Below are 84,369 nucleotides of genomic sequence, written 5' to 3' on the forward strand. Positions count from 1 at the left end.
ACCCTGATCTACTTCTTCAAGGGGCAGGGGCGCGTGGCAGGCACCCTGCTGACCCACACGCCTGGCGACATCGGCATCCCCGCCATCGTGCTCTACGAGTTGAAGGTGGGCATAGCCAAGTCCACCTCACCCCGCAAGCGCCGTGAGCAACTGAAGGCGCTGGCCGAGGCCACGCAGGTCTTGCCCTTTGGCGCAGGGGAAGCCGAAGCCGCCGCCCGTATCCGGGTGAGCCTGGAGAAAGAGGGCAGGCCCATCGGCCCTTACGATCTGCTGATCGCCGGTACGGCGATGGCACGCAACGCCATCCTCGTCACCCGCAATACTCGGGAATTCGGCCGAATCAGCAAGTTGCGGGTCGAAGACTGGTACTAGCGCGCCGTAATGCGGCTGCTTGGCGACGGCAGCGTGCTCAATTCAGTCTACCTCGGGTTCGATGCTGACCCACCAGTGCAGGGTGCGGCGGGTGCGCACGGGGGTAGCTATCCAAGCAGGCGACGGTGCACAAGCCTCGGCATCTGCGCCGCAGGCCTGGACCCCGGGGCAACATCGGCTCCAACCCCGGTCCCTTTGGATATCTCGGTGTTCGCTACCGGTATTGAGCGTCATCCCGGAACACGGCATCAGCAAGAAGTCACCCCAAAATCCTCGTAGCTTCACTTGCCCTGGTCATGGATTTTGGGACCAAAAATCAGTAGCATTACGGGCCTTCTTCACCGGCAGCGAGCGTCAGCTTGGATGGTTTCACAAGCGCTTTGCGGATCGTTGGCACAGCTTGTCGGAGCGGCCGCAGCGCTGTGTGTCCTCTTCTCACCAACGCCCGGCTCGGCGACCGAACCCGCGCAGGCGCTGATCTATGCGCCACTGCCGCTGGAAAACGCCTCGCTGACGCAGGCGCGCAATCAGCCGCTGGTCGAGTTGCTGGCGCGGCTGCTGCAGCGCCCGCTCGAGATGCGGCTCTACCCCGATCATGCCGCCCTGCTCGACGCCCTCACAGACGGTGACGTCGATCTCGTCGAACTTGGCCCCCTGCCGTTCCTGCTGGCGCGCGAGCGGATGCCTGACCTGCGGGCGGTGGCGACCTTCCGGGAGGCGGATGGGCGCACCGATTATCGCTGTGTGCTGGTGGCCCCGGTCGATGGCCTGCGGGCGCTGTTCCAGATCGCCGGCCTCGAGCAGCCACTGACGCTGGCGCTGACGCGCCGGGAATCGACCTGCGGGCCGGCCGCCAGCTTCTGGCTGCTGGCCGAGCACGGCATCGAGCCGACCGCCGTGCAGGCGGCCTATGAAGGCGGGCATGGTGAGGTGGCGCTGGCCGTGCTGCGGGAGTCGTTCATGCTCGGCGGCGTCAAGGACAGGGTGGCGCGCGATTTCCACGGACTCGGCTTGCGGGTGCTGGCGGCCTCGCAGCCGGTCCCTGGCTTCGTGCTGGCCGCCAGCCCCGCGCGTCTGGGCGCCGAGGAACGCGAGCGGTTACAGGCCGCGCTGCTGGCCTTGCCCGAGGATCAACGCGCCATGCTGCAGAACGGCCAGCATGGCTTCGCGCCCTTCGAGTGCCGTCTGTTCGCGCGCATCGAGGCGATGCGCGCATTGACCGCCGACTGGCTCGATCAGGTCGAGCCCTGATGCCGCTCGGGCTGCAGCCATTGGAGGTGGCCCGGCGCCGCCTCCTGGCGCTGGCGTTGATGATCGGTGTGGTGGTGCCGCTCGCCCTGCTCTCCTATGCCTTGCTGGCCACCGATCGCAATCGCGCCGAGCAGACCCTGCTCGAGCGCAACCTGCTGCTCCTCTCGGTCAGTTGGCAGGCGACCCAACTGCTGCAACGCAACAGCGTCGAGACCTATTTTCAGGAATATGTCCAAGATGATCCGCGCACCCTCGCATTGCTGCGGGCCGCCCGAGATCCGGCGCAAACCGACCGCGCCCGACTGCACCTGTTGCGACACCTGAGCCCCGCCTACGAACGCCTGGTCGAGCGTGGCGTGCGTCAGTTCCACTTCCATCGGCCCAATGGCGACAGTTTTCTGCGCTTCCATCATCCGGCTCGCTTCGGTGACAATCTGCTCGCCGTGCGCGCCTCGATCCGGCGGGCCAATACCGACCTCGAGCCCGTGTTCGGCTTCGAGGTCGGGCGCGTGGTCTCGGGTTATCGGAGCCTGTTTCCGATCATCGACGCGCGGGGCCGCCATCTTGGCAGTGTCGAACTCAGCCTGCCGTTCAAGGTCTTGCTCGATGAGCTGCAGGCGCTGATGCCCCAGCACGCCTTTCAACTGCTGCTGCTCGCGCAACGCCAGCGCGCGATCCTGTTCGAGGAGCAGCAAGGTCTCTACGAGGCCTGGCCGGCCTCGGATCGATTCCTGGTCGAGGACCCGCATCGCCTGCGATCGGATTCACCCGCGCCGCTGCCAGACTCCATCACGCAGGTGATCGAGGCCCTGGGGCAACAGCCCGCGCTGCTCGCGCGCCTGCACCAAGGCACCGAGCAGGCCTTCCGCTTGCGGGCCGCAGGGCGGGACTATGCCGTGCTGCAGACGCCGATCATCGATCCGGCCGATGAACAGATCGGTCTGCTGCTCGCCTATGTCGAGGAGCCCGGGCTGACCGCGCTGGATCAGGCCTTTCAGGGGCGCCTGATCCTGGTCGGGGTGGTGCTGGCGCTGCTCTCGCTCATCCTGCTCTGGCTGCTGCAGGCGCTGGGTCAACGGCTCAGCGAGCGCAATCGGCTGCAAGTCATCACCGAGACCCTGGGCCAGGGCCTGTATCTGACCGATGCCAAGGCGCGGATCATCCGCATCAATCCCCATGGCCGCGCCCTGCTGGGCTATCCCGAGTCGATCTTGCTCGGTGCCCACGCCCACGATCTGTTTCATTACCACCAGGAGAACGCCTTCACGGCGGAGGCGAGCTGTCCGATCCTAACCACCGTGCGCGCGGGCCGCGAGTATCGCGCCGAGACCCGCTTTCGGCGCGCCGATGGGCAGCTGTTCGATGTACTCGTCGTCAGCCGACCGCTGCTGCGCAAAGGCGACTATGTCGGCGCGGTGACCCTGTTCGAGGACATCGGCGAGCGCAAACAGGCCGAGCGCGCGCTGGTCGAGAGTCGCCAGCGACTGGCCAATATCATCTGGGGCACGGGCGTGGGCACTTGGGAATGGAACCTGCAGACCGGCGAGACGCACCTCAATGAACGTTGGGCCGAGATGATCGGCTACCGCCTGGAGGAACTGGAGCCGGTCTCGATCGAGACCTGGCGCCGTGTCGCCCACCCCGAGGATTTGGCCGAATCCGAGGCGGCGTTCGCACGCCACTTCGCCGGCGAGCGCGATCACTACGAGGCCGAGGTGCGCATACGCCATCGCTCGGGTGAGTGGATCTGCGTGCTGGACCGGGGGCGCCTCCTCACCCGGACCCTGGACGGTGAGCCCGAGTGGATCGTCGGCACCCATCTCGATATCACCGCGCGCAAGCGCGCCGAACTCGCCGTCAGGCAAACGACCCGTCTGCTGCAGGCGGCGTTGGAGAGTTCTCCCTCGGGGATCCTGATCGCCGAGGCCCCGGAGAGCCGGATTCGTTTCGCCAATCGTCCCGCCCTCGAGCTGCTGGCGATCGCGCCCGCGCGCCTCGCGGATGCAAGCCCCCTCGCGTTGTCCAATCACGATGCCGACTGGCAGGTCTTACGACCGGATGGTCAGCCCATGGCGCTGCAAGAGCGCCCGCTGACGCGCGCCATGACCGAGGGTGAGACCGTGACCGGTGAAGAGGTCATCCTGGTCGGCGTGGACGGGCGCCAGCGCTGGGTCAGCCTGTCGGCGGCGCCGATCAAGGATGATGAGGATCGCATCAGCGCCGGGATCGTGGTGCTGGCCGACATCAGCGCACAGAAAGCAGTCCAACACCGATTGCAGCGCAGCGCGCATTATGATGCCCTCACCGGCCTGCCCAACCGGGTCTTGCTGACCGACCGGCTGGAGCAGGCGATGGCGCGCTCACAGCGCAGTGGTGACCGGCTTGCGCTGGCGTTCATCGACCTCGATCGGTTCAAACCGGTCAATGACCAATACGGTCATGCGGCAGGCGATCAGTTGCTGGTCACCCTGGCGCGGCGCATGCGCGAGTGTCTGCGCGGCATGGATACACTCGCGCGCTTGGGGGGTGATGAGTTCGTCGCCCTGCTCTGCGATCTGGCCGACGAGGCCGATGCGCGGGTGCTGGTCGAGCGCCTGCTCGCGGCGCTCTCGAGCGAGGTCACGCTGGGCGAGGCACGGGTGCGAGTGGGTGGTAGCATTGGGCTGACCTTCTATCCACAACCGCTCGCGCGGGATGCCGAGCAACTCCTACATCAGGCCGATCAGGCCATGTACCAGGCCAAGCTCAAGGGACGCAATGCCTGGTGCCTGTTCGAGGGATCCGCGTGAAAGCAGGCCTCGCCGGCCAAGGTTTGAACAGGCGTGCTCGACCTCTAGCGGTCCGTCGGCGACGGCGCTGGGGCTGGGCGCTGGCCTCGGCCTGGTTGCTCGCCGCGCTCATGGCGCTGGGGGTGTTTTGGATCGAGCATGAGAGGTCGGTGCAGGCGCTGTTGGAGCGCAATCTGTCGATGCTGGCGATCAGTTGGCAGGCGACACAGGACTTGCAGCGCCATACGGTGGCGACCTATTTCGAGGAATATGTCGCGCAGCCGCGCACCCTGGCCTTGCTGCGGGCGGCGCAAGATCCCGACCAGATCGATGCCGCACGCCTGCAGTTGTTCCGGCATCTGAGCCCGGCCTATGCGCGCATGGTCGAGCGCGGTCTGCACCATTTCCACTTCCATCGGCCCAATGGCGACAGCTTGCTGCGCTTTCATCAGCCGGCGCGTTTTGGCGACAACCTGCTGGCGGTGCGCGCCTCGATCCGCCGCGCCAATACCGACCTCGAGCCGGTGTTCGGGTTCGAAGGCGGACGGACGATGTCCGGTTACCGCAGCGTGTTTCCGATCATCGATGATCAGGGCCGGCATTTGGGCAGCGTGGAGTTCAGCCTGCCGTTCAAGGCCCTGCTCGAAGAGCTGCGGGCGCTGATGCCACGGCATGCGTTCCAGTTGCTGCTCCATGCGCAACGCCAGCGCGACACCCTCTTCGATGCCCAGCAAGGTCTGTACGCCCCCTGGCCGGCCTCGGCGGCGTTCCTGATCGAGGATCCACACCGCCGGCGGGCGGATGCACCGCCACCGCTGCCGGCGGCGCTCGAGCCACTGGTCGCGCGCCTCGGTGAGCACCCGGCGCTCATCGAACGGCTCCAGCAAGGCCAGCCCCAGGCGTTTCGACTGCGCGCCGAAGACCACCCGTACGCACTGCTCGCGCTGCCGGTACACGACCCCAGTGGGGCCGAGGTCGGCGTGCTGCTCGCCTATGTCGCCGAGCCGGGCTTATCCGCGCTGGATCGGGCGCTGCTGGTGCGTGTCATCGGCGCCTGGTTGGCATTGCTGGCGGTGGCGGTGGTGCTGTTTTACTTGCTGCGCGCGTTGGATGAAAAGCTCGGCGAACGGCATCGCCTCAAGGTGATCGCCGACACCCTGGGTCAGGGACTGTACCTGACCAATGCCGAGCATCGGATCGTCACCGTGAACCCCTATGCCCAGGAGCTGCTCGGCTACAGCGAGGCGCAACTCGCCGGCCAGTCGCCGCATGCGCTGTTTCACCACCACGAGGACCAGGACACCAGCGGGCCGAGCGCCCCGCCCTGTCCGATCGCCGAGGCGATGCTTGCCGGGCAGGAGTATCGCCAGGAAACCGTCTTCCGGCGCGCCGATGGAGACTGCTTCGAGACCTTGGTGGTCGCCCGACCGCTGCTGCAAAACGGCGACTTCGCCGGTGCCGTCACCCTGTTCGAGGATATCCACGCACAGAAGAAGCACCGTCAGGCGATCGACGCGATCGCCCAGACCATCGCCGCCGAGGACAGCGCGGCGTCGATCCTCGCCACCACCTGCCACCACCTCGGCGAGGCCCTGGCGGCGGACCGGGCGCTGGTCTACGACATCGATTTCGAGCAGCAACTGATCATCGGGCTGCATGAGTGGCTCAATCCCGCCCAACCCGACGTGTCTTCCTCCATCGGCCGCTACCCGCTGGCGACCTTCAGGGATGGGGTCACCTACATGCGCCAGGCGCGCACCTGGTTGGTCAGCCAGGCCGATGCCATCCACCCGGCGCTGAGCCAGGATGGCTCGGCGCGCCTCCTGCATGAGCGGATGCGCATCAGCACCCTGTGCTGGTATCCGTTCAACGTGCGCGAGGATGGCTACCACCTGCTGGTGTTCAACTGGTTGACTCCCCAGCCGGCGCCGGATGAACACCAATTGGGGTTCATCACCTCCGCCGCCGGACTCACGGAACTGGCCCTCAACAAGATCCGCATGCTCGAACAGCACCAGCAGCAGTTGGAGCAGATCGCCCACTACGACAGCCTCACCGGCTTGCCCAACCGGGTGTTGCTGGTCGATCGTCTCCGCCAAGCGATGGCGCAGACCAGCCGCCGTGGCGGGCGCATGGTCGTGGCCTATCTGGATCTGGATGGCTTCAAGGCCATCAATGAGACCCATGGCCATGCGGCAGGTGATCGGTTGCTGGTCGGTGTGGCGAAGAGACTGGCCCACGTCCTGCGCGCGGGCGACACCCTGGCGCGGCTGGGCGGTGATGAGTTTGCCGTCGTGTTCACCGATGTGCCGCCCTTCGAGGCCAGCTTGCCCTTGTTGCAAGACGTGCTGCGGGCCGCCGCCGAACCCCATCAGGAGCAGGGGCTGCGGTTACGGGTCTCGGCCAGTCTGGGGGCGAGCCTGTATCCGCAGGCCGAGCCGGTGGATGCCGATCAATTGCTGCGCCAGGCCGATCAGGCGATGTATCAGGCCAAGCTCACCGGTAAGAATCGTTATCATCTCTTCGATGAGGCCTATGACCGCCAATTGCGCGAGCACCATGAAGGCCGTGAAGGCATTCGCCACGCGCTCGCACGGCAAGAATTCGTCCTCTACTACCAGCCCAAGGTGGATATGCGCCACGGCAGGGTGATCGGCGCCGAGGCGCTGATCCGCTGGCAACACCCCGAGCGCGGCGTCTTGCCCCCAGGCGCGTTCTTGCCGCTCATCGCCAATGATCCGCTGATCGTGGCGCTGGGCGATTGGGTGATCGAGGCGGCGCTGGCGCAAGTCAGCGCCTGGCGTGCCGCCGGTCTGGTGCTGCCGGTCAGCGTCAATGTCGATGCCCTGCAACTGGCCCAGGCCGATTTCATCGCCAAACTGCGCGCGGCCTTGGCCCGTCATCCACAGGCACACCCCAGCGATCTGGAATTGGAAGTGCTGGAAACCAGCGCCCTGGAGGATATCGTCGCGGTCACCAAGACCCTGCGTGCCGTGCAGGCGTTGGGCCTGTCCTTGGCGCTGGATGACTTCGGCACCGGCTACTCCTCGCTGAGCTATCTGAAACGCCTGCCGGTCGAAACCATCAAGATCGATCAGAGCTTCGTGCGCGATATGCTCGATGACCCGGACGATCTGGCGATCCTCGAGGGCATCATCAGTCTGGCCGCCGCGTTTCGGCGTCAGGTCCTGGCCGAAGGCGTGGAGACCGCCGCCCACAGCGAACGTCTGCTGCAACTCGGCTGCACGCTCGGCCAGGGCTATGCGATCGCCCGCCCGATGCCGGCCGAGGATCTCTCGCGTTGGTGCGCGAGCCGGATGCCCAGCCCCTAGCCCCAGCGACGGGCAACGGTTAAGCTTGATCGTTTGGCCTTGCGACGGGTGCTGCTTCGCCCGGCGCGCCGTGCCACAGCGAACACTCAACGATGTACGACTATCATTGCACAACGGTCAAGCCAGGGCGCCTGTTCGGGCTCGGGGTCGGCCCGGGCGACCCCGAGCTGATCACCGTCAAGGCGCTGCGGCGACTGCGCGAATCGCAGGTGATCGCCTATTATGCCGGCCCGCACAAGCACGGCAATGCGCTCACCAGCGTCGAGTCCTGGCTGCGCGACGATCAGCAACGCCTGGCGCTGATCTATCCGGTCACCGGCCGCCCGCCGCCGCCGCCGTTCGACTACGAGGCCACCATGCGCGCCTTCTACGATGCCTGCGCCGAGCGCGTCGCCGAACAGCTCGGCGCCGGGCGCGATGTCGCCGCGCTGTGCGAGGGCGATCCGCTGTTCTACGGCTCTTTCATGTACCTGCATGATCGCCTCGCCGAGCGTTTCGAGACCGAGGTGGTGCCGGGCGTCTGCTCGGTGGTGGCCAGCGCCTCGGTGCTGCAAACGCCGCTGGTCTATCGCGACCAGACCTTCCTGGTGCTCGCCGGCACCCTGCCGGAGGCGGAGCTGGAGCGCTTGCTGGCCGAGACCCAGGCGGCGGCGATCATGAAACTCGGCAGCAACTTCGAGAAGGTCCGCCGGGTGCTCCTGCGGCTCGGGCTCGCTGAGCGCGCGCGCTATGTCGAGCGCGCGACCATGGCCGATGAGCAGATCCGCGCGCTGGCCGAGGTCGATCCGGCGCGGGTGCCCTATTTCTCGATGATCCTGGTGCCGGGCGAGCGGTGGCGGGGGGAATCGATCAGCGATGCAGACTAACCCGCACAGCCGCACACAGGCCAAACCGCGCGGCTGGCTGCGCGTGATCGGGCTCGGCCCCGGTGATCCGGCCCTGCTCGCCCCGGCCGCGCGCGCGGCGCTGAGCGAGGCCGAGGAGATCATCGGCTACCGCACCTATCTCCAGCTCGCGGGGCCGTTTCGCGACGATCAGCGCGTGCACGACTCCGACAACCGGGTCGAACTCGAGCGTGCCCGCCAGGCCTTCCAGCTCGCCGCCGCCGGGCGCCGCGTGGTCGTGGTCTCCTCCGGTGATCCCGGCGTCTTCGCCATGGCCACGGCGGTGATGGAGGCGTTGGAGCAGGCCGAGGACCCGGCTTGGCGACAGGTCGATCTGGACATCATCCCCGGCATCTCGGCCGCGCACGCCGCCGCCGCCCGCGTCGGCGCGCCGCTTGGGCACGACTTCTGCACCCTGTCGCTGTCGGACAACCTCAAGCCTTGGTCGGTGATCACCCGCCGCTTGCAGCTCGCCGCCGAGGCCGATCTGGTGATCGCGCTCTACAACCCGCGTTCACGCGCGCGAGCGCACCAGTTCAGCGAGGCGCTGGCGCTGTTGCGCGAGCAGCGCGCGCCCGAAACCGCGGTGATCCTGGGCCGCTCGATCGGCCGCGCCGACGAGCAAGTCATTGTCACGACCCTCGCCGAGATCGATCCCGCGCAGGTCGATATGCGCACGGTGGTGATCATCGGCTCGTCGCAGACCCGCGTCATCGACGCGACCGAAGGCCGGCGGTGGGTCTATACGCCGCGCTGGTATCCCGAAGAGCGTTAGTCGAGCCGCCGCGCCAGCCAGTTCAAAGCGCCATCGACATCGGCGCGGCTCGACAGCGCCGGGCGTTGCGGGCGCTGCCTGATCACCACCGGAATCCCCCGCTCGCGCGCGGCCACCAGCTTGGCCGCCGTCGCCTCCCCGCCGCTGTTCTTGCAGACGATGGCGTCGATGCGATGTGCGTCGAGCAATGCCCGCTCGCTGGCCAGGTCGAACGGACCACGGGCGAGCAGCAGCTCGGCCTGGGCGAAGGCGGGCAGTGGCTGTGGCGGGCTCACGCAGCGGATCAGGAAGTGGACCGCCGGCAGGCCAACGAAAGGCTGCAGATCCTGCCGCCCGACCGCGAGCAGCACGCGGCGCGCCCCGAGCTGCTGCAGCGTCGCGCACGCGGCCTCCCAATCATCGACCGCATGCCAGCCAGCGCCCGGTTCAGGCTGCCAGGCCGGGCGCTCCAGGCGCAGCAACGGCACGCCGAGCGCTTGGCAGGCCTCGGCCGCATGCCAGCCCATGGTCGCGGCGAATGGATGCGTGGCGTCGATCACGGCAGCGATGCGTTGCTCACGCAGATAGTCGATCAGTCCAGCGACCCCGCCGAAGCCGCCGATGCGGGTTTCTCCGGCCGCCAGCCGTGGGCTGCTGGTGCGACCGGCGAGCGAGCTGATCACGCGCCAGCGCGCGGTGGTTGGCGCGCTCAAGGCCTCGGCCAGCGCATAACCCTCGCTGGTGCCGCCAAGGATGAGAAGGGTCTGTCGCTCAGCCATCAGAGTCGCGCCTGTGCAGATAATGCTGGCGCTCCAGCGCATCGCGCCAGAGTGCGGCCAACCGATAGGGGCCATGTACCAGCTTGCTGTAGGGCAGCAGCAGGAATAGCGCCAGCACCAGCCCGAGGTGCAGGATCAGCAGCAGCGCCATGGCTGCGGTCTCGCGCCAGAGCAACAGCAGCAGCCCGCTGAGCGCAACCGCACCAAGCAGCCACAACAGCGCCTGAGTGGCGCTTTGGCTGTCGGGTGCGGTCGGCTGCGGATCAGCGCGCGCGCCGAGCCATCCAAGGCCGAGCACACCGGCCAGCATGAACAGCCCGCCCAGGCTGCCGAGCAACACCGGCGCACTCCAGAGGGGATACGGCGCCAGGCGACCCAGCAGATGATGATAGAGCGTCGCGGTCACGGTGGCGGCAACGCTGAGCAGGACGCCATACAAGAGTGCATGGTGCCAGCGCCGACGCCAGTGCGACGGGCGCGCGTCGAGATCGGCACAGCCGGGACCGCCCCCGTGCAGATGGCGCAGCGACAACGCCTCGCGCAGCGCGGTGGCAAGCGCTGGGAGTCGATCATCCCAAGCGGCGTCGGCAACCGCCTCGGCCGTGCCAGCGCTCGCCCGCCAGAAGCGGCGCAGCCCGACGCCGAGCGCCAGCAGCGACCAGCCCAGCGCGAGACCGGCGAGCAGCACCATCCAGCCCCAGGGCAGCACCTGATAGAAGGCCCCCGGGCCTTGGTGGACCGCCCACAGTCGCGCCACCGGCACCTCGATCAGCACCAGCGCCAGCAACGCCAGGGTCGTGATCAGCGAGGCCAACAGCGCTGCACGGTGCGGATGCGCGAACGATCGCACGAAGGGCTGTGGCCAGGCGTGCCTGGCGTAGCTCTCGGCACGGGTGCGCGCCAGCGCGCGCGGCAGATTGAGCGCGAATGGATGCGGCGGCGCGTACTGGCAGGCATAGAGGCAGCTACGGCAGTGATGGCAGAGATTGGCGAGCTGATCCCGGTCGCCGGCCGCGAGCAGCGGGCGGCGTTTTGCGGCGTCGAACACCGGGCAGAGACCATTGCAATAACCGCAGACGTTGCAGATGTGCAGCGCGCGTCGAGTCTCGGCCTCGCCAGTCCGCTGCGGCTGCTCGACGGCAGACCGCTGAGCGGACCAGGGCGCTGGGTCGACCTCAGCCAAGGACATCGCGCGCCGCCTCCTCCCCGGCCGCCCGTCCGGTCGCCAGCCCGATCATCAACGCCAAACCGGAGAGATAGCCGCGACTGAGCAGGTTCGGCGCCATCAGCATCCCGGCCGCGAACAGATTGTCGAGCGCTCCACCCTCGCGGAGACGCACGCGCAGCACCGCGTCGACCGCGACGCCGTGATAGGTGAAGGTGATCCCGGGGCGCATCGGATAGGCAAACAAGGGTGGCTCGAGCGGACGCACCGTCGCATTGTACGCGTTGAGCGTCTGCGTGAGTGCCGCGCCGGGAATGCCGAGCCGTTGTGCCAGCTCGGCCACGTCAGGGGCGCTGATCGGCGGATAAAACGACGGCGCTTCGAGCTGCAGCCCGCGCTGATCCAGGATCAGATAGCCGATCTGCCCTGGGAAGCCGGCGAGCCTTTGCCCCCACGCCGAGTAGCGCGTCGAGCCCGTCTCCGCGCCTTCGTCGTAGCGGCGCTGGCCGTCGCGGTCGACGACCATGCCGGCGTGCATCGAGCGCACGCGGGTGACGATGCCGCCATCATCGGCCGGTGAGCGGGCGTCGACCGCGACCAGATAGGCGGCGGCGGGATCGCCCGCCGCCGCGATGCCCTGGCTCAGCAGGCTGCGGAGCACGATGCTGGTGGCATGCGGGGTGCCACGGTTGATGAAGCCGTCGGCGCTCGCGCCCCAGTGTGTTCGCAGCCACGGCCGATCGGCTTGGGCTCCGCCTGAGCAAAGGATAGTGGCACCCGGATTGACTGTATGCACGCTGCCCTGTGCGCTCACGCCCTGTTCGCCTCCCCGCTCGCAGCCCTGAAGCGACACATCGACCGCTTGCACAGTCCGCCCATCGACCCGGAGCGCCTCGACACTGGCCCCATAGCGAATCACGACGCCCAGCCGGGCAGCGGCTGCGTAGAGGGCATTGAGCATGGTCTTGCCCCCGCCGAGCAGGAAGGCGGTCTTGCGCGAGCGCGGCAATCCACCGCCGGCGACTGGCTGCAACGGGACGCCGAGATCGGCGAGCCACTCGGGAAGATCGCGCGAGCGCTCGATCAGCACGCGCAACAAGGCCGGGTCCTGATCATTACCGGCGACCCTGGCTAGGTCGCGTCGGAACTCGGCCTCGGGATAAGGACCGGCCGAGAACGGCGACGGTCCTTCGTGCACATAGCGGAAGTTGCGCGAATGCCGGCTGTTGCCACCGCGCTCGCCAGCCGGCGCGCGCTCGAGCAGCAGCACCGAGGCGCCCGCGCGGCGCGCGGTGAGCGCGGCGCAGAGTGCCGCCGTGCCGCCACCGATGACCAGCACATCGGGCTGCAGGATCGCTGAACATACCGACGACAAACGCATTAGAGAGGTTGGTGGCTTGTCACATCCGCCAGAACAGGGCTTCGATTGTTTATTTTAATGAGAGTCGCTCTCATTTGTATTGCAAAAGCCTTCGAAGCCGGCTAGCATCGGGATTGAAGCGTCCATCCGTACCGCTGTCAGCAAGCCGCCAACATCGTCGCATCCACCGGAGGTGAACATGAGTCCACGCCTGCATACCCAGTCTCCCGAGAAGACATCCGGCGCCACTGCCGCCGCGACGGAACGCCGTCTGCAGAGCAATCAGCTGCTACAAGGCAGCCGCCGAGTGGTGATCGAGCACGGCGATGCCAGCTACACCCTGCTGCTGACCCGCAATGACAAACTGATCCTCGTCAAATAGCCACTCAGGCAGGCCTCACTGCTCGCGGCGGACTTGCCCTGGCACAGCCAGGCAAGTCCAGGCTAGACCCAGTCCAGTCAGACCCAGCAGCCTCCACCATGGTCACGGGCATCGAGCCTGCGGCTATCGGCAGCCGCAGCCACGAGCAGGACAGCCTAGCCCGAGCGGACGCGTCGACGCCGCCCTTCGCTTAAGCGCTGCCGCCGCAGGACCAGCGTGAAGATGGGCCCGGAGATCGCGTAGCTGAACGCCATCAAAAACAGCAACACCGGTGGGTCGAGGACCACCAACGCGAAGCCGAGCATCAGCAGCACGACGAACATGAAGGGCACGCGTCCCTGCAGGTCCAGCACCTTGAAGCTGTGGTAACGGAAATTGCTCACCATGAGCAAGCCGCCGCAGGCCGTGAGTAGCGCCATGAGCAGGCTGACACTCGCGCCGCTGATGCCATTATCCGTCCCGATCCAGACCGCACCGGCGATGATCGCCGCCGCAGCCGGGCTCGGCAAGCCCTGGAACCAGCGCTTGTCGGCGATCCCGACCTGGGTGTTGAACCTGGCCAGCCGCAGCGCCGACGCCGCCGTATAGATGAAGGCGGCGAGCCACCCGAGCTTGCCTAGCCCGGACAGCGCCCACTCATAGGCGACCAGCGCCGGCGCCACGCCGAAGGCGACCATATCCGAGAGACTGTCATACTCCGCGCCGAAATCGCTCTGCGTGTGCGTGATGCGCGCGATGCGCCCATCGAAGCCATCGAGCACCATGGCCGCGAAGATGCCCAGGGCGGCGGCCTCGAACTGCCCTGCATTGGCCGACAGGACCGCGTAGAATCCCGCGAACAGGGCGGCGGTCGTGAACAGATTGGGCAGCAGATAGATGCCGCGATGACGGCCAGCGGGGGACGTCGGGGTGGATGGATCAATCGGGTCGGAATCGAAATCGGAATCAGCCATAAGGTTCGGCACTTGCAGAGGCCCAGCGGTCGCGTTGGGCTCACGGCCAGTATAGACGTCCGCCCTTGCACAATTGAAGGGCCTGGGCCAGTCGCAATTCTTCGCTTGGAGCTGAGTAGCAAGACGCGTTCTAATGGCGCGCGGCGATCGAGCCGGACTGAAGCCGGACTGACCGAGGTCCATCCGCGGGCACTCAACACAGGGGCCAACCATGCAGAGACAACGACCCGACCTACCCAGCACCGACAAGCGCTGGAAGCTGGTCAACGCCACCATGCGGCGCAATGGCTATGCCGAGCATGCGCTGATCGAAGCCCTCCACAGTGTGCAGGATGCCTTCGGCTTCCTCGACACCGACGCCATGACCTTCGTCGCCGATTCGCTCGACCTGCCGCTGAGCAAAGTCTATGGGGTCGCGACCTTCTACCACCTGTTCATGCTCAAGCCCCAGGGCCGGCATACCTGCGTGGTCTGTACCGGCACGGCCTGCTACATCAAGGGGGCCGGAGCCTTGATCGAAGGCATCGAACAGCGTTTCGGCGTCAACCCCGGCGAGACCACCGAGGACAAGTCCCTGTCGGTGATGACCGCGCGCTGCGTGGGCGCTTGTGGCCTCGCGCCGGCGGTGGTGATCGATGGCAACGTGATCGGCAAGCTCGGCACCGACAAATTGGTCGAGCGTATCGAGGAGGAGACCCGCGAATGAACCTCGACGAACTCGACGAACTAGCCCGCAGCTATACCGAGGAGGCCGCTGATGTGGCCCAAGAGGTGCGCGTGTGCATGGCCGCGAGCTGCCAATCCACCGGCGCGCAACCGGTATTGGATGCGCTGCACGAGGCGCGCGAGGCCAAGGGCGCCGACAACTGCCGCGTCAAGGGTGTCGGCTGCATGGGCCTGTGCTCGGCCGGGCCTTTGGTGAGCGTCGGTGAGCGCGATGCCGACCTCAACGCCTCCAACATCTACCGCGAGGTGAGTGCCGATCATGCCGAGGCCCTGATCGAGGCGACCCAGGACCCGGCGGCCGCCGAGGCGAGGCTCGCCGCGCTGCACTGCCCGAGCGACCTGCCCTTCTTCGCGCGCCAGCACAAGATCGTGTTGGAACACGCCGGCGTGATCGATCCCGATAGCTTCAAGGGCTATGTCGCCGTTGGTGGCTATCGCGCCATGGTGCAGGCGCTCTCCGAGATGACCCCTGCCGAGGTCATCGCCGAGATCACCACCAGCGGCCTGCGTGGTCGCGGCGGCGGCGGCTATCCAACCGGCCTCAAATGGTCGACGGTGGCGAAGATGCCGGACGAGCAGAAGTACGTCATCTGCAACGCCGACGAGGGTGATCCAGGCGCCTTCATGGACCGCGCGATCCTCGAATCGGACCCGCATCGCCTGCTCGAAGGCATGGCCATCGCCGCCTACGCGATCGGCGCCAACAAGGGCTACATCTATGTGCGCGCCGAGTACCCGCTCGCGGTCGAGCGCCTGAAGAACGCGATCCGCAAGGCCAAGCGCCAGGGCTTCCTCGGCCATCATATCTGCGAGACGCAGTTCAATTTCGATGTCGAGATCCGCCTCGGCGCCGGCGCCTTCGTCTGTGGCGAGGAGACCGCGCTCATGGCCTCGATCGAAGGCGGTCGCGGCCAGCCCCGCCCGCGCCCCCCTTATCCGGCCGAATCCGGCCTGTTCGGGCGGCCCACGCTGATCAACAACGTCGAGACCTATGCCAACATCGCCCCCATCGTCAACGAGGGCGGCGACTGGTTCGCCGGCATCGGCACCGAACGCTCCAAGGGCACCAAGGTCTTCGCGCTCGCCGGCACCATCGAGAATACCGGGCTGATCGAGGTGCCGATGGGCACCCGCCTGCGCGACATCATCGAGGTGATCGGCGGTGGCATCCCCGATGGCAAGGCGTTCAAGGCGGTACAAACCGGTGGTCCCTCGGGCGGCTGCGTGCCGGCCGAGCATCTCGACATCGGCGTCGATTACGACAGCCTCAAGACGCTCGGCACCATGATGGGCTCGGGCGGCATGATCGTCATGGACGAGACCTCGAACATGGTCGATGTCGCGCGCTTCTTCATGGAGTTCTGCATGGACGAGTCCTGCGGTAAGTGCGTGCCCTGTCGCACCGGCACCCAGCAGATGCACGCCTTACTGGACAAGATCGCCAAGTCCACTGCCACGCGGGGCGATCTGGCGCTGCTCGAGGAACTGTGCGATGTGGTGCAGGCGACCAGCCTGTGCGGACTCGGCCAAAGCGCGCCGAATCCGGTCATGAGCACGCTGCGCTACTTCCGCGCCGAGTACGAGGACAAGCTCGCCGGCTGTTGACTCAGTTGATCGGTTTGGGCGGTTGCAGCTTGAACATAGGCTGGCTGTTCGGTCCACTACTATGCAAGCCAGGATCCAAGGCGCGATCGGACAGGGTTGGGCGAATCCGCAAGCGCAGTCGAGGAGGTTGGATCAGGCGCGAACCGCGAGCCGGTTCGCTCGCCTTAGCCATCGCTGGCGTGAGGCTGATCCCCGTCATTGCCCGTGCTTCCTGCGAATGCGGGGCGATGTCTTTTCTGCGCAGATAGGTCGTCAGCACCCGGTAGGTATAGCGTTGCGTCTCCGGATAAGTGATGAATCCATTATGACGGCTCAACGCGCCCTCGCCGGCGTTATAGGCCATCACCGCCTTACCAATTCCGAATTGCCCGAGCAGCCGTTTCAGATGCCTAACGCCAGTGCGGACATTGATTTCCGGGTCGAACAGCGCCTCGATCGAGTGGACCCCATAGTCGGCCGCCGTCTCTGGCATGACCTGCATCAACCCGACCGCACCTACTCGAGACACGGCATGGGGATCATAGCCAGACTCCGCAATCACCACGGCATCGACGAGATCAACCTCAACACCGTACTGTTTGGCCGTGCGCTCCACCAAGGCCTTGAGCGCCGCGCGACTGGGCACGGCCCCGGCGGGAGGCGTCGGCAAAGGGGACGCGGCCGAACCATCGTCGGTGGCCGCCTTCGCCTGCGCGAGACCGGCAACGGCAACGCTCGCGGCGAGGCCGATGACAACGATGAGCATCAGATTGGTAACAAACCATCGCATTGCAGCATACCCTAAGGATGATGAGAAATAGCATCAGCAGCCACCTATGACCGGCGATCGCGCACTGGCAGCGAGGGCAGCGATGCTGCGATACTTCACCGTCGATCATACAGGCTGTGATGGCACGACCCTAGCACTCACGGCAACGCCGAGCATCGCCTTTGGGGGTTGTCACAACCTTGGCGAGCGATCCTCGCTTAGCCAGACCAACGAGACGCCCGGCCCTGACGCATAGCGCACGATACGCACGATGAGCGACAAGATCCCAAATGGAACCATCGCCGAGGTGCAGGGCCAGCGCCGCATCCATTACGACGGTTACTGGATCAAATACTATGAGCCACCGCCGGAAACCTTAGCCGCTAAGAAAGCCTTGATCGAGGCCTTGACCCGCCGCCTGTTCAATCACGTTGAGCACGGCATCAACATCCCCGGCATCCGGCTCGCCGAAGCGCGCGCCGCCTATGAGGCCGAAACCAACCCAGAGCGCAAGCGGGTCAACGGTGCGATGCTCGCCGGTGCGCTGTTTAACCGCGCCGCGACCATCTTCACCAAACTGGTCGAACTGCAGGCCGACGGCGTTGAGATCGAGCCCGACGACGCGCTCATGCGCGAATGCGGCGACTACCTGCTCGAAGCCCTGGATCTCGGCCACATGGTGCGCCATCGCGGCGGCGACGAGGGCATCGACGAACTCTGGGGTGAACCATTCAAGGCCTTCAGCCAGCCGATCTCGGCCTTCTATGAGAGCCGCTACCTCAAGATCGCGATGACCATGCGCGATGTCGATCGCATCACCGCCACCTTGACCACCACGTTCGAGGGCAGCACCCAGGTGAGCGGGTTGGCGCCACTGCTGGCCGAGCTGAGCGAGTCCGCCAAGCGCAAATGCGAGATCCTGCGGACCGATCCAGCCATCTTCGATGTCTGGCCAGCCTTCGTCGTCGCTGGCGATGGCCTGCGCAATATCCAACCCAACCTGCCGCCGGCGCCCTCGGCGGCCGAGGTCCACGAAGCTCAAGAAGGCAATCGCATCCTAAAGTCCAGCACCGCCCTCGTAAGCCACATGGTTCGCGCTCGCGCACCGATGCCTAAGAGTTGCCGCGAACTCATCGATACCTGCCATCAATTCCGACGCGCCTTCATCGAGCCGCGGCTGCGCCGGGAACAGCAGTCCGGCTCACCCGGTTAAGCGCACCAGCGGCCTGGCCTGCTGGCGCAGGCGTTCTGCCGCGAGTTGAAGCAGCGTTGCCTCAACGCCGAGTCGCACTACTCCAGAACCAACTTGCGCCCAAACGGGTGGCGGGCATTCGCATTACTCGCGGGCACAGCCCAGATCACCGGATAGCAGGGCTTGTACTCGGCGGGGCCGTCAAGATCAGTGAGAAAGACGGCGATGTCGGGGGCATGGCGCTCGGCCTCGCGCAGCAGCGGGCTGAAGTCAGTACCGCCACCGCCATCGAAGGCAAGCTCACGCAGGTTGGAGCAACCTGGCTCGAACTGGGCAACACCGCTGACGCGCTCATCACCGGCGACGATGGTGAGACCGGCCTCGAGACGGCGGCTGATGGCCTCGATTTCGCAGGCGAAACGCTCGAGCAACGGCGGATCGATCGATCCCGAGAGGTCGACCATGACGACCAAGCGCGGCACCGCACGCGAGGCGGTGCGGCCCGGCTCCCAGGGTAGCCGCCGACCGCTTGGGGTGCGGCCCTGGTTGGCCAGGTAGGAGCGCGCGGGACGTGACCAGGATTGATCCGGTGTACGTGCCAGGCCACGTGTGAGCAGCGTGCGCAGCAGATGCTCCCAGGGCGTGCGCACCTTGGGCAGGTCGGCGATCAGCTCGCGCAGCATCGAGTGAGCGCCATCGCCAGCATGGGCGCGGATTAGCCGCTCGCGCCATTCGCGCGCCTGTTCGGCTTCTTGCTCGGGGCGTAGCTCATCGTTGGCCGGGAGCAGGTCGCGGGGCGTCTCGGCGCCGAGCCAGCGCGCGCGGCTAGCGCGAGCACCATCCTCGCGGGAAGCGTTACGGTCGGCATCGGGCTGCGCGCTCTGCTGGACTGGCCGCTGCATGGCCTGCTGTGCCGACCCTTGCGCCTCCTGTACGCTGTCACGACCCGCGCGGCCACTTTGCTGCCCGCTGTTGCCATCTCGCCGGGGGTTGGCGCGGGGTTGATCGCCGCTGCCCGCGAGCAGGCGCGGGCGACGGTCATCGATGGCGCGGTAGAGCCTCTCAAGATCCCATTCCAGCAGCGCGGCCGCCGGGCGCTGCTGGTCGCGATTCAGGGTGCTGGCGAGCAGGCCTTCCAAGGTCATTGCCGTGCTCGGTAGCTCCAACCAGGCGAGATGGCCAAGGGTGCTGTTGACGATAGCATCGGCGCAGAGGTTGAACAACGCCGGGTCGATCTCACCGAGCAGCCGCTCGAGCGCCCTCGCTCGCTGCACGTGCTGCAGCGCAACATGCAGCACCTGGTGTGCAACCTGGCCGATCTGCAGCGGCAGGCTGAGCGCCTCAAAGGCGGGCATATAGAAGATGGTGCGGCCATCGTTGGCCGCGCTGAGCAGTGCCCCCGTCTCGGCGCCAGCGGACGTCCCAGGATCATGCCTAACACCAACCGGCAGCACCTCGACATCCTGATGCCGAATCCAGAGCGCCAGGCCACCGGTCGAGGGGGCATATTCGACCATCTTTTGGATCGCGCGAGTGCCGCGGTGAGTATGAAGAGAGGCTTGCATCGGCGGCGATCGAATCTCGAACGGTTTGTTGACAACGTTGGCCTAGCGCGGCGACCCAGCGGGGCTCGATCGACACTGCTACGTTAGGGGCTGCGGTCTCGCTTGAGTACGGTCTTCGCGTGCAGCACGCTAGCCACTCAGTCCAGCCTGCTCGCGCGCTTCGCTGTAGCGCCGATAAGCGGCACTATCGAGGACCACCCCTTCAAGGCCATTCGCCAACGCCTTCTCCAACAGCAGCTCCATCGCTAAAGTCTGCGCCTCGCGGATCGGCAGCGGCTCGCGGGCCGGAGCATCCGGCAACTGCTCGATGATCGCGAGCGCACGCGCCATACGCTCGCGATCACTGGCCGCAGCCAAGAGCGCGTAGATCATGCCGTAGAGCGCATCCAGATTGCTCGGCAGCAAGGCGGCGGTGGCTTCGCCGGGCTCGGCCTCGAGCAATGCGATCACATCGACCCCGGCTTTGATCTCTTTGAGCACACCGAAGAACTCAGCGGCGTTGGCCGCACCGATGCGCCCCTGCACGAAGACCCGCTTGGCCTGCTCCGAGAGACCGGAACGGATGACGTTGGAGATGTCTTCCCAACCGCGCGGGCTAGCGCCGATCAGGTGATCATTGGCGAGCTGGGTCTGGGTATCGTCGAGCTTGTCTGGCCGCACCTTGAGGTAGGCCATCACCTCGGGCGCGAAGCCGCTCGCGACCGCGTGGCCGAGAAAGGCATCGATCACGGTCTGGACGTTGAAGTGGAACATCCGGTCGGCGAGCGCGGTGCCCATGTCGTGGCTGACCGCGCCATGGAAGCTAGCGTTGCCGGCCGCGACCACCTGCCAGCCCTCCGGCAGCCGATAATGGCCAACGCGGCGGTCGAGGATCAGCGAATAGGCGGAGATCTGCAGCCGCTGATCGGCCGCAGTCAGCTCATCAAGGAACAGGATGCCCTCGGGCTGATCGGCGGTCGGCAGGAATTCGGGCGGGAACCAGACCGTCTTGCCCTGGGTGTCATCGGCGTAGATCGCCCCCCGGATGTCGACCGGCTCGATGGTGGTCAGGCGCAGATCGATCAACGGCACGCCGAAGTGATCGGCGACCTGACGCACGATCGACGACTTCCCGACACCGCGCGTACCCCAGAGCATCGAGGCGCGATGGCGCAGGAGCGGGTCAGCGTATTGTTCGATCAGGGCCTGTTTAGCGGCGGCGATGGAAACCGGCGGGATATTCATCCGGCCTCGACGCCCTGCACGGATGGATTGCTCATGCGCCCTTTGCTGTCATCGATGATCCAGTCGTGGCCGATCAGTCGCCGCGGAAGTGGCGGGATCTCGATCACCGGCAGCTCGCGCATCGCGAAGATGCCGATCATCAGCAGCGGCGGGGCATGAAAGATGAACATCCGCACCAAGGAGGCGCTCTCGAGCGAGAGCAATTGGATCAGCGGCGCGGTGCCAAGCAGGCTGAGGCCGATCAGCATCGGGATCGCGCGCTGGAAGGTGACCCGCCAGCGTGCGGATTGCCAACGCGCATGGAATTCCCCCGGATCGCTGCGCAAGGTCTTGGCGAGATGCGGTACCGCCTCGGCCAGCTTGGCCTCGATATCGCGCGTGCGCTCCGGCTCGTCGGCGGCAATGCGCACGCTGCCGCGCCAGAACCGACCCAGCGGCCGCATCGGGCGCCATTTCCAGTCCAGGACGGCGAATAGATCAGCCGGCACGCGCAAGCGTTGGTCATTCTTGGCTCGTAGTTCGACATCGGCCGGCATCTTACGGCCGGTCTTGGCGTTCAGGTTCAGGCAGACGCCCTCGACCTGGGCCTCGGCCTTCTCTAGCCGTAAGCGCCAATGAGCGGATGACTGCTCGCTGGCCGCGATCGGCTGTAACCGGTAACTGCGCGCGATATGGATGCCCTCGGCGGCAACGATCTGGCGACCCACTTCAATGGCCTCGACCTGTTCCAGCAACACGCCGGGATCGGTGCCCTCGATCTCCAGCGTCGAACTCAGCCCAGCGCCATCACTGAGAACGCGCCGAAGATGGAAATGCTCGGGCTCGGGGTTATCGAGCATCAGGGTCTCGGTGATCGACTCGCCGGCGCTCGGCAGATCGGGATGCTGGATCGGCTTAAACCGCAGCCGACGTTGGGCGCGATCACTGGCAGTGAGATCGACTTGGTGTCCACGTTGGCTGAAGGGAGCGACCAGGCCGAGAATGGCATGATGGGTGAGCGGGACCAGCCCGAAAGACTCGGCCTGGGGCACGGTCGAAGTCGATGGTGAAGGGGTATAAGCGACGCGAACCATAACAGTCAGCTCGATCGTGATGGAGATTACAGGGCGATGACGATACACGGCTTCAGCCGCGGCGGCATCCCCCGTTTATCCCTGAAGAGGCTGGGGATTTTCCGAGCACTCGAGGAAATTTCCTCGCCGATGTTTCAGGGCGTCGTCCTCAAGGCCAAGCCGCCCAATCGGCCAATGGCGCGAGATTCACGGCCATGTTCGAGCGCGCCCCGTGGCGGGCGTTGAGCCCGTAGACGACGCTGTGCACGCCGACCACACGCCCCTCATGGAGGACAGGACCTCCGGAGTCGCCGGGGCAGAGCGAGGGGGCTTGGGCGGAGCGCTGACCCGCTTGGGTGTAGAAATTGACCGCGTCGACCCGAATGACGGCCGACGATGCCGAGCGGCGCACGGCTGGAAACTCTGGGTTGGAACGATCGCCGGAACCAGCACGGGCGCGTCCCAGAGCGGCACAACCGAAGCCAACCAGTTCAACCTCGGCACCGGCCTGCAACGGCGTGAAATCCACCGCGCGGGTCGGGATCGACGGGGTCGCCGTTCGCAATCGCAATAAGGCGATATCGGGATAACGCGCGGCGAAATGATGGCGCATGCGCAGCCCCTGCTGGAGGGTTGCCGTCGGCAGTGCCGATGCCCCGTCGCCCAGCTCGGCGAGACGCTGCCGACGGTAGTCAGCGAACTTCGCGAGCCCCTCCTGGTAGGCCTCGGGCAACAGGGTCTCCGCGACGACCACGGTGAGCGCATCGGTTCCGCACTCCTGGCGGTAGGCATTGTTCAGCTGGACCGAACCTCCCGGTTGAAAGGCCGGCCGGAGCGAGCCCGAACCAGCATCGACAACGCAATGCGCCGCCGTGAGCAGGGTATGCGAGTCGATCTTCACCGCGCTGCAGCTTGCCACCTGGTCGCTGCGCAGCGTCAGCACCGCAGGATGACGTTGCTCGCTGTCCGGCTCACCACCGCTCAGCGCAAAAGCCCCGGGTGTCGCCAGGAGCCATAGGAGTATCATCAAGCGCACGATGACTTGCACACAACCGAGGCCAGTCAGGTAGACTGGAACTGTAGACGGTCTACTTTCACTCATGGGCGGAAGGGAATCATCCAGGTTGATGGGATGCACAGAGCCGCTAATACTTTTGACCATCACCACCTCTTGGGTTTGTGTTGCCCTCATGTGATCTCGCCGTGCGCCTGATGGTTTGCTCAAACACCCACACTCGGACGCGGCGCGCGCGGCTCACCCGATTCGCGCGTTGGGGGCTGATCGCTATCGTTGCCTGGCAGTCGGGCATGTCCTCGGCTCAGCAGATCATCGTCAATCCCGATGTCGGCGTCGTCGCCATCGATCGCAACCGCGCTCGCCTGATCTTCACCATGCGTGTCAATCAATGGGGCGACAAGCAGCCGGTGACCGTCTTCGTGCTACCAGATGATGCATCCCTGCATCAAGTCTTCGCCAAGAGCGCGCTAGGCGTCTACCCTTACCAGCTCAGGCGCACCTGGGACCGACAGGTCTTCTCCGGCACCGGCCAAGCACCCGTGCAGGTCGCCAACGAGCAGGAGATGATCGAGCGCGTGCGCCAAACCACGGGCGCCATCGGCTACATCAGCGACCGCCCGGATGCCACCGGGGTCAAGACCGTCAAGGTCGAATAACCATGGACAGATCGCGCGCCCTGCTCGCCCTCCTCAGCCTTTTGCTGCTCAGCCGTGGTGCTGCCGCAGAGCTAGCGTTGCCGAGCGGGCTGCAGCTCCATGGCTTCGCCAGCCAGGGCGCGGTCCACACCAGTAGCAACCGTTTTCATGGCGACAGCCCGGAAACTTCCCTCGATTTTACCGAGATCGGCCTGAACGCCTCGTGGCGCCTGAGCCCAAGGCTGCTGCTTGCCGGACAGGTGCTGTCACGCCGCGCGGGCGACATGAGCGATGGCTGGCCCAAGGTCGATTTTGCCCTGGCCGATATCAACTTGTTCATGCAAGACAGCCATCGGGCCGGCATGCGCCTCGGGCGGCTGAAGAACCGCCTCGGCCTTTACAACGAGACCCGCGATGTGCCGTTCACCCATCCGGGCATCTTCCTGCCCCAGGTGGTCTACTTCGATAAGGTGCGCAACCTGGTGCTTGCGACCGATGGCATCCAGTTGCACGGCGAACTCTACCAGCCTTTCGGAACGCTGTCGGCCACCCTCGCGACCGGACGGCCGGTCGTCGACGAGAATGTCGAGGCGGCGTTGTTGCGGGGCCAGATCCCAGGGGCCATCGAGCCGCGCGAGAACAGTTGGCTCGCAAGCCTGTGGTTCCATTCACCGGCTGAGCGCATCAAGGTCGGGCTCAGCGGCGCGGCGATCGCGTTGCGGCAAGATTGGAATCTAACGCGTGCGCATCCGCGCATCGATCTCACCTACTGGATCGCCTCGGCTCAGTACAATGCCGAGCGTTGGAGCCTCTCGACCGAATACATGGGGTTGCCTTTCCGGGGACGCGATTTCCAACCCGTGCGTCCAGATCTGAATCAGACTTCCGAGGGCTATTACGCGCAGCTGACCTATCGTCTGCGCCAGCCGCTCGAGCTGATGCTGCGCTACGAGGAAGGCTTCGCCAACCGTGATGATCGCGATGGTCGAACACTCGAACGCCAGACCCAGGGCCTGATCCCCGAGCATGCAGGCTCCTCGCGCATCCTGAGTCTCGGGCTGCGCTGGGATGTCTCGCGGCATTGGATGCTGCGGACTGAATATCAGCGGCATATCGGTAGCTTCATTCTCTCCGAGATCGAGAACCCAAATCTGCTCGAGCATGATAAACACTGGGATCTCTTTGCCGTGCAAGCCGCCTTCCGCTTCTGAGCGCGGATTGTCGCGTGACTGATCGACCCGCATTCCACCAACGCCGCGGGCGACCTTTCCTCGGTCTGCGGTGGAAGGTACTGATCGGCATCAGCCTGCCCTTGGCTGCGGTGATCATCTCCCTGACCCTCTACGCGCATGAAATCCTGATCGGTCAGTTCGAGCGCCATCAAGGCCAGCTCCGCCAGCGCCAGGTTGCGCACTTCTCAAGCCTGCTTGCGGACCGCTATCAGCAAATGTCGCGGCTAGCCAGCCTGGTGCCACGCCTGACTCATGACAACGATGATCAAAGCGTTGTCGAACACCTACGGCATGTGCTGGAGATCGACGGCGGGACGCTCGATCTGGAGTGGGATATTCGCTCGGTGCACTGGATTCCCTTGAGCGGGCGGCCCGTCGCGCTCTGGCCGCCGGAAAGCCAAGCACTGCCGAGGCTACTCGTGCGCGAGGTCCAAAGGCAGCCGGAAAAGGTGGTTGAGCGGCTGCTGTGCGAGCAAGAGGCCTGCCTGCAATACTTGGCGTCACCGGTGTTGTGGCGTGGCGAAACAGCCGGCAGCCTCGTCTTAGGCCGCACCATGGCGAGCCTGCTTTTGGCCTTCAGGGACATCACCCAGGCCGATCTCGTGCTCGCCACCCTAGCCGACGACCCACCTTCAATGGGCGCGCAACCCCAATTCCTCGGCGCAACCCAGGCTGAACAGATGCTTCCTTTGCTGCGCTCCGTGCCCGCCGCATCCTTGCTCGCCAGCAGTCCCAGCGAGCCCTTATCGGTCGAACTCGGTCAGGATTGGTACCAGGTGTTCCGCATCGCCCCGGACGCCAAGGGGCTGATCGGCTTCATCATCAACCAGACCACGGATGACCAGCGCGCGATCGCCAGTCTATCGCAAAACAGCCTGATCATCGGCCTGCTCGCCCTCATCGTGGCCGAGATCCTGCTGCTGCTCATCATGCAGGGGCCCGTTACCCGTATCCACAAGCTGTCTCAACTCCTGCCACTGCTCGCCGAGAACCGCTTCAACATCTTAGCCGAGCGCCTGCCAAGGGCGCGGCATCTGGTGGGATTGCGCGATGAAATCGATGAAACCATCGAGGTCGCCAACACCCTCAACCAGCGCATGGCGCAGATGCAGGAAGAACGCCAAGCAGCACAACGCAAACTCCAATGGCTGGCCAATCACGACTCCTTGACCCAGCTACTCAATCGCCGTGGCTTCGACCATGCGCTGACCCACGCCATCGAGCAGGCAGAGCGCGACGGCACTCGCGGTGCGCTCTTGTTTATCGACCTCGACAACTTCAAGGATGTCAACGACACCAGTGGGCATCAGATCGGCGATCGCTTACTCAAGCGGATGGGTATGAAGCTCTCGGCCACGCTCGGGGAAGGCGTCCAGGTCGGACGCCTTGGTGGTGATGAGTTCGCCGTACTGCTGACCGAAGCCGAGACTGTCGCCATCAGCCAATTCGCCAACCAGCTTCTCGTGTGGATCAAATCAATCACCGTGCGGGCTGGCGCCCGCTGCCATCAAGTCACCGCCAGCATCGGCATCGCCCTCTTCCCCGATCATGGCGACGATACCGAGACAGTGATGGCCAATGCGGACCTGGCCATGTACCAAGCCAAGACGCATCAGCATCGTCACTATCACTTCTACTCCGAGCACGACAAGGCTCGGGCGCTGGCCAATGCACGCGTACTTTGGGGGCGCGAAATCACCGAGGCCCTGAACGCCAGTCGGCTCCAGCTTTACTATCAGCCTCTGCTGGAGCTATCGACACGACGCATCTGGCGTGCCGAGGGTCTGTTGCGCATCAACCTCGTCGACGGGCGTTTGGCGTTCCCGGATGAATTCATCCCCATCGCCGAACGGAGCGCATTGATCAATGCCATTGACCGTTGGGTCATCACCGAGGCCATTCGCCTGCTCGCCGAGAATTCGCACCTATCCCTCTCCGTCAACCTTTCAGCGAAAGCATTGGCAGATACCAGCCTCGATGCCGACCTTGCTCGCCTGTTGCAATCGGCGTGCGTTGACCCGTCACGTTTGACGCTCGAGATCACCGAGACGGTCGCGATCGAGAACATCGGCGGTGCTGTTACTCGCATGAAGAGTATTCGCGCGCTCGGCTGTCACTTCGCGCTCGATGACTTCGGCAGCGGTTTTGCGTCTTACGCCTATCTCAAGGAGCTGCCGGTGGACGATGTGAAGATCGATGGCAGCATGATCCGCAATCTCGATCAGAGCGTGGAAGATCGGATCTTCGTCAAGGCCGTCGTCGAGATGGCGCATAACATGAACAAAAGGGTGGTGGCCGAATTCGTCGACTCAGAGGTTATCCTCGAGATCCTGCATGACATCGGGGTCGATTTTGCCCAAGGCTACTTCATCGGGCGCCCACTGCCGCATCCGCCGGCACCGTTCACCCATGATGAGCCTAGCTAGCCAGGCGATTAACGGTCAGGGGGCCGTGCGGATCGCAGCTCGAATGCGGGCGATCAGCGCGCTCAGTTCGGCGTCGGCGGGAACGGCTTGGCCGATGAGCCAATCCTGCAGGATCTGATCTGGCATACCGAGCAAACGCTCGAAAGCGCGGCGCGCATCGCCATCGAGTTCAGCATAGCCATGCTGCAGGAAGTGGTTGAGCAGGAGATCCAGCTCAAGCATGCCGCGCCGGCATTGCCACTGCAGGCGTTTGATCTCGCGCTCGGTGGCCGAATCGGCGCCTGATTCAGCTCGGGCTGGGCCTGGATCGGCGGGGCTTGGACCAGCGCGCTGGTCTGTGATACTTGCGGGGGCGTCATTCACACCGATTGCTCGAGCATCAGCTCTTTGATCTTGCCGATGGCCCGGGTCGGATTCAGCCCCTTCGGACAGACCTCGACGCAGTTCATGATGCTGTGGCAGCGGAACAGCTTGTACGGGCCTTCCAGCGCATCCAACCGCTCCTCGGTGGCCTGATCGCGGCTGTCGGCGAGGAAACGCCAGGATTGCAGCAGCGCCGCCGGGCCATGGAACTTGTCCGGGTTCCACCAGAACGACGGGCAGGCGGTCGAGCAGCAGCCGCAGAGGATGCACTCATAGAGCCCGTCGAGCTTGTCGCGATCCTCGGGCGACTGGCGGATCTCCTGCTCGGGCAAGGGATCCTTGCGGATCAGATAGGGCTCGACCGCGCGATATTGCTCGTAGAACTGGGTCATGTCGACGACCAGATCGCGGATCACTGGCCGCCCCGGCAGCGGGCGCACCTGGATCGGCTGGTTCAGCTCGGCGATCGGCGTGATGCAGGCCAGGCAGTTGGTGCCATTGAGGTTGACTCCATCGGAGCCACAGACGCCCTCGCCACAGGAATGGCGAAAGGCGAAGGTCTCGTCTTGCGCCTTGATCGCCAGCAGCGCCTCGCGCAGCATCATGCCGGGCGGTGCCTCGACCTCGAAGGTCTGCATAAAGGGCTTGGCGTCGGACGCGGCCGGGCGCGACTCGGCGTCGCGGTCGGGCTGGTAGCGGTAGACGGAAAGGCGTATCGCGGTCATGGGCGTCTCGCTCTAGTACACCCGCGGCTTGGGCGGGAAGGAGTCGACCGTCAGCGGTTTGGTCCGCACCGGTTTGTAGTCCATGCGATCATCCTCGCGCTGGTAAAGACTGTGCTTCATCCAACGCTCGTCGTCGCGCTGCGGATAATCGACACGCGAATGCGCGCCGCGGCTCTCATCGCGATGCAAGGCCGACATCAAGGTCGCCATGCCAACGTCGACCAAGTTATCGAGTTCCAGCGCCTCGATGCGGGCGGTGTTGAAGGTCTGGCTATGATCACGCAGACGCACGCCCTCGACGCGCTCGCGCAAAGCCTTTAGCTTCTCGACGCCTTCGGCCATGGTCGCCTGATCGCGGAACACCCCGCAGTGGTCCTCCATCAGGCGGCGCAGCTCGGCCTTCACATCGGCGACGCGCTCGCCCTCGCCCTGGCGCTCCCAGCGCGCCAAGCGCGCGATTGCCGGCTCGAGGTGCGCATCGCGCATCGGCCGATGATTCGGGTTCTCGGCGACATAGCTCAGGATGTCGGTGCCGGCGGCACGGCCGAACACCAGGATGTCGAGCAGCGAATTGCCGCCGAGCCGATTGGCCCCATGCACCGAGACGCAGGCGCACTCGCCGGCCGCGTAGAGCCCGGGCACCACCTCTTCCGGACCATGGCGGGCCGGCGCGACCACGCGCGCATGGCGATCGGTGGGGATGCCGCCCATCGCGTAGTGCGCGGTCGGGAACACCGGTATCGGTGCCTTGGCCGGGTCGATGCCGAGGAAGACGCGGCAGATGTCGGTGATGCCGGGCAGGCGCTGATGGACCACATCGGCGCCGAGGTGATCGACCTTGAGCAGCACGTAATCCTGGTTCGGCCCGCAGCCGCGACCCTCGCGGATCTCGGTGACGATGGAGCGCGAGACCACGTCGCGGCTGGCCAGATCCAGCGCATTCGGCGCATAGCGCTCCATGAAGCGCTCGCCCTCGCTGTTGATCAGATAGCCGCCCTCGCCGCGCGCCGCCTCGGTGATCAGCATGCCCTTGCCGGCGACACCGGTGGGGTGGAACTGGTAGAACTCCATGTCCTGCAGCGGCACCCCGACGCGCAGCGCCATGGCCATGCCGTCGCCGGTGTTGATGAAGGCGTTGGTGGAGGTGCGGTAGACCTGACCATGGCCGCCGGTGGCCAGCAGTGTGGTCTTGGACTCGATGATCAGCGGCTCGCCGCTCTCGATGTCGAGCACCAGGGCGCCGAGGGTCACGCCTTCTTCATCGCGGATCAGATCGACGGCGAAGTGCTCATCGAAGAAGTGGGTCTTGGCGCGCAGATTCTGCTGATAGAGCGTGTGCAGGATGGCGTGGCCGGTGCGGTCCGCCGCCGCGCAGGTGCGCGCCGCCTGCTCGCCGCCAAAATTCTGACTCTGGCCGCCGAAGGCACGCTGGTAGATGCGTCCGTTGTCGAGCCGCGAGAACGGCACGCCGGCATGTTCGAGTTCATAGACGGTCGGGATCGCCTCGCGGCACATGGTCTCGATCGCGTCCTGATCGCCGAGGTAGTCCGAGCCCTTGACGGTGTCGAACATGTGCCAATGCCAATTATCGGGCAGCGCGTTGGCGAGCGCGGCGTTGACGCCACCCTGCGCGGCGACCGTGTGCGAACGGGTCGGGAACACCTTCGAGACCACGGCGACGCGCAGATCGGCGGCGGCCAGGCGCAGCGCGGCATTGAGGCCGGCACCACCGGCGCCGATGATCAGCGCATCGAAGTGGCGATGGGGAAGCGAGCGGGCAGCGGCCATAGCAATCAACCAACCTGTACCAGGATCAAGGCCTGCAGCGCCCAGAGGCCAGAGGCGAGGAACATCAGCGCGAACAGTGCCAACAGCCCAACGCGCAGGCCGAGCGGCTTGACGTAGTCGATCAGCACATCGCGGATACCGACCCAGGCATGGGCCAGCAGCAACGGGATGAAGACCAGCAGGCCGAGCGCGACCCAGGGCGAGCCCGCCCAAGCCGCCAGCTGCGCATGGTCCTGCGGCGGGGCGAACGCAAAATAGAGCGCCAGGTAGAGCCCGAACAGGGCCAGATAGACGGCGCTGATGCGCTGCACCAGCCAGGCTTTGAGCCCCGAGGCACGCCGGCTCATCGCAGCACCACCGCCCCGATCAGGGTCAGTGCCAACGCGCTGTAAAGAGTGGTCCAGGCGCTCTTGCGGGCGCTCGGGCGGTCCAGCCCCCAGCCGAGATCGAGCGCCAGATAGCGCAGCCCCGCCAGCAGGTGATGGAGCAGCGACCAGCCGAGCAGCAACAGCGCCAGTTGCCCGAGCGCACTGCTCGCCAGCGCCGCCGTGGCGGCGAACCCGGCGCTCCCCGACAGGGCCTGTGCGAACAGGGCCGCGAACACCGGGATCGCGAGCACCATCAGCACTCCGCTAACGCGGTGGAGGATCGACACGACGCCGGGAATCGGTAATCGGATGCGCCACAGCTCAAGGAACACGGGGCGAGAGTTGACCATGAAGGGCTCGGTTCTCTGGGGTTGGTGAAGCGAAGGTTTGTGCGCCGCAGCAAGGTTAGCGTTTCGTGACAGGTCGAGGCAACCACTACTTGTCTCGCAAGACGCGTGTCGGTATCAGTCCGCCTTCGGCCGCTTCCAGGTATAGACGGCCGTCACCGCGTAGTTCCAGACCACACCGACCAGGATGCCGGCCAGCGCCGACAGCACCCAGAACGAATGCGCCTCGAACAGCCAACTGGCGATGCCGACATTGGCCAGCGCGCCAATGCTGCAGGCGATCACGAACGAGAACCAACCGCGCAGCAGATCCCAGCCACGCAGGCGCCTGTCTCGGTAGGTGAAGAGGTTGTTGAGGAAGAAGTTGGTCGTCATCGCGACCAGGGTCGCCACGCTCTGAGCGACGAGAAAACTGGTATCGGCCAGCTTGAAGCTGATCCAGAGCACGAGCATGTGTACCAGCACACCGCTGGCGCCGATCAACGAAAAGGCGATGAAGCGCACCGGCAGCATCGGGCCGACCCATTTCTGGATCAGCATCAGCAGATATTCCCAGACCACGGCCTCGTCGAGCTTGCTCTCCCCGGCATGACGCGGGCGAAACCGATAGGGCAGCTCACGGAAACGCAGCGGCCCGGGATGAGTCGCGAACAGGTCGAGCAGGAGCTTGTAGCCGACTCCGCTCAGCTCGCGCGCATCGTCTTGCAACAGCTCGGTGCGCAGCATGAAGAAGCCACTCATCGGGTCCTTCAGGTCGGCCTTGATCAGGCGTTGGCCCAAGCGGGTCGCCAAGCGGCTCATCGAGGCGCGCTGATCGTCCCAGTCGCCGACGCCACCACCGGCGACATAGCGGCTGCCGATGACGATCTCCAAGGGTTCGGTCCGTAATTGCTGCAGCATCGTTGGCAACAGCGTCTCGTCGTGCTGCAGATCAGCATCCATCACCGCGACATAGGGGGCCGAGGTCGCCAGCATGCCCTCGATACAGGCCGACGAGAGCCCCCGGCGGCCGATCCGCTGCAGCACGCGGATCTGAGGATGCGCGCGGGCGATGGCGCGAACACGCTGCGCGGTGCCGTCCGGAGAGTCGTCATCGACGAAGATCAGCTCCCAGTCGATCCCCGTTAGCACAGCCCGCAGACGTTCGACAATGAGCGGCACATTCTCGGCTTCGTTATAGGTCGGAATCACGACCGCAAGGGTCGGCGCACGGCATGGGATCGACAAGGCAGCCTCCGGCAAGATGGCATCGGATAAATGGAGGTCGCGGCGCCGCGCGCGCCACCAGCCCATAAAACGAACATTCCTGGAATAAAAAGAAACATTGAGCAAAACCTCATAGGATTTGCTAGTTTATCAGCGTGACGGCCCTCGCGCTCATTTTCCCTCGATTTACAGATAATTAACAAAGACTTAGGCAGACTGCCCAAGACTTTATCCGATACCGATAAGACGTCGCAGACGTCTATTTTTCATGCTATGGGAGGCCCACCCATGATCAAGCCAATCGGCTCCGACGAGCTTCAACCGCGGTTTGTCTACGACTCCAAACGCCACCACCAGTTGATCCATGAAGCCGAGTCACTGCCCTCGGCCACGATCAGCTCCCAGGCCGCCGCGAATGCCGTGATGATGGGCGCGGGCTATTTTAACCCCCTCGAGGGCTTCATGAACGTGGCCGACGCAGTCAGTGTCGCCGAGACCATGCGCACGCTCGAGGGGCGCTTCTTCCCGGTCCCGGTGCTCTGCCTCGTCGAGTCCGCGGAGGGGATTGCGGGTGCCGAAAGGATCGCCTTGCGCGACCCCAACGTCGAGGGCAACCCGGTGCTGGCGGTGATGGACGTCGCGGGCATCGAGACGGTCTCCGACGCGCAGATGACCTTGATGACGCAGCAGGTCTATGGCACTCAGGATGCCGAGCATCCCGGCGTGAAGACCTTCAACAGCCAGGGCCAAATCGCCCTCTCGGGGCCGATCGAGGTTCTGAATTTCTCCTATTTTCAGAACGACTTCCCGGATACCTTCCGGACAGCGGTCGAGATCCGCCACGAGATCCAGGAACGCGGATGGCGCACGGTGGTCGCCTTCCAGACGCGCAACCCCATGCACCGCGCGCACGAAGAGCTGTGCAAGATGGCCATGGAGGCCGTCGGCGCGGATGGCGTTGTCATCCACATGCTGCTCGGCAAGCTCAAGCCCGGCGACATCCCGGCACCGGTGCGCGATGCCGCGATCCGCAAGATGGCTGAACTCTACTTCCCGCCGAACACGGTCATGATTACGGGCTATGGCTTCGACATGCTCTACGCGGGTCCACGCGAAGCGGTGCTACACGCCTATTTCCGCCAGAACATGGGCGCGACCCATTTCGTTATCGGACGCGATCATGCCGGTGTCGGAGACTACTACGGCGCTTTCGACGCCCAGACCGTCTTCGACGAGGAGGTACCGGAGGACGCCCTCGAGATCGAGATCTTCCGCGCCGACCATACCGCTTACTCCAAGAAGCTCGAGCGTGTCGTGATGATGTGCGACGCGCCGGATCACACCAAGGAGGACTTTGTTCTGCTATCGGGCACCAAGGTGCGGGAGATGCTCGGTCGCGGAGAAGCTCCTCCGCCGGAATTCTCGCGCCCCGAGGTCGCTCGGATCCTGATGGACTACTATCAATCGATCTCGTGACGGCAACCGACACCCAATTGCGGCTAATGGGGCTAGCGACGAGCTGCTATCGATTGATGCGAGAAGGCTATTATCCGACCAAGGAGAGCCTTTTTGAACTGGCTATCGTGACGAGGCATTTTGTTGATCTCAGTCGATAGCCATTTCGTTAAACCGTAATAAGATTATGTTGTGGTAGATTCGCACATACCGGAGGTCAATGATAATGATTTTCAGCAACCCGTTCTCGGAGCTTTCGGCTCTCATCCCACCTGCTGTGATGCAGGCCTACATCGTCCTGATGATCCTGCTAGTCATCGGCGGCACCTTACTCGACGTCATGCATAAAAAGAGTGCCAAATATTTCTTCGAGAAAGGACAAGCGCTGAAGAAGCTCGCCAAGCGTAAGCCCAGTAGCGACGAGAGAATGCGCCTTGCCGCAAACACGGTTGCCCACGAGGTGCTCGCGTCCGGCGAGTTTGATAATGTGGATCGGCGTAAGTCGCATCTATTCATGATGTATGGCTTCATCCTCTTTGTGGTCTCGACCGCGCTCTTAATCTTCGGTCTGCCGGTCGCCGAGGGCGGGGGCTTTACCCTCTTACCCCTGCTGTGGCACCTCGGCGCACTGATGATCTGCGTTGGCGGCTACTGGTTCTGGCTCAAGATCCGCGTCGACGTGCGGGCCGAAGGCCATCAGTGGTATGAGGTGGACCGCCGCGATCTGTTCATTGTTTCATTGTTGCTCATGGCAACGTTCGCGCTGGTGTGGTCGTTGCTGGAGGCGATTGGCGGTGGCTTGCTCGCCGGTTTCGCCTTATTTGTCTTCATCGTCGCGGCTACCACGTTGTTCAGCACCGTCTTCTGGTCCAAGTTTGCTCACATGTTTTACAAGCCCGCAGCTGCGTTCCAGAAAAAGGTTGCCGAGGCGGATGGATCGAGAGACAAGCTGCCGGATCTCCCCGAGCTGACCGATCCTGCTGTCAGGCAACGGTATCCGGACATCCCGGAGTACATGGGCGACAATCCACCCTACATGGGGCTTGGTATCAAGAGTGAGCCGCCTACCCATTACTGATCTTGATTCGATCCATCGAATCATGAATGAGGAATAGAAGATGCCGACATTTGTCTATATGACCCGCTGCGATGGCTGTGGCCAATGTGTTGATATCTGTCCTTCGGACATCATGCACATCGACCCCGTCACTCGGCGCGCTTACAACATTGAGCCCAATATGTGCTGGGAGTGCCTGCCCTGCGTCAAGGCTTGCCCGCAAAATGCCATCGACGTCCGTGGCTACGCGGACTTCGCACCCCTGGGCCACTCGGTCCGGGTACGCCGTGACGAGGAAAAAGGCGTCATCGCCTGGCGGATCATCTTCCGCAACGGCAGCAAGGACATGGAGCTGCTGGCACCAATCACCACGAAGCCTTGGAGAGAACACATTCCTCAGCTCGGGGAGGTACCGGCACCCAGCCAGGAGATGCGTGACAGCCATCTGTTGTTCAACGAGCCCAAGTACATTCGCATGGATGATGGCGACTTGCACACACTTAAGTCCAATGGGTTAAAGATGGTCGCCGGGGTGGAGAGTTACTAATGGCTTTTAAAACAATCATCGAAGACGACACCGACATCTTGGTCGCCGGTGCTGGCCTAGGCGGCACGGGCGCCGCTTTCGAGGCTCGGTATTGGGGCCAGAATAAGAAGATCGTCATCGCCGAAAAAGCAAACATCATGCGTTCCGGGGCCGTCTCGCAGGGCCTTTATGCAATCAATTGCTACATGGGAACCCGTTTCGGGGAAAACAATCCCGAAGACCACGTCCGCTACGCACGTATCGACCTGATGGGCATGGTCCGCGAGGATCTGCTGTTTGATATGGCCCGTCATGTCGACTCGACGGTGCATCAGTTCGAGGAATGGGGTCTGCCGCTGATGCGCGACCCGAAGACCGGCGCCTATCAGCGTGAAGGCCGCTGGCAGATCATGATCCATGGTGAGTCCTATAAGCCGATCGTCGCGGATGCGGCGAAGAAGTCGGCCGACAAGGTCTTCAACCGCATCTGCGTCACCCACCTGCTCATGGATGAAAGCAAGCCCAACCGCGTTGCGGGCGCTGTCGGTTTCAATGTGCGCACCGGCAATTACCACGTCTTCAAATCCAAGACCGTGATCTGCGGCGCTGGAGGTGCCTCGAACATCTTCAAGCCGCGCTCGGTTGGCGAGGGGGCGGGTCGCGTTTGGTACGCGCCTTGGTCTTCCGGCTCCGCGTACGGCCTGATGATCGGCGCCGGCGCCAAGATGACGCAGATGGAGAACCGCATCGTGCTGGCGCGCTTCAAGGACGGTTACGGCCCCGTGGGTGCTTACTTCCTGCACCTCAAGACCTATACGCAGAACGGCTTTGGTGAGGAATACGAGTCCAAGTGGTTCCCAGCGCTCGAGGAAATGGTTGGCAAGCGCTACCTGGACGTCGAGGCTTCGCACCGCACCCATCGCCCGATTCCGACCTGCCTGCGTAACCATGCGTTGATCAATGAGGTCAATGCCGGTCGCGGCCCGATCCACATGGTGACCATGGAAGCGTTTCAGGACCCCCATCTTGAAGAGATCGGCTGGCACAACTTCTTGGGGATGACCGTCGGACAGGCGGTGCTGTGGGCGGCCACCGATGTCGATCCCAAGAATGAGAATCCGGAGCTGACGACCTCCGAGCCCTACGTGATGGGCTCTCACGCGACTGGCTGCGGCGCCTGGTGCTCGGGTCCGGAGGATGTCTCACCGCCGGAGTACTTCTGGGGCTACAACCGTATGACTACGGTCGAAGGTCTATTCGGTGCTGGCGATGCCGTGGGAGGCACACCACACGCCTTCTCGTCCGGTTCCTTCACCGAGGGTCGTCTTGCGGCCAAGGCGGCCTGCCAGTACATCGATGACGGCAAGGCCGAAGGCATCGTCGTCTCGGACGAGCAAATCAAGCGGCGCAAGGAAGAGATCTATAGGCCGATGGAGCATTACAAGATCTACCGCAATGAGATCACGGCCGGATCGGTCAACCCGAACTACATCAACCCACGCCAGGGCCTCGACCGGCTGCAGAAGCTGATGGACGAGTACTGCGGCGGCGTGACGGTCAACTACATGACCAACGAGAAGCTGCTGAACATCGGCTTGAAGAAGATGAAGGTTATGGAAGAGGACCTGGAGAAGCTGGCTGCGGAGAATATCCACGAGCTGCTGCGGGCCTGGGAACTAAAGCATCGCCACATGACCGCCGAGGCCGTCTTTCAACACACCCTGTTCCGCAAGGAGACCCGTTGGCCGGGCTACTACTATCGCGGTGATCACATGACCGTGGATGACGAGAACTGGCATGTGCTGACGGTGTCTCGCCGTGATCCCGAGACCGGTGAATACACCATGGAAAAGGCGCCTTGTTACCACTTGGTCGAGGCCTAGGCTGAGACTCATCTGACGGCGTGGGTGGCCGCTGCGCGCGGGCTTCACGCCGTTTTGCACAAGATCCCCTGTGAATGAATATCAACGATCTGACCGACGAAGAGGTACTTGAGATCGCGCATCCCCTGTGGGATGACCTGATCAAGTATTCTAATGAGGGTGATTACGGCAATTTCATCAAGAAATTCTCGTATGGCTTGTTACTGGGCCTCAATGAAGTAGAGCTGGGTAAACAATTCGCGCACAGTGAGCTGGCCCGCAACCTGGTCGAGGAGAGAGACTGTCTTGGATTGATCAGGCGTGGTGAGCATGTCACCGCCCTCTACCGAGTACGCAGTCAAGCACGCGAAGGCGAGTGGCTGGGACGCATGGTTCTCGGTTACGAGAATGGAGACGTGAAGATCTTTGCCGCTTCGATTTTCTAACGCGATGAAACAGGCCAACCCACAACGCATTGAGGACGACAAATTTGTCGAGCTGACCTATCGGGTCGTCGATCAGAAGACCGAGGACGTACTGACGACTGTGGACTTTCCACTGGGTTATGTGCAGGGTCGTAACGCGGTGCTGGCGCCACAGGTGATGGCCGAACTCGAGGGTCGATCGGCGGGAGAGACGATCAGAATTCCGATCGATTGCACGGATCTCTACGGTCCGCGAGACGAATCCTTGGTCATCACCGACCGGATCGACAACGTTCCTGTCGATTACCGGGAAGTCGGGACCGAAATCCTCATGGAGAACGACAAGGGCGACACCAAGCGCTTCTTCGTCACTCGCATGGATGACAAAACGCTGACCATTGACGGCAACCATCCGCTTTGCGGCAGACAGGTCGTTTTCGAGCTTGAAATCCTAAGCGTGCGTGATGCCTCTGAAGAAGAGATCATCGCGGGCGGCAAGGTCGACAGCGGCCCAGACACCAGCGGCCTCGCGACCCGGCCAATCTGGGTGTAATCTGCGCTGACTAAACGACCCGGTGCGATACGATTTCCAGTCTATCGCGACTGGGTCTCCCCTTGGTTCAAACCGCTAACCGTGAAATAGTTTGCGCATCGCACCATAGGCGTGATCGTAGGTATTCGCGTTTTCACCGCAATGGAGGAGTTCGTCAGAATCGGTGCGGAATGTTAAGTAGGGGTGCACCTCGATCCCATCAACTTCAATCTCCGCGACATCATCAATGAGACCCGCGATGCTCAATGCGATGCTTGCCGTGAGATCTTCTAGCGTATCCTGCTCAACGCCGCCTTCTTGAAGCTTGACCTTGATTCTTTCGACAATCTCACTGGCGAATATCGCCTGTTGGTCGTCAAATCGCGCACTCGCCAACGTCAGTTTCACGTTCTATACCTTGGTAATTCCGCTTGTCAGGCACCCCGATGCCCGTTTCGACCCGGCCATCCCAGATTCACCCGGTAAACAAGCGGCCTAGTGAACGTTTCACTTCACAACGGCCGCCATACTTCTGGGCAGCCTCTCAAGGTTTCTTTGGGGTCTTATATTCGATCTCTTTCTGGAACTTGTCCCAAATCACCTCGTATCCAACATACCCCTTTTCATTCGCCTGCATCTGACGGGTCACGCAAAATCGGCTGTGGCCGTCGGGAACCTTGGGGCGTGTCTTCTTTTGTTCGCTCATAAATGGCCTCTCTGATTAGAAGGCTAGTCCGGCATGTGCACGAGACAGCAATTGGAAACTATCCTGGCGGAACGAGTCTGTCAAGCCGCCGCAATGGCGGCGCCGGCCTCAACCGGCGGCGGACAGGATTTCGCGCTTCATCAGGTAGTCGATGACCTCGGTAGCCAGTTCTTCCGGCGTCCGCTCTCCCGCGCAGACGACGAGTTCCGGAGTTTCCGGGGCTTCGTAAGGATCATCGATCCCTGTGAAATGCTTGATCTCCCCGGCACGCGCCTTCTTGTAAAGGCCCTTGGGATCACGTTGTTCACAGATCTCAAGGGGCGTATCCACGAAGACCTCGATGAAATCACCCTCGCGCATCATCGCCCGAACACGGTCGCGATCCAATCGATAAGGGCTGATGAAGGCGGTCAGCGCAATGGTGCCGGACTCGCAGAACAGTTGCGCCACGGCACCGATGCGGCGAATGTTCTCCTCCCGATCGATGGCCGAAAAACCGAGCCCGAAACGCTCGGCATAGGCCTCGCCATGGCTCTCCCGGAGCATGCCAGGGCCGGCGTTGAGCCCGTGTCGCACATTGTCGCCATCGAGCACCGCGCTCTTCACGCCCCGGGCCGCGAGCATATGATCCACCACATTGGCAATCGTGCTCTTGCCCGAGCCGCTGAGGCCGGTAAACCAGATCACGCAGCCACGATGGCCGTGCAAGCGCTCGCGCTCCTCGCGCGAGACGCGGTGATCGTGCCAAGTGACATTCGTATCGTTCGCCATGAAAGGATCTCGATGCAAGAAGGCTGTAGCCATGAAATGGAACAGGGAAGGTTAAGGGACCAACGCGATCCTGGCAATGCTCTGGCAGCAGCGCCCGCTTCCAGCGGCGGGCTCATTTGGACCGCCCCCTGTGAACGCGCACGCAAAAAGACGCCGCGACCTAGACAAAATCGGGCTTGTGTATTAGAATTTACTTATTCTCTAATCTAACGGAGTCTGGCTATGTTGTTGAATTGCCAAACCATGCGTTCCGCCGTCATCCTCTCGGGCCTGATGCTTGCGGCTGGCTTGCTGCTCGGGATGATCGCCATCTTCACGGGTCTCTCGATCGCGACCAGCCAGCTCGCGTTGGTTCTGGTACTTGGCGCCGTCTTCCTCCTCGCCGTTGTCTTCCTGGTCGCGCTACTTCCAGGCGTCGCGCGGCAGATGGATGAATGTCGTCACTAAGCCATCAGTCGGGCGTTTTATCCGCCCGACTGCTGCCATCACCCTCGGCACCAACCCCATCGACATAGCGATCTCGCGCCGCCCTCGCCCGCTCGAAGATCCGCAGTAACGTCTCGCCATCCTCGCGTCGGATGGTCTCAGAGAGCTTGCCCATTTCGGCGCCAAAACGCGCCAGCATCGTACTCAGCGCATCGGCATTGGCGAGACAGATATCGCGCCACATCTCCGGGCTCGACGAAGCAATGCGCGTGAAATCACGGAAACCGCCGGCGGCATAACGAAAGATCTCGTCGTTACTGCGCATCCGGGACAAGGCATCGACCAGCCCGAAGGCCAGCATATGCGGCAGATGACTGGTCGCCGCCAACACTTCATCGTGATGAGCGACACTCATCTCGGTGACCTCGGCGCCGGTCTGTTCCCACATCGCCCGCACTCGCGCGCGCGCATCGGCATCGGTCTGCGCTAGCGGGGTCAGAATGACCCGGCGATGGCGATAAAGCTCAGGAAACGAGGACGCAACCCCGTTGTGTTCGGTGCCAGCGATCGGATGCCCAGGCACCAGCCAGGGTGGGATCTCGCCGAATACGCGCTTGGCATCGGCAACCACGCTGCCCTTAACGCTACCGCCATCGGTCACCACTGCGGCCTCAGACAACTGTCCGCGAATCCGCTCGAAGACCCTGGCGATGGCACCCAACGGCACCGCGATGAACACCATGTCGGCATCACGCACCGCCTCAGCGGGATCACAGCTGAAGCCATCGATCACCCCAAGCTCAAGCGCGAGTTCTAGATTCTCGCGCGAGCGACCACAACCGATCACCTCGCCGACCGTCTCGGCCGACTTCAACGCTCGCGCCAAAGAGCCGCCGATGAGGCCCACGCCGATCACTGCTAGCCGTTCAATCATGAATCACTCTCACGCGGCGACAATTAGGCAGTACGCTTCAGCACTGCGGCAAGCGCGGCAAGCAAGCGATCGTTTTCGGACGCCAGGCCAATACTGATACGCAGATGATGAGGCAGACCATAGTTGGCCACCGGACGACAGATGACCCCCTCGCCAAGCAGGGCCTGATTGATCGGCCCGGCTAGACGGCCGAGATCAACCGTGACGAAGTTGCCCACCGACGCCGGAATCAGCGCCAATCCCAACGCCCGCAGTCCGTCGCGGACGCGCGCCAATTCGGCCCGATTGTGTGCTAGCGAGCGGCGCACGTGTTCGCGATCGGCCAACGCCGCAACAGCGGCGGCCTGTGCCGGCGCATTGACATTAAACGGATGCCGAACCCGGTTCAGCAGTTCGGCTACGGCCGGATGGCTCAACCCATAGCCAACCCTCAAGGCCGCGAGGCCATGGATCTTGGCAAAGGTGCGGGTAACGATCAGGTTCGGGAAGTGTTCCAGCCAGGTCGAGGTATCCGGGTACTCCGATTCCTCGACATACTCGAAATAGGCCTCGTCGACCACCGCGATGCAGTGCTCGGGTAGCGCGGAGAGGAAGTCCCGTAGCGGCTCGGCGGCTATCCAGGTACCGGTCGGGTTATTGGGGTTCGCGATCCAGACCACGCCGGTACGCTCACTCACCAGCGCCGCCATCGCCTCCAGATCATGCCCATAGTCACGCGCCGGCGCCACACGCGGGGTCGCGCCGACGGCGGTCGTCGCGATTTGATAGACGGCAAAGGCGTGCTCGGAGAAAATCGACTCGCCTCCTGGATAGAGGAACACCCGCGCGATCTGATCCAACACATCGTTCGAGCCATTGCCGAGCGTGACCTGCTCCGCCGCGAGCCCATGATGGGCGGCGATCGCCGCACGCAGCGCGAACCCACCACCGTCCGGGTAGCGACCGAGTTCCTCCGCCTCGGCTAGATAGGCCGCACGCGCCGCATCACCACAGCCGAGGGGATTCTCGTTCGAGGCCAACTTCACCGAGTCGGTAATACCAAGCTCACGCTCAAGCTCGGTCACCGGCTTGCCAGGCACATAAGGCGTCAGTCCCGCAATCTGCGGAGCGGCACGATCAAGAAACGGGTTATTCATCTTCACCCCTCACCCTTCCAATCTCCACTTCACTCTGCAAACTGTCCTAAAGCACCGCTTCAGGATAGGAGCCAAGCACCTTGCACAGGTTGGCCACGTCTTTGAGTTCAGCGAGGGCAACCGCGACCTCCGGCAATTGCCGGTGACCACAGACATCAACAAAGAAGACATAGTCCCACACGCCTTGGCGCGAGGGGCGCGACTCGATGCGGGTCATGCTGATCCCCTGCTTAGCAAAGGGCGTCAACAACCGATTCAAGCCGCCCGCCTCGTTGCGGCAGGACAGCAGCATACTGGTCTTATCGTGGCCGCTTGGTGGAGAATCCTCCGGCCCGATCACCAGGAAACGGGTCGTATTGCCCGGTTCATCTTCGATCCGCTGGACCAGCACGCGCAGCGCATAGAGTTCGGCGGCCGCTTCGCTTGCTACCGCCGCAGTCTCCTCGGCTGCCGCGGCCAGCTTCGCCGCATCGGCATTGGTACTGACGGCTACGCGCTCGGCATTGGGTAGATAGCGATCGAGCCAACCGCGGCATTGCGCAAGCGATTGCTGGTGCGAGTAGACGCGTCTAACCGCGCTGAGGTCATCCGCCTTCGATAACAGATGATGATGGATACGCAGCGTGACCTCGCCGGCGATCCGTAGCGGCGAGCGCATGAACATATCCAGGGTGTGATTGACCACGCCCTCGGTCGAATTCTCGACCGGGACTACCCCATAATGACAGGCTCCCGCCTCAACCTCGCGAAAGATGTCGCCGATCGCGCCGAATGGCTGCGCATGCACGGAGTGACCAAAATGCTTCAGTGTCGCCGCCTGGGTGAACGTGCCCTCGGGGCCAAGATAACCGACCTTGAGCGGTTTCTCGAGCGCCAGGCAGGCGGACATGATCTCGCGGAATAACCGTGCGGTCTCCTCATCATCGAGCGGTCCCGGATTCCACGCCTTGATCCGCCGCAGGATCTCGGCCTCGCGCTCGGGCCGATAGTACTTCACCGACTCGCCGTGCGCGTCCTTGATCTTAGCGACATCCTGGGCACAGGTGGCTCGCTCCGAGATCAACCGCAACAGTTCGGCATCGATCGTGTTGATGCGCTCGCGCACCTGCTGGAGCTGCTCGTCACTGGTCATGGGCACAGGCACAACGCATGTTCATCGCGGCAACCTCCGCTCGGCGGGCCCAGCCTCTCAGGCCGGCGTGATTCCAGTCAGGCCGCGCACGGAGAGCACGCCCTCGATCCGCGCGATGCGCTGGAGAATCTCATCCGAACAAGGCTTGTCGATATCGATCAAGGTCACGGCAAGATCATCCCGGGAGCGGTTCAACATATCGATGATATTGAGCCCGCCTTCGGCCAGATCGGTGGAGATCTGCCCCACCATATTCGGCACATTGCGATTGACCACCACCATCCGATGACCGTCGTTGCGCGGCAGATGGATCTCGGGGAAATTCACCGAATTGCTGATATTGCCATCCTCGAGATAGGCGCGCACCTGATCGGCGACCATCACCGCGCAATTCTCCTCGGCCTCCCGGGTCGACGCACCAAGATGCGGCAGCACCACCACGCGCGGGTGATCCTTCAGCAGATTGCTCGGGAAGTCGCAGACATAGGCATAGAGCTTGCCGGCATCGAGCGCCGTCACCGCCGCCTCGTCGTCGATGATGCCGTCGCGCGAAAAGTTGAGCAGGACCGCGCCATCGGGCATCTCGGCGATGCGCTCGGCGTTGATCATGTGCCGGGTCTTGTCGGTCAAGGGCACGTGGAAGCTGATGAAATCCGCGCGCGAAACCAGATCATCGATCGACAACGCGCGCTCGACGTCGGCCTCGAGCTTCCAGGCACTGCGCACGGTGATGCTCGGATCATAGCCGATCACCTTCATACCGAGTGAACGTGCGGCATTGGCCACCAAAACGCCGATCGCGCCAAGCCCGATCACGCCCAGGGTTCGGCCCGGCAGCTCAAAACCTGCGAACTGTTTCTTACCAGCCTCGACCGCCCTGCCGATTGACGCATCATCGCCCTCGAGCGAGCGCGCGAACTGCCAGCCTTGAGCGATATTGCGCGCGGCGAGCAGCATTCCGGCCAGCACGATCTCCTTGACTGCATTGGCATTGGCGCCCGGGGCATTGAACACGGCGATGCCGCGCTCGGTCATTGCCGGCACCGGGATGTTGTTCACACCCGCGCCGGCGCGACCAATCGCCTTCAGGCCATCCGGCACTGGAAGATCGTGCATCTTCGCCGAGCGCACTAGGATGGCATCGGGATGGCTTAGTTCGGAAGCAATCTCATAATGTTCGCGCGGCAGCCGATTGAGGCCAGCCACGGAGATATTGTTCAGCGTCTGGATCTTGAACACTGGGCTCACCCCTTGGTCCGCTCGAACTCGGCCATGAACGCGATCAGCGCATCGACCCCAGCCTCCGGCATTGCATTGTAGATGCTCGCGCGCATGCCACCGACCGAGCGGTGCCCCTTGAGCGTGAGCAGACCGGCATCCTTGGCACCGGCGAGGAAGTCGGCATCGAGTTCGGGATTGGCCAATGTGAAGGGCACATTCATCCAGGAGCGCGACGCCGGCTCGACCGGATTGGCGTAGAAGCTCGAACCGTCGATCGCGGCATAGAGCTTCTCGGCCTTGCGCCGGTTGATCTCGCCCATGCCTTCGAGGCCACCGAGATCCTTCAGCCACTGGAACACCAGTCCGGCCAGATACCAGGCATAGGTCGGGGGGGTGTTGTACATCGAGCCACTGTCGGCGTGTACGCGATAATCGAACATGGTCGGGGTGCCACTGAGCGGCTCGCCGAGCAGGTCCTCGCGAACGACCACGATCGTCAGCCCGGCCGGGCCGATATTCTTCTGCGCGCCGGCGTAGATCATCCCATAGCGCGCGACATCGATCGGCCGCGAGAGCAGCGTCGAGGACATATCGGCTACCAGCGGCGCCGAGGTCTCGGGGATGTAGGGGAATTCGACGCCTTCGATGGTCTCGTTCGGGGTGTAGTGCAGATAGGCCGCCTCCTCGGACAGCGCCAGCTCCGCCTGCGTCGGGGCGCGCACGAACCGCTCGGGCTGGGTGCTGGCGGCAACGTGCACGGCGCAGAAGCGGTGCGCCTCGGCGATGGCCTTCTTCGACCAGCTCCCGGTATTGAGGTAATCGGCCTTGCCGGTGCGCCCCGAGAGGTTCATCGGCACCATCGCGAACTGACTCGAGGCCCCGCCCTGCAGGAAAAGCACCCGATAGCCTTCGGGCAGCGCCAGCAGCTCGCGCAGATCGCGCTCGGCCTGCTCGGCGATACTCATGAACTCCTTGCCACGGTGGCTCATCTCGGCCACGCACATCCCACTGCCGTTCCAGTCCAGCATCTCTTCCTGGGCTTGACGGAGCACCGGCTCCGGCAGCATCGCCGGGCCCGCGCTGAAGTTATAGGGTCGAGACATCAGGGGTACCTTTTTCTAGAGTGGATCAATTTGGATGTGCCTGCGCGTCAGTCGCCGGCGTTCTCATCACCGCCGTTCCCGCTCGGGTCATCTCCACCAACGTCATCCTCGCTGGCCTCATCTTCATCATCGCCGCCATTGAGGGCGATGATGCGCTCGAGGCCCGCCAAGCGTTGGTTATCGCCGAGGTTGATGAGCTTCACGCCCCAGGTATTGCGACCGAGGATGGAGATATCATCCACGCCGGTGCGCACCAGGGTGCCGGCTTCGGTGATCAGCATGATCTCATCACCGGGCCGCACCAGTACCGCGCCGACCTGCTCGGCATTGCGCTCGCCGATGCGCATCGAGATCACGCCCTTGGTGCCGCGGCCCTTGGTCGGGAACTCCTCGATCGGGGTGCGCTTGCCTTGGCCGTTGGCGCCGACGGTAAGCACAGTGCCCGGCTCGGCCACCAACAGCGAGATCACGCGCTGGCCTTCGCCAAGCGAGATGCCGCGCACGCCATGTGCGGTGCGACCCATTGAGCGCACCTCGGATTCGTTAAAGCGCACCGCCTTACCGGCGGAGCTGAATAGCATCATATCTTGACGGCCATCAGTAACCGCGACACCGATCAGATACTCAGCCTCGTGCAGATCGATGGCGATGAGGCCGCGAGCCAGTGGGCGCGAGAAGTCCGACAACGGCGTCTTCTTGACCGTACCCATGCTGGTCGCCATGAAGACGAAGCTGCCTTCCTGATACTCGGGCACCGGTAGCGTGGCGTTAATACGCTCGCCCTGCTCCAACGGCAGAAGATTGACGATCGGCCGCCCGCGCCCACCGTAGCTGGCCTGCGGCAACTCGTAGACCTTGAGCCAATAGACCTTACCGTGGCTCGAGAAACAGAGCACGGTATCGTGCGAGTTGGCCACGAAGAGCCGGTCGATGAAGTCCTCGTCCTTCAGATTCGAGGCGCTGCGACCCTTGCCGCCACGGCGCTGGGCCTGATACTCGGCGATCGGCTGTGCCTTCACATAACCGGCGTGCGAGAGCGTCACCACCACGTCTTCCGGCGCGATCAGGTCCAACAGCGAGATATCGGCCTGATCCTCGGTGATCTCGGTGCGACGTGCATCGGCGTATTGGTCGCGAATCGCGGTCAATTCCTCGCGGATCACCTGCATCAGCCGATCCGGATCACGCAGGATCGCCAGCAACTCGGCGATGGTTTCGAGGATGGCCTCGAATTCCTTGATGATCTTGTCTTGCTCGAGCCCGGTCAGACGCTGCAGCTGCAGATCCAGGATTGCTCGCGCTTGGCGCTCGCTAAGTCGATACAGACCATCGTCACGTAGCCCGAAGCCGGCTTCGAGATGATCCGGCCGGGTCTCGTCGGCGCCCGCGCGCTCGAGCATCCCGGCCACCTCGCCAGCGGCCCAGTCGCGCGCCATCAGTCCCTCGCGCGCATCGGCCGGGCTGGCCGAGGCCTTGATCAGCGTGATCACCTCGTCGATGTTGGCGAGCGCGACCGTGTAGCCTTCCAACAAATGGGCGCGCTCACGCGCCTTACGCAGCTCATAGATGGTGCGGCGGGTGACGACATCGCGGCGATGGCGCAGGAAGTATTCGAGCAGCTGCTTGAGATTGAGCGTGCGCGGCTGACCATCGACCAAGGCGACCATGTTGATGCCGAACACGGTCTGCATCTGGGTGTGCTGATAGAGGTTGTTTAGCACCACATCCGGATAGTGATCGCGCTTGACCTCGATCACCACGCGCATGCCGTCCTTGTCCGACTCATCGCGCAACTCAGCGATGCCCTCGAGCTTCTTCTCGCGCACTAGTTCGGCCATCTTCTCGAGCATGCGCGCCTTGTTGACCTGATAGGGCAGCTCGGTGATGACAATCGCCTCGCGTTTGCTGCGTTTCTCGGTCTCCTGATGGGTGCGTGCGCGCAGGCGGATACGCCCGCGGCCGGTGCGATAGGCCTCGCGGATGCCACGAATGCCGTTGATACTGGCCGCGGTCGGAAAGTCCGGGCCAGGCACGATGTCCATCAAGCGCTCGATCTCGATCAGCGGATCATCGATGATCGCCAGGCAAGCGTTGATGATCTCGCCGAGGTTGTGCGGCGGGATGTTGGTGGCCATGCCGACCGCAATGCCAGCGGCGCCATTGACCAAGAGATTCGGGAAGCGCGCCGGCAGGACCGTCGGCTCCTGCTCGGATTCGTCGTAGTTAGGGATGAAGTCGACCGTCTCCTTGTCGAGATCATCGAGCAGCGCGTGGGCAATGCGCGCCATGCGCACCTCGGTGTAGCGCATCGCCGCCGGGGAGTCGCCATCGACCGAGCCGAAGTTACCCTGGCCGTCGATCAACATGTGGCGCATCGAGAACGGCTGCGCCATACGCACAATGGTGTCGTAAACCGCGGTGTCGCCATGCGGATGGTATTTACCGATGACGTCACCGACCACGCGCGCCGACTTCTTGTACGGCTTGTTCCAGTCGTTGCCGAGCACGTTCATTGCGAACAGCACACGGCGATGCACGGGCTTGAGGCCATCGCGCACATCCGGCAGCGCGCGGCCGACGATCACGCTCATCGCGTAATCGAGGTAGGACTGGCGCATCTCGTCTTCGAGATTAACCGGGAGGATCTCTTTGGCGAAGTCGGCCATCGCTCTATCTTTGTATCCTTAATGTGGTGGGGCGCTCGGCAAGGAGATTGATCGCAGCGCCGAGGCCAATCGATATGTCGCGGCTGAGGCGCCGACGTCATCACATAGCCGTGGACAGGGCCGCGGCCAAACCGCTCATAGCGGTCTGCTAAACCGCCAATTGTATCACTTAGCGGCTTTTCTCATGGCGCTGAATCGTGCTGTGCTTGCAACGCCTCGTGGATCTGGCATGCCAGTCTTGCGCTCACCCCCTCAACCCGAGCAATGTCCTCCGGCGCTGCGCGCGTCAACCCGCGCAGTCCACCGAAGGCCCGTAGCAGGCTTTGCCGGCGCTTGGGGCCAACGCCCGGGATGTCTTCAAGCGTCGAGGTCTTGCGTGCCTTGTCGCGGCGCTGGCGATGACCGGTAATCGCAAAGCGATGCGCCTCGTCGCGGATCTGCTGCACCAGATGCAGCGCTGGCGAATCGGCACCAGCGATGATCGGCGCTCCACCCTTGCCCTGCCCCTCGTCCAGAAGTTCGCTTGCCCCCTCAGCGAGCCACAGCTGCTCGGCCCCGGCCTTGCGATCCGGGCCCTTGGACACGCCAATCAGTTTGACCCCGTCGATGCCAAGGCCGTCAAGCACGCCGGCGACCGCGCCAAGCTGTCCCTTGCCGCCGTCAATGAAGAGCAGATCCGGCAACGGGACTTCGCCGGTCTGAACCCGACGATAACGCCGCAGCAGCGCCTGCTCGAGCGCCGCATAATCATCGCCCTGGGTGATGCCCTCGATATTGAAGCGGCGATAGTCCGACTTGCGTGGCCCCTCGTCGTCGAAAACGACACAGGAGGCGACCGTCAGCTCACCCTGGGTATGGCTGATATCGAAGCATTCCATGCGACGCGGCAGGTCCTCGAGGTCGAGGAGATCGCGCAGTGCCTCCAACCGGCGTGTGTAACCGGCGCGACTGCCGAGCCTCGTCTTCAGCGCCAGGGCGGCATTATTGACCGCCATCTCGACCCAGCGCGCGCGTTCGCCGCGCAGCCGATGCTTGAGCGCAACCCGCTGCTCAGCACGCTCACTCAGCGCGGCGCTCAGGAACGCGGCCTCGTCCGGCTCGGCATTGAGCAGCACCTCAGGAGGGATCTCCTTGTCGACGTAGAATTGCGCCAGAAAGCCCGCGAGCACCGCCGCCTGATCCGCATCCGTCGGCACTTGTGGGAAAAAAGCCTTGTTGCCCAGATTGCGCCCGGCGCGAATGAAGAAGACCTGTATGCAGACGGTACCGGCCTCCTCGACCGCGGCGATGATGTCAACATCGCCGCCATCTGCGGTCACATACTGACGCTGTTGTATCCGCTGTAGGGTGACAATCTGATCACGTAGCACCGCCGCGCGCTCGAACTCCAGCGCCTCTGCGGCCTGTTCCATGCGTTCGCCAAGCTCGGCGATAACCTCGCCGGTGCGCCCCTCCAGGAACTTAATGGTATGCGCGACATCGACCGCATAGTCTTGCGGGCTGATTAAGTCGACACAGGGACCGGTACAGCGTTTGATCTGATATTGCAGACAGGCGCGGGTCCGGCTTTGGTAGAAGCTGTCGCGGCATTGACGCACCGGGAACAGCTTCTGCAGCAGGTGCAGCGTCTCACGCACCGCCCATGCGCTCGGATAGGGGCCGAAGTAGCGCCCCTCGCCCTTGCGCGGGCCGCGATAGAACGACAGGCGCGGAAACGCATCCTGGGTACTGAGATAGATGTACGGATAGCTCTTGTCATCGCGCAGCAGCACATTGAAGCGCGGCCGATGGGTCTTGATCAGATCGCTCTCGAGCAGTAGCGCCTCGCCCTCAGTGCGGGTCACCGTGACCTGGATATCAGCGATCTGCGCGACCATGAGCTGTAGTCGACGATTGAGTGCACGCCCAAAGTAGCTGCTGACCCGGCGTTTCAAGTTCTTGGCCTTGCCGACGTAGAGTGGCGTGCCGTCCGCATCGAGCATGCGGTACACGCCTGGTTCGGTCGGGATCTGCGGCAGTTTGGCGCGATGATCGAAGGACGACATAAGGAGCAGGGCCTGAATCCCCAAGGATGGATGCGGCGCTGGTAGACGGAGGCGCAATGGCACTGGGCTCGCGAGTATACCGGCACCGCCAAGACGAGGCAGGGCCTTCGCTGGCGGCGAGAATCGAAGCGAGACTGGCAACGAAACTGGTCGCCAACGAACGGCTCCCGTATCCTGCTTGGATGCAATACCCAGACTATCAAGGCGGCAGCATCGTCAACCTGATGCAGTCGCTGATCCGTGCCCGTGGGCAGCAGTCCCCCGATGCCGAGCCCTATCCCGAGGCTACACTGCTGCCAGCGACTGAGATCGCCAAGGCCCGACATGTCGTACTGTTGGTCATCGATGGGCTCGGCGACGAGTGGCTACAACGGCACGCACCGCACGGCCCCTTAGCGCGACACCGGCTCGGCGCACTGACCTCGGTGTTCCCGCCCACCACCGCCTCGGCGATCACAACCTACCTCACCGGCGATGCACCGCAGCAACATGGCATGACCGGCTGGCACATGTGGCTGGAAGAACTCGGCTCCGTACTCGCGGTGCTGCCCGGCACCCCGAGGCACGGTGGCAGCGGCTACAAACAGGCGGGCATCGATCCACGGCAACTCTATGGCCACCGCTCGCTGTTCGCCGCCCTGTACACGCCCTCGGTGATGGTGTCACCGCGCAAGATCGCGCGCTCGGACTACAATCTGGCCCATCTTGGGCCGGCCAATCTACAGTCGTACGAGGGACTCGATGGGTTGTTTAGTGCCCTCGCCAAGGCGCTGAAACGGGCTCGGGTACCGACGACCGTCTACGCGTATTGGCCAGGTCTCGATGCGATAGGCCATGAGCACGGTATCGAGAGCCCTGAAGCACTGGCCCATCTCGACGCCATCGAGCACGCACTCAGCGAGTTGCAGCAGCGGCTCGCGGGCACAGACAGCCTGCTGTTGCTCTGCGCCGATCATGGCCAGCGAGATGTCAAGCCAAGCCAAATCCACGAGCTTGACGGCTTACCGGAACTCGCCGACTGTTTACATATCCCGCTCTGCGGTGAGCCGCGCGCGGTCTATTGCTACATCCGCCCGGATTGCGCCGAGCGCTTCGAACGTCTTTGCATCGATCAGCTGGGCGCGGATTTCGAGCTGTTCCGCAGTGAGACGCTCATCGAGCGCGGTCTCTTCGGGCATGGCCAGCCCCATCCACGACTGCGAGCACGTATCGGAGATTACTGCCTGATCGCGCGCGACCAAACCGTCCTCCATCAACAACTGTTCGGCGATCAGCCGTTCAAGCAGATCGGCGTGCACGGCGGCCTGAGTCCGGCCGAGCTGATGGTACCGCTGTGCGACTTCGAGTTGTAACCCAGCAGGCTTATACTCGCGCACGTCTCCGCCACCTTCTTGGCCGCTGTTAAGGACCCACGAATGGATGCCGTCCAGATCCTTCTGCTCGCCTCCGTGCAGGGCTTCACCGAATTCCTACCCATCTCAAGCTCAGGTCATCTGATCCTCACGCCGGGCCTCCTCGGCTATGCGTTGCAAAGCCTGGCCTTCGATGTCGCCGTCCACCTTGGCACGCTCGCCGCGGTGGTGCTCTATTTCCGGCACGAATTGCTGACCATGACGCTCGCGATCGGAGGCTCGATCCGCCACCGCTCGCTCGTCAATCCCAATGCGCAGTTGGGGTGGATGCTCCTGCTCGCAACCCTGCCGATCCTGGTGTTGGGGTTTCCGCTGAAGTCCCTCCTCGAGTTCATCCGCGGCGACCCTCAACTTGTGGCGTTAGTGATTGCAAGCACCACGGTCGGTTTCGGACTACTGCTCTGGCTCGCCGACGGGGTTGGCAAGCGCAGACGCGACGAATATCACCTAGGTTGGGGAACCGCACTGCTGATCGGGCTATTCCAGGCCATCGCGATCATCCCTGGCACCTCGCGCTCCGGCATCACTATGACCGCTGGGCTCTTCCTCGGCCTGACGCGTAAGGCCGCCTCACGCTTCTCTTTCTTGTTGTCGATCCCGACCATCCTGATTGCGGGACTCATGGAGACGCACCATCTCATTGCCTCACCCGTCCCAGTCGCGTGGGGCGAACTGTGGTTAGGAACCTTTCTCTCGTTCATCGTTGCCTATCTGACCATCTCTGTCTTCCTGCGCTATATCGAGCGCATGAGCATGCTTCCCTTCGTGCTCTATCGCCTCATCCTAGGACTGCTGATCTACTGGATCATCTTGTTTTAAGAGGATTCGCGTATGGCTGAACTCTTCACCTCCGGCAAGATCATCGACATCATCTTGATGCTCGTACTGCTTGAGATGGCCGTGCTGGCCCTCGCCCACCGCATCACCAACCGTACGCCCAGATTAATGACGCTGTTACCCAACCTGGTGGCCGGGTTTCTGTTGCTCCTCAGCCTGCGCGCCGCCATCGCCGATCTGGGCTGGGGGCTCATCGCCTTACCACTCGGGCTCGCTTTGCTAGCGCATCTCGTCGATCTAGCTGGGCGTTGGCCTAGGCGAGCACCCGAGAATCAGCAAAAAAACTAATTCACCCATAAAAAAAGCAGCCATTCGGCTGCTTTTTGCGCGCTGCGCTGGGTCACCCGCAACTAGGCGGGGAGGACCCAGCGAGGCCATCCCGGGATGGTATGCCTCAAACGCTAAACGAGGCCGATCTGCTGCGAAACCACCTGGCTGACAGCTGGAATGCCATCGCCGAGCCAGTTGAAATCCGCAGTGCTGAGCAGGATGAAGTGGATCAACAGGCCCAGGATGAACAGGAAGATAAAGATGGCCACTAGGGTGCGGCGCGGATCGAAGATTTGCCAGAGCTTATGCATTGTGAGATTCCTCTGCGTTAATCGCTATGACTCGGAGCACCATGGAAAAGAGTGCTCGCGATGTCGGGTTCGCAAGCGCGTCAGCCCTTACAGCCAGGGGCGCCAGATCCAAGCCAGCACGTGCGCGAGAACGACCACACCAAAAAAGGCGGTCATGCTGGACATGAAGATGCCGTGGAACTCCTGGGCTTCTTCTTCGGTCAGTCCGGTCAGGCTTTTAGGATCAGCCATGGATTCAACCTCCGGTTTACTAAAAGGGCCTCTCGGCCATTGACCGCGTACACCCCCGCGGCGGGGTTGCCCTTTCGGGCTTGCCACACCCAGTGGTTCACTCGGTGTCGGCACGCACCAACAGCTGGTGCCTCGATAACAGCCAATGAATGGCTGTTATCGATCACGTCACTTCAGTTCATCGTCCGAGCCGCTGGCATGGCCGACATGTTCGAAGCAGGCGCTTGGACCGAATCACCTCCAAGCCAGTTGAAATCCGGAGACGCCAACAGGATAAAGTGAATCAGCAAAGCCAACACGAATAGGAAGCTGAACAGCGCGATCAGGCTTCGGCGCGGATCAAAAAGCTGCCAAATACGATGCATGGAATGTCTCCTAGTGGGGTGTGAAAGCGCGTCTTGGACGGGGCTTTCACACCATAATATGACTCAGCCTAAACAGTTCTGGCTTACAGCCAAGGACGCCAAAGCCATGCCAGTACGTGAGCAAGAACGACGACGCCAAAGAAGCCGGTCATGCTAGACATAAAGATCTGATGGAACTCTTGGGCTTCCTCTTCGGTCAGGCCCGTCAGGCTCTTGTTATCAGCCATGGAAATCACCTCTGTCGTTTTTCAGGTTTGACCTTTCGGTCATTGGTTCCGCCCAACTGGGCGGGGTGATCCATCACCCTGGATATTCCTACCGAGTCTGTGGTGCCGGCGGATACTGCAGCGGAGCCGGCGGATAACGCATCATCGACGGCGGCGGATATTGCAGCCGCGGCGGATGCTGTTGTGGCTGCTGCTGCGCTTTGGCTTTACCCTGCGCCTCAGCCGCTGGTGCCGATTCCTCGGCCTGTGCCTCTGCTTGCTCATCGGTCGCCGCCGCCGCAGCCTCAGCTGGTGCAGCGTCCTCAGCTGGTGCAGCGTCCTTAGGAGCAGCTTCCTCGGTTGCTTCCTCAGTAGCTGGTGCAGCGTCCGCTGGTGCAGCTTCTTGGGTTGCTTCCTCAGTCGGTGCGGCTTCCTCGGTTGCCTCCTCAGCTGGTGCGGCTTCCGCTGATGCAGGTTCCTCGGCCGGTGCGGCTTCTGCTTCCGCGGTCTCCTCGGCAGCCTTGGCGGCGGCTAGTCCACCCTCGGGGACCGGCCCCTGCAGGGATGGATAATCCTTCACCATCGGCGCACCATAGAGCGGCTTATAAGCGCCCTGATGGCAGGTCGTGCAGTACACCTTATAGACGTCACCCAAAGGTCCTTTACGCGAATCCGGCAAGACATCGGTTAGCGGCACAACCCAATCGTTGTTCAGCTCTCTGACGTGGCGGAGCGCGTACCAAGCGGTGGTACGCTGAGGCGTACTCTGATCCCAAGAGTAGAACGAACGTGAGTTATGGCAATAGGTGCAGTTAACGCCAAGTGCATCGGACATGTGCATCATCAAGCCATAGGTCCATTCCGCCTGCTTGATCGAACGCCGATTCCCTTGCGGCAGCGCGGTATCGCCAATGATGCGAATCTCGTTGTCTTGCAGCAGGAAGGGCGTGAACGGGTCATAGGGCAGCGATGCATAGGCCACGGTCGACGAGGCAATATTCTGACCCTTCGGCGCCAAGGCCGTCGGCTGACCCGGACCTGGATCGGTAACCCAGACATACTCAGGGACCGGATTGCCACGATGGCAGGTGTAACAGGTGATACCGGTATCCGCGACATGGTCTTTCCAGTTCGCGTTGGTATCCTGCGTCATCTGCAACATCTTGCGCGAGGCGATCTTGGTGTAGATCCCGTCTTCCTCGAACCCAGCATCATTGACGTGGCAGTAGTAGCAGCCTTCCTCGGGAGCAACCCAATTGGTCAGTGCAACCATCAAGCGGTTGAACTCATTGACCGTGAGGCCACCCAGCACCTGGACGTTCTTGTACACATCCTTCGCGAGCGGACCACCTTCGGCGGCGGGCGGAATCGCTTCTGGTGGCACATTGGCCTCCAGCGATTCTTTCAGCAGCTTCGGGTTATAGTTGGTCTGCATCTGCAGCCCACGGTAGCCGTTCTGGATGGTTTCGGGAGGTGGTGCCTCGCATCCGGTCAGGATTGCCGAAGCACCCAAGGCCGCGAGGATCACCGTCTTACGGTTTAGGATCTTCATTGCGATACCCCCTGCAGCAGGGCCGGATCCTGAATCGTCATCTCTGATGGATAAGGAGGCACAATGCCGTGCTTAATACCCCAGAGATACCAGTTCTCGACCACCGTGCCCGTCAGCAGAATGCCGAGACCCGCGGTAATGACCGTCAGAACAGCGAACCACCAAGCCCAACGATGGATGGATTCCATGGTGGCGTTAAAGCCCATGGTCCAGCGCCAGAACAACATGGCCCGCTCAGCCGCGGTACCGCGACTGGTGATCTGATCGATTTCACGATCGCCACCGTAGCGCGACACACCTAGGATGGTGCCGCCGTGCATGGCAAACAGCACCGCTGAGCCATACAGGAAAGCAATGGAGAGCGCATGGAACGGGTTGTAGTAGAAATTGCCGTACCGGATCGAGATCGCCGCGGTCCAATCAAGGTGCGGGAAGATGCCGAACGGAACCGCTTCACCCCAGCTCCCCATCAACACTGGGCGAATGAAACCAAGCGTCAGGTAGAAGAAGATCGCGGCGGCAAAGGCCCAGGCAACATGCGTGCCCGTACCGAGGTCAATCGCCCGTTGGTACGTCCTGACCCACCAGAGAATGATCGAGGCGGTCAGGAAGAAACCAGCCATCAGCCACCATCCACCATCACCCAAGGGTGGGATACTCAGCCCGTAGGCCGGCGGTGGCGGCTCAAGCGCGAGCCAAAAGAAGTTCTTGAGGAACTCAATCGGGCTCCAGTTGACCGACGCCAGCATATTGAAGCCGATGATCTCGATGGCGATAAAGCCACAGACCAACGATGCCACGCCGGCGAAACCCAGATAGATCGGACCGATCTGCGCGTCACCGATCTTGCCAATCCAATAACTGAAGATTGGCTTACCGAGCCGCGGCAGACTACCGGGCGGCAGGTCAACACCGGGGAAAGCCGGCTCGCGGACCTGTACCCGCGTAAAAATGTTTTGATACTCAGCCATGTTGGTGTCCTCTTATGACCAGAACGGCAACTCGAGCCACCAGTTCCACCACTCTGGCCAGCCACGCGTCCAGAATGGGCCGCTGATCACGATACACACGGCACTCCAGAAGGCCGCATTGATCGCAAGGAACAGACCCAGGCGGTGGATGCCCAGCGCGCCGATGGAGTAACCGACGAGGTCGCGAAAGAAGGTGTTCTCATGCTCACCCGTCTTCACTGGCTCACCCTTTGCCGGATTCGTCATCGAGAGGATCAACGAACCGTGAAGGGCCAGCGCAAGCGCGTTGGTGAAGAAGAACGTAATCGCCAGCATGTGGGCCGGGTTGTAGTGGAAGTGCAGGTATTGGTAGCCCACATTCGACACCCAGTCGAGGTGGCTGAAGATGCCATAAGGGAAGCCATGGCCCCATGCACCGAGCAGCACCGGCCGAATCACAACCAGCGTGACATAGGCAAGGATCGCAAAGCCAAAGGCGATTGGAACATGCAGTCCCATCCCGAGCTTGCGAGCAATTTCAGCTTGACGTAGCGCCCAAGAAACAAAGGCGCCAATCGCACAGAACGTAATGAATTGCCACAAGCCACCTTCCGTGAGCGGCGCCATATTGAGCCCATAGCTCAAATCCGGCGGGGCAATAGAGATTTGCCAAGGATTCCAGGTCGGGCCCATGGCCGCGCCCCAGATGATTAGCAGGGTACCCAGCGTCGCGAAGAAGATTGTTGAGACTCCGAAGAAGCCGACATAGAACGGCCCCACCCAAAAGTCAAACAAATCCCCCCCGAGCAAGGTACCGCCACGAACACGGTATTTTTTCTCGAAACTCAGCATGGCCATTGAAGATTTCCTCTGCTGGGGAGGCACGCGTGAAAACGCCCTCCTCGTAGCAAGATCGGCGGCAGGCGGTGCCATGCGGGCATCCGCGCTGCCGTCATCCGATAGGCCCTGTTACATCTGCTGCGGGACGACCTGAGCAGTCTGTACACCTTCAACGGCCGGGATACCGTCTTCGAGCCAGTTGAAGTCGCTGGTGCTGAGTAAGATCATATGGATCGCTAGCCCAAGGACGATCAGGAACACGCCCAGAGCCGTCAACGCCGTCGTGGGCTGAACCAACAGCCAGATTTTGTAAAGCTTTTCGTTCATTGCTTAATTCTCCAGTATTCGCTTAGAAGGCATGGATCAGAGGTTGCCTGAGCACGCAATGATCCCAATTCGGTTTTTTATCGCGACGGGACCGGCTTACAGCCAGGGACGCCACAACCAGGCCAACACATGCGCGAGAACGACCACACCAAAAAAGGCGGTCATGCTAGACATGAAGATGCCGTGGAACTCTTGAGCCTCTTCTTCCGTCAATCCGGTCAAACTCTTGTTGTCTGCCATGGGGTTACCCTCCGGTTCAGCTGACTTGGCCATTTGGCCTTTGGCGCATAACGTATGCGTCACCAGGAAAACGCCGTGGCTGCTTTTGCCGCAGCGCTTGCATGTATCCACGAATCGCGGACACCTGCTCGGCTCTCACGACAGAGGCATCAGCCCGGCATCGTGCAAGCCCGAATGGGGAGCGTGGATGGCGCATTGAGCAGCCAGTCCACGCATCAATAAGTCCTTTGGTCTCACGCTCTGCGCTCCATCCATCAAGCCGCTGTCTATCCGCTCCACCAGCGTTCGCGGCGCGCTCTTCGTTACAGCCCGCATCGCCCGTCGGGATCAATGCCCAGCGGGGTCGGACCGCGAGTCGCCGTGCCTGCTCGAAAGCGGCGGCTAGGGTGGGCATGTCGGAAGCGGCATTCATGGGGTGCGTGCAATCAGTATTAGCTCTAGGCGGTTCGGATGGGCCCTGGTTTCGATCGGCTACAGGAACCCTAGAAGTTAAGTGTCAGTCTAGCCTGACCACGCCATATGTCAAGACTAATTTACACATCGACCGTCAACATAGGTTGGCATGGCCGTTCTGATTGACCTATCACAGGAAATGAGGGGGGAGGGGGTGGTGAGCCAAGCCCAGCCCAAGAGCTAGTAGCGCGTTAAAGGAGAGCCTGGCGGGAGGCGCGTCAGCGCCTAAGGCGATAGATCGCGCCGGAAGCATTCAGCTTGGGCCAAGCCCAAGGCGTGCAGCCGCCCTACCCGGCCCAAGGATGAGCCGAGAGAGGACAGCGTGTGAGCAAGGGGCAGAGGCGCAGCCACTAAGAAGCGAGATGGCTAGGAGTAGAGGCTGTAGGCCACCGCAAACCGCGGTGGCGCGCGCGTCTTAGGCGACAGAGCCGCGTGCGAGCTGCTCCTTGGTTGCACGCAGCGTGGCCGTGGTGACGCGATCTTCACCGGCCAATCGGGCCGCGCGCTCGGCCGCGTCACGCAACCGCTTGGCAGCCGAGATGCGGGTCAGGACCGGGGTCGCCTCGAGGATCTCGTCGAGCAAGCGTTGCGCATCCGTGTCCCAAGGCAGTTCCCGGTGCATCCGGGACGGTGTCGCCTCGACCTGATCGAGGTCGGTGCCGAGCGGCAGGATATTGAACAACGCGTCGAAGAGCGCGTTACAGACCTCCTGGATCAGGTAGGTCGCCCCCGAGTAGCCCATGAACGGCGTGCCGGTGTGGCGCCGAATAATAGTCCCAGGCAGCGAGGCCGGGATAAACGCCGCGCGCCCGCCGATCTCGGCCAGATACATGCGCTCGTTGTAGCCGCCGAACAGGATCAGCGGTGTCTGCCCGTGCACGGCCTCGCGCACCGCATCGTTATCCGGTTTCTTCCCCGGTCGACGTGGGACGGCGAAGTTGCAAGGCAGCCCCATCTCATCCTCGAGGAAATGGCGCACGCCACGGGTATAGGTCTCGGTCGCGGCGATGCCGAAGCTGGCGGTGCCAAAGAAATCTTGCGTCACCGAGCGCCACAGATCCCAGATCGGCTTGATCGTGGTGTGCTTCTCACGCTCGATGAAGGGCTCCGGGTCGAGCCCGAGCAGCTCACCGAGTGCACGCAGGAAGTTCGTCGTGCTGTGCAATCCGATCGGCGCCTGCAGATAGGGCTTCTCGAGCGCCTCGCACAGCTTGCGGCCAAACTCGCGGTAGAGGCAGACATTGACCTCGGCATCGGCCAGGCGCGGCACATCGTCGAGGTGGGTGCCGAGCGGGAAGGTCAGGTTGACCTCGGCGCCGATGCCCTCGATCAGCCGCCGGATCTCGGCGAGATCCGACCAGGTGTTGAACATCCCGTAGATCGGGCCGATGAGATTGACCAGTGGCTTGTCGCCTTCCTTGCGCGCCCTCGCCTTCGCCGTCTTGGCCCGCCGCTTCGCGCCGGCAGCGCCATATTGATGCCACAGCCAGACGATGGCGCGATCGGCGCTCTGCCACTGATCCTCGTCGATGGTGCGCGGCAGGAAGCGCTGGATCGGCGTGCCGGAAGGCGTCACCCCGCCGCCGATCATCTCGGCGATGCTGCCGGTGACGACCACTGCCGGCTGCTCGGGATCGAGGGTCGAGAAGGCACGCCGCATGGCGTTCTCGGTGCCATCCTGCCCCAGCTCCTGCTCGCCGAGCCCGGTGACCACCACCGGCAGTTCATGCGGCGGCAGCGCATCGGTGTAATGCAACACCGCAGTGACCGGCAGATTTTCACAACCGACCGGCCCGTCGATGATCACCGACAGGCCCTTGACCGCCGTGAACACATAGACCGAGCCCCAGTAGCCGCCCGCGCGATCGAGATCCTGGATCAGCATCAGCCCTGACCTCCCGGGTGGGCGGTCTTAGGCGTGGGCTGGTTACCCGGCTTCTTCGCTGGTTTCTTCACGGCTGGACGTGGTCGCGGGGCCGGCTGCTGATCCCAGACCCCGGCGGTGTCGCCCTCACCGACCCCGGCGAAGAACGCCGTCATCTTGTCGAAACGCGCCTGGTTGGCGAGCGCGGCATTGACCACCTGCGCGAGCGAACCCGCCCCGGCCGGCCCCATCAGCGGCCGCGCCGAGATCAGATTGGTGAAATAGAGCGCCGGGATCGACTGCTCCTTCGCATGCTGCACGACCGGCGTGGTGCCGATGGCCAGATCCGGCTTCACCGCATCGACCGCCGCCTTGTCCTGCTCCAGCGTGGCGCGGAACTGGACCACCACGCCCTTGGCTTCGAGCCAGTCGCGATCGGCCTCGGACCAGGGTGTGCGCGGCGTGGCGGTGCCGACATAGGGCACCCGTGCCCCGCTCTCGATCAGCAGGCGCGCGACCAGCAGCTCCGAGCCCTCGTAGCCGGAGACGATGATGGTGCCATCGATCGGCGCCTTCGCCATGGCCCCTTGGATCGCGGGCAGGAAGGTATTCTTGGCCGTGGCGATCCTGTCCTCGGCGACGTTGCAGGCCTTGCCGATGGCCTCGAGCCAGGCGGCGGTGCCATCGTAGCCCACCGGCGCCGAGCCGACCACGGCGCGCCCGGCCTGCTGGAACTCGCGGATCGACGCGGTGTAATAGGGATGGATGGCGGCGACGGCGGCGCAGTCGAGCGCGGCATAGAGTTCCCGCCACTCGCGCGTCGGCACCACCGGCCCGGTGGCCAGCCCCAGCGGCGCGAGCAGGGCGCCGATGCCGACCGGATCGGCTGGGAACATCTCGCCGAGCAGCGTCACCGTCGGCTGCTCGCTGCGCCCGCCGCGCGGCGCCTGTACCGGGCCCTGCTCGGCCTCGCCGCGCGCATAGCGCAACATGGCGCTAGCCAGCACATCCTTGGCCTCGGCATGCGTGGGCACCCCGAACCCTGGGACGTCGATGCCGATGATGCGCACGCCATTCTGCGCCTTCGGCAGCAAGCGCAGCGGCACCCCCGAGGCGGTCGGCACGCACAGGTTCATCACCACCACGGCGTCGTACTTGTCTGGATCAGAGAGCTGCTGGACGGCCTCGCGCACATCCTCGAACAGCTTGCCGGTGACCAGCGTCTCGGAATCGAAGGGGACATAGCCGACGCTGCGCCGCGCACCATAGAAGTGCGAGGTGAAGCTCAGCCCATAGACACAGCAGGCCGAGCCGCAGAGGACGGAGGCGGTGCGACGCATACGCAGACCGACGCGCAAAGACCCAAAGGCCGGACACATGGTTTGGGGCTGATCATGGGGTCCGGTGGGATAGTCGGTCGCCAAGCGCTCGAGCACTTCGCTCTTACCCGCCGCTTCCGCGGCTCGGCGCAATTCATCGCTGCCGGCGTGGCAGCCCCGGGCCTCGCCGCCGAGTGCTGCATCGTCGCTCGACAGTGAGGCCGAAGAGTGTTCTGGAGTGGCTTGCGGGGGCACGGATGGCATCGGAGTCGCTGTCTCAGGCCTCGTCGTAGACCACTTCGAGGGACGGCTTATTGAGGTCCGCCGCATGGCACATGTCCTCGATGGTCGCGGGCTCGAGCACGACATCGCGCCCCACCGCATCGCTCGCGAACAGACCGAGCAGCTCATCCTGGCTGAGCGGTTTGGCGCGCAGTGGCGGCGCTTCGGCGGCATTCACGCCCAACTCCTCGAACAGCGGCGCCCAGGTCCCACCCGGCACGCCCACGATCTGATAGGCCGCGCTCTTGCGCCGGATGTCGTCATCGGCCGGAATCGAGGCCAAGACCGGAATCCCGACCTTCTGCGCCCAGGCCTGCGCCTCGCCGGTGCCGTCATCCTTGTTGATGACGATGCCGGCGACGCCGACGTTACCGCCGAGGCCCCGGAAATATTCGACCGCCGAGCAGACATTGTTGGCGACGTAGAGCGATTGCAGATCGTTGGAGCCGACGACGATGACCTTCTGGCACATATCGCGCGCGATCGGCAGACCGAAGCCGCCGCAGACCACATCGCCAAGGAAATCGAGCAAGACGTAGTCGAAGTCCCATTCGTGGAAACCGAGCCCCTCGAGGATCTCGAAGCCGTGGATGATCCCGCGCCCACCGCAGCCGCGGCCGACCTCGGGGCCACCCAGTTCCATCGCGAACACCCCATCGCGCTTGAAGCAGACATCACCGATGGCGACCTCCTCGCCGGCGGCCTTCTTCTTCGACGAGGTCTCGATGATGGTGGGACAGGCCTTGCCGCCGAACAGCAGCGTGGTGGTATCGCTCTTCGGGTCACAGCCGATCAGCAGCACCTTCTTGCCCTGCTGCGCGAGCATGTAGGAGAGATTGGCGAGGGTGAAGCTCTTGCCGATACCACCCTTGCCGTAGATCGCGATGATCTGGGTCTGCTTGATCGCGGGCGCCGCGCTCGACGAGGCGGCGGACTGCTCGGGCAGACCGACGTTCACGGCGCCAGCTGTGGCGGGGGCATTAGCCATGCATTCCTCTCCAATCGAGAACCATCTTCAGACAGGTGGGATCATCGAAGGCCGTCTCGTAGGCGGCAGCGGCCTCGGCGGCGTCATAGCGATGGGTGATCAAGCCCTCGAGCGACAGCGTGCCAGCCTCGATCAGCGCGCGCACGGCGCTCAGATCGGCCTCGCGGAACTCGGCCGCGACGCGCAGGCGCAACTCGCGCATGAAGGCGGGCGGGAAATCGAACGCGAGCGGCGCCTCGTAGAACCCGGCGAGCACGATTTCGCCACCACGCGCGAGCCGGCCGATGAGCGTATCGAGCAGCGCGCTGTCGCCGCTGACATCGCAGATCACCGCATAGTCGAGCCGCTCGTCGGTGTCGGGATCGATCACCTCATAGCCGGCGGCACCGCTCGCGCGTGCCGGGTTGGTCTCCCAGACCACCGGCGGCGGCGCCCCGAGTGCGAGCGCGACCCGCGCCAGCAGCCGGCCGAGGACCCCATGGCCGACGATCAGATCCGGGCAGGTCTTGCCCTCGCCGGCGATGGCATGATGGGCGGTGGCGGCAAGCGCCATCAACACGCCCTGCTCGCCCAGCGTAGCGGGGATCGGCAGCAACCGCGCACCGGGCACCACGATCCGGGCGGCGGCGCCGCCGAACAGGCCGTTGACGTCGCTATAGCAGCGCGCGCCGGGCACGAACACCAGTTCGCCCTCGCTGCGACCGCTGTCGACGCCGGCCTGTGTGACACGTCCAACCGACTCATAACCCGGCACCAGTGGGTAGCCCATGCCAGGAAACACCGGCATGCGCCCGGTCCACAGCAGCCGCTCGGTGCCGGTACTGATGCCGCTGTAGTCGATCTCGACCACGCAATCGGCCGCGCCCGCCGGAGTCAGACCGACGCGTCTGACCGCGAGCTGCCGTGGTTCATCGAGGACGACGGCTAAGGTGGAGAGTTCGGACGAGGCGTTCACGGTGTTGCGTTACAGTCTCTTTGGTTGAGTGTCAGTCTAGCTTGACTCTGTGCTATGTCAAGTCTGATTTACACTTCGCACGCGCGCCTCAAACCGCTGTCGCGACCAGGAGACGGGTCTGCATCGGACGGCGGGTTGGGCGTAGCTGGATGCCGCCAAAGCCCGCCTCGCGCAGCATCGCCTCGAGTTCATGGGGCGGGCGCGGTCGACCACTGCCCATCGCCAGCAAATAGAGGCCGAAATAGGCATCGCCGATCGGCTCGGCGCCCGGCGTCTCGGCCATGGGCTCAGCCAGCAGCAGGGTCGCGCCGCGCTCCAGCGACGCCCGCACCGCCTGCAGGATCTGCAGCGCCTGGTCGTCGTCGTGGTCATGCACCACCCGCACCAGCGAGCAGATATCCGCCCCTTGCGGCAAGGGCGTGCGCAGCAGATCGCCGCCGATGGCCTCGGCGCGCTCACCGAGCCCGAGTGCGTCGAAGCGCTGTTGGGCGCGCTCGGCCACCGCAGGCAAATCGAACAGCCGGAGCTTGAGATGCGGCCACCGCTCGGCCACGGCAAGCAGGAAGTTGCCCTGACCGCCACCGACATCCATCAAGCAGCGATGCGACTGCAAGGAATAGGCATCGAGCACATCACCCGCGACGAAGGCGTTGGAGACACTCATCAGCTCGCTGTATTCGCGCACCGAGGCATCGGCCTCCTGCGCCGGATCGAGCGAGCTGGCATAGGCCCAATAGCGGCCCAGCTCGGTCTGCGCCTTCTCGCCGCGCAGCAGCGCCAGCGGGTCCTCGAGGTCGCGATAGAGCATCTGGTGGTGCTTGACCATGGCGGCGATGCCGGGATTGGCGAGCATCGCCGCGCCATGATTCCCAAGACCGAAGCGCGGCGAGCCCTCGCCATCGACCCCTCGACGCTCCAGCAGATCCAGCGCCACCGCCGCGCGCAGGAACCGATCCGCCTGTGGCTCGGTCATCCGCAGGCGCGGCGCCAGCGTGGACAGCGCCAGCGGCCCCTCGGCCAACTGGTCGACCAGCTCGAGTTCGACACAGGCGTAGAGGATCTGCGAGTAGACGAAGCCCGCCGTGATATCGAAGAGCGCGCGCGCCCGGCGCCGGGCGATCGGGCGCGTGAGCGGAAAATCGGCCGCCCAGCGCTGGAAGCCAGGACGCGCAATCAAACGATTACGCCATTCGCGCCAATCGAAGCTCAGTCCCATGCGCGCTTCCTCAGTGGCCCGTGGCGGCCAGTCGCTGCGCGAAATCATCGGCGATCGGCGGCGGCAGCAGGCGCTGCATCTCGCCGACCACCAGCGCCCGCAGCTTGTCGGCGCCGGGACAGGTCGGGATCGAGTCCAGCGCCTCGCGGATCAGGCCGACCAGGCGCTCGAGGGCGCCATCGACGCCCAGCGCCGCGACCGCACTCGGGCGCGCATGCGCCGCATCCTGCCCCACCGGCTTGCCGAGTTCCTCGGCATCGCCGGCGACATCGCGCAAATCATCGGCGACCTGATAGGCCTCGCCCAGATTCGCACCGAGGGTGCGCCACTCAGCCGGATTGCGTCCCGCCGCGGCGGCGCCGGCCTCGGTCGCGGCGGCGAACAGCGCGGCGGTCTTCTGGCGGTGGTACTCGCTCAGCTCGACCTGCTCCTCGCACTCCCAGGCCTGACCGGCCACGATGCCATCCTTGAGACCGACCGCCCGACCCACGATCATCAACAATGGGGCCAGACGCTCGGGATGGCGCAAGGTGTGCCAGGCCAGATTCTCGAACGCGAGCACGATCAATCCATCCCCGGCCAGCACCGCCAGCCGCTCGCCATAGGCACGATGCACCGAGGGTTGTCCACGGCGCATGTCGGCATCATCAAAGCAGGGCAGATCATCGTGGACCAGCGAGGCACAGTGGAGCAGCTCCAACGACGCGGCGGCCGCATCGGTCACCGCCGGCACATCGTCACCACAGGCCAGGGCCACGGCGAGGCAAAGCCGCGGACGCACGCGCGAGGCCGGCGTCAGCACGGCATGACGCACGGCCTGGCGCAGCAGCGGCGGTGAATCATCGCCCATGCCCTTGGCGATGGCGGCCTCCAGGGCCTGCTCGATCCGCTGCAAGGCATCCATTGGTGTGTCCTCGTGATGAGTGGGTTGATCGTGATGGTGTCGGTCGGTCACACCGAGAGGTCATGTAAGATAGACAGCTCCCCAAGGAGCGTCAAACGACCGGGATCAACTCTCGCGTCGATAACCCCCAAGACAGCTGATCGGATGCGAGGTAGAAGGTGGCAACGGAGCGAGTCGTGATCGTAGGGGCCGGCATCGGCGGATTGACCTCGGCCATCGAGCTGGCCGCGCGCGGGCTCGAGGTGACCGTGCTCGAGCGCGCCGGCGCTCCCGGCGGCAAGATGCGCGAAGTGCAGGTCGGTAAGGCACCGCTCGACGCTGGCCCGACGGTACTCACCATGCGCTGGGTATTCGAGGCGATCTGCGAGGCCGCCGGCAGCTCGCTCGCGGCCGAGGTCGATCTCGAGCAGGCCGAGGTCTTGGCGCGACACGCCTGGAGTGCCAGTGAACGCTTGGACTTGTTCGCCGATCTTGAGCGCTCCGCTGACGCCATCGCCGCCTTCTCCGGCCCGGCCGAGCGGCAGCGCTTCCTCGCCTTCAGCGAGGATGCCAGGGCGATCTACCGTACCCTCAAGGAACCCTTCATCAGCGCGACCCGGCCAAGCCCAGTCGGATTGGTGCGACGGGTCGGCCCCGGCGGCCTCGGCGGGCTGATCAATATCAAGCCTTTCGCCACCATGTGGTCGGCGCTCGGCGAGCATTTTCGCGACCCCAGGCTGCGCCAGCTCTTTGGACGCTACGCGACCTATTGTGGCTCCTCGCCATACGCCGCGCCGGCCACGCTGATGCTCGTCGCTCATGTCGAACAGGATGGCGTCTGGCTGGTCAAGGGCGGCATGCACCAGCTCGCGCAGGTCTTTGCCGGGCTCGCGCAACGCCTCGGTGCTACCTTCCGATATCAGGCCGAGGTCAGCGAGATCACGCTCGAGCGTGGCCGTGTCGATGGCGTCACACTGGCCAACGGCGAGCGCATCCCCGCTGATGCGGTCATCATCAACGGCGACACCAATGCCGTCGCCTCCGGCCTCTTCGGCAAACGAGTCAGCCGCGCCGTGCCGGCCACACCACCCCCGGAGCGCTCGCTCTCGGCGATCACCTGGAACCTAGTTGCCAAGGCCGAAGGCTTCCCGTTGAGCCGGCACACGGTCTTCTTCTCCGGTGATTATCAAGCGGAATTCGACGACATCCTGAAGCACCAACGCATCCCGCGCGCACCGACGGTCTACATCTGCGCGCAGGATCGCGACGCCCATGACGGCCCAGCCCCCGAGGGCCCAGAGCGATTACTGTGCCTCGTCAACGCGCCGGCCATCGGCGACACCCATTCCTTCAACCGTTCAGAGATAGAGCAATGCGCCCAGAGCACCTTCGGCTTATTAGAACGTTGCGGCCTGCATATCCAGCAGGACCCAGCGCACGCCCAGGTGACGACGCCGACGGTCTTCGAGCAACTGTTCCCAGCCACGGGTGGGGCGCTATACGGCCGCGCTTCCCATGGTTGGATGGCCTCCTTCTCACGACCGGGGGCACGCACCAAGATCCCGGGACTCTATCTGGCGGGCGGCAGTACACATCCGGGGCCGGGCGTGCCGATGGCGGCGCTCTCGGGCCGGCTAGCGGCCGCCAGCCTGACGGCGGACCGCGTTTCGACCAAGCGCTAACCCCGAACAGCTACCATTGGTGGTACGTCGACGCGCTAAGCGATGATGGCGACTACGGCATCACCCTCATCGCGTTGATCGGCAGCGTCTTCTCGCCCTACTACGCCTGGGCCCGCCGGCGTGGCCGGGGTGACCCGGAGCACTTCTGCGCGCTCAATGTCGCGCTCTACGGCAAGGATCGCACCGCCTGGGCGATGACCGAGCGCGGCCGCGGCCAGTTGCAGCGCGACGCGCGCGAGTTGGAGATCGGCCCGAGCCGCATCGAGTGGGACGGGTCCGCGTTCACCGTTCACATCGACGAGCGGGGCGCGCCACTGCCCAAGCGCATTCAGGGAACCGTGCGCGTGTATCCGAAAGCCTTGACCGAGGGGCCGATCACACTCGATCCCGCTAGCCGTCATCGCTGGTGGCCGATCGCCCCCGAATCGCGCGTCGAAGTCAGGCTAGAACGACCGGGATTGCGTTGGTCCGGCAGCGGCTATCTTGATAGCAATAGCGGAGACGAACCGCTCGAGCACGGTTTTCACGCATGGGATTGGTCGCGCGCCAAGCTGCGCCGGGGCTCCGCCGTTCTCTATGATATGACCTTCCTCGATGGTGGCCGCCGCTCGCTTGCATTTCGCTTCGATGGCGCCGGTGGCACGGAAGCGTTCGAGCCGCCGCCACCCGCACACCTGCCAAAGACCTTCTGGTGGCGCATCCCGCGCGCCACCCAAAGCGACGCAGACAACCGCGCCAAGGTGCTCGAGACGCTCGAGGATACGCCCTTCTACGCGCGCTCGACCATCAGCGCCCAACTTCTTGGCGAGCCGGTCACCGCCATCCACGAAAGCCTTGCGCTCACGCGTTTCAAGACGCGCTGGGTGCAAATGCTATTGCCATTCCGGATGCCACGGATCACGGCCGGCGAACGCACATAGGGCGTCGTTACCCCGGACGATGAAGCGCGTATTTCAGGGTAAGTTCAAGGCTCAGGCCCACCGATGAAGCCCTGGCCAGGCATCCCCGATCACCAGGGCCGGTAGGTCAGCCCGGGGATGCTGCGCTCATTGATCCGAGCCGGCAGAGCATGGACGAGCGCTTCGAGTTCCGCACGGTTGACATAACGGCCGAACGAGGCCTTAGCGGCATCGAGTGGAACCTCGACGTAATAACGCTGCTGATCCGGCTCCGGAAGCACCTGCAGCGTGTTGTCCTCGGCATCCAAAATCCCGAGGTAGTCATCCTCAGATTGCAGGCGATCGAGCATCTGCTCACAGATCGCCTTGGCGCTCATCTCGACCGCACTCACCGAGGAGACGCGCTCGCCAGAACGGTTGATCAAGTAGAAGACACGAAAAAGCATGGTGGTGTTCTCTCTCGACGCCAATCGTCCAATCGACACCCAAGCCTTTCATAGTATCATCAGAATGGCTTTGCTGAATATCAGGTGTTCCGGAGCATCCTCATGGCGTTTCTCAAGCTCAAGCTGCACTGGCAAATCCTGATCGCCCTGGCGTTGGCCATCATCGTCGGCCTGCTCGTCGGCGAGGATGGCAACCTGTTCGGCGTGACGTTCTCGGCCGTCTTCGACTTCATCGGCCAGCTCTTTCTGAACGCACTGAAGATGCTGATCGTACCGCTGATCGTCTCCTCGATCATCATCGGCGTGGCCAGCCTCGGCGACTCCGATAACCTGGGGCGGCTCGGCGCCAAAACCATCGGCTACTACGCGCTGACCAGCCTTCTGGCCATCCTCATCGGCCTCAGCGTGGTCAACCTGATCCAACCCGGTGTGGTCGAGGGCAGCGCGCAAGAGATCTTTGGCCTGAACGCCAACGCCGCCGAGTTCGAGGCCCAATTCGCCGACAAGGGTGCCGACGACATCGTCGCCATCTTCCTGCGCATGATCCCGACCAACGTGGTCGATGCGGCCGCCAATACGCAGATGCTTGGACTGATCTTCTTCAGCCTGCTGTACGGGTTCTTCATGACCCGGATCGCGAATCAGCACGCCGAGGTGCAATACAACTTCTTCAACGGCATGTTCCAGATCATGATGAAGATCACCGATCTGGTGATGCGCTTCGCGCCGCTCGGCGTCTTCGCGCTGGTCGCCAAGACGATCGCCAGCACCGGCCTCGAGGCCTTCATCCCGCTGGCGCAATTCTTCTTCAGCGTGGTGCTGGCGCTTGGACTGCATTTCCTCGTCACCCTGCCGCTGTTGCTGCACGTCCTCGGCGGCGTCAGCCCGCTGCGCCACTATCGCGCCGTCAGCCCGGCACTGCTGACCGCATTCTCGACCGCGTCCTCCTCGGCCACGCTGCCATTGACCATGGAATGCGTCGAGAAAAACGCTGGCGTTTCGAACAAGACGACGAGCTTCGTGCTCCCCCTCGGCGCCACCATCAACATGGACGGCACTGCACTCTATGAATGTGTCGCAGTCATGTTCATCGCCCAGGCCTATGGCATCGAACTCGGGCTCGCCACGCAGTTCATCGTCGTTCTGCTAGCGCTGCTGACCTCGATCGGGGTCGCCGGCATCCCGGCCGCGAGCTTAGTCGCCATCGCCATCATCCTCTCCGCGGTCGGCCTGCCGCTCGAAGGTCTGGGATTGCTGCTCGCGGTCGACCGCATCCTCGACATGCTACGCACCGCCGTGAACGTGACCGGCGATTCCGCCGGCGCCGTGATCATCGCCAAATCCGAGGGCGAGCAAGGCATCCTTGAACCAGAGCCAGGAGCGGCGCCGGCCTAGCCAGAGCATAAAACAGCCTAAGCCCTAGTCGTCGCACGCACTCCCCTCGTGCTGCCTGCCCCAGCCCTAGGGCGCGGTCTTTGCGGCCCGCGAACGGCGGTGTGCCGACAGTCACCGACGGCAAGCGCCCGAACCTCACGAGGATGCGCGGCCGCGGCATGCACGCACGGCCAGCGCTATTCCCCAAGGCTCAACCCTCGTCCGCGAGCATACGCTCGGCCGTCCCCGACTCGAGGCCGAACTCCTCCTCGACCATCGCGTTCCAGGCCTCGCGCTTGAAGGTCTGCTCGCTCGGCACATGCCGATGCACGAGGTTGTAGTGGCAATCGATACAACTCTTGCCGTCGGTCTCTTCCTGGTGGATGGCCGCCGTGTTCGCCCGCTCGCCCTGGATCGCCTCCAGGGTGTGACAGCGCTTGCAGGTCGCCGAATCGCGTTTGCGGAACCAGTCACGAGCGGCGAACGCCGCCTCCGGCAGGTGCAGGAGGTTGATCACCGGATCATCGTAATCGGGTCCGAAGAGCTGCTTAATCAGGTCCTTGGTGCCGATCGCATGATCATAGGTGGCCATGATGATGCCTTCCGAGACATGGCAGTCGCCACAGCTCGCGCGCACACCCGAGGGGGAGTCGTAGTGTGGGGTGTCGCGGTAGCTCACCTCGGCGTAAGTCATCGAGTGACAGGTGGTGCAGAAGGCGTTGGAGCTGGTGTAGTGGTCGAACTCGATCAGGAAGAACATGAACACCACGCCGCCGAGGCCCCCGGCAACGAGCGCGAAGAGGACATGACGGGTGATGAACGGCGCCACATTGAGCTTGATCATTGGTCGCCGCCCTCCTCGTCTTCGCCCTCGCCCTCGCCCTCGTCAGCGGAGGTGGCCGCAGTCGGCTCCGGCTCCGGCGCCTCGGGCTGAGGTGGCATCCACCCCAGGATCGGATTGCCCTGCGCGGTCTCATTCAGCCAGGCGTGCTGACCGCTCGCGGCCAGGATCGGGTCGATGAGTTCGGCCGCCTGCTCGCCGGCGACTGCGCGCGCTTGCGGCAGAAAGCGGCTGTAGAAGTTGCGCCCGACCAGGTACATCCCCTCCCACCAGGCGTGATTGGCGCTCATCATCGAGGCACCGTGGCGGGCGCGCGCGCCCTCGTCGTGCCAGAGTTCCCAGTAGGTGAATTCGAGCGGCTCGTCGAACGGCAGCGGGCTAAGCAGGCCATGCTCGTAGAGCGCGCGCATGATCGCCTGCGCGGGCTCGCCGAATTTGCTGTTGTAGAGTTCGACGACGTTGTCGAACTGAGTCATGAAGCTCTCGGTGAAGGCCTTGCCGTGGCACTCCAGGCACACCAGGCTCATCACCCCGCGCCGGCGCTCGGGTGCGATCACGGCGCGCACCTTGGCGAGGCTGCCGTCGGTCTTCTCCAGCTCGCTGCCGCGCCGTGGCGGCGCCTCGTTGGCGGGCCGTTCGAGCTTGCTGCCGTCCTCGAACAGCACCAGGTACTGCTGGTGCGAGACCGGCTGATTGAGGTTCCAGGCATTGCGCAAGCCGACATCGTGGGTGGCCGGGATCTTGCCAGCCGCACCCATGTGGCAGGTCGTGCAGGTGGGCGCGGCGGTGTAATCCTGACCGGCGATCCAGGTGTCGCCATCGAGGTTCATCTGATCGCGTTGCGCGGCATAGAGCATGCCGTGCTTGGAAGCCTCGAACACCTCCTTGTCCGGCGAGTCGGGGCCGGAGTGGCAGCGCACGCAGGCGCTCGGCTCGCGCGCCTGCGCCTTGGAGAAGGCGTGGCGCCCATGACAGGACGAGCAAGAGCCCTTGGAGCCGTCGGGGTTGACCCGGCCGATGCCGGAGTTGGGCCAGGTCGCCGGGTCCAGGGTGCCGTCGCCCAGCACCTTGACCCGCGAGCCGTGACACTGATCGCAGCCCGCCACCTGCATCGCGCCGCCGGTCATCTGATGCGCTAGCGCCGGGATGCGGGTCTCGATCTTCGCATAGGCCTCGGCGTGCACCGAGCCGGCTTGCTCCTCGTATTCCTTGGTGTGGCAGCGCCCGCAGTCCTTGGGCGAGACGATGGTGGCGATGATCTCGCCCTCGTGTTCCATGGCATCGACATCCGCGGCCTCGGCCTGATGGCAATCCAGGCAATTGATTCCGGCCTCCCGATGGGCGCTCTCATGCCATTGGCGCACGAGCCCGGCCGATGATTTCTCATGGCAACTCACGCAGCGCTCGCCGGCCGGATTTCCCCAATGCTCGGCAGAGAGTTCGACCTTGGCCGCCTGCGCAGCGCCCGCTGCGAGCAGCACGCACACACCGGCCACCATCAGGTTCAAGGGGATCAGGATCAAGGGACGCGGACAGGATAACGACGCGATCATCAAGACAGGCCTCATCATGCGACAAGAGATAAAAAGCGGACCGAACGAGCTGATCAGAAAAATAAGCGAACACTTATTTGCTGAATCACTTATCTAGTGAATCACTAATACAGCTCACTCCATCACCATTGACCGAGTCCTGATTACAGCAGCATCGAATACGAGCGGCAATACAGGGTATTGACCTTGGGCATGCTCGCAACCGATCATGCCGCCGCAGAATCGTCACAAAACCGACTTCCGAAGGAGGATGTCCCTGATGCTGCGTTCCGTCTCTCTCCACGCCATGGCCACCAGCGCGCTGCTGCTGGCGAGCGCGCCTACCCTCGTCATCGCCGACGAAGAACCCATCCACCATGTCTCCGCCGAGGTGTGCTCGAATTGCCACCAGGAGATCTATCGCCAGTGGAAGGGCTCGATGCACGCCCAGAGCACCGCGCTCGAGGATCCGATCCATGGCACCTTCTACCAGATGGTCGCCGGCTCCCCGACCGAGGAAGGCGTGCTGCACAAGGCCTCGGGCAAGTACCCGATCTGCCTGCAGTGTCACGCCCCCAACGCCGCGCTCGATCAGCGCACCAAGCTCGACGCGAAGGTGGCCTATAGCGAAGGCGTCAACTGCGTCGCCTGTCACACCCTGAAGACCTACAAGGGCATCGAAGGCGAGGACGGCAAGCTGCGCCTCGGCATCCAGGCCTATGAGCTGTCCGACAAACTGCAGGCGCCGCTCGGCATCAAGGACGGCCTCGCCCAGCTCGCGGCCGCCGGTGACGATCTTTTCGGTGGCGCCGGCCTCGGTGCGGATAGCTCGCAGAAGCCCAATCCTCATCGCGGCGAGCCGATCGTCTTCGACGGCCAGATCATTCCGGCCCTGCCGATGGAGGCCAATCCGCGCCTGGTCAAGAGTTCCGATGCCTGCATGGGCTGCCACGACCAGCGCGACAACCCGCATGGGGTACCGCTGTGCCAGACCGGCAACGAGTACCGGGATAGCCTCTCGAACGTCAACTGCCTGTCCTGTCACATGCCGGTCGCCGAGGGCATCGCCGATCACAGCATGGGCGGTGGGCACAGCCCGGCGATGCTCAAGCGCGCGGTGATCTTCGATGTCAACGCGGTTGCGAACGGCGACACCCTCGAGACCACCGTCTATCTGAAGAACCAGTTGCCGCACGCGATGCCGACCGGCGCGCCGTTCCGCAACCTGTTCATCAAACTCACCGCCTATGACGATCAGGGTGAGGTGATCTGGGAGAATGCCGAGGGCCATCCGGCGCAGTCCGACCCGCAGGCCTATCTCTCCTACGCGCTCGCCGACGACGAGGGCATGCCGGCACCACCGCCCACGGCGACCGAACCAGGCGAGGACACCCGCCTGCGTCCACACGAGGAACGCGAGCTGGTCTACGAGATCCCGGCCGAAGGCGTCGCCCTGGTGCGCGGCGAACTGTTCTACAACCTGCTCTGGCCCGGACTCGTGAAGAAATTCGATCACCTGCCCACCGAGCTGACCGACCCGGTGATGATCGCCGAGTTCGAGCAGATGCTGAATGTCGAGTGAGCGTCAAACCGCACCTTCGGGTGCGGTTTTTTATTCGGTCAGGCGGCCCTCGCAGCTGATCAGGCTTTGCAACACCACCTCATCCGGGCCGCTCTGCCCCCAATCACAGGGCTCATCGTCCTCGCGCGACCAGCAGACCTTGACCTCGAGGCCAAGCCACGCCGGCTGCGCGGCATCGGCGGGGTTTGGATCCGGAGCGGTCGATCGGCGCAGGATCTGATACTCGGACGTCGCACCCTGGTGCACCGCGCTGGTCTCGTCCTCGAGCGTGCAGGTGCCGCTCGCTACCTGAAAACGGGCCAGAGCGACCTGGGTTTGCGCCAACTGCATCGCCTCTGCCTCGACCCGAGCGGGCGCGATCTCTTGCAATAAGCGCGCATTCAGACGCGCGAGGCCAAACGCGCCGACACTCAAGACCACCAGCGCGATCAAGGCCTCAATGAGGCCGAAGCCTCGCGCTGGGACGGATGGAGGCGCGGTCATCGATCTCATCGCATCCGCGCGCCCTTATCGTGTCGACCAATCGCGCCAGGTGCCGGGCTTGGGGGCCGATGTGCCAATCCGGCCGCGAACGCCGTCCAGCACCTCCGAGTCGTATGTGACCAACGCCTCGATGGCCTCTGCTGCTTCTGTCGTCTCCCCAAGCGCGCCTTCGACGATCAAGGCACCGTGGATCTCGGGGCTGCCCACGAACTCGATCGAGCCTCTCACATAGACCACACCCCAGATGCGTGGCGCGCCGCCCAGCCAATCGCCATCGATCACCAGCACAATCGGCTGATCCCGGGAGCCGAGGGTTTGCTCAGCCGGCAGCACCGTATCGCCCTTGAGTACGATGGCCTCGGCGCGAGCGCCGCCATGCTCGGCGAGGATGGCGGCCTGGTCGGCAGCGATCACCCGCTCCGCCAGGCGTGCTTCGTAGGCGGCGAGATCGGCCACGCCCATGTACTGGCGAAAGAACATCGCTGCGTCTGTAGCGGTGTCCTTGTGGATCACCGCAGTGTCCTTGGCCGCGCTTCTCACCTCGTGACCGACCTTCGGCAGCGCCTGCGTGGCCTGCACGATCAGATGCCGCGCGATCTCGTCATCGCTCCAACCGCAGGCGGCGATCAGCGGTGTGCGCAGATAGCGCGCCTCGGTCGCTTGCGGCGGGCTATCCGACGCTGAAGCGCCAGCGGTTGCTGATGAATCGTCCGTCTCAGACGATGTGCCCGGCTCCCCATCCAGCCGGTCGCAGGTGGGCGGACCCGGCGCATCGGGACAGTTGATCGAGCGCTGTGCGGCATCCTCGGGGTCGCAATAGGCGGCTCGGTAGGCACCGGTGACGCGATTCGCTAACGGCGTGATCTCATCGGCGACGCCGCCTTGGTCGCGATCGAGTCCGAGCAGCCGACCCGTATGCGCGTCCCGCGCGGCGAGCAACGCGAGGGCGTGCGCCATGCCGGCTTCGGCGGCGAGGAAGGCCTGTCGCGCGCGGTGCTGATTGGCCGCCATGCGCTGATCCATCTGCGTGGTGCGCGAGACGCCGATCGACAGGAGCGTGGCCAGGCTCAAGACCAAGACCGTCACCGCCAGCGTCGTCGCCCCGGTTTGGAGGTGTGGGAGGCGAACGCGGACGCATGGGATCATGACCAACCCCGCTCAGTCCGAGGCCGTGATACTCACGACCCGATGATTGCGCACGAACACCGCTTGCGTCCGGCGCGCGTGGATCGTCGGATCCTGGGTCAGCGACCCTTCGAGGGTGATGTGGACCAGTCGGGTTTCGATCAGCTCAATCGGCAAGGCCGTGTCCGATGCCTCCGCGCTGGCCGCCTGATGGTCCGCCTTGGCGGCCTCATAGAGCGTAACCCCGGGCTGACAGCGCTGTCCCTCGGCGCTCGCGCCGGTGTCGCGACGACGACAGTGGTAGTCGATCGAGAACACCGGCTCTTCGCGCGCGATGCGCACGCTCGCCGGATCGGTCAACCCGTGCCATTGACCGCCGCTGTTGCACGCTTTGAGATCGCCACCGCCTTGTCGCACCTTGAGGATGTGGTCATCGACCTTGAAGCCGAACAGTTCGTAGGAACCGCTGATCTTATCATCAGCGTCGTGTTTCCAAGACCCATCCTGGTTGGCGTCATAGGTGAAGACGAGACAGGCGCCATCTTCGAACAGCGCCAAGTCGGAGACACCATGCTTGGTGAACGCCGAGCCACCGAAACCGGCGCGCCGGATATCGGTGACCATCATGTCCATCGCCGCCCGCAGCTCGGCATTCAAGCGCGCCGCGCCCAGAATATCGGCGGCGTAGCGCAGATTGACTGTGTACAGGGTCAATGCAGAGAGCATGACGAGCAGACCCACCGTCAGCCCGATCATCAACTCGATCAGGGACAACCCCGTTTGCCGGCCCGGCCAGCACCGGAGGATGAGGATTCGCGACCGGCGCCGGCTCATCAGCATTCGGGCAGGCCCAGGAGATCGTCCGAGCACAGCTTCACCCGGCCAAGGGGGGCCACCTTGATGGTGATACTCGACGAATCCGCGCCGGTGAGCCTCAGGGTGCCGGCGCTCGAGCATTTGCCGAGCTTGCGCTCGAACCGATAAGAGGTGCGGTTCGAGGCCAGAGCGACACCCGGAAAGCCCTCGCTGGTGAGGCTGTGCACCTGCCGATCCGCCCCGCCGCCATACTGGCACGCCCCCACCACCGAGCAATCGCAGTCTCGGTCGTTGGCGATCGCCAGACACCAGCCGTCGCCGGCCGGCCCGGCCTCGCCCGTGCTGACCACGACGAAGAGATCGCGATACTGTTTGATCGCCTCCGAGCGCGCGAACTGCAGCAGTGAATAGACCGCCTCGGCGCTATTGCGCAACCGCGCCCGCTCCTGGCTGCCCTGAAAGGACGGGATGCCGATGGCCAGAAGGATCGCCAGCAGACTCATGGTGATGAGCAACTCGATCAGCGAGAGGCCCGCGCGTTCGCGACCCGTGCATCCAACGCCTCCAGCACGACGGCGACGTCGCAGCCGGTTGCGTTGCCTGCCGCGCGTCACCAGCATCACCTCATCCAACAGTCGGCCGGTGTCTTCGCGTTGTTCTGATCCAGGGTCAGTCGTCGGCAATCGGTGTCCGCCGACTGCGCGCCTGTGGTCTTGGCTTCGGCCTCGAGGACATAGGAGGCGGTGTCGGCCTGGCGGATGCTGAATGCGTAGTCATCGGTGTCGGGCAGCACACAGTCGCCGTCGCTCAGGCAATCGGCATAGCTCGGATGCCGCAGGCGGTGGCGTTCGAGCGCCTGTTGCAGCTCGAGCAACCCGGTCTGGGCCTGCACACGCCGCGCGCTGATCACGTAGTCCTGATAGCTCGGGTAGGCCAGCACAGCGAGCACGCCGATGATGCTGAGCGCGATCATCAGCTCGATCAGGGTGAAACCGGAGCGCGCACGGGCGATCCGCTGTCGATGCTCGATCATATCCGCACCCTCTGTCCTGCACGGTTGCCTTTAAGTTGGATGTCGCTGGCCTGCCTGGCGCCGTTCACACGTCACGCCGTCGCCGCCGCGCCAGCAGGCCCAGCGCGCCGAGGCCAAGCAGGGCCGCGGTGGCGGGTTCGGGGACGGCGTTGGTGGGCTGGTCGTCGGTGACGAGCGTGAAGTTGGGCGCGAAATATCCGGTGGTGTTGAAAAGGACGTCGCCCGTCGGGTTGCCGGCGCTGAGGGCGTAGCGTGGCGCGCCGTAGGTCAGGCCCGACTGGGGCGTCACGCTGCTGACGTTGACCGGAGCGGCCTCGGAAAATGCGATTTCGCCCTCCGCAATGGCGGTGTAACCGCCGGTCGGCAGCATCGTGTCGGTGATATCGATCTCCAGCCACTGTCCGCCCGGCGGCGTATCCCCCGTGAACACGTCGGTGGTCGCGCTGCTGAATGACGCCTGGATTCCGCTCAACGGCGTCGTGGTTCCGTCGTCGGGGTAGATCGACACCAGCACCGACCCCGGGTCCAGCCAGCCATCGGCGCCCTTGTCGTAAAGCAAGAGCGAATCAACTTCGACGGGGTTGGTGGCCGTAAAGCTGAACCCGAACGTGGACGTGCGATCAGCGACCGACACGACGGTGATTCCGCCCTCATAGTCGAAGGCGAGCGCGGCGTGGGCGGGGGCGACGGGTCCGAGGTTTACGGCGACAACGGACGTGAGGATGATCAGGGCCGAGAGGATACGAGTCATGGGAGTCTCCTTTTGTTTGCAGGCGATACTTCGTGACGGGCGCGCTGTGTCGACACCTGTTCAGGCCGTGACCCGGTCTCGTCGCCGCCGCGCCAGCAGGCCCAGCGCGCCGAGGCCAAGCAGGGCTGCGGTGGCGGGTTCAGGGACGGCGTTGGCAGGGGTGTCGGGGGCCGCACTGATCGTCAAACTGGTGGGGGAGACATCTTCGCCGCCCTCTTGCCAGGAAAACCGGCCGTCCTCGTTGGTGACGGCGTACGTTCCGACCGGAAACAGATCGGATAACGAACTCACCGTCGTGGGATCCACCCACGCAAGCGGAAGGATGACGTCGAACTGCATATCGGCGAGTGTGTTGCCATCGAACGTCAGGCCGATGTCGCTGTCTTCAGCTCCCACGCCCATGCTCAGATACGTCTGGCCGCCGCTGGAAAAGGCGAAGAGATAACCGAAGGGGTCCGAGGGCGTGCTGCTCGGGTAGGCGAATGCGCCGCCGAGTGTGGTGCTGGTGACGTTGGAGATGATCTGGGTTTGTCCGAGTTCTTCGGTGACGACTTCGACATACCCGGGGTTGCCGAACTCGATTAGGTCGTAGCCGGTGTCGCCGTTCTGGGCGTCGGTCACGGTGAGGGTGACCGCGAAGGGATCGTCATTGCTGTCGACGCCTGACCAATCGAACTGCAGCGGCGCAGCGAACACGGGGGTTGCGGTCAGGGCTGCGACAATGGTCAGGGGAACAAGGATCGCGAAGCGAAACATGGTGATTGCCTTTCGTTCAGTAGGGGTAAGTCTCGGGGTGACGCGAGGAGCCCGAGGCTCGCTGGTTGGCCAGCCCCGGGACAGTTGATGCTGAACAGCGTTCAGCTGTGTCTCCAGCGCCGCCGCGCCCGCAGGTTCAGGCCCGCGAGGCCGAGGCCGACAAGGACCGCCGTGCCCGGCTCGGGCACCGTGACCGCGGCTTGGCCGGGGATACGGAAATTGTCGATGCCGGCGAAGCTGCCGGGGTCTTTCCTGAGGGCGAGAGAGCTGACCGGTGCATCGAAGACAACGCCGAAGAAGTTGACCGGATCCTGGACCGTGAGGGTTTGGTTGAACACACCGCTGGTGACGTCAAGGTTCACTTCGTTGCCGCCAGAGTTGTTGTAATCGAACCCGAAAGCGATGACAGGGCTGCTGAAGCTGACGGTGAACCCTGCGGGATTGGCTACGAACAGATCGCCCAGGAGGAGAAAGTCTGAGCCGTCGACGGTGTTCGGGAGGCCGCCGTCGTTGGCCCAGATCGTGCCGATCTGGTTGGTGAGGCTATAGTCGCCACGATTGATCGGCAACGTCAGTTGGGTAAACCCGCCAAACGTCGTGCTGACGTCGTTGAAGTCGTCAAGGATGTCCGATGGTGCCCCGAGAGCAGAGTCAAAGCTTGCGATGTCGGTGTATATCGTGGGGATCGCCATCACGGGCGCAGCCGTGAAGGCCGCTAGCAGGACGGGGACGGAAAGGATTGTCGGATGCATACTCGTTCTCCCTAAAATATGGATAACGTGGGAACGTAAGTGCTGTGCTCAGGCCGCGAGGCGTCGCCGCCGTGCCAGCAGGCCCAGCGCGCCGAGGCCAAGCAGGGCCGACGATAAGCCGGATGATCGGGTCGGATCGACTGGAACTGCGCGGCTCTATGCAACCCGTACGCCATTAACTCTAAAATCCTGTTTTATAAGCACAAAAGAGCCAATAGTGCATCATTTGGATTGATAATTGTCAATTATGCTGACAGGTGGTTCGCGAATGCTGCTGAGCCTTAAGGCGCCGAGAGCGATTTCATCGCGCCAAACGATGCCAACGCGCTACTTGAAGGGCTCGGAGACATCGGACACCGCGACTTCGGCTTACGAAGCGGCCTGAATCGGCTGCTCACTGGTGGTCCGCCTTCCCTCGCGGCTCGCCGAAAACGCCGCCGCCCGGCATCTCGAGCACGAACAGGTCGTCCGGCTGCACCGCAAGGCCGTCGCTCGCGCCGAGCGACTCGATGCGTCACGGGGTAGACGCCCAGGCACCTTTCTTGATGCCACAAGGTTGACCTTGTGCTTCAAGCTCGGTGACCACGAACAGGATCTTGGTCGGCTCGGCAAGCAGATGTCGGAATAGTTGACAGCAATGCTCGGCCAAATTCAGCCATCGCCGGGGATTCCCCACTCGGGCGAATACAACAACGCCTTGAATGATGAAATCAATCTTTTCTTTGCACAGTGAGCGAGCACCAAACCGGTGCGATCATCCGTGTCAGAAACATTAACAATCCGTCGCCGCTTCCGCTCTGATTCGCGCCGCTTGAGGTCCTCAGAGCGGCGGCGTCAGCCATCCTTAGCCTCGGCGCAGGCGATACAGAGCGATGCCGCCGGATCAAGCTCCCTCATATGATTACGCGGGAACTCGCGAACAGGACTCATCGAGCAAGCGTCGGCGGGAGCTTTCGGCCCCGCCGCCGAGGTGATTGGTGGTACTGCTGTGCTCAGGCCGTCCGCCGCCGGCTCCGCGCCAGCAGGCCCAGCGCGCCGAGGCCGACAAGGGCCGCAGTGGCAGGTTCGGGGACGGCGTTGGTGGGTGGTGCTTCGGCCGCGGTGATGGCGAATCCGCTGTAGTAGCCGCCGTAGACTGCTGCGTAGCCGCCGCCGGTCGGCGCGTCGCTGACCTCGCCGTCGAAATCGTATCCCCATGCGGCGATGGAGCCGTCCGCACGCAGGGCATAGGCCGTCAGATCGGTGGCGGCGACCTGGATGAAGTCGTTGCCCGCGGGCACATCCGAGACGAGGCCGTAGCCGTCGTCCCCCCAGGCCACAAGGGACCCATCGGCGGCGATGGCGATGCCGTTATACGTGCTGGCGGCGATGTCGAGGAAGCCGGTTCCGGTCGGCATGTTGCTGACCTGGCCGTCGCTGTCGTAGCCCCACGCGGCGATGGAGCCGTCGGCAGCGAGGGCGTAGACGTTGGCGTACCAACTGGCGATGTCGGTGTACCCGCCGCCGGTGGGGATGTCCGTGATCTGGTTGCTGTCGTCATCGCCCCAGCCGTGGATGTAGCCCTGGTCGTCGAGCGCGAAGCCGGCGTAGTAGCCGCCGACGATCTGGTTGAAGTTGTTGCCCGTGGGGATGCCGGAGATTTCGCCCTCGCCGTCATCGCCCCATCCGAAGATGGCGCCGGTCGAGTCGATGGCGAAGCCGGTGTAGTAGGTCGTCGCGACGTCCTTGAAGCCCGTGCCCGTTGGGGCCTGGCTCACCTGTCCGTCGGAGTCGTAGCCCCATGCGGCGATCGAGCCGTCGGATCGCAGGCCAAGCCCGGTAGCGTAGAAGTTGGCGAAGTCGACGAAGTCGTTGCCCGGCGGGATGTCGCCGAGTTGGCCGGAATCCTCTTGGCCCCAGCCGACGATCGCGCCGGCGATGGCCAGGGCGGGCGTCGCCGCGAGGGCCGGCAGCATGAGTGTCAATGTCAGAAAGAAGCGACGGGGCATTCTTTGTCTCCAAGTTGGAATGCAGCGATTCAGAAAGTCGTGTGATGGAGGGCGATCTGCTTGGCGGTTGATGGTCATGGTGTTGGACTCCTTAGTTAGTGATTGGATGTCGCTAGCCTGCCTGGCGCTATTCACACGTCACGCCGTCGCCGCCGCGCCAGCAGGCCCAGCGCGCCGAGGCCAAGCAGCGCCAGCGAGGACGGTTCGGGGATGGGGTTGGTTGGGGGGGCGGGCGTCGCCGTGGCGCCGCCGCTGACGTTGTCGATGGCAAAGTTAGTTCCGCTGGACTCCCAGCCCGCGGGGGTTTGGATGAGCAGCCCCGTGATCGACGCGGCGGGGTCGGTCGTCAGGCCGAAGAAGCCTCGGTCGCCAACCGGCAGGCGGGGCAGGGCGACCGACTCCAGCAGCGTCGCCCCCGAGTAGAGTTCGATATCGAGATTGCCAAACGCAGGCGGGCTGGAGAATGGGATCAAGTGTCCCCAGAAGCTGTGGTCGAAGCCAAAGGCGGACACGCCGCTGGCGAATTCGATGCGCGCCTTGTGGCCGCCGGCGGGGTCGGTATCGGGCGACTGGCCGATCCGCGGCAGGAGGTAGGTCGTGCCGTCGATTGCGTAGTAGCCGCCGAAGTCGACCGGCGGCGCGTCGATCCGCTGGCCGTAAATGGTGCCGTGGGCGCCGGTTCCCGGAGCCGACACCGAGATCAGGCCCGTGTCGTAGGGACCGTAGGGGTCGCCCAACAGGACATCGGCGGTGATGCTGTTGAAGTCCTCCGTCCACTGCGACGCTCCGCCGACGAGGGCGGACTCCCAGGCGGTCCGGTTGTCGTAGGTGGTCGTCGGCAAGGCTGAGGCGGGGGCCGAGGCGAGCAGAGGTACTGCCGCCGCGACGATGGTCAGGGAAACAAGGATCGCGAAGCGAAACATGGTGATTGCCTTTTGTTCAGTAGGGGCAAGTCTCGGGGTGACGCGAGGAGCCCGAGGCTCGCTGGTTGGCCAGCCCCGGGACAGTTGATGCTGAACCGCGTTCAGCGGTGGCTCCAGCGCCGCCGCGCCCCCAGGGTCAGGCCCGCGAGGCCCAGGCCCAGCAGCGTCAGCGTGGCCGGTTCGGGGATCGGCGCCGGCGCCGCGGGGGCGACCCCAGCGATCTCGGCCGCCGTGATGGACCAGGCCGGGTCGCCATCTACGTCGAAATTATCCCAATTCGCGACCCAGTTGAATGCAAGCTCGTCGCCAGCCGTCAAGCCGGTGAACAGCACGGTGCTCGTTCCGGGGCCAAATTTGTTGCTCCATGCGTATTGGTCGGGGTCAGGCAAAAACCATGGATCGGTGTACCCACGGGACCCGGTCGTGAACGTGCCGAGGTCCACGCCAGCCCGTTGGTTCGGGCCCCCGTTGATGCTCACCAAGAGCTGCCCATAATCCGCCAGGCCAGAAACTTCCCAGTCGAAATCGTATTCGTGCTCGAAGGACAGGGTCAGCGTTGAGCCGCCGGCGATGACGGCCGGGGCGGCGAGCCACGATTGTCCGGAAGCTGATCCTGGGGCTCCCGGCGACTGGGGCACCTCCCACCGCCCGTCGGTCGCGTTCCACGTCCAGGGCAGGGCGGCGCCGGTTGTGCCGTTAGCCGTGAAGCCGCCGTCGTCGATGCTGAAATCATAGGTGATAAGCGCAGCGCTGGCCGGGCCAGCGAACAGCAGGGCAGCGGGCAGGAGCGCCGCAGCGACGAGCCTCGTCAAACGCACTTCACGAGTATCGGGCATTGAGTGTTCTCCTTGTGATTCCTGTGTCAGTGAACGCGTGACGAAGCGCTGAGATCGCGTGGGAATGGTGCATGGCATGGCGTTGTCTCCGATTGGCAAGTGTCCGACCAAGCGGCCGGCCGGGATGAAGCAGGTGGTCGACTGGCTTTCAACGCGTCCCAATCGATTCCGCGCCAGAGGGGCGAGTGACCCGGGCCTAACCGGGGAGATCAGACCATCAGGCGGTAGAGGCACCGCATCGGCCGCGGTGTCGGCGGCCTACCGGATCAGTACCAAGGTTGTTGATGCCCACAAGAAGCCGGATGATCGGGTCGGATCGACTGGAACTGCGCGGCTCTAAGCAAATCGTATGCCATTAACTCTAGAAGCCTGTTTTCTCAGCACAAAAGAGCCGATGGCGCATCACTCGGATTGAGAATTGTCAATTATGCTGACAGGTGGTTCGCGAATGCTGCTGAGCCTTAAGGCGCCGAGAGCGATTTCATCGCGCCAAACGATGCCAACGCGCTACTTGAAGGGCTCGGAGACATCGGACACCGCGACTTCGGCTTACGAAGCGGCCTGAATCGGCTGCTCACTGGTGGTCCGCCTTCCCTCGCGGCTCGCCGAAAACGCCGCCGCCCGGCATCTCGAGCACGAACAGGTCGTCCGGCTGCACCGCAAGGCCGTCGCTCGCGCCGAGCGACTCGATGCGTCACGGGGTAGACGCCCAGGCACCTTTCTTGATGCCACAAGGTTGACCTTGTGCTTCAAGCTCGGTGACCACGAACAGGATCTTGGTCGGCTCGGCAAGCAGATGTCGGAATAGTTGACAGCAATGCTCGGCCAAAGA

82 protein-coding genes and 1 pseudogene are annotated in these 84,369 nt (G+C 63.7%); 28 read left to right on the top strand and 55 right to left on the bottom strand.

The annotated features are described in order from the left end of the window. From CCR82_RS00125 to cobJ, 6 genes are all read left to right on the top strand, one after another. The coding region (locus CCR82_RS00125) for a type II toxin-antitoxin system VapC family toxin (RefSeq protein ID WP_201243179.1) at nucleotides 1–372 on the top strand (372 nt) is incomplete at its 5' end. 390 nt (nucleotides 373–762) lie between these two features. Further along, nucleotides 763–1,623: a PhnD/SsuA/transferrin family substrate-binding protein gene (locus CCR82_RS00130; RefSeq protein WP_201243180.1), complete on the top strand. Its 861-nt coding sequence runs from the start codon at nucleotides 763–765 to the stop codon at nucleotides 1,621–1,623. After that, nucleotides 1,623–4,412 carry a diguanylate cyclase domain-containing protein gene (locus tag CCR82_RS00135; RefSeq protein ID WP_201243181.1) on the top strand — a complete coding sequence of 930 codons (2,790 nt, stop codon included), beginning with the start codon at nucleotides 1,623–1,625 and terminating at the stop codon, nucleotides 4,410–4,412. Before CCR82_RS00130 ends, CCR82_RS00135 begins: the two co-directional genes overlap by 1 nt. Then, nucleotides 4,409–7,723, top strand: coding sequence for an EAL domain-containing protein (locus CCR82_RS00140; protein ID WP_201243182.1), 3,315 nt, complete (start codon nucleotides 4,409–4,411; stop codon nucleotides 7,721–7,723). Before CCR82_RS00135 ends, CCR82_RS00140 begins: the two co-directional genes overlap by 4 nt. Nucleotides 7,724–7,815: 92 nt before the next feature. Next, complete coding sequence (locus CCR82_RS00145) at nucleotides 7,816–8,589, top strand: precorrin-2 C(20)-methyltransferase (RefSeq protein WP_201243183.1); 774 nt, start codon at nucleotides 7,816–7,818, stop codon at nucleotides 8,587–8,589. Next, the gene (gene cobJ / locus CCR82_RS00150; protein ID WP_201243184.1) at nucleotides 8,579–9,382 is read left to right on the top strand and encodes a precorrin-3B C(17)-methyltransferase; all 804 of its coding nucleotides are present in this window, start codon (nucleotides 8,579–8,581) and stop codon (nucleotides 9,380–9,382) included. The genes CCR82_RS00145 and cobJ overlap by 11 nt, the downstream gene beginning before the upstream one ends. On the opposite strand, the gene CCR82_RS00155 is transcribed toward cobJ, so the two are convergent. The 3 genes from CCR82_RS00155 to tcuA are packed head-to-tail and all read right to left on the bottom strand — an operon-like array spanning nucleotide 9,379 to nucleotide 12,686. After that, nucleotides 9,379–10,140 (bottom strand): cobalt-precorrin-6A reductase, encoded by a 762-nt coding sequence (locus CCR82_RS00155; RefSeq protein WP_242513125.1) that lies wholly within the window; start codon nucleotides 10,138–10,140, stop codon nucleotides 9,379–9,381. The genes cobJ and CCR82_RS00155 overlap by 4 nt on opposite strands. Further along, a complete protein-coding gene (gene tcuB / locus CCR82_RS00160) occupies nucleotides 10,133–11,329 on the bottom strand; it encodes a tricarballylate utilization 4Fe-4S protein TcuB (RefSeq protein WP_201243186.1) in 1,197 nt (398 codons plus the stop codon). The genes CCR82_RS00155 and tcuB overlap by 8 nt, the downstream gene beginning before the upstream one ends. After that, the gene (gene tcuA / locus CCR82_RS00165) at nucleotides 11,316–12,686 is read right to left on the bottom strand and encodes an FAD-dependent tricarballylate dehydrogenase TcuA (protein WP_201243187.1); all 1,371 of its coding nucleotides are present in this window, start codon (nucleotides 12,684–12,686) and stop codon (nucleotides 11,316–11,318) included. Before tcuA ends, tcuB begins: the two co-directional genes overlap by 14 nt. A 178-nt stretch (nucleotides 12,687–12,864) precedes the next feature. On the opposite strand from tcuA, the gene hemP reads away from it, so the two are divergent. Further along, a complete protein-coding gene (gene hemP / locus CCR82_RS00170; RefSeq protein WP_201243188.1) occupies nucleotides 12,865–13,047 on the top strand; it encodes a hemin uptake protein HemP in 183 nt (60 codons plus the stop codon). Nucleotides 13,048–13,202: 155 nt separating this feature from the next. Here hemP and pssA read toward each other — a convergent pair whose 3' ends face one another. After that, nucleotides 13,203–14,000 carry a CDP-diacylglycerol--serine O-phosphatidyltransferase gene (gene pssA, locus CCR82_RS00175; RefSeq protein WP_201243189.1) on the bottom strand — a complete coding sequence of 266 codons (798 nt, stop codon included), beginning with the start codon at nucleotides 13,998–14,000 and terminating at the stop codon, nucleotides 13,203–13,205. 211 nt (nucleotides 14,001–14,211) lie between these two features. On the opposite strand from pssA, the gene hoxE reads away from it, so the two are divergent. Beyond that, nucleotides 14,212–14,706: a bidirectional hydrogenase complex protein HoxE gene (hoxE, locus tag CCR82_RS00180; protein WP_201243190.1), complete on the top strand. Its 495-nt coding sequence runs from the start codon at nucleotides 14,212–14,214 to the stop codon at nucleotides 14,704–14,706. Next, the gene (locus CCR82_RS00185; protein WP_201243191.1) at nucleotides 14,703–16,331 is read left to right on the top strand and encodes a NuoF family protein; all 1,629 of its coding nucleotides are present in this window, start codon (nucleotides 14,703–14,705) and stop codon (nucleotides 16,329–16,331) included. Before hoxE ends, CCR82_RS00185 begins: the two co-directional genes overlap by 4 nt. Before the next feature lies 1 nt (nucleotide 16,332). Here the strand turns inward: CCR82_RS00185 and CCR82_RS00190 are convergent, their stop codons facing one another. Next, entirely contained in the window at nucleotides 16,333–17,100 is a 768-nt protein-coding gene (locus CCR82_RS00190; RefSeq protein ID WP_201243192.1) for a lytic transglycosylase domain-containing protein, read from the bottom strand. Nucleotides 17,101–17,350: 250 nt separating this feature from the next. Between CCR82_RS00190 and CCR82_RS00195 the strand changes: the two genes are divergently transcribed. Continuing rightward, complete coding sequence (locus CCR82_RS00195) at nucleotides 17,351–18,292, top strand: hypothetical protein (protein WP_201243193.1); 942 nt, start codon at nucleotides 17,351–17,353, stop codon at nucleotides 18,290–18,292. Nucleotides 18,293–18,369: 77 nt separating this feature from the next. Here CCR82_RS00195 and CCR82_RS00200 read toward each other — a convergent pair whose 3' ends face one another. The 4 genes from CCR82_RS00200 to CCR82_RS00215 form a co-directional block, all read right to left on the bottom strand. Further along, a complete protein-coding gene (locus CCR82_RS00200) occupies nucleotides 18,370–19,836 on the bottom strand; it encodes a vWA domain-containing protein (protein WP_201243194.1) in 1,467 nt (488 codons plus the stop codon). Nucleotides 19,837–19,965: 129 nt separating this feature from the next. Further along, entirely contained in the window at nucleotides 19,966–21,060 is a 1,095-nt protein-coding gene (locus tag CCR82_RS00205; RefSeq protein ID WP_201243195.1) for an AAA family ATPase, read from the bottom strand. Beyond that, nucleotides 21,057–22,133, bottom strand: a complete 1,077-nt coding sequence (locus CCR82_RS00210; RefSeq protein WP_201243196.1) for a hypothetical protein — start codon at nucleotides 22,131–22,133, stop codon at nucleotides 21,057–21,059. Before CCR82_RS00210 ends, CCR82_RS00205 begins: the two co-directional genes overlap by 4 nt. Before the next feature lie 148 nt (nucleotides 22,134–22,281). Continuing rightward, entirely contained in the window at nucleotides 22,282–23,214 is a 933-nt protein-coding gene (locus tag CCR82_RS00215; RefSeq protein WP_201243197.1) for a trypsin-like serine protease, read from the bottom strand. A 206-nt stretch (nucleotides 23,215–23,420) separates the two neighbouring features. Between CCR82_RS00215 and CCR82_RS00220 the strand changes: the two genes are divergently transcribed. Genes CCR82_RS00220 through CCR82_RS19015 form a run of 3 tightly spaced genes read left to right on the top strand, consistent with a single transcriptional unit; the run spans nucleotide 23,421 to nucleotide 27,423 of the window. Next, nucleotides 23,421–23,786, top strand: coding sequence for a type 2 periplasmic-binding domain-containing protein (locus CCR82_RS00220; RefSeq protein ID WP_242513127.1), 366 nt, complete (start codon nucleotides 23,421–23,423; stop codon nucleotides 23,784–23,786). Between the two features lie 2 nt (nucleotides 23,787–23,788). Continuing rightward, a complete protein-coding gene (locus CCR82_RS00225) occupies nucleotides 23,789–24,976 on the top strand; it encodes a hypothetical protein (RefSeq protein ID WP_201243198.1) in 1,188 nt (395 codons plus the stop codon). Nucleotides 24,977–24,990: 14 nt separating this feature from the next. Further along, nucleotides 24,991–27,423 carry an EAL domain-containing protein gene (locus CCR82_RS19015; RefSeq protein ID WP_201243199.1) on the top strand — a complete coding sequence of 811 codons (2,433 nt, stop codon included), beginning with the start codon at nucleotides 24,991–24,993 and terminating at the stop codon, nucleotides 27,421–27,423. Between the two features lie 15 nt (nucleotides 27,424–27,438). On the opposite strand, the gene CCR82_RS00235 is transcribed toward CCR82_RS19015, so the two are convergent. From CCR82_RS00235 to CCR82_RS00260, 6 genes are all read right to left on the bottom strand, one after another. Further along, a complete protein-coding gene (locus CCR82_RS00235; protein WP_338073056.1) occupies nucleotides 27,439–27,786 on the bottom strand; it encodes an FAD assembly factor SdhE in 348 nt (115 codons plus the stop codon). Further along, complete coding sequence (locus CCR82_RS00240) at nucleotides 27,783–28,502, bottom strand: succinate dehydrogenase iron-sulfur subunit (protein ID WP_338073059.1); 720 nt, start codon at nucleotides 28,500–28,502, stop codon at nucleotides 27,783–27,785. Before CCR82_RS00240 ends, CCR82_RS00235 begins: the two co-directional genes overlap by 4 nt. A 21-nt stretch (nucleotides 28,503–28,523) precedes the next feature. After that, the gene (gene sdhA / locus CCR82_RS00245) at nucleotides 28,524–30,299 is read right to left on the bottom strand and encodes a succinate dehydrogenase flavoprotein subunit (RefSeq protein ID WP_201243201.1); all 1,776 of its coding nucleotides are present in this window, start codon (nucleotides 30,297–30,299) and stop codon (nucleotides 28,524–28,526) included. A 5-nt stretch (nucleotides 30,300–30,304) separates the two neighbouring features. Beyond that, on the bottom strand, nucleotides 30,305–30,646 hold the full coding sequence (gene sdhD / locus CCR82_RS00250; protein WP_201243202.1) for a succinate dehydrogenase, hydrophobic membrane anchor protein: 342 nt from the start codon (nucleotides 30,644–30,646) through the stop codon (nucleotides 30,305–30,307). Further along, on the bottom strand, nucleotides 30,643–31,017 hold the full coding sequence (sdhC, locus tag CCR82_RS00255) for a succinate dehydrogenase, cytochrome b556 subunit (protein WP_201243203.1): 375 nt from the start codon (nucleotides 31,015–31,017) through the stop codon (nucleotides 30,643–30,645). Before sdhC ends, sdhD begins: the two co-directional genes overlap by 4 nt. A 114-nt stretch (nucleotides 31,018–31,131) precedes the next feature. After that, nucleotides 31,132–32,241 carry a glycosyltransferase gene (locus CCR82_RS00260; protein WP_242513128.1) on the bottom strand — a complete coding sequence of 370 codons (1,110 nt, stop codon included), beginning with the start codon at nucleotides 32,239–32,241 and terminating at the stop codon, nucleotides 31,132–31,134. Nucleotides 32,242–32,508: 267 nt separating this feature from the next. On the opposite strand from CCR82_RS00260, the gene sat reads away from it, so the two are divergent. The 6 genes from sat to CCR82_RS00290 all read left to right on the top strand — a co-directional run bounded on the left by sat (nucleotide 32,509) and on the right by CCR82_RS00290 (nucleotide 38,098). Then, on the top strand, nucleotides 32,509–33,696 hold the full coding sequence (gene sat, locus CCR82_RS00265; RefSeq protein ID WP_201243205.1) for a sulfate adenylyltransferase: 1,188 nt from the start codon (nucleotides 32,509–32,511) through the stop codon (nucleotides 33,694–33,696). Nucleotides 33,697–33,901: 205 nt separating this feature from the next. Then, nucleotides 33,902–34,753 (top strand): adenylyl-sulfate reductase, encoded by an 852-nt coding sequence (locus CCR82_RS00270; protein ID WP_201243206.1) that lies wholly within the window; start codon nucleotides 33,902–33,904, stop codon nucleotides 34,751–34,753. 40 nt (nucleotides 34,754–34,793) lie between these two features. Next, a complete protein-coding gene (gene aprB, locus CCR82_RS00275) occupies nucleotides 34,794–35,279 on the top strand; it encodes an adenylyl-sulfate reductase subunit beta (protein ID WP_201243207.1) in 486 nt (161 codons plus the stop codon). Continuing rightward, a complete protein-coding gene (gene aprA / locus CCR82_RS00280) occupies nucleotides 35,279–37,141 on the top strand; it encodes an adenylyl-sulfate reductase subunit alpha (RefSeq protein WP_201243208.1) in 1,863 nt (620 codons plus the stop codon). Before aprB ends, aprA begins: the two co-directional genes overlap by 1 nt. Nucleotides 37,142–37,215: 74 nt before the next feature. Next, entirely contained in the window at nucleotides 37,216–37,566 is a 351-nt protein-coding gene (locus CCR82_RS00285; RefSeq protein ID WP_201243209.1) for a hypothetical protein, read from the top strand. A 4-nt stretch (nucleotides 37,567–37,570) separates the two neighbouring features. After that, nucleotides 37,571–38,098, top strand: coding sequence for an FKBP-type peptidyl-prolyl cis-trans isomerase (locus tag CCR82_RS00290; protein WP_201243210.1), 528 nt, complete (start codon nucleotides 37,571–37,573; stop codon nucleotides 38,096–38,098). A gap of 75 nt (nucleotides 38,099–38,173) precedes the next feature. Here the strand turns inward: CCR82_RS00290 and CCR82_RS00295 are convergent, their stop codons facing one another. The 3 genes from CCR82_RS00295 to cysC all read right to left on the bottom strand — a co-directional run bounded on the left by CCR82_RS00295 (nucleotide 38,174) and on the right by cysC (nucleotide 39,554). Further along, nucleotides 38,174–38,485, bottom strand: a complete 312-nt coding sequence (locus CCR82_RS00295; RefSeq protein WP_201243211.1) for a hypothetical protein — start codon at nucleotides 38,483–38,485, stop codon at nucleotides 38,174–38,176. A 136-nt stretch (nucleotides 38,486–38,621) separates the two neighbouring features. Continuing rightward, nucleotides 38,622–38,783, bottom strand: coding sequence for a hypothetical protein (locus CCR82_RS00300; protein WP_201243212.1), 162 nt, complete (start codon nucleotides 38,781–38,783; stop codon nucleotides 38,622–38,624). 108 nt (nucleotides 38,784–38,891) lie between these two features. Continuing rightward, entirely contained in the window at nucleotides 38,892–39,554 is a 663-nt protein-coding gene (gene cysC / locus CCR82_RS00305; RefSeq protein ID WP_201243213.1) for an adenylyl-sulfate kinase, read from the bottom strand. 243 nt (nucleotides 39,555–39,797) lie between these two features. Between cysC and CCR82_RS00310 the strand changes: the two genes are divergently transcribed. Next, entirely contained in the window at nucleotides 39,798–40,001 is a 204-nt protein-coding gene (locus tag CCR82_RS00310) for a hypothetical protein (protein ID WP_201243214.1), read from the top strand. A 4-nt stretch (nucleotides 40,002–40,005) separates the two neighbouring features. Here the strand turns inward: CCR82_RS00310 and CCR82_RS00315 are convergent, their stop codons facing one another. The 7 genes from CCR82_RS00315 to uvrC all read right to left on the bottom strand — a co-directional run bounded on the left by CCR82_RS00315 (nucleotide 40,006) and on the right by uvrC (nucleotide 50,217). After that, on the bottom strand, nucleotides 40,006–40,914 hold the full coding sequence (locus CCR82_RS00315; protein ID WP_201243215.1) for a prephenate dehydrogenase: 909 nt from the start codon (nucleotides 40,912–40,914) through the stop codon (nucleotides 40,006–40,008). A gap of 23 nt (nucleotides 40,915–40,937) precedes the next feature. Beyond that, nucleotides 40,938–42,050, bottom strand: a complete 1,113-nt coding sequence (hisC, locus tag CCR82_RS00320) for a histidinol-phosphate transaminase (RefSeq protein WP_201243216.1) — start codon at nucleotides 42,048–42,050, stop codon at nucleotides 40,938–40,940. Between the two features lie 46 nt (nucleotides 42,051–42,096). Then, on the bottom strand, nucleotides 42,097–43,182 hold the full coding sequence (gene pheA, locus CCR82_RS00325; protein ID WP_201243217.1) for a prephenate dehydratase: 1,086 nt from the start codon (nucleotides 43,180–43,182) through the stop codon (nucleotides 42,097–42,099). Nucleotides 43,183–43,239: 57 nt separating this feature from the next. Beyond that, entirely contained in the window at nucleotides 43,240–44,421 is a 1,182-nt protein-coding gene (locus CCR82_RS00330; protein WP_201243260.1) for an NAD(P)-dependent oxidoreductase, read from the bottom strand. Nucleotides 44,422–44,426: 5 nt separating this feature from the next. Further along, a complete protein-coding gene (serC, locus tag CCR82_RS00335) occupies nucleotides 44,427–45,506 on the bottom strand; it encodes a 3-phosphoserine/phosphohydroxythreonine transaminase (protein WP_201243218.1) in 1,080 nt (359 codons plus the stop codon). A 47-nt stretch (nucleotides 45,507–45,553) separates the two neighbouring features. Continuing rightward, the gene (gyrA, locus tag CCR82_RS00340) at nucleotides 45,554–48,172 is read right to left on the bottom strand and encodes a DNA gyrase subunit A (RefSeq protein ID WP_201243219.1); all 2,619 of its coding nucleotides are present in this window, start codon (nucleotides 48,170–48,172) and stop codon (nucleotides 45,554–45,556) included. Nucleotides 48,173–48,354: 182 nt separating this feature from the next. After that, entirely contained in the window at nucleotides 48,355–50,217 is a 1,863-nt protein-coding gene (gene uvrC / locus CCR82_RS00345) for an excinuclease ABC subunit UvrC (protein ID WP_201243220.1), read from the bottom strand. 182 nt (nucleotides 50,218–50,399) lie between these two features. On the opposite strand from uvrC, the gene CCR82_RS00350 reads away from it, so the two are divergent. From CCR82_RS00350 to CCR82_RS00360, 3 genes are all read left to right on the top strand, one after another. Further along, nucleotides 50,400–51,569, top strand: coding sequence for an alkaline phosphatase family protein (locus CCR82_RS00350; protein WP_201243221.1), 1,170 nt, complete (start codon nucleotides 50,400–50,402; stop codon nucleotides 51,567–51,569). A gap of 63 nt (nucleotides 51,570–51,632) precedes the next feature. Next, nucleotides 51,633–52,448, top strand: a complete 816-nt coding sequence (locus tag CCR82_RS00355; protein WP_201243222.1) for an undecaprenyl-diphosphate phosphatase — start codon at nucleotides 51,633–51,635, stop codon at nucleotides 52,446–52,448. A 12-nt stretch (nucleotides 52,449–52,460) separates the two neighbouring features. Then, the gene (locus CCR82_RS00360) at nucleotides 52,461–52,754 is read left to right on the top strand and encodes a hypothetical protein (protein WP_201243223.1); all 294 of its coding nucleotides are present in this window, start codon (nucleotides 52,461–52,463) and stop codon (nucleotides 52,752–52,754) included. A 113-nt stretch (nucleotides 52,755–52,867) separates the two neighbouring features. Here CCR82_RS00360 and pufA (CCR82_RS00365) read toward each other — a convergent pair whose 3' ends face one another. From pufA (CCR82_RS00365) to CCR82_RS00435, 15 genes are all read right to left on the bottom strand, one after another. Continuing rightward, a complete protein-coding gene (gene pufA / locus CCR82_RS00365) occupies nucleotides 52,868–53,047 on the bottom strand; it encodes a light-harvesting antenna LH1, alpha subunit (protein ID WP_201243224.1) in 180 nt (59 codons plus the stop codon). A gap of 87 nt (nucleotides 53,048–53,134) precedes the next feature. Beyond that, on the bottom strand, nucleotides 53,135–53,278 hold the full coding sequence (gene pufB, locus CCR82_RS00370) for a light-harvesting antenna LH1, beta subunit (protein WP_201243225.1): 144 nt from the start codon (nucleotides 53,276–53,278) through the stop codon (nucleotides 53,135–53,137). Nucleotides 53,279–53,451: 173 nt separating this feature from the next. Next, on the bottom strand, nucleotides 53,452–53,643 hold the full coding sequence (pufA, locus tag CCR82_RS00375) for a light-harvesting antenna LH1, alpha subunit (protein WP_201243226.1): 192 nt from the start codon (nucleotides 53,641–53,643) through the stop codon (nucleotides 53,452–53,454). Between the two features lie 83 nt (nucleotides 53,644–53,726). Further along, entirely contained in the window at nucleotides 53,727–53,870 is a 144-nt protein-coding gene (pufB, locus tag CCR82_RS00380; RefSeq protein ID WP_201243227.1) for a light-harvesting antenna LH1, beta subunit, read from the bottom strand. 88 nt (nucleotides 53,871–53,958) lie between these two features. Beyond that, complete coding sequence (gene pufC, locus CCR82_RS00385; protein WP_338073057.1) at nucleotides 53,959–55,377, bottom strand: photosynthetic reaction center cytochrome PufC; 1,419 nt, start codon at nucleotides 55,375–55,377, stop codon at nucleotides 53,959–53,961. A 20-nt stretch (nucleotides 55,378–55,397) separates the two neighbouring features. Beyond that, on the bottom strand, nucleotides 55,398–56,372 hold the full coding sequence (gene pufM / locus CCR82_RS00390; RefSeq protein ID WP_201243229.1) for a photosynthetic reaction center subunit M: 975 nt from the start codon (nucleotides 56,370–56,372) through the stop codon (nucleotides 55,398–55,400). A 12-nt stretch (nucleotides 56,373–56,384) separates the two neighbouring features. Continuing rightward, nucleotides 56,385–57,209, bottom strand: a complete 825-nt coding sequence (gene pufL / locus CCR82_RS00395) for a photosynthetic reaction center subunit L (protein WP_201243230.1) — start codon at nucleotides 57,207–57,209, stop codon at nucleotides 56,385–56,387. 111 nt (nucleotides 57,210–57,320) lie between these two features. After that, nucleotides 57,321–57,518 carry a light-harvesting antenna LH1, alpha subunit gene (gene pufA, locus CCR82_RS00400; RefSeq protein ID WP_201243231.1) on the bottom strand — a complete coding sequence of 66 codons (198 nt, stop codon included), beginning with the start codon at nucleotides 57,516–57,518 and terminating at the stop codon, nucleotides 57,321–57,323. 96 nt (nucleotides 57,519–57,614) lie between these two features. Continuing rightward, complete coding sequence (gene pufB / locus CCR82_RS00405; protein ID WP_201243232.1) at nucleotides 57,615–57,758, bottom strand: light-harvesting antenna LH1, beta subunit; 144 nt, start codon at nucleotides 57,756–57,758, stop codon at nucleotides 57,615–57,617. 868 nt (nucleotides 57,759–58,626) lie between these two features. Next, nucleotides 58,627–60,096 carry a chlorophyllide a reductase subunit Z gene (bchZ, locus tag CCR82_RS00410; RefSeq protein ID WP_201243233.1) on the bottom strand — a complete coding sequence of 490 codons (1,470 nt, stop codon included), beginning with the start codon at nucleotides 60,094–60,096 and terminating at the stop codon, nucleotides 58,627–58,629. After that, complete coding sequence (bchY, locus tag CCR82_RS00415) at nucleotides 60,096–61,658, bottom strand: chlorophyllide a reductase subunit Y (protein WP_201243234.1); 1,563 nt, start codon at nucleotides 61,656–61,658, stop codon at nucleotides 60,096–60,098. The genes bchZ and bchY overlap by 1 nt, the downstream gene beginning before the upstream one ends. Nucleotides 61,659–61,671: 13 nt before the next feature. After that, entirely contained in the window at nucleotides 61,672–62,664 is a 993-nt protein-coding gene (locus CCR82_RS00420; RefSeq protein ID WP_201243235.1) for a chlorophyllide a reductase iron protein subunit X, read from the bottom strand. After that, nucleotides 62,657–63,619, bottom strand: coding sequence for a chlorophyll synthesis pathway protein BchC (gene bchC / locus CCR82_RS00425; RefSeq protein WP_201243236.1), 963 nt, complete (start codon nucleotides 63,617–63,619; stop codon nucleotides 62,657–62,659). The genes CCR82_RS00420 and bchC overlap by 8 nt, the downstream gene beginning before the upstream one ends. Nucleotides 63,620–63,707: 88 nt before the next feature. Then, a complete protein-coding gene (locus CCR82_RS00430) occupies nucleotides 63,708–64,835 on the bottom strand; it encodes a methyltransferase (protein ID WP_201243237.1) in 1,128 nt (375 codons plus the stop codon). Nucleotides 64,836–64,845: 10 nt separating this feature from the next. Continuing rightward, nucleotides 64,846–65,739 carry a polyprenyl synthetase family protein gene (locus CCR82_RS00435; protein WP_201243238.1) on the bottom strand — a complete coding sequence of 298 codons (894 nt, stop codon included), beginning with the start codon at nucleotides 65,737–65,739 and terminating at the stop codon, nucleotides 64,846–64,848. Between the two features lie 176 nt (nucleotides 65,740–65,915). Here CCR82_RS00435 and crtD point away from each other — a divergent pair, with 176 nt between their 5' ends. Both crtD and CCR82_RS00445 read left to right on the top strand, forming a co-directional pair. Further along, entirely contained in the window at nucleotides 65,916–67,400 is a 1,485-nt protein-coding gene (crtD, locus tag CCR82_RS00440; protein WP_338073058.1) for a 1-hydroxycarotenoid 3,4-desaturase CrtD, read from the top strand. Nucleotides 67,401–67,474: 74 nt separating this feature from the next. After that, complete coding sequence (locus tag CCR82_RS00445; protein WP_207190881.1) at nucleotides 67,475–68,320, top strand: carotenoid 1,2-hydratase family protein; 846 nt, start codon at nucleotides 67,475–67,477, stop codon at nucleotides 68,318–68,320. Between the two features lie 89 nt (nucleotides 68,321–68,409). Here the strand turns inward: CCR82_RS00445 and CCR82_RS00450 are convergent, their stop codons facing one another. Continuing rightward, on the bottom strand, nucleotides 68,410–68,745 hold the full coding sequence (locus CCR82_RS00450) for a hypothetical protein (RefSeq protein ID WP_201243240.1): 336 nt from the start codon (nucleotides 68,743–68,745) through the stop codon (nucleotides 68,410–68,412). 102 nt (nucleotides 68,746–68,847) lie between these two features. Between CCR82_RS00450 and CCR82_RS00455 the strand changes: the two genes are divergently transcribed. Next, nucleotides 68,848–70,140 (top strand): dicarboxylate/amino acid:cation symporter, encoded by a 1,293-nt coding sequence (locus tag CCR82_RS00455; protein ID WP_201243241.1) that lies wholly within the window; start codon nucleotides 68,848–68,850, stop codon nucleotides 70,138–70,140. 190 nt (nucleotides 70,141–70,330) lie between these two features. Here the strand turns inward: CCR82_RS00455 and CCR82_RS00460 are convergent, their stop codons facing one another. Together CCR82_RS00460 and CCR82_RS00465 are read right to left on the bottom strand one after the other, a co-directional pair. Further along, nucleotides 70,331–70,963, bottom strand: coding sequence for a cytochrome c3 family protein (locus tag CCR82_RS00460; RefSeq protein ID WP_201243242.1), 633 nt, complete (start codon nucleotides 70,961–70,963; stop codon nucleotides 70,331–70,333). Then, the gene (locus CCR82_RS00465) at nucleotides 70,960–72,513 is read right to left on the bottom strand and encodes a multiheme c-type cytochrome (protein ID WP_242513129.1); all 1,554 of its coding nucleotides are present in this window, start codon (nucleotides 72,511–72,513) and stop codon (nucleotides 70,960–70,962) included. The genes CCR82_RS00460 and CCR82_RS00465 overlap by 4 nt, the downstream gene beginning before the upstream one ends. A gap of 259 nt (nucleotides 72,514–72,772) precedes the next feature. Here CCR82_RS00465 and CCR82_RS00470 point away from each other — a divergent pair, with 259 nt between their 5' ends. Beyond that, on the top strand, nucleotides 72,773–74,074 hold the full coding sequence (locus tag CCR82_RS00470; RefSeq protein ID WP_201243243.1) for a cytochrome c family protein: 1,302 nt from the start codon (nucleotides 72,773–72,775) through the stop codon (nucleotides 74,072–74,074). A gap of 30 nt (nucleotides 74,075–74,104) precedes the next feature. Here the strand turns inward: CCR82_RS00470 and CCR82_RS00475 are convergent, their stop codons facing one another. The 9 genes and pseudogenes from CCR82_RS00475 to CCR82_RS19200 all read right to left on the bottom strand — a co-directional run. After that, nucleotides 74,105–74,557, bottom strand: a complete 453-nt coding sequence (locus CCR82_RS00475; protein ID WP_201243244.1) for a type IV pilus modification PilV family protein — start codon at nucleotides 74,555–74,557, stop codon at nucleotides 74,105–74,107. A gap of 24 nt (nucleotides 74,558–74,581) precedes the next feature. After that, on the bottom strand, nucleotides 74,582–75,703 hold the full coding sequence (locus CCR82_RS00480) for a pilus assembly PilX family protein (protein ID WP_201243245.1): 1,122 nt from the start codon (nucleotides 75,701–75,703) through the stop codon (nucleotides 74,582–74,584). A gap of 12 nt (nucleotides 75,704–75,715) precedes the next feature. Continuing rightward, nucleotides 75,716–76,522, bottom strand: a complete 807-nt coding sequence (locus CCR82_RS00485) for a prepilin-type N-terminal cleavage/methylation domain-containing protein (RefSeq protein WP_476702784.1) — start codon at nucleotides 76,520–76,522, stop codon at nucleotides 75,716–75,718. Then, nucleotides 76,516–77,118, bottom strand: coding sequence for a GspH/FimT family pseudopilin (locus CCR82_RS00490; protein WP_201243247.1), 603 nt, complete (start codon nucleotides 77,116–77,118; stop codon nucleotides 76,516–76,518). The genes CCR82_RS00485 and CCR82_RS00490 overlap by 7 nt, the downstream gene beginning before the upstream one ends. Then, a complete protein-coding gene (locus CCR82_RS18840) occupies nucleotides 77,118–77,531 on the bottom strand; it encodes a type IV pilin protein (RefSeq protein WP_201243248.1) in 414 nt (137 codons plus the stop codon). The genes CCR82_RS00490 and CCR82_RS18840 overlap by 1 nt, the downstream gene beginning before the upstream one ends. 64 nt (nucleotides 77,532–77,595) lie before the next feature. Beyond that, nucleotides 77,596–78,282: a PEP-CTERM sorting domain-containing protein gene (locus CCR82_RS00500; protein WP_201243249.1), complete on the bottom strand. Its 687-nt coding sequence runs from the start codon at nucleotides 78,280–78,282 to the stop codon at nucleotides 77,596–77,598. 60 nt (nucleotides 78,283–78,342) lie between these two features. Next, nucleotides 78,343–79,038 carry a PEP-CTERM sorting domain-containing protein gene (locus CCR82_RS00505; protein ID WP_201243250.1) on the bottom strand — a complete coding sequence of 232 codons (696 nt, stop codon included), beginning with the start codon at nucleotides 79,036–79,038 and terminating at the stop codon, nucleotides 78,343–78,345. Between the two features lie 101 nt (nucleotides 79,039–79,139). Beyond that, the gene (locus tag CCR82_RS00510) at nucleotides 79,140–79,790 is read right to left on the bottom strand and encodes a PEP-CTERM sorting domain-containing protein (RefSeq protein ID WP_201243251.1); all 651 of its coding nucleotides are present in this window, start codon (nucleotides 79,788–79,790) and stop codon (nucleotides 79,140–79,142) included. 48 nt (nucleotides 79,791–79,838) lie between these two features. Beyond that, nucleotides 79,839–79,913, bottom strand: a pseudogene (locus CCR82_RS19200) (hypothetical protein); the annotation flags it as partial. 277 nt (nucleotides 79,914–80,190) lie between these two features. On the opposite strand from CCR82_RS19200, the gene CCR82_RS00515 reads away from it, so the two are divergent. After that, the gene (locus tag CCR82_RS00515; RefSeq protein ID WP_201243252.1) at nucleotides 80,191–80,418 is read left to right on the top strand and encodes a hypothetical protein; all 228 of its coding nucleotides are present in this window, start codon (nucleotides 80,191–80,193) and stop codon (nucleotides 80,416–80,418) included. A 364-nt stretch (nucleotides 80,419–80,782) separates the two neighbouring features. On the opposite strand, the gene CCR82_RS00520 is transcribed toward CCR82_RS00515, so the two are convergent. The 3 genes from CCR82_RS00520 to CCR82_RS00530 all read right to left on the bottom strand — a co-directional run bounded on the left by CCR82_RS00520 (nucleotide 80,783) and on the right by CCR82_RS00530 (nucleotide 83,537). Next, nucleotides 80,783–81,778 (bottom strand): RCC1 domain-containing protein, encoded by a 996-nt coding sequence (locus tag CCR82_RS00520; protein WP_201243253.1) that lies wholly within the window; start codon nucleotides 81,776–81,778, stop codon nucleotides 80,783–80,785. A 131-nt stretch (nucleotides 81,779–81,909) separates the two neighbouring features. Further along, on the bottom strand, nucleotides 81,910–82,701 hold the full coding sequence (locus tag CCR82_RS00525) for a PEP-CTERM sorting domain-containing protein (RefSeq protein ID WP_201243254.1): 792 nt from the start codon (nucleotides 82,699–82,701) through the stop codon (nucleotides 81,910–81,912). A 101-nt stretch (nucleotides 82,702–82,802) separates the two neighbouring features. Continuing rightward, nucleotides 82,803–83,537: a PEP-CTERM sorting domain-containing protein gene (locus tag CCR82_RS00530; RefSeq protein ID WP_201243255.1), complete on the bottom strand. Its 735-nt coding sequence runs from the start codon at nucleotides 83,535–83,537 to the stop codon at nucleotides 82,803–82,805. Between the last annotated feature and the right edge of the window lie 832 nt (nucleotides 83,538–84,369).

This window comes from Halochromatium salexigens (assembly GCF_016653295.1).
Taxonomy (GTDB): Bacteria; Pseudomonadota; Gammaproteobacteria; order Chromatiales; family Chromatiaceae; genus Lamprobacter; species Lamprobacter salexigens.

Excerpts from the sequence above, each read along its gene's own strand:
- CCR82_RS00520 (WP_201243253.1), bottom strand. The coding sequence starts at position 81,778 with ATGCCCCGTCGCTTCTTTCTGACATTGACACTCATGCTGCCGGCCCTC.
- CCR82_RS00195 (WP_201243193.1), top strand. The coding sequence starts at position 17,351 with ATGAGCGACAAGATCCCAAATGGAACCATCGCCGAGGTGCAGGGCCAG.
- pufA (WP_201243226.1), bottom strand. The coding sequence starts at position 53,643 with ATGCATCGTATTTGGCAGCTTTTTGATCCGCGCCGAAGCCTGATCGCG.
- CCR82_RS00510 (WP_201243251.1), bottom strand. The coding sequence starts at position 79,790 with ATGCATCCGACAATCCTTTCCGTCCCCGTCCTGCTAGCGGCCTTCACG.
- CCR82_RS00530 (WP_201243255.1), bottom strand. The coding sequence starts at position 83,537 with ATGCCCGATACTCGTGAAGTGCGTTTGACGAGGCTCGTCGCTGCGGCG.
- sdhD (WP_201243202.1), bottom strand. The coding sequence starts at position 30,646 with ATGAGCCGGCGTGCCTCGGGGCTCAAAGCCTGGCTGGTGCAGCGCATC.
- CCR82_RS00205 (WP_201243195.1), bottom strand. The coding sequence starts at position 21,060 with ATGAATATCCCGCCGGTTTCCATCGCCGCCGCTAAACAGGCCCTGATC.
- CCR82_RS00145 (WP_201243183.1), top strand. The coding sequence starts at position 7,816 with ATGTACGACTATCATTGCACAACGGTCAAGCCAGGGCGCCTGTTCGGG.
- uvrC (WP_201243220.1), bottom strand. The coding sequence starts at position 50,217 with ATGTCGTCCTTCGATCATCGCGCCAAACTGCCGCAGATCCCGACCGAA.
- CCR82_RS00270 (WP_201243206.1), top strand. The coding sequence starts at position 33,902 with ATGATTTTCAGCAACCCGTTCTCGGAGCTTTCGGCTCTCATCCCACCT.
- CCR82_RS00505 (WP_201243250.1), bottom strand. The coding sequence starts at position 79,038 with ATGTTTCGCTTCGCGATCCTTGTTCCCCTGACCATTGTCGCAGCCCTG.
- CCR82_RS00155 (WP_242513125.1), bottom strand. The coding sequence starts at position 10,140 with ATGGCTGAGCGACAGACCCTTCTCATCCTTGGCGGCACCAGCGAGGGT.
- CCR82_RS00480 (WP_201243245.1), bottom strand. The coding sequence starts at position 75,703 with ATGATCCCATGCGTCCGCGTTCGCCTCCCACACCTCCAAACCGGGGCG.
- CCR82_RS00220 (WP_242513127.1), top strand. The coding sequence starts at position 23,421 with ATGTCCTCGGCTCAGCAGATCATCGTCAATCCCGATGTCGGCGTCGTC.
- cysC (WP_201243213.1), bottom strand. The coding sequence starts at position 39,554 with ATGGCGAACGATACGAATGTCACTTGGCACGATCACCGCGTCTCGCGC.
- pufA (WP_201243231.1), bottom strand. The coding sequence starts at position 57,518 with ATGAACGAAAAGCTTTACAAAATCTGGCTGTTGGTTCAGCCCACGACG.
- bchZ (WP_201243233.1), bottom strand. The coding sequence starts at position 60,096 with ATGCTGATCCAGGATCTCGATCGCGCGGGCGGCTACTGGGGCTCGGTC.
- CCR82_RS00490 (WP_201243247.1), bottom strand. The coding sequence starts at position 77,118 with ATGCTGGTGACGCGCGGCAGGCAACGCAACCGGCTGCGACGTCGCCGT.
- tcuA (WP_201243187.1), bottom strand. The coding sequence starts at position 12,686 with ATGCGTTTGTCGTCGGTATGTTCAGCGATCCTGCAGCCCGATGTGCTG.
- sdhA (WP_201243201.1), bottom strand. The coding sequence starts at position 30,299 with ATGGCCGCTGCCCGCTCGCTTCCCCATCGCCACTTCGATGCGCTGATC.
- CCR82_RS00355 (WP_201243222.1), top strand. The coding sequence starts at position 51,633 with ATGGATGCCGTCCAGATCCTTCTGCTCGCCTCCGTGCAGGGCTTCACC.
- CCR82_RS00430 (WP_201243237.1), bottom strand. The coding sequence starts at position 64,835 with ATGGGACTGAGCTTCGATTGGCGCGAATGGCGTAATCGTTTGATTGCG.
- hoxE (WP_201243190.1), top strand. The coding sequence starts at position 14,212 with ATGCAGAGACAACGACCCGACCTACCCAGCACCGACAAGCGCTGGAAG.
- CCR82_RS00225 (WP_201243198.1), top strand. The coding sequence starts at position 23,789 with ATGGACAGATCGCGCGCCCTGCTCGCCCTCCTCAGCCTTTTGCTGCTC.
- pufB (WP_201243232.1), bottom strand. The coding sequence starts at position 57,758 with ATGGCAGACAACAAGAGTTTGACCGGATTGACGGAAGAAGAGGCTCAA.
- CCR82_RS00450 (WP_201243240.1), bottom strand. The coding sequence starts at position 68,745 with ATGCTTTTTCGTGTCTTCTACTTGATCAACCGTTCTGGCGAGCGCGTC.
- hisC (WP_201243216.1), bottom strand. The coding sequence starts at position 42,050 with ATGAATAACCCGTTTCTTGATCGTGCCGCTCCGCAGATTGCGGGACTG.
- CCR82_RS00465 (WP_242513129.1), bottom strand. The coding sequence starts at position 72,513 with ATGATCGCGTCGTTATCCTGTCCGCGTCCCTTGATCCTGATCCCCTTG.
- CCR82_RS00350 (WP_201243221.1), top strand. The coding sequence starts at position 50,400 with ATGCAATACCCAGACTATCAAGGCGGCAGCATCGTCAACCTGATGCAG.
- CCR82_RS00420 (WP_201243235.1), bottom strand. The coding sequence starts at position 62,664 with ATGGCTAATGCCCCCGCCACAGCTGGCGCCGTGAACGTCGGTCTGCCC.
- CCR82_RS00435 (WP_201243238.1), bottom strand. The coding sequence starts at position 65,739 with ATGGATGCCTTGCAGCGGATCGAGCAGGCCCTGGAGGCCGCCATCGCC.
- pheA (WP_201243217.1), bottom strand. The coding sequence starts at position 43,182 with ATGACCAGTGACGAGCAGCTCCAGCAGGTGCGCGAGCGCATCAACACG.
- CCR82_RS00460 (WP_201243242.1), bottom strand. The coding sequence starts at position 70,963 with ATGATCAAGCTCAATGTGGCGCCGTTCATCACCCGTCATGTCCTCTTC.
- cobJ (WP_201243184.1), top strand. The coding sequence starts at position 8,579 with ATGCAGACTAACCCGCACAGCCGCACACAGGCCAAACCGCGCGGCTGG.
- hemP (WP_201243188.1), top strand. The coding sequence starts at position 12,865 with ATGAGTCCACGCCTGCATACCCAGTCTCCCGAGAAGACATCCGGCGCC.
- CCR82_RS00190 (WP_201243192.1), bottom strand. The coding sequence starts at position 17,100 with ATGCGATGGTTTGTTACCAATCTGATGCTCATCGTTGTCATCGGCCTC.
- sat (WP_201243205.1), top strand. The coding sequence starts at position 32,509 with ATGATCAAGCCAATCGGCTCCGACGAGCTTCAACCGCGGTTTGTCTAC.
- CCR82_RS00300 (WP_201243212.1), bottom strand. The coding sequence starts at position 38,783 with ATGAGCGAACAAAAGAAGACACGCCCCAAGGTTCCCGACGGCCACAGC.
- pssA (WP_201243189.1), bottom strand. The coding sequence starts at position 14,000 with ATGGCTGATTCCGATTTCGATTCCGACCCGATTGATCCATCCACCCCG.
- pufB (WP_201243227.1), bottom strand. The coding sequence starts at position 53,870 with ATGGCTGATAACAAGAGCCTGACGGGCCTGACCGAAGAGGAAGCCCAA.
- CCR82_RS00485 (WP_476702784.1), bottom strand. The coding sequence starts at position 76,522 with ATGCTGATGAGCCGGCGCCGGTCGCGAATCCTCATCCTCCGGTGCTGG.
- pufM (WP_201243229.1), bottom strand. The coding sequence starts at position 56,372 with ATGGCTGAGTATCAAAACATTTTTACGCGGGTACAGGTCCGCGAGCCG.
- pufL (WP_201243230.1), bottom strand. The coding sequence starts at position 57,209 with ATGGCCATGCTGAGTTTCGAGAAAAAATACCGTGTTCGTGGCGGTACC.
- pufB (WP_201243225.1), bottom strand. The coding sequence starts at position 53,278 with ATGGCTGATCCTAAAAGCCTGACCGGACTGACCGAAGAAGAAGCCCAG.
- CCR82_RS00470 (WP_201243243.1), top strand. The coding sequence starts at position 72,773 with ATGCTGCGTTCCGTCTCTCTCCACGCCATGGCCACCAGCGCGCTGCTG.
- serC (WP_201243218.1), bottom strand. The coding sequence starts at position 45,506 with ATGTCTCGACCCTATAACTTCAGCGCGGGCCCGGCGATGCTGCCGGAG.
- CCR82_RS00215 (WP_201243197.1), bottom strand. The coding sequence starts at position 23,214 with ATGAGTGAAAGTAGACCGTCTACAGTTCCAGTCTACCTGACTGGCCTC.
- CCR82_RS00135 (WP_201243181.1), top strand. The coding sequence starts at position 1,623 with ATGCCGCTCGGGCTGCAGCCATTGGAGGTGGCCCGGCGCCGCCTCCTG.
- gyrA (WP_201243219.1), bottom strand. The coding sequence starts at position 48,172 with ATGGCCGACTTCGCCAAAGAGATCCTCCCGGTTAATCTCGAAGACGAG.
- CCR82_RS00285 (WP_201243209.1), top strand. The coding sequence starts at position 37,216 with ATGAATATCAACGATCTGACCGACGAAGAGGTACTTGAGATCGCGCAT.
- CCR82_RS00185 (WP_201243191.1), top strand. The coding sequence starts at position 14,703 with ATGAACCTCGACGAACTCGACGAACTAGCCCGCAGCTATACCGAGGAG.
- CCR82_RS00310 (WP_201243214.1), top strand. The coding sequence starts at position 39,798 with ATGCGTTCCGCCGTCATCCTCTCGGGCCTGATGCTTGCGGCTGGCTTG.
- CCR82_RS00360 (WP_201243223.1), top strand. The coding sequence starts at position 52,461 with ATGGCTGAACTCTTCACCTCCGGCAAGATCATCGACATCATCTTGATG.
- CCR82_RS00500 (WP_201243249.1), bottom strand. The coding sequence starts at position 78,282 with ATGACTCGTATCCTCTCGGCCCTGATCATCCTCACGTCCGTTGTCGCC.
- CCR82_RS00290 (WP_201243210.1), top strand. The coding sequence starts at position 37,571 with ATGAAACAGGCCAACCCACAACGCATTGAGGACGACAAATTTGTCGAG.
- CCR82_RS00315 (WP_201243215.1), bottom strand. The coding sequence starts at position 40,914 with ATGATTGAACGGCTAGCAGTGATCGGCGTGGGCCTCATCGGCGGCTCT.
- CCR82_RS00475 (WP_201243244.1), bottom strand. The coding sequence starts at position 74,557 with ATGACCGCGCCTCCATCCGTCCCAGCGCGAGGCTTCGGCCTCATTGAG.
- CCR82_RS00200 (WP_201243194.1), bottom strand. The coding sequence starts at position 19,836 with ATGCAAGCCTCTCTTCATACTCACCGCGGCACTCGCGCGATCCAAAAG.
- tcuB (WP_201243186.1), bottom strand. The coding sequence starts at position 11,329 with ATGTCCTTGGCTGAGGTCGACCCAGCGCCCTGGTCCGCTCAGCGGTCT.
- CCR82_RS00525 (WP_201243254.1), bottom strand. The coding sequence starts at position 82,701 with ATGTTTCGCTTCGCGATCCTTGTTTCCCTGACCATCGTCGCGGCGGCA.
- sdhC (WP_201243203.1), bottom strand. The coding sequence starts at position 31,017 with ATGGTCAACTCTCGCCCCGTGTTCCTTGAGCTGTGGCGCATCCGATTA.
- CCR82_RS18840 (WP_201243248.1), bottom strand. The coding sequence starts at position 77,531 with ATGATCGAGCATCGACAGCGGATCGCCCGTGCGCGCTCCGGTTTCACC.
- aprB (WP_201243207.1), top strand. The coding sequence starts at position 34,794 with ATGCCGACATTTGTCTATATGACCCGCTGCGATGGCTGTGGCCAATGT.
- bchY (WP_201243234.1), bottom strand. The coding sequence starts at position 61,658 with ATGCCATCCGTGCCCCCGCAAGCCACTCCAGAACACTCTTCGGCCTCA.
- pufA (WP_201243224.1), bottom strand. The coding sequence starts at position 53,047 with ATGCATAAGCTCTGGCAAATCTTCGATCCGCGCCGCACCCTAGTGGCC.
- CCR82_RS00210 (WP_201243196.1), bottom strand. The coding sequence starts at position 22,133 with ATGGTTCGCGTCGCTTATACCCCTTCACCATCGACTTCGACCGTGCCC.
- aprA (WP_201243208.1), top strand. The coding sequence starts at position 35,279 with ATGGCTTTTAAAACAATCATCGAAGACGACACCGACATCTTGGTCGCC.
- CCR82_RS00455 (WP_201243241.1), top strand. The coding sequence starts at position 68,848 with ATGGCGTTTCTCAAGCTCAAGCTGCACTGGCAAATCCTGATCGCCCTG.